At 70.4% G+C, this 115,343-nt stretch carries 65 protein-coding genes, 1 pseudogene and 2 CRISPR repeat arrays (1 of these 68 running past the window's edge); of the genes and pseudogenes, 31 read left to right on the top strand and 35 right to left on the bottom strand.

Annotation, left to right across the window (positions count from 1 at the left end; translation table 11 throughout):
• From Q2K16_RS00335 to Q2K16_RS00315, 5 genes are all read right to left on the bottom strand, one after another.
• Positions 1-261, bottom strand: partial view of an IucA/IucC family protein gene (locus Q2K16_RS00335; protein WP_302742763.1) — the 5' portion only. 1,575 nt of this gene lie to the left of the window's left edge; only the first 261 of its 1,836 coding nucleotides appear in the window; the start codon lies at positions 259-261; its stop codon lies off the left edge, out of view.
• A 10-nt stretch (positions 262-271) separates the two neighbouring features.
• Positions 272-1,405: an NAD/NADP octopine/nopaline dehydrogenase family protein gene (locus Q2K16_RS00330; protein WP_302742762.1), complete on the bottom strand. Its 1,134-nt coding sequence runs from the start codon at positions 1,403-1,405 to the stop codon at positions 272-274.
• Entirely contained in the window at positions 1,405-2,397 is a 993-nt protein-coding gene (locus Q2K16_RS00325; protein ID WP_302742760.1) for a PLP-dependent cysteine synthase family protein, read from the bottom strand. The genes Q2K16_RS00330 and Q2K16_RS00325 overlap by 1 nt, the downstream gene beginning before the upstream one ends.
• On the bottom strand, positions 2,394-3,833 hold the full coding sequence (locus Q2K16_RS00320; RefSeq protein WP_302742758.1) for a type III PLP-dependent enzyme domain-containing protein: 1,440 nt from the start codon (positions 3,831-3,833) through the stop codon (positions 2,394-2,396). The genes Q2K16_RS00325 and Q2K16_RS00320 overlap by 4 nt, the downstream gene beginning before the upstream one ends.
• Before the next feature lie 972 nt (positions 3,834-4,805).
• The gene (locus Q2K16_RS00315) at positions 4,806-6,932 is read right to left on the bottom strand and encodes an RCC1 domain-containing protein (RefSeq protein ID WP_302742757.1); all 2,127 of its coding nucleotides are present in this window, start codon (positions 6,930-6,932) and stop codon (positions 4,806-4,808) included.
• 987 nt (positions 6,933-7,919) lie between these two features.
• Between Q2K16_RS00315 and Q2K16_RS00310 the strand changes: the two genes are divergently transcribed.
• A complete protein-coding gene (locus Q2K16_RS00310; RefSeq protein WP_302742755.1) occupies positions 7,920-9,317 on the top strand; it encodes a transposase in 1,398 nt (465 codons plus the stop codon).
• Between the two features lie 140 nt (positions 9,318-9,457).
• Here Q2K16_RS00310 and Q2K16_RS00305 read toward each other — a convergent pair whose 3' ends face one another.
• The 11 genes from Q2K16_RS00305 to Q2K16_RS00250 all read right to left on the bottom strand — a co-directional run bounded on the left by Q2K16_RS00305 (position 9,458) and on the right by Q2K16_RS00250 (position 60,734).
• Complete coding sequence (locus tag Q2K16_RS00305) at positions 9,458-10,939, bottom strand: MFS transporter (protein WP_302742753.1); 1,482 nt, start codon at positions 10,937-10,939, stop codon at positions 9,458-9,460.
• Positions 10,936-12,144: a cytochrome P450 gene (locus tag Q2K16_RS00300; protein ID WP_302742751.1), complete on the bottom strand. Its 1,209-nt coding sequence runs from the start codon at positions 12,142-12,144 to the stop codon at positions 10,936-10,938. The genes Q2K16_RS00305 and Q2K16_RS00300 overlap by 4 nt, the downstream gene beginning before the upstream one ends.
• 40 nt (positions 12,145-12,184) lie before the next feature.
• Positions 12,185-14,410, bottom strand: coding sequence for an ACP S-malonyltransferase (gene fabD, locus Q2K16_RS00295; RefSeq protein WP_302742750.1), 2,226 nt, complete (start codon positions 14,408-14,410; stop codon positions 12,185-12,187).
• A 4-nt stretch (positions 14,411-14,414) separates the two neighbouring features.
• Positions 14,415-20,372 carry an SDR family NAD(P)-dependent oxidoreductase gene (locus tag Q2K16_RS00290; RefSeq protein ID WP_302742748.1) on the bottom strand — a complete coding sequence of 1,986 codons (5,958 nt, stop codon included), beginning with the start codon at positions 20,370-20,372 and terminating at the stop codon, positions 14,415-14,417.
• Positions 20,369-44,377, bottom strand: a complete 24,009-nt coding sequence (locus Q2K16_RS00285; protein WP_302742747.1) for an SDR family NAD(P)-dependent oxidoreductase — start codon at positions 44,375-44,377, stop codon at positions 20,369-20,371. Before Q2K16_RS00285 ends, Q2K16_RS00290 begins: the two co-directional genes overlap by 4 nt.
• Positions 44,374-53,949 carry an SDR family NAD(P)-dependent oxidoreductase gene (locus Q2K16_RS00280; protein WP_302742746.1) on the bottom strand — a complete coding sequence of 3,192 codons (9,576 nt, stop codon included), beginning with the start codon at positions 53,947-53,949 and terminating at the stop codon, positions 44,374-44,376. The genes Q2K16_RS00285 and Q2K16_RS00280 overlap by 4 nt, the downstream gene beginning before the upstream one ends.
• A 25-nt stretch (positions 53,950-53,974) precedes the next feature.
• Complete coding sequence (gene asnB, locus Q2K16_RS00275; protein ID WP_302742745.1) at positions 53,975-55,948, bottom strand: asparagine synthase (glutamine-hydrolyzing); 1,974 nt, start codon at positions 55,946-55,948, stop codon at positions 53,975-53,977.
• A 6-nt stretch (positions 55,949-55,954) separates the two neighbouring features.
• Positions 55,955-56,218 carry an acyl carrier protein gene (locus Q2K16_RS00270; protein ID WP_302742744.1) on the bottom strand — a complete coding sequence of 88 codons (264 nt, stop codon included), beginning with the start codon at positions 56,216-56,218 and terminating at the stop codon, positions 55,955-55,957.
• 29 nt (positions 56,219-56,247) lie between these two features.
• Positions 56,248-57,876, bottom strand: coding sequence for a thioesterase domain-containing protein (locus tag Q2K16_RS00265; protein ID WP_302742742.1), 1,629 nt, complete (start codon positions 57,874-57,876; stop codon positions 56,248-56,250).
• A 4-nt stretch (positions 57,877-57,880) separates the two neighbouring features.
• Positions 57,881-58,537, bottom strand: a complete 657-nt coding sequence (locus tag Q2K16_RS00260; protein WP_302742740.1) for a nitroreductase family protein — start codon at positions 58,535-58,537, stop codon at positions 57,881-57,883.
• Positions 58,538-59,792: 1,255 nt separating this feature from the next.
• The gene (locus tag Q2K16_RS00250) at positions 59,793-60,734 is read right to left on the bottom strand and encodes an AEC family transporter (RefSeq protein ID WP_302742738.1); all 942 of its coding nucleotides are present in this window, start codon (positions 60,732-60,734) and stop codon (positions 59,793-59,795) included.
• Positions 60,735-61,271: 537 nt separating this feature from the next.
• On the opposite strand from Q2K16_RS00250, the gene Q2K16_RS00245 reads away from it, so the two are divergent.
• Complete coding sequence (locus Q2K16_RS00245) at positions 61,272-61,829, top strand: dihydrofolate reductase family protein (protein ID WP_302742736.1); 558 nt, start codon at positions 61,272-61,274, stop codon at positions 61,827-61,829.
• A gap of 256 nt (positions 61,830-62,085) precedes the next feature.
• Here the strand turns inward: Q2K16_RS00245 and Q2K16_RS00240 are convergent, their stop codons facing one another.
• Positions 62,086-62,523 (bottom strand): hypothetical protein, encoded by a 438-nt coding sequence (locus Q2K16_RS00240; protein ID WP_302746704.1) that lies wholly within the window; start codon positions 62,521-62,523, stop codon positions 62,086-62,088.
• A 90-nt stretch (positions 62,524-62,613) separates the two neighbouring features.
• Here Q2K16_RS00240 and Q2K16_RS00235 point away from each other — a divergent pair.
• Together Q2K16_RS00235 and Q2K16_RS00230 are read left to right on the top strand one after the other, a co-directional pair.
• A pseudogene (locus tag Q2K16_RS00235) lies at positions 62,614-62,780 on the top strand (ISL3 family transposase); the annotation flags it as partial.
• Positions 62,781-63,547: 767 nt separating this feature from the next.
• Entirely contained in the window at positions 63,548-63,997 is a 450-nt protein-coding gene (locus Q2K16_RS00230; protein ID WP_302742734.1) for a hypothetical protein, read from the top strand.
• Between the two features lie 964 nt (positions 63,998-64,961).
• Here the strand turns inward: Q2K16_RS00230 and Q2K16_RS00225 are convergent.
• Together Q2K16_RS00225 and Q2K16_RS00220 are read right to left on the bottom strand one after the other, a co-directional pair.
• Entirely contained in the window at positions 64,962-67,175 is a 2,214-nt protein-coding gene (locus tag Q2K16_RS00225) for a discoidin domain-containing protein (RefSeq protein WP_302742732.1), read from the bottom strand.
• 186 nt (positions 67,176-67,361) lie between these two features.
• Positions 67,362-68,552, bottom strand: coding sequence for an ROK family transcriptional regulator (locus Q2K16_RS00220; protein ID WP_302742730.1), 1,191 nt, complete (start codon positions 68,550-68,552; stop codon positions 67,362-67,364).
• Positions 68,553-68,802: 250 nt separating this feature from the next.
• Between Q2K16_RS00220 and Q2K16_RS00215 the strand changes: the two genes are divergently transcribed.
• The 4 genes from Q2K16_RS00215 to Q2K16_RS00200 all read left to right on the top strand — a co-directional run bounded on the left by Q2K16_RS00215 (position 68,803) and on the right by Q2K16_RS00200 (position 73,391).
• Positions 68,803-70,101: an ABC transporter substrate-binding protein gene (locus tag Q2K16_RS00215; protein ID WP_302742728.1), complete on the top strand. Its 1,299-nt coding sequence runs from the start codon at positions 68,803-68,805 to the stop codon at positions 70,099-70,101.
• 66 nt (positions 70,102-70,167) lie between these two features.
• Positions 70,168-71,148, top strand: coding sequence for a carbohydrate ABC transporter permease (locus Q2K16_RS00210; protein ID WP_302742726.1), 981 nt, complete (start codon positions 70,168-70,170; stop codon positions 71,146-71,148).
• Complete coding sequence (locus Q2K16_RS00205; protein ID WP_302742724.1) at positions 71,141-71,980, top strand: carbohydrate ABC transporter permease; 840 nt, start codon at positions 71,141-71,143, stop codon at positions 71,978-71,980. The genes Q2K16_RS00210 and Q2K16_RS00205 overlap by 8 nt, the downstream gene beginning before the upstream one ends.
• Before the next feature lie 10 nt (positions 71,981-71,990).
• Complete coding sequence (locus Q2K16_RS00200; protein WP_302742723.1) at positions 71,991-73,391, top strand: GH1 family beta-glucosidase; 1,401 nt, start codon at positions 71,991-71,993, stop codon at positions 73,389-73,391.
• Between the two features lie 200 nt (positions 73,392-73,591).
• Here Q2K16_RS00200 and Q2K16_RS00195 read toward each other — a convergent pair whose 3' ends face one another.
• Positions 73,592-74,437, bottom strand: coding sequence for a methyltransferase (locus Q2K16_RS00195; RefSeq protein WP_302742721.1), 846 nt, complete (start codon positions 74,435-74,437; stop codon positions 73,592-73,594).
• A 191-nt stretch (positions 74,438-74,628) separates the two neighbouring features.
• Here Q2K16_RS00195 and Q2K16_RS00190 point away from each other — a divergent pair, with 191 nt between their 5' ends.
• Positions 74,629-76,608, top strand: a complete 1,980-nt coding sequence (locus tag Q2K16_RS00190) for an acyl-CoA dehydrogenase family protein (protein WP_302742719.1) — start codon at positions 74,629-74,631, stop codon at positions 76,606-76,608.
• Positions 76,609-76,724: 116 nt separating this feature from the next.
• On the opposite strand, the gene Q2K16_RS00185 is transcribed toward Q2K16_RS00190, so the two are convergent.
• Genes Q2K16_RS00185 through Q2K16_RS00175 form a run of 3 tightly spaced genes read right to left on the bottom strand, consistent with a single transcriptional unit; the run spans position 76,725 to position 78,909 of the window.
• Positions 76,725-77,915 (bottom strand): MAB_1171c family putative transporter, encoded by a 1,191-nt coding sequence (locus Q2K16_RS00185; RefSeq protein WP_302742717.1) that lies wholly within the window; start codon positions 77,913-77,915, stop codon positions 76,725-76,727.
• A 15-nt stretch (positions 77,916-77,930) separates the two neighbouring features.
• On the bottom strand, positions 77,931-78,443 hold the full coding sequence (locus Q2K16_RS00180) for a hypothetical protein (RefSeq protein ID WP_302742715.1): 513 nt from the start codon (positions 78,441-78,443) through the stop codon (positions 77,931-77,933).
• Positions 78,433-78,909, bottom strand: a complete 477-nt coding sequence (locus Q2K16_RS00175; protein WP_302742713.1) for a helix-turn-helix domain-containing protein — start codon at positions 78,907-78,909, stop codon at positions 78,433-78,435. The genes Q2K16_RS00180 and Q2K16_RS00175 overlap by 11 nt, the downstream gene beginning before the upstream one ends.
• Before the next feature lie 161 nt (positions 78,910-79,070).
• Here Q2K16_RS00175 and Q2K16_RS00170 point away from each other — a divergent pair, with 161 nt between their 5' ends.
• From Q2K16_RS00170 to Q2K16_RS00125, 10 genes are all read left to right on the top strand, one after another.
• Positions 79,071-79,295 carry a hypothetical protein gene (locus Q2K16_RS00170; protein WP_302742711.1) on the top strand — a complete coding sequence of 75 codons (225 nt, stop codon included), beginning with the start codon at positions 79,071-79,073 and terminating at the stop codon, positions 79,293-79,295.
• 33 nt (positions 79,296-79,328) lie between these two features.
• The gene (locus Q2K16_RS00165; RefSeq protein ID WP_302742709.1) at positions 79,329-79,559 is read left to right on the top strand and encodes a hypothetical protein; all 231 of its coding nucleotides are present in this window, start codon (positions 79,329-79,331) and stop codon (positions 79,557-79,559) included.
• Between the two features lie 104 nt (positions 79,560-79,663).
• Positions 79,664-81,571: an alpha/beta fold hydrolase gene (locus tag Q2K16_RS00160; protein WP_302742707.1), complete on the top strand. Its 1,908-nt coding sequence runs from the start codon at positions 79,664-79,666 to the stop codon at positions 81,569-81,571.
• Positions 81,568-82,134, top strand: a complete 567-nt coding sequence (locus Q2K16_RS00155; protein WP_302742705.1) for a hypothetical protein — start codon at positions 81,568-81,570, stop codon at positions 82,132-82,134. The genes Q2K16_RS00160 and Q2K16_RS00155 overlap by 4 nt, the downstream gene beginning before the upstream one ends.
• Positions 82,131-82,901, top strand: coding sequence for a class I SAM-dependent methyltransferase (locus Q2K16_RS00150; RefSeq protein WP_302742703.1), 771 nt, complete (start codon positions 82,131-82,133; stop codon positions 82,899-82,901). The genes Q2K16_RS00155 and Q2K16_RS00150 overlap by 4 nt, the downstream gene beginning before the upstream one ends.
• Entirely contained in the window at positions 82,898-84,727 is a 1,830-nt protein-coding gene (locus Q2K16_RS00145; protein ID WP_302742702.1) for an ABC transporter ATP-binding protein, read from the top strand. Before Q2K16_RS00150 ends, Q2K16_RS00145 begins: the two co-directional genes overlap by 4 nt.
• Positions 84,728-84,744: 17 nt before the next feature.
• Positions 84,745-86,226, top strand: a complete 1,482-nt coding sequence (locus Q2K16_RS00140) for a phytoene desaturase family protein (protein ID WP_302742700.1) — start codon at positions 84,745-84,747, stop codon at positions 86,224-86,226.
• Between the two features lie 515 nt (positions 86,227-86,741).
• Positions 86,742-87,701: a methyltransferase gene (locus Q2K16_RS00135; RefSeq protein ID WP_302742698.1), complete on the top strand. Its 960-nt coding sequence runs from the start codon at positions 86,742-86,744 to the stop codon at positions 87,699-87,701.
• A gap of 267 nt (positions 87,702-87,968) precedes the next feature.
• Positions 87,969-89,492 (top strand): FAD/NAD(P)-binding protein, encoded by a 1,524-nt coding sequence (locus Q2K16_RS00130; protein WP_302742696.1) that lies wholly within the window; start codon positions 87,969-87,971, stop codon positions 89,490-89,492.
• A 911-nt stretch (positions 89,493-90,403) separates the two neighbouring features.
• Positions 90,404-91,988: a CRISPR direct-repeat array (repeat unit 37 nt; unit sequence GTTGCGATCCTCGCCCGGCGCGGTGGCCGGGCGCAGC).
• Between the two features lie 89 nt (positions 91,989-92,077).
• Positions 92,078-93,196: an IS630 family transposase gene (locus tag Q2K16_RS00125; RefSeq protein WP_302739705.1), complete on the top strand. Its 1,119-nt coding sequence runs from the start codon at positions 92,078-92,080 to the stop codon at positions 93,194-93,196.
• Positions 93,197-93,266: 70 nt separating this feature from the next.
• A CRISPR array of direct repeats spans positions 93,267-94,110; the repeat unit is 37 nt; unit sequence GTTGCGATCCTCGCCCGGCGCGGTGGCCGGGCGCAGC.
• A gap of 126 nt (positions 94,111-94,236) precedes the next feature.
• Here the strand turns inward: Q2K16_RS00125 and cas2 are convergent.
• The 8 genes from cas2 to Q2K16_RS00085 all read right to left on the bottom strand — a co-directional run bounded on the left by cas2 (position 94,237) and on the right by Q2K16_RS00085 (position 103,097).
• Entirely contained in the window at positions 94,237-94,545 is a 309-nt protein-coding gene (gene cas2 / locus Q2K16_RS00120; protein WP_169733137.1) for a CRISPR-associated endonuclease Cas2, read from the bottom strand.
• Positions 94,530-95,558 (bottom strand): type I-C CRISPR-associated endonuclease Cas1c, encoded by a 1,029-nt coding sequence (gene cas1c, locus Q2K16_RS00115; protein WP_302742693.1) that lies wholly within the window; start codon positions 95,556-95,558, stop codon positions 94,530-94,532. Before cas1c ends, cas2 begins: the two co-directional genes overlap by 16 nt.
• Positions 95,551-96,204 carry a CRISPR-associated protein Cas4 gene (gene cas4, locus Q2K16_RS00110; protein WP_302742691.1) on the bottom strand — a complete coding sequence of 218 codons (654 nt, stop codon included), beginning with the start codon at positions 96,202-96,204 and terminating at the stop codon, positions 95,551-95,553. The genes cas1c and cas4 overlap by 8 nt, the downstream gene beginning before the upstream one ends.
• Positions 96,201-97,091: a type I-C CRISPR-associated protein Cas7/Csd2 gene (gene cas7c / locus Q2K16_RS00105; RefSeq protein ID WP_302742690.1), complete on the bottom strand. Its 891-nt coding sequence runs from the start codon at positions 97,089-97,091 to the stop codon at positions 96,201-96,203. The genes cas4 and cas7c overlap by 4 nt, the downstream gene beginning before the upstream one ends.
• Positions 97,088-98,914 carry a type I-C CRISPR-associated protein Cas8c/Csd1 gene (cas8c, locus tag Q2K16_RS00100; RefSeq protein ID WP_302742688.1) on the bottom strand — a complete coding sequence of 609 codons (1,827 nt, stop codon included), beginning with the start codon at positions 98,912-98,914 and terminating at the stop codon, positions 97,088-97,090. The genes cas7c and cas8c overlap by 4 nt, the downstream gene beginning before the upstream one ends.
• Positions 98,914-99,603, bottom strand: a complete 690-nt coding sequence (gene cas5c / locus Q2K16_RS00095) for a type I-C CRISPR-associated protein Cas5c (protein WP_302742686.1) — start codon at positions 99,601-99,603, stop codon at positions 98,914-98,916. Before cas5c ends, cas8c begins: the two co-directional genes overlap by 1 nt.
• A gap of 730 nt (positions 99,604-100,333) precedes the next feature.
• Complete coding sequence (gene cas3 / locus Q2K16_RS00090; RefSeq protein WP_302742685.1) at positions 100,334-102,625, bottom strand: CRISPR-associated helicase Cas3'; 2,292 nt, start codon at positions 102,623-102,625, stop codon at positions 100,334-100,336.
• An 82-nt stretch (positions 102,626-102,707) separates the two neighbouring features.
• Positions 102,708-103,097 carry a hypothetical protein gene (locus Q2K16_RS00085; protein WP_302742684.1) on the bottom strand — a complete coding sequence of 130 codons (390 nt, stop codon included), beginning with the start codon at positions 103,095-103,097 and terminating at the stop codon, positions 102,708-102,710.
• Between the two features lie 387 nt (positions 103,098-103,484).
• Between Q2K16_RS00085 and Q2K16_RS00080 the strand changes: the two genes are divergently transcribed.
• Complete coding sequence (locus tag Q2K16_RS00080; protein WP_302742683.1) at positions 103,485-104,042, top strand: hypothetical protein; 558 nt, start codon at positions 103,485-103,487, stop codon at positions 104,040-104,042.
• A gap of 141 nt (positions 104,043-104,183) precedes the next feature.
• Here Q2K16_RS00080 and Q2K16_RS00075 read toward each other — a convergent pair whose 3' ends face one another.
• The 3 genes from Q2K16_RS00075 to Q2K16_RS00065 form a co-directional block, all read right to left on the bottom strand.
• Complete coding sequence (locus Q2K16_RS00075) at positions 104,184-104,393, bottom strand: DUF397 domain-containing protein (RefSeq protein WP_302742681.1); 210 nt, start codon at positions 104,391-104,393, stop codon at positions 104,184-104,186.
• Complete coding sequence (locus Q2K16_RS00070) at positions 104,386-104,610, bottom strand: hypothetical protein (RefSeq protein WP_302742679.1); 225 nt, start codon at positions 104,608-104,610, stop codon at positions 104,386-104,388. The genes Q2K16_RS00075 and Q2K16_RS00070 overlap by 8 nt, the downstream gene beginning before the upstream one ends.
• 428 nt (positions 104,611-105,038) lie before the next feature.
• On the bottom strand, positions 105,039-106,118 hold the full coding sequence (locus tag Q2K16_RS00065; protein WP_489671838.1) for an NsdA family TPR-like regulatory protein: 1,080 nt from the start codon (positions 106,116-106,118) through the stop codon (positions 105,039-105,041).
• A gap of 142 nt (positions 106,119-106,260) precedes the next feature.
• Here Q2K16_RS00065 and Q2K16_RS00060 point away from each other — a divergent pair, with 142 nt between their 5' ends.
• Positions 106,261-106,677 (top strand): flavoprotein, encoded by a 417-nt coding sequence (locus Q2K16_RS00060; RefSeq protein ID WP_489671951.1) that lies wholly within the window; start codon positions 106,261-106,263, stop codon positions 106,675-106,677.
• Between the two features lie 223 nt (positions 106,678-106,900).
• Here the strand turns inward: Q2K16_RS00060 and Q2K16_RS00055 are convergent, their stop codons facing one another.
• Entirely contained in the window at positions 106,901-107,311 is a 411-nt protein-coding gene (locus Q2K16_RS00055; RefSeq protein ID WP_302742673.1) for a winged helix-turn-helix domain-containing protein, read from the bottom strand.
• A gap of 133 nt (positions 107,312-107,444) precedes the next feature.
• On the opposite strand from Q2K16_RS00055, the gene Q2K16_RS00050 reads away from it, so the two are divergent.
• The 10 genes from Q2K16_RS00050 (at position 107,445) to Q2K16_RS00005 (ending at position 115,266) form a co-directional block, all read left to right on the top strand.
• Positions 107,445-108,656, top strand: a complete 1,212-nt coding sequence (locus Q2K16_RS00050; protein ID WP_302742671.1) for a helix-turn-helix domain-containing protein — start codon at positions 107,445-107,447, stop codon at positions 108,654-108,656.
• A gap of 360 nt (positions 108,657-109,016) precedes the next feature.
• Positions 109,017-109,373, top strand: coding sequence for a hypothetical protein (locus Q2K16_RS00045; RefSeq protein WP_302742670.1), 357 nt, complete (start codon positions 109,017-109,019; stop codon positions 109,371-109,373).
• 353 nt (positions 109,374-109,726) lie between these two features.
• Positions 109,727-110,005: a hypothetical protein gene (locus Q2K16_RS00040; protein ID WP_302742668.1), complete on the top strand. Its 279-nt coding sequence runs from the start codon at positions 109,727-109,729 to the stop codon at positions 110,003-110,005.
• A complete protein-coding gene (locus Q2K16_RS00035; RefSeq protein WP_302742667.1) occupies positions 110,002-110,232 on the top strand; it encodes a hypothetical protein in 231 nt (76 codons plus the stop codon). Before Q2K16_RS00040 ends, Q2K16_RS00035 begins: the two co-directional genes overlap by 4 nt.
• Positions 110,229-110,963 (top strand): GOLPH3/VPS74 family protein, encoded by a 735-nt coding sequence (locus tag Q2K16_RS00030; RefSeq protein WP_302742666.1) that lies wholly within the window; start codon positions 110,229-110,231, stop codon positions 110,961-110,963. The genes Q2K16_RS00035 and Q2K16_RS00030 overlap by 4 nt, the downstream gene beginning before the upstream one ends.
• Before the next feature lie 103 nt (positions 110,964-111,066).
• The gene (locus tag Q2K16_RS00025; protein WP_302742664.1) at positions 111,067-112,551 is read left to right on the top strand and encodes an APC family permease; all 1,485 of its coding nucleotides are present in this window, start codon (positions 111,067-111,069) and stop codon (positions 112,549-112,551) included.
• A 23-nt stretch (positions 112,552-112,574) separates the two neighbouring features.
• On the top strand, positions 112,575-113,234 hold the full coding sequence (locus Q2K16_RS00020) for a GNAT family N-acetyltransferase (protein WP_302742663.1): 660 nt from the start codon (positions 112,575-112,577) through the stop codon (positions 113,232-113,234).
• Positions 113,231-113,863: a GNAT family N-acetyltransferase gene (locus Q2K16_RS00015; protein WP_302742662.1), complete on the top strand. Its 633-nt coding sequence runs from the start codon at positions 113,231-113,233 to the stop codon at positions 113,861-113,863. Before Q2K16_RS00020 ends, Q2K16_RS00015 begins: the two co-directional genes overlap by 4 nt.
• An 82-nt stretch (positions 113,864-113,945) precedes the next feature.
• Positions 113,946-114,338: a hypothetical protein gene (locus Q2K16_RS00010; protein WP_302742660.1), complete on the top strand. Its 393-nt coding sequence runs from the start codon at positions 113,946-113,948 to the stop codon at positions 114,336-114,338.
• A gap of 40 nt (positions 114,339-114,378) precedes the next feature.
• Positions 114,379-115,266: a hypothetical protein gene (locus Q2K16_RS00005; RefSeq protein ID WP_302742658.1), complete on the top strand. Its 888-nt coding sequence runs from the start codon at positions 114,379-114,381 to the stop codon at positions 115,264-115,266.
• Positions 115,267-115,343 lie beyond the last annotated feature (77 nt).

Genomic DNA, 115,343 nt, shown 5'->3' with positions numbered 1-115,343 from the left:
GATGTTGATCAGGTGATCCGGTGTCTCCACCGCTACGGAAGGTTCTCCCGGCTTGACGAGGGTCACGGCACCGTGGTTGACAAATGTGCCGGCCGGCTTACGGCGCAGATCCTCGAAGTGCAGCGCTCCGGAATCGCACAACGGCAGCCGGGCCCGGTGGCCCTCCGGCCCGAAGCGCAGCGCACGAGGATCGAGAATGCGTTCCGCAAACAGGCAACGGATCAGCCGCCGCAGCGCGTTATGTGTCGAGTCGAGTGTCATTGGCTGTCCTCTAGGCCGGCCAGTTCGGCGGAAAGTAGTCACGCGCTGATCGGCTTACGCCGCCCATGTAGGACGCACACCACGTGTAGATTTCCTCGATGTGGGGAAGTGGGACGTTCAGTCGATTGCCGACCTGGACCAGCGTGGAGAGACCGAAGGCGACATCCTCCTGGAAGGCGCGGCTCTGTCGGTCCATGACGTAGCCGTCGCCGTGTGCCACCAGCGGCGCCTGAATCGAATGGTACGCCCTGTTGGTCCTGAGGACGGACAACAATGTGCGGGTATCGGTGATCTGGGCACCGTAGGCTTCCACGATCTCCTGCTTCAACGGTTTCACCGATGCCAGGTCGACGCCGATCTGCTGCTCGGCTGCCTTGCAGAGCCGTTGGTTCTCTTCGTCGCTGCGCTGCATAAAATAGGCACCCAGCTCGCTGCATTCGGTCCACCAGGACACCAACCGGGGAATCAACCTGTCGTGCCACTGTCCGTACGGACCGATCAGCCCGTAGATCGCGGAGCTGTGCATGATCGGATTGGCGGGCGTCAGCGTGATCTCAAGATAGTCGCGTAACAGCTCCACCGGTGACTCGAACAGGCGCTGCACCGTCTCCCGCAAGCGTTGCCGTGCCACGGGCGTCTCGCGGTCGTGCGTCGCGACGTGCAACACGCTCTTGGCACCCCCCATCCGGACAGAGACGCCCGGTCGCAGCCCGAAGGCTGTGTGCGGGACGTCCTTCATCCCCCAGATCACTGCCTGGGGCCGGTCGGTGAGCATCTTCTCCGCGAGCAGATCGAAGCCGCAGAAGCCCGGGATGGCACCGACGTAGACCGGTCTGTCGCGTGGCAGCCGGTCGGCGATCGACGACAGCACCGCTGGCCGCGCGTGCGCCGGCACCGTGATGACGACGACATCCGCGTCGTGCACGACCACGGCAGGATCGGACGACACCCGGTCCGGCCGCGCCACGAGTGCGCGCCCATCGGGGAGAAGAGCGGTGAAGGGTTGGCCGTCGGAATACCGGTCGATGACGTCCTGCCGCTGGGTGAGCAACGACACCCGCACGGCCGGCAGGGTCTTGAACAACACGGTGTTCAGGTGCCCCGTGCGTCCGCCGCCGCAGACAGCGACGTTCAGTGGTGTCATCAGGCCAACCATCGTTTCAGATCGGCAGCGACCTGCGGATCCAGCAGACCACGCTCGCCCAACCACTGCTCGTTGAAGATCGTGTGCAGGTACTTCTCGCCGCCGTCGACCACCACCACGAGTACATTGCCGCTGACAAATCCAGTGTGGATGGCCTCGAGCGCCTTGTAGATGGCCCCGCCTGTGGAGCCTCCGACCAGCAGGCCGGTGTGGCGGGCCACATAGCGCGCGGTCTCGAAGGCCTGCGAGTCCGTGACCTGCACGCCCTTGTCGATGGAGCGGTAGTCCAGCACCTGACCGACCGTGTCACCCTGCGGCGTACCGGTGCCGGACTGGTAGTACGGACGGCCAGGCCGCCCGAAGATGATGGAGCCCACCGGCTCGACGGCGATGGCGACCGTCCACTCGTTGTGCTCCTTCAGCCCACGCGCGATACCGGTCATCGATCCGCCGGTGCCCACGCAACCGACGAAGGCGTCGATGCGGCCGTCCGTCTGCGCCACAACCTCGCGCACCAGTTCCGCGTAGCCGGCGGGGTTGGCCGGATTGTCGGACTGGTTCATGAACACCGCGCCGGGGATGCTCTCTGCCAACTCGGCTGCCAGGCACTGGCGTGCGACGACGGCGACCTCGTCTTCGGCGTAGTCGCCCTCCACATACCGGATCTCACCGCCGAGCGCGCGCATGATTTCGATCTTGTCCTGGGCCGCGTGACGGTCGACCACTGCGACAAAACGAATGTCGAAATCCATGACCGCCAACGCCAGCCCGATACCGGTGTTGCCGGACGACGACTCGACTACCACCCCGCCGCGCTTAAGCCGCCCCGACCGCAGGGCCGAGGTGATCATACTGCGGGCCATCCGGTCCTTCATGCTGCCGCCCGGGTTGTTCTTCTCGATCTTCAGCATCAAGGTCGAGTTTTTCGCCCGGACCGGGATGCCGAGCATCGGAGTTCCGCCCACCAACTCGCTGACCCTAGTGTGGATCATCCCGAAGAGCCTCTTCCATCGTCAGGCCAGACATCGATGTCACCGCCCGGCACGCGTCGGGCCGCGATGCGGCGCGGCATGGGGTGACGATGGAACTCGTTTTCCAACAGATCCATCTGATAGCCTCCCGTGTTCGGGTAAACCAACAGGTCATCAGCGCACGGCAGGACCTGAAAAGGGACCAGCCGATTCGTGATGACATCTTCGTCAAGGCAGCTGTGCCCGGCGATCCACGCGCGCGCCGGGGCACCGACCCGGGCTCTCTGCGGCACGAGGATCGGATCGACCATGAACTCGGACGCGAACCAGGTCTCGCAGGCGCTGAAGCTACTGCCCTCCACGAAGAGCACCCGCGTCCGGTCCGGCAGCGCCTTGACCCGGGTGATCCGGAAGATCGACATGGCGGCCTGGTCGGCGAGGCTGCGGCCGGGCTCGATCGCCAGCGTGAGATCGTGCGTGTCAAGGTACTGCGCGACCGAAACACCGCCGTCATACGGCGCCTCAAGCAGCAGGTCGAGCCAGCCCTCAGCGTCGACCCGGCCGTCATACGGATACACGTCGGCAGGCGCTTTGCCATTGCGGTATTGGTGCGGGTTGCCGGCCTGCGTCAGAGCGTCTGGTGATGCGTTGCCGACGTATCTCACCGGCATGCCACCGCCGATGTTCAGCGTGTGCGGCGTCAGCCCCATCCGGCGTGCCTCCTCGATGTGCCGGGCTAGCTGGCGTACCGCCCGCAGCCGTGACTGGTGCTGATAGCCGGACAGGTGAATGTGAAAGCCTTCGAGGATGACGGAATCTCCCGTCTCGGTCAGTGCCGACAGACAGTGCCGGAGGTCATCGTCGGCCATGCCGAATCGGCTCGCCGCCTCCGATGCCGGTCGGTAACGAAGCAGCACACGGGCCGGCCGCTCGAACCGAACCTCTCCAACGAGGGTCCGCACGTCGGAGAACTCTTCGGCAGAGTCGATCGAGATCAGGCAGCCGGCCGCGATCAACCGACGGAGGAAACGATCAGTCTTGGCGGGTCCGGTGGCGCACAACAGTGCAGGCGCGGCGCCAAGGCGTACGGCGTCGGCCATCTCGTACTCGCTCGACACCTCGACTCCGGCACCGGTCTCGACTGCTGCCCTGACCAGGGCGTGTGACTTGTTGGCTTTGCACGCGTAGTAGACGTCCAACCGCAGTCCGTGCCGCTGTTGGACCCTCCGCATTGCCGCCATGTTCTTCTTCAGCAGATCGGGCCATACGATGTTCAGCGGCGATCCGAAACGCTCCACCAACCCTTGCAGGATCTGCGGCTGCCCGTGCACGAGGTCGGAGAGCGAGGGGTCCAGCAGCGGGGTCAAGGCCAGTGGACTGTTGGCGGCTACCTGGGCGGGCTGAGTCCCGGCGGGGCCACCCTGGCCCACCATGCCTGTCACGACGCGATCGCGCACGGTCTACTCCGATCCGAGGACGTCGATCGCCTGCCGTAGCCGATCATTGGCGGCCCAGGCGATCCAGTCGTGTGGGTTCGACACAACAGACGTGCCTGTCAGCCGCGGCTGGCGGGTGGTGTCGCCAGGCGCTCCCGGAGACCACCCGGCCCGTGCCATTGACTCCACCAGTCTCGTCCGTGGACGTACAGCTCTCGACCACATTGCACCGAGCCTCGTCCGTGCCCGATTCGGGCACGGAGTCCTCACCATCGAGGAAGAGTGCGTCCGCGCCACTCGCACGTCGCATTGTCGGGACCTGCGTCGCGGGAACCGACAGCACCGACCTGCGCAGAGGCTTGTAACCACTCATCCGATCACGCCCATGTCATTCCTCGTTCAGTGACCCGCGCTCAAGCCGTACCGGATGTTGAACTCGCCGGAGCACGCTCTCCCTGGAAGTGCCGACCGTGAGGTCCGGCAGACCCGGGAGATTTGACGCTACGTCGCCATCGAGAGGCCTGCGCCAACTCAGGCGGCTGGACGTTTCCCGACCGCTGTGGGATCCGAGTTTTCTGGCCCCGGAGCGCGGGTGAGCCGGCGCACCGTTGCGGACCAGGGGACGATCACCACGCCGCCGCGTACGCCGTCCTGGGCAAAGTCGGTCGTGGGCGGCCGCCGTGTCGGCGAAGGGGTACACGTCAGCGACCCGGAGTGAGATGGCGCCGCTGGTGACGAGAGCGACCAGTTCATCCAACCGGGATCGACCTCGTGGACCGATGACCGGGACCGGCTGCCGGTATGCCGGACGAGGTGGAGTTCACCACGAAGATGAGTCGGGCGTCGTACCCCTACGCGGCTCTGTGGCCAACCCGGGGCAGACCATTCAGTGCTTCTTCCCGTCGGTTGTGGTTGGTGATGTGGGGTTGGGTGGGTGTGGTGGAGGGGCTGTTGGGCTGTTCCACCACGCCCACCCGCCCGGGTGGGTTGGGGTCAGATGGCGGCGAATCGGGCGAGGCTGTGGAATTGTCCGCCGGTGACTTCGACGGCGATGGTGCCGGGGATTTGGTTGGTCTTGACGGGGGTGGTGCGGACGGTGAGGGTGCCGTCGCCGAGTTGGCCGTAGTTGTTCAGGCCCCAGGCGAGGATTTGGCCGGGGAGGTAGTTGGGGTCGGTGCTGGTGTTGATGACAGCGAGGCTGTGGGATTGTCCGGCGCCGAGTCCTTCGATGGTGACGCCGGCGGGCAGGCGGACGATGACGGGGGTGTTGCTGTTGCTGCCGCCGCCGTTGCCGAGTTGTCCGGCGGTGCCGGCGCCCCAGGTCAGCACCGTGCCGTTTGCGGTGACGGCGAGGCTGTGGGACAGGCCGGCGTCGATGTCGCGGATCTTGGCGCTGCCGAGGCTGACCGGGACGAAGACGGTGCTGTTGGTGTTGCTGGCGTTGCCGAGTTGTCCGTAGGCGTTGTAGCCGGCGCCGTAGGCGGTGCCGGTGGTGGTCATGGCGAGGCTGTGGAACGCGCCCGCAGCGACGGCCTGGGCCCTGTCGCCGGCGGGGAGCGTGACCTTGACCGGGCTGCGTTGTACGGTGGTCGTGCCGATGCCGATCTGCCCGTAGGTGTTGTCGCCCCACAGGTAGAGGTCGCCGTTCTCGTCCACGGCGATGTTGTGCGCGTTGTGGGTCGCGATCGCTGTCACCACGACACCAGCAGGGACGGTGGCCTTGACCGGGGTCAGGTGAGAGATGGCGTCGCCGGTGCCGAGCTGGCCGCTGTTGTTGCGTCCCCAGGCGTAGACCTCACCGGTGGCGGTCAGGGCGATGCTGTGCCACTGCCCCCCGGCGACCGCAACCGCCTTGACGCCGCCGGGCAGGGTGACCGCCTGCGCGGTGTCGTGCTGGACCGTGTCCCCGGTGCCCAACTGGCCGTAGGCATTGTCACCCCACGTGTAGACGACCCCGTTCTGATCAACCGCGATGCTGTGCGAATAGCCGGCCTCGATACTGTCCAGAATCACACCCGCGGGCAACGCGATATCCGCCGGCGACGACTGGTTCGTGTGCGTCCCGTTCCCGACCTGCCCGGAAGCATTGAACCCCCACCCGAACGCAGGCTCCGAGGTCACCTTGAGCTGCGGCGTGAGCATGACCGAACCACCGGCCAACGCCAACGCGGTGGAGTTCACGACATTCTGCGCATCGACGGCCACAAAGTTGGAACCACCACCACCCGAACTGCCATATGCGCCGCCGCCGGCACCGCCGCCGTAACCGCCACCGCCACCGCCGGCACCCGTGCCCAAGTAGTCGCTGGCGCCGCCGCCGCCGCCGAACACGGCAAGCCCGCCCGGTGTGGTGAAGCCGCCACCGCCGCCACCTCCCTCTACCGTGGAATCGCCGCCGGCGCCGCCGGTGCCGCCGCCGACACCGCCCGGCCAGGCGCCAGCCCCGCCAGCGCCGGTCCCGGTGCCGCTGTCACCCCCGGGCCGGCCACCGTAGCTGCCCCCTCCACCATGACCGACCGCGCCGCCAGGATTGCTGCGGTAGCCGCCGCCGGCGCCTCCGCCGCCGCCGCCCGCGCCGGTGCCCCCGCCTCCACCAGCCGGACCGGCAGCACCGCTGCGACCGCCGGCCCCATCGGCGCTTCCACCATGGCCTGGATAGCTGCCGCCAGTGCCGCTGCCACCGGCGGGTCCGCCGTTGCCGCCAGCCCCTGGCGGGGCACTACCTACGCCGTTGCCGCGTGCTCCGCCGCCGCCGGCGACAGCCAGGAGGACATCGGGCCCGCCGCCGGCGGGCGTCTTGTACACCGCGCTGGCACCGCCGCCACCGTTTCCGGTAGGTCCACCGCCGCCCCCACCGCCGATACCACCACTCGGCCCCTCGGGACGGGCACCGACGAACACGAACAGCAGGTCACCGGCCACCACGGGGAAGTCACCCTCCACCAAACCGCCACGACCACCCGGGTAGCCGCCGCCGCCCCAACCACCGCCGCCAGCCACACTGAGCGACACGACGTCGACACCCGCCGGCACAACATACGGCTCCGAATAGAATCCAGGAATCGCGTAGGTGATGGCCGCGGAATCGTCAGCGCGCTCGGCAGGTTCCTTGTGTCCCATGCTGTTTCTCCTAGTTCTCTCGCCTCACCTGCGGTGAAGGGGCTTCTTCCCTCACCCGTCGAACGGGATTGGGCAGAGGGCTGGGTGGATGAGCCGGGCAAGGCCGTGGAATCGGCCGACAGTGACACCGATGGTGATGGTGCCGGGTTGCTGACGTTGTTCCACGAGCCGTTGAATCCGATGCCGCTGGTCACCTGCACCGGAGCGTCTCGGTCGGCGGTCGCGCCGTCACCGGTCGGCCTTTGTTGCGTCCCCCGCATACACCTCTACGGTTCTGGGCAGGACGAAACGATTCGTCACGCTGACCTCGCAGCGTTCACGTGCAGTCACACACATGGGCCTCATACGGGATGAGGAATGACCTCCGCCGCACCGTTGCGGTCAACAAGGGCAACACGCCCACGGACTTGACCCACCGACGCCACAGCAGCGGCGGCGCGAGGGATTTCACATTAAAGGGATCATTAAGGCGTCCAAAATTCATGATTGCACCTCAATTGTTTGATCGCAACCCGGAAGTCGTAAACAATTGCATGAAAAGAACTCACCTGCCAACCATGGCTCGGCCGGGGGCCCCCGGCCACGACTGGCCCCGCGTGGCACGGGGTGATTCAGGCGCACATATTGTGAGTTGTGCTCGCGGACAGCGACTCTGAGACAGATTGTTGACGCTGTTGGTGGTCTTGGTTTATGTGATCGGGGTGGGCGCATCGCTGCCAGAGTTGAGGGATCATCGGTTTCGGGGCAGCGGGATGTCGATGGGGCGGGGTTCGGGTTCGTTGGTGGTCGCAGTATCGAAGGGGCGGCTGCCCGAGTTTCGGCGGTGGGGGGGCACCGCGTCTCGACGTCGCCGCGCCCGCACTGGCCGGCGCCGCGCTGCCCGCAGGGGCAACCCGGACTGCCCGCAGGACCGGCCGGCGAGCGGGGAACGGGCCGGCAGATCCGGCGCACGCTGGTGCGGACCCGCCCACCGACCGGGAGACAGGCGTGCATCCGCATCAGGACGTCCAGCCGGCGCCATGGCAACACACGTTCGCCACGACCTTCGCCTGGATCGCCGAGCACGAGCCGGCGTTCTTCCAGCGCCTCACCTGGGCCGAGACCCAGCAGAACGGCACCTGCCTGGCGATGTTCCACGCCTGGGCCGACGAGCAGGCCGCCTACACCGGCGTCGACCAGCTGCACCGTAGCCTGGCCACGATCACGCTGCTCCAGCAGCACGCCAGTGGGCAACTGGACCGGGACCACCTCGTCGTCGCACTGGTGGACGCCGTCCGGCCGCCGTGGGTCGACCACCCCCTGGCGGTGGCGTTCAGGGAGGTCGATCCGACGCTCGTCGCGGAGTTCGCACAGATCGACGACATGTTCGCGCTGGTCGCCCGGTTGGCGCAGGTGTTCGAGGTAGACACCGGGTTCACGTTCGCCCTCTGGTCGGTGGCCGCCGAGGCCCTCGCCGGCGAGGTCGCCGGGGCGTACCTGCCGTACTTCGCCGCAGCCTGCGACGAGCACCTGCGGCAGTGGTATCTGACCGCCACCGTCGGGCAACCGGACCTGCCCGGTCAGCCCGGGGACCCGGCACCTGACGGCGGCGACCAGCCGGCGCCCCGGTGGCTGGACTACCTGGCCCCCGACCAGTTCCCGCAGGTGCTGGCGGACTGCCCGGACCTCGCCGCCGACCTGGCCGACTACAACACGCAGGCGTACGCGTTCAACCTGGCCGGGCCGTACCAGGAGGAGTACCTGTCGTCGGTGCACGATGCCATCGCCCGCGTCCTGGCCTGGTACGCCCACCGTCAACCGGTGATCCTGGGTCGCCTCCAGGCGTTCGGTGGGCCGCAGGGGCAGCCCGACGATCCGGCGACCGCCCACCTGCTGGCCCTCGCCCCGGAGTGGGAGCAACTCCGCCAGACCTGCGGGCTCCTCACCGCCGCCCTCGAACCCGGCTTCACCGGATATCCGCCGGCCCAGCCGTTGCCGGTTCGGGAACAGATCGCGGCGGCGGCGCGGGCCCGGCTGTCGGCCAGGGAGAGCCGGCAGGGCGGTGCGGAACCGCCGGAACCGGTCGAGGCGCCGAGAGCCGTCGAGGTGCCGCGACCACCATCGCGCCGGCCCGAGCGGGTCGAGCAGCGCGGACGGTCGACTCTGTGCGGCATCACCGACGAGCAGTGGCGGCAGGTCGCGGCCATCCTGCCGGGGGGCGACTCGCAGCGGGGCCGGCTGTACGACCGCCGGCTGATCGTGGAAGCGATCTACCACCGCAGACGCACCGGCTGCACCTGGGCGAACATGCCGGCGCACTATCCACCCGGCCCGACCGTCGCCAACTACCAGTCGATCTGGGAGCGTGACGGGACCATGCGCCTGATCGAGGCGATCCTGGGCTAGTACCAACGCCGTTCAGTTAGGCGTGGGTGTGGCTGGTCAAGAGCGTGTTGATCAGGGGCCGGAGCCAGGCCGCGCGGCAACCGCAGCCGGACCCGCCTGGTCGCGCCAACCGGGCGGGTCCGCCAGCCGTCCGGGGGTGGTCAGCTCCCCCCCGGTGCCGCGTTCTGACTGTCGTCGCGCACGAGCGCGAACACGAGGATGGCGCTCACCATGATCAGCGCCGCACCCACCGCGAACGCGACCTTGTAGCCGTGGATGGTCGCCACCGCCAGATCCGCACCGGCGTGGGCCGCGATGTACCCGGCGACCGAGGTGGTGAAGACGGTGTTCAGGAGAGCCGTACCCAACGAGCCGCCGACCTGTTGCGACGTGTTCACCAGGGCGCTCGCCACTCCGGCGTCGGAGGGTGCCACCCCGATCAGCGACACACTGTTCAACGGCACGTACACCAGGCCCATGCCCACACTCATCACGATGAACGCCGGCAGGACGACGCCGAAATAGGTCGAGTCGACGTCGAGGCGGGTGAGCCAGAGCATCGCCAGCGCGGTCAGTACCGCTCCGACGGTCATCACGGCCCGTGCGCCGAATCGCGGCAGCAGGGTGCCGGTGAGGCCGGCGGTGAGCACCACCCCGGCCGAGAACGGCAGGTAGGCGACGCCGGCCAGCAGTGCCGAGTAACCCAACGTCTCCTGCAGGTAGTACGTCATGAACAGGAACATGCCCATGCTGCCGACGCCGAGCAGTACCGAGGTCAGATACGCGGTACCACGGTTGCGGTTCAGCAGGATCCGCAGCGGAAGCAGCGGCGCGGCGCTGCGTGCCTCCACCACGGTGAACGCGGCCAGCAGTACGACCCCGCCGATCACCAGGACGAGGGTGTCGACCGAACCCCATCCGTTGCCAGCCGCGACGGTGAAGCCGTAGACCAGGGCGACCAGACCGACAGTGCACAGTACGGCGCCGACCACATCGTATCGGGCCCTGCCCCCGATCCGGCTCTCCCGGATGTTCGGTACCGCCGCGACCGCCGCGATCACGGCGATCGGGATGTTGATGAACAGGCACCACCGCCAGCTCGCGTACTCGGTGAGCAGGCCGCCGATCAGCAGCCCGACCGCAGCGCCGCCGCCGGTTACCGCACCGAACAGGGCGAACGCCTTGGCCCGTTCCCGCGCCTCGGTGAAGGTGACCGTGATGAGGGCGAGCGCGGCCGGTGCGAGCAGCGCGCCGAAGGCTCCCTGTAGGCCCCGGGCCGCGAACAGCATGCCGGCGTTGGTCGCCGCGCCGCCCAGCGCGGACGCCGCGGCGAAGCCGATCAGCCCGATGAGGAACGCGCGCTTCCGGCCGATGTGGTCGGCTATCCGCCCACCGAGCAGCAGGAGGCCGCCGAACGCCAGTGCGTACGCGGTGATGATCCATTGCCGGTCGGGATCGGAGATGCCCAGAGCGTCCTGCGCGGACGGCATCGCGATATTGACCACGGTGGAGTCGAGTACCACCATCAACTGCGCGACGACCGTGACGGCCAGCAGGAACCAGCGCCGGGGATCGACGTCGACCTCAGTCCCGTTCGTTGCGGCAGCACGTTCGGTAGATATGTCTGACATGTCTTCCCTCATGACGAGACGGCGAGTGGCATCATGTACGCGTTAAGCATTTGTGAACTACCGATAAACTTCGGCGGGTCCGCCGGTAATGTCGCGATCACAGAGTACCGGTCGAAAAGGATGTTCAGCGCGATGACCCCCTCAAGACGCGCGAGTCCCGCTCCTATGCAGTAATGGATGCCCCGCGAGAACGTCAGATGGGGGTTGGGGTCGCGGCCCGGCCGGAAGGCGGCCGGATCGTCGAAGACCCGGGGATCCCGGTTCGCCGCTCCCAGCCACACCATGACCAGTTGATCGGCCGGGATGGTGACGCCACCGACCTCCGCCTCGACGGTGGTGACGCGGGACGTGACGGTGAACGGCGGAACGAACCGCAACGCCTCCTCGATCACGGCGGGCAGGCGTGAGCGGTCCGCGCGTACCCGGGCGAACTCCTCCGGGTGGGCGTCCAAGCACAGGATGGTGTTGCCCAGCAACATGGTGGTGGTGACGTGCCCGGCCAGCAGGAGCACGTCGGCCAGCGTGGCGATCTCCTTGTCGCTGAGCCGCTCGCCCTCCACCTCGGCGTGCACCAGCCCGGTCAGCAGGTCCTCACGCGGCGTGCGACGCCGGTCCTCGATGTGTGAGGCGAGGTAGTCGGCGAACTCCCTGCGCTGTTGCAACGTGGTCTCGGTGACCTCGTTCTGTCCCTCGAACCGGCCGACGAGGTTCACGTCGTCCCCGGTCGACGGGATCAGCGACTCGGCCCACCGCCGGAACTGGTCCCGGTCCGAGGCCGGCACGCCGAGCAGTTCGGCGATGACGATCACCGGCAGCGGGTACGCCAGCGCGCTGACGAGTTCCAGACGATCGGTGACGGCGGCCTGGTCGAGCAGCTCGTTGGTGAGCGCAGCCACCCGTGGCTCCAGGCTGGCCAACACCTTCGGGGTGAACGCATGGTTCACCAGCCGCCGTAGCCGGGTGTGCCGGGGCGGGTCCAGGTAGAGCAGTTCGCCGGCTTGAGCCTCTTCGATATCCGCGCCGACCTCGGCCGCCATCAGGCGCATCATGTTCGATGAGAAGGTCCGGTGGTCGGTCAGGACCTGGGACGCCTCCGAGTGGCCGTAGACGTTCCACATCCGACTCTCGGGGTCGTAGCCGACCAGTTCCTGCGGTTCCTGGCCGCGCAGCCAGAACTGCCGCTGGTCGACGCCCCACGTGTCGAACTGTCTCTGCACGTCGAGATCCTTTCTGTCCGGTCTGCGGGTGGGATTCGGATCAGGAGACCGGGGCGGCGGGGTGCCAGCGCCGGGACATGGCGGTGATGTGTTCGGCGGCACCGTCCAGCAGCTTCCAGGCGATCTCGTCGACGTGCCGGTGTCGCCAGGACTCGTGCGGCGTGCCCTTCACCCACTGGTTGAAGGACCCGAGGGCGGGGCCGGTGTGCACCTGAAAGTTGACTTTGTCCTCGGCCTGTCCGGCGAGCGCGATCCGCGCGCTGTAGCCGAAGTAGCGCCGGAACACCAGCGCCATCTGCCGCTTCGGCGCCGCGTTCGCCTGCTCGATCACGTCGTACCGCCCTTGGGCGCGCAGGTGGTCGCACGTCTCGGCCCACACCTGGTCCAGCGGCTTACGGAAGTATGTCTTCTCCAGCAGTGTCCGGGTCTTCGCCGGCAACTCGGCGAGGCTGCCGTAGTGGGAGTAGAGCGCGAACAGCTTGTTCGCGCGGGGCGGGAAGAACACCCCCCTCCGGAGGACCTGCACCTTGCTGCCCAACTCGAACATGTCCCCCGCCGGGGCGTAATCTGTGTCCTGGACGTCGATCTCCTGCAACATGTCCTTGACGAGATCACTGGTGGCGGCCTCGACCGTGCACTGGTTGACCGAGCCGGTGAGCACGTAGTCGGCGCCCATCATGAAGGCTGCCGCGACCGCCGTGGGTGTCCCGAGGCCACCGGCCAGGCCCATACAGACAGGCTCGGCGTACCGGTGCCGTTCCTCGGCTCGGCGGCGCAGCTCCAGCATGGCCGGCAGCAGCACTGTCGCGACGCCACCATCGGTGTGCCCGCCGGAATCGGCCTCGACGGTGATGTCGTGACTCATCGGCACCCCGCGTGCCAGCTCTGCCTGCTCGGCGGTGATCTCGTTCGCCGCCCGCAGCCGGTCCAGCAGCGGGTCCGGCGCAGGGCTCAGGAAGGCCGACGCCACCTCGGGACGCGACACCTTGGCCAGGATCCGGTGGTCGCACACCGGCCTGCCGTCCGGCCCGCGACGCATCCCGAGCGCGCGGTAGCGCACCAGCCCCGGGGTCATCTGGATGAACGCCGAAGCCTCGACGATACGGATCTGCCGCCGCAACAGCAGGTCCACCATCTCGCGCTCGGCCGTCGGATCGTCGTGGTCCGCGATCAGGTTCACCGCGTACGAGTGCTCCGTCCCCAGCTCACGTTCGATCTCTTTGAGGTGCTGCTCGATCTCGTCGACTGTGCACCCGCCGGTGCCGAGGACTCCGAGCATGCCGGCGCGGGCCAGCCGCACCACCAGCTCCGGCGAGGCGATGGCGCGGTACATGCCGCCCGCGACGTACGCGTACCGCAGGCTGTGGCGTTCCCGGAAGACCGCCGCACCCAACGTCTCGGGCCGCACCCGGTCCGGGGCGGGTTCCCGGGGCGTCGACCGAACCTGTTCCACCAGTTTGCCGAGTACCCGGCCACCCAGCTCGACGAAGTCCCCGACACCCTGGTCGAGCAGGTGACGCACACTGTCGGTCCAGCGCACCGGTCGGACGATCTGGTCGGTCAGCAGGGCTGCCGTCCGGCCGGGCGGGTAGGCACGGGCGGTCGCGTTGGCGATCACCGGGATCCGTGGGTCGCCGAGCCGGAAACCGGCCAGGAACTCGCGGAACTGGTCTCGTGCCGGCCGCATGAGAGTGGAGTGGAACGCGCCGGACACCCGCAGACGCACCCAGCGGATTCCGCGCTCGGTGAGGTACCCGCCGAGCGCCTCGATGGCCGCCGTGTCACCGGAGACCACTGATTGGACCGGTGAGTTGTCGTTGGCGACGGTCAGCGTGTCGAAGCCGCCCGCGTCCAGCAGCTTCGCGACCCCGGCCTGGTTCACCCCGGTCACCGCGACCATGCCGCCACCGCCGGTCATGGACATCAGCTCGCCACGACGCCGTACCAGCCGCAGCCCGGTGGCGAAGTCGAAGGCGCCAGCGGCGTACAGCGCCGTGTACTCGCCGAGGCTGTGCCCGGCCAGGAACGCCGGCTCGTCGTTCTCCTCCCGCCAGCGAAGGTATGCGAGCGCGCCCACCACGTACAGGGCGGGTTGGGTGAACTCGGTGCGCCCCAGTTCGCGCCGGGGATCGGACAGGCACAGCTCGCGGATCGAGTAGCCGAGTACCTCGGACGCCTCGCCGCAGAGGTCCGGGTACGCATCGAACAACCCCTGTCCCATGCCCCGGACCTGCGCGCCCTGCCCCGGGAAGATCACGGCTCGCACGGGGTCACCGCCCGGCCACGGCGTGGCTGTTGACGGGGGCCGTCGGGCCGGGTGACCGGGTCGACGCCTGGTACAGCGAGGCACTCAGCCGCTGTACCTTGGTCAGCGCCTGCGGCGCGATCATCACATCCGTGTGCTCACGCGTATCCACGTCGATGACGAAGAAGTCGTCGATCTGCTCCTCCCACTCCCGCCAGTAGTGGGTACCGTCCACGCCGGGAACGTCCGGGTCGGGGTACAGGATCATGTGATCCTCGAACGAACCGAAGAACCGGCCGCCGCGGTTGCGCACGTAGTAGCAGGTCAGCTCGGCGCGTCGGGGCAGGGGACGGACCACGTGCGGCTCGCCGTGCAGGACCTCGAAGTAACCGGCGAGCCGGGTCACCCGGGTACGGAGCTGCACCTCGGTCATGCCGGTGCCCCCGGCCAAGGCCGCCGCGATCAACCGGTCGAGGAACACGTCGTACTCCCCCGAGGCATCCACCTCGTCGCGGTGCAGGATCGGCGTGGACCCGTTGGCCGCGTCCAGACGGTTGTTGCCGAGCACGAGGTTGACCGCGCGGAACGCGGCCACCTTCGCCACCACCGCCGGGTCGGTGCTTCCGCCCTGCATCACGGCGTTCGCCCGGTTGGTCGAGGTGGCGTCCAGCGTGTCCAGCATCACCAGGGTGTTCACCCGGCCGCCGGCCGTCTGTAGCCGGCGTACCACCTCGTACGCGAACAGGCCGCCCAGCGAGAACCCTCCGATGTCGTACGGGCCCTCCGGCTGCACCGCCTGAATGATCTCGGCGTACCGCTCGGCCATGGCATCGTGGCTGCCGAGCAGGTCATCGCCGTCGTTGAAGCCGTGCGGCTGCACGCCGAAGAAGGGGCGGGCACTGTGCGCTGCCACCGGGCGGTAGACCTCCACCCCGCCATTGCCGTGGTGGATCCAGAACACCGGCCGGCCGTTGCGGACCTGGTTGATCCGGACCAGCTCGGGAAAGCCGTTGGGCGAGGCCGGAGAGGAGCGTTTCGGCAGCGGATGCTGCGGCACGGCGAGGACGTTCGTGACCGCCGGTGGCTCCGTCCCGGCGACTGCGACGGGTTCGGTGTCGACAGGCGCAGGTGGCTCGGCCCGACCGACGTTCGACGGCGACGCCGGGGCCGACGTGGTGAGCCGGTCCACTATGTCCCGCAGGGTGTCGCACTGGGCCAGGACGTCCAGCGGCAGCACATCGCCCCAGAGCTTGGTCACCCGGGCGGCGAACTGGGTCATGAAGATCGAGTCGAAGCCGTACGAACGGAGCGGCTGGTCCGGGCGCAGCCGCTCCGGCTCCATTTCGAGCACCTCGGCCAACAGGTCGGTGACCTCGCGGGCGATCGCGTTCCGGCCCGGTGCGACGCCCGGGGTGGCCGCCGGTGATCCGTGTCGGGCCGCGTGGTCGTTGAACGCGTCCAGGCTCTGCGTCCGGCTGAGTTTCAGGAACGCCAGCCGGTCATGTTTCGAGGCGAGCAGCGTGTCGAAGGCCGCCACGCCCTCGTCCGGTTCGATCGAGCCAAGGCCGAGCCGGGCCATCCGTTCGCGCAGCCGCTCGTCGGCACCGACCCCGGTGCCGCCCCAGTAGCCCCAGTCCATCACCTTCACCGGGCAGCCCAGGACCACCGCGAGCCGCTCGGCGAACGCGTCGGCGAACGCGCACCCCGCCGCGTAGTTGGCCTGTCCGGGCGCGGAGAACAGGGCCTGCACCGAGGAGAAGAGCGCCACGAACCGCAGCGGGTCGTCGGTGAACGCCTCAGCCAGCGCGACCACCGAATCCGCCTTCGCGGCGTACACGGCGCGGAAGCTGTCCTCGTCCATCCGGGTCAGGCTGCGGTCGTCCAGGACGACGGCGGCGTGCACGACCGCCCGCACCGGCCCGTACCGGGCCACGATCTCGTCGCGCGCCCGCCGCAGATCGCCAGGGTCGGTCGCGTCGGCGCGGACGTACCAGGGCATCGGCCCGAACTCGGCCACGGCCGCCCGGCGGGCGGCGACGCGGTCGTCCTCGGCCCGTCGGCCGATCCACACCACCTGGGTACCCCGGGTACGCACGAGGTGCTCGGTCCAGGCCGTACCGATGCCGCCCGCGCCGCCGATCACCACCACCGGTCCCTCACCCAGATCCGCCGGCCCGTCGTTCCCGGACGGTCCGGTCACCTCGGTCAGGGTCTGGCCGAACCAGGTGCCGTCCCGGTACGCCGCGACGTCGCCCCACGTGTCCGCTGGCAGCCGCAGCACGACGTCCCAGGGGACGTCGGCCCCGGCCGGCACGTCGGCCACCCGGACCCGCCAGTGCGGAAACTCCTTGGCCAGCGATCCGGCCAGCCCGTGCACACCCGCGTACAGCGGATCGGCGGCACCGTCCCCGGGCACCCGGCAGGCGCCCCGGGTGACCAGGGTCAGCGTCACCTCACGGCCGTCGCCGGCCGCCAGCAACCGCCGCACCATCCGGAACACCTCCAGCGCGGCGTCGGTCGGTGCCGCCGTGCCCCGGTCCGGTGCGACCCAGACCAGGTGCTCGACGGCGGCCGGGAACGCGTCCGACGCCGGGTCGTCGAGCAGTAGCGCGCCTGGAACGTGTGTGCCGAACGCCGCCCGCTCGGCCGGGGTGCCGCCCGCCAGCGCCACCGGACCGGCGGACGGCCACGGCGCGCCGGTCACACCGGTCAGCTCCGTCCAGCCGGGGGCGAGCAGCAGTGCGCGCGTTTCCGGCCCGTGTCCCGGCTCCTGGCCGAGCAGCCGCGCAGTCAGCTCCGGGTTCAGCGGCCGGGTGCGGAAACCCAGCAGGCGCACCGCTACCCGGCCGTCGGCGTCGCAGACGTCCACGTCCAGGCGGCGTATGTCCCCGCCCCGGTCCTCCCGGTCAAGCCGGAGGACCGCCCAGCCGTCACCGGGGGTGGCCGCGAACACCAGCACCTCGCGTACGGCGAACGGCAACGCCGGCCCGGCCGGCAGGTCGTTCCGCTCGCCCAGCCACAGTCCGATGACCGCCTGCAACGCGCCGTCGAGCATGCTCGGGTTGAGCGTCAGCGACGAGGCCGCCTCGGTCGGCAGACGCAGCCGGGCGACAGCGGTCTCCCGGCCGTAGTGCAACGTCTCGATGGTGCGCAGCGCCGGACCGTAGGTCAGGCCGAGCCGCTCGAACATGGCGTAGCAGTCGTCGGCTGAGAGCAGGTGCGCGCACCCGCGCACCAGTTCGGCGACCGGCAGGGTCGGGGCCTCGCCGAGATCCGGTCCGGCACGGCCGACACCCTGGGCGCACACGGTGGACCCGCCGTCGGTGGTCAACGCGAACGGCCTCAGCCCGCCGTCGGACGGTGCGGAGACAGTCACCTCCACGGTGCGTTCGCTGGTCGTCTGAACCGGCCGCAGCCAGCGCACGTCCCGGATCCGCAGGCCCGTCGCGGCTGCCCTCGGCTCGGCCCGGACCAGCGCCTCCCGGGCAAGCTCCAGGCACGCCACGGCGGGCAACGTGGGCACGCCACGCAGGCGGTGGTCGCGCAGGAAATAGTCGCTAGCGGTCAACACGTGCCGGTACCGGGACTCCGGCGTCGGCTCCACGGATCGGGACCGACCCCGGTCGGCGATCCAGAACCGTTCGAGGCGGAACGGGTACGACGGCAGTGGCATCCGGCCCGGCGTCCCGTCCCGGTAGAGCCGGCGCCAGTCGAAGTCGAGCCCGGCCACCCACAGTTCCAGCAGCTTGGCCAGCCTGCCCTTGGCGACCCAGTTGTCCATCGCCGCCGCGATGTCCTCGTCACCGCCCAGCGTGCGCCAGAGGCCGTGGGTGGCCGCTCGGCCCCGGCTGATCCCATCGGTCGGCCCGCCAAGCACCACCGCACGCAGCCGTTCGACCACCTCGGCCATCGACCCGGCGACGAACGCCAGCCGCTCCGGCATGGGCACCCGCCCCACCTGCAACGTGTACGCGAGCCGGGCCAGGTCACCGTCGCCGACCCGGCCCCGCTCGATGGCGTCGAGCAGTTGTCGGACGCGGCCGAGCAGCGTCTCGGGTTCGCGTGCGGACAGCACCACCGCTACCGGCGCCGACGGTACCGCCTCGGCGGGCACGACGTACTCCTCCAGCACGACGTGTGCGTTCACGCCCCCGAAGCCGAAGGAGCTGATCCCGGCCCGCCGGGGCGACTCGGTCCCGTCCGCGTCGACCGGGGCCGGCCAGTCCCGGCGCTCACGGACCAGGTAGAACGGGCTGTCCACCAGCTCGATGTACGGATTCACGGTCTCGCAGTGCAGGCTCGGCGCGAGCGTACGGTGCTGCATCTGCAGCAGCACCTTCAACACGCCGGCCACGCCGGCGGCCAGTTCGAGATGACCGATGTTCGTCTTCACCGAGCCGAGCCCGCAGTGCGCGCCGGTGACGCTCGCGCCGTGGTCGTCGTACAGGTCGCGGAACGCTTCACGGAGACCGTTGATCTCGATCGGGTCGCCGAGGCTCGTGCCGGTGCCGTGTGCCTCGATGTAGCCCACGGTGCGCGGGTCGACACCAGCCCGCCGGTACGCCGCGCGGACCACCGCCGCCTGTGCCCGCGGGTTCGGCGAGGTGAGCGAGTTGGCCCGCCCGCCGTGGTTGACAGCCGAGCCCCGGATGAGCCCGTAGACGTGGTCACCGTCCCGCTGGGCCGCCGACAGTTTCTTCAGCACGACCAGACCGACGCCCTCACCTCGTACGTAGCCGTCGGCCCGGTCGGAGAACGTCTTGCAACGGCCGTCCTCACTGAGCATCCCGGCGCGGCCGAAGCTGATGTGCCCGTCCGGCACGATGAGGGTGTTCACGCCGCCCGCCACGGCCACCGAGCACTCGTCGCGTTCCAGCGCGACGACCGCCCGATGCAGCGCGACGAGCGAACTGGAGCACGCCGTCTCGACCGGCTCGCTGGGCCCGTGCGCGTCGAGGAAGAAGCTCATCCGGTTCGGCCCGACGGACGGCACGGTCGCGGTCGCGGCCACACCGTCAGCGCTTCCGCCGGCCCTGTCGATCAGCTTGTGGTAGCCGGTGACCGCGGTGCCGACGACGATCGCCAGGTCGCTGCCCGCCAGATCGGACGCGGATTGGCCGGCGTCCTCCAGCGCCTTCCAGACGTACAGCATCAGGAGACGCTGCTGGGGATCCATCAACAGTGCCTCCTTCGGCGCTATGCCGAAGAACTCCGGGTCGAAGTCGGCGACCCCGTCCACGAAACCGCCCCACTTGACGGTGGTCCGGCCCGCGGGGTCGAACGGGTCGCCGTGAAGCGCACGCCAGTCCCAGCGGTCCGCGGGTACCTCGGTGACGCAGTCGCGGCCCTCGGCCAGATTCCGCCAGAACTCGTCGAGGTCGGCGGCCTGCGGGAAGCGTCCGCTCATCCCGATGACCGCTACCGGCTCGGCCGTTCCGGCCGACGCCAGCCGCCCGACGGACGCCGGCGTCGATCCCCGTACCGGCACAGCCGGCTTCGGCGGCGGCGAGGTGGCCGGAGGCAGCGAGGTGGCCGGAGGCAGCAGCCCCAGATGCCCGGCCAGCGCGGCTCCGTGCTCGGCGGCCAGGTGATCACCAAGGCCCCGGATGTTCGGGTGCTCGAACAGCACCGTGGGTCTCAACTCCAGCCCCAACGCGTCGTTGAGCATGCTGACCAGGTGACTGATCGTCACCGAGTCGAGGCCGTACTCGCTCAGCTCGACGTCTACGTCGAGGTCCTCGGCGCTCACCTTGAGCAGTTCCCGAACCTTCGCCGCGGTCACGTCACAGATCCGCTCGCGCAGCGCCTCCAGGTCGATGGGGGGCGCGGCCGGCGAAGCCGGCGTGCCGGTCGGCGTGTCCGGGGTGGACACCGGGATCGGCCGCCGGAACCGTCGGGCAACGCGCAGCGCCTCGTCCTGATCGATCTCACCACGTCGGATGAGCTCGTACAGCTCGGCCGCGGAGTTGATGTTCCGGGTCATGCCAGGCTCCGTTCGAAGTCGTCCGCGCTCACGCGGCCCGCGCCGATGTCGCGAATGAGCTGTGCGAGGTACGCGTCACCGTCCGGGTCCACGTCCGCGGCCCTGACCGCCTGTTCCGTCTGCACCGGACCGCCGCTGCCGGCCGGGCTGGCCGCCGCCACCGGACCAGCCACGCCCACCGGGCCGGTCGCCTGCGCCGGATCACCCGGTGTCGGATGCCGACGGACACCGAAGCCACGCAGTCGTACACAGACCTCACCGCTGTCGTCGCACACGTCGATGTCCAGGCTGCGATCGCCGGCGGGGTGGTCGTTCGGGCCGAAGCGCACCACGGCCCATCCGGAGGCCGGGGTCGGCCGCAGCACTTGGGCCGCCTCCAGTGCGAACGGCAGCGCCGCCCCCACCGACTCCGGGTCGGCCACGAACAGCCCCTGGCTGCTCTGCAACGCGGCGTCGAGGACACTCGGGTGCAGCACGAGCGCGGGATCGCCGCTCGACACGTCCGGCCGCCGGATCCGGGCCACCGCGATCCGGCTACCGCAGTGCAGCTGGTCGATCGCCCGGAACGTCCGCCCGTACGGCAGGCCGAGCCGGCTCAGCCGCTGGTAGCAGGCCGCCTCGTCCAGCACCGGCCCGTCGCACTGGGCACGCAGGGCCGCGAGGTCGAGCCGGGGCGGTTGTCCGGTACCGCCCCCGGAGGCGAGCAACAGCCCGTGCGCGTGCACCACCGGTGCGCCGTTCGCGCCCGCCGTGCTCACCGACCAGGAGAGGCTTCCGTCGTCGCTCGCCCCGATCGTGGTGTGTACCTCGGTCTCCGTCTCCACCGGCAGCGGTCGTACCCAGCGGACCCGCGCCGGCGACCAGTCGCCGCCGGCCGCCAGGGTGGCGGCGGCGCGGGCCATCTCCAGGTACGCCACCCCGGGCAGTACCGGCACGCGCCGTACCCGATGGTCGTCCAGCATCGGCTCCCGTCCGGTGAACCGGGTGGTGTACCGCTGCTCGGTCAGGGTCGAGACGTTGGCGTGCAGCAGGGGGTGCGGCATGTTCGTCGCCGGCCGGTCCACCCGTGTCGTGGTGGTGTCGAGCCAGTAGCGGCGCAGCCGGAACGGGTACGTCGGCAGCGGGACACGGCGGGGCCGCAGTGGGTGCAGCGGGGACCAGTCCACCTCGGCCCCGCGTACCCACGCCGCCGCCAGCGCCTGCGCGCCGGCCGGACCTGTCACCGCGGGTGCGACAGGTTCCTCGCCGCGTCGGACCCGCCCGGTCAGCACGCTCGGCGCGGGTTCGTCACGCAGCCAGGACTCCAGCGCCACGACCAGTTCGGTGACGTTGCCGATCAGGCAGGCCAGCCGCTCTGTCAGGTGGGTCCGGCCGACCTGCGAGGTGTAGGCGATCGACGGCAGGTCGGCGTCGGTCCACTCGCCCCGGCGCAGAGCGTCGATCCAGCGGGCGACGAGCGTGCACAGTACGTCGTGGTGGCTCGCCGACAGCACGACCGGTACCGGCCCGGCGGGCGGGGGCGGCGCGGCGGGGGCGGCACGCGGCACGTACTCCTCCAACACCACGTGGGCGTTCGCGCCGCCGAAGGCGAACGAGCTGACCCCGGCCCGGCGGGGCAGTTCCGTCCCGTCCGGGCCGATCGGCGCTGGCCAGTCCCGGCGCTCACGGACCAGGTAGAAGGGGCTGCCGTCGAGTTTGACCAGCGGGTTGACGGTGTCGCAGTGCAGGCTCGGCACCAGTGTGCGGTGGCGCATCTGCAGCAGCACCTTGATCATTCCGGCGATACCGGCCGCAACCTCCAGGTGGCCGATGTTCGTCTTCACCGAGCCGACGCCGCAGTGCGCGCCGGTGACGCTCGCGTCGTGGTCGTCGTACAGGTCGTGGAATGCCTGCTTCAAGCCGTTGATCTCGACCGGGTCGCCGAGCCTTGTGCCGGTGCCGTGCGCCTCGATGTAGCCGACGGTGCGTGGGTCGATGCCGGCCCGGCGGTGTGCCGCCCGGATCACCGCGGCCTGTGCTCTCGGGTTCGGCGCGGTCAGTGAGGTGGCTCGGCCTCCGTGGTTCTCCGCAGTGGCGCGGATCAGTCCGTAGATGTGATCGCCGTCGCGTTCGGCCAGGCTGAGCCGCTTGAGTACCAGCATGCCCACACCCTCGCCCCGGGCATACCCGTCGGCCTCGGCGGAGAACGTCTTGCTGCGGCCGTCCTCGCTCAGCATGCCGGCCTTCGACATGCTGATGTGCAGATCCCGGTTGATGATCGTGTTGACGCCACCGACGATCGCCATGTCGGACGTGCCGTCGAGCAGGGTCGACACCGCCCGGTGGGTGGCGATCAGCGCGCTGGAGCAGGCCGTGTCGACCGGCTCGCTCGGGCCGTGCACGCCGAGGAAGTAGCTCATCCGGTTCGGACCCATGCACGGCGCAGCGCCGGTCGCGTCGTACGGCTCGACCACCGGTGAGTGCTTCGCGACCAGCGTCGGGTAGCCGGTGCTGGCGGTGCCGACCACGATGGACATGTCGCTGCCCGCCACCGACTCGGCGCTGTAGCCGGCGTCTTCGAGTGCCTGCCAGGCGTAGAGCAGCAGGAGTCGCTGCTGCGGATCCATCAGCTCCGCCTCACGTGGCGAGATGTCGAAGAACAGCGGGTCGAAGTCGCCGATCCCCTCGATGAATCCACCCCACCTGACGTTGCTGGTGTTGGGCTGCTTGATCGGGTCGCCGAAGATCGCCCGCCAGTCCCAGCGGTCGGCGGGGATCTCGGCGATGCAGTCGCGGCCCTCGGCGAGGTTGCGCCAGAATTCCGCGATGTCCTCGGCCATCGGGAAGCGACCGCTCATGCCGACCACCGCGATCGGCTCCGGGCCGGCATCATCGGCCTCGGCCGACACCGGGGCCGCCGGGGCCGGGGTCGGGGTCGGCTCGGGCGGCGGGGCCGGCGCGGTGAACTTCTCCGGGTACGTGGCCAGCAGGTGATCCGCCAGACCCGACAACGTCGGAAACTCGAACATCACCGTCGGATCGAGCGACAGGCCGAACCGCGCCGCCACCGCCACGCTCAACTCCGTCAACGACAACGAATCGAACCCGTACCGGCTCAACTCCCGACCGACCTCGATCCGCTCCACCGGCAACCTCAACACCGAAGCCGCCAGCTCCGCCAACACCCCCGCCACCACAACCCGACCCACACCATCCGGACCCGGCACACCCGGACCCGACACCGCCGCACCGACCACCGGCACCGACACGGCGGCGCTGGCCGGGGCAGACGCGGTGACGACGACCGAAGCCGTGGCCGGGGCCGCCGGTGCGGCAACCGCGAACGTGCCGGGGTACTCGGACAGCAGGTGCTCGGCCAGCCCGTCGAGCGTCGGGTACTCCAACAGGAGCGTCGGCACCAGCGACAGCCCGAACTCGCTGTTCAGCATGCCGACGTAGTCCACCAGCGAGATCGAGTCGAAGCCGTAGTCGGTCAACTCGACCGCGCCGTCGATCTCGTCCGCCGGAACGTCGAGCAGGGTCGACACCCGCTCCGCCAGCAGGCGTACCAGTTCCTCCACGCCGCTGCCGGGTCGCGCGGGCGGCTCCGGGTCGCCGTCCACCGGGGTGAACTTCTCCGGGTACGTGGCCAGCAGGTGATCCGCCAGACCCGACAACGTCGGAAACTCGAACATCACCGTCGGATCGAGCGACAGGCCGAACCGCGCCGCCACCGCCACGCTCAACTCCGTCAACGACAACGAATCGAACCCGTACCGGCTCAACTCCCGACCGACCTCGATCCGCTCCACCGGCAACCTCAACACCGAAGCCGCCAGCTCCGCCAACACCCCCGCCACCACAACCCGACCCACACCATCCGGACCCGGCACACCCGGACCCGACACCGCCGCACCCGACACAGCCGGACCGACCACCGGTATCGACACGGGATCCGGGGGCGGCTCGGTCAGGAACTCGGGGCCGATCCGCTCCTCGTCGCCGTACATCACCTGCACGTGCGCCTCCTCACTGCCGTACGCGCGGTAAAGTGCCTCGACACCCACCGCGGACGGCATCGGGTGCATTCCGGTGGACTCCCGGATCCGGCCCCACGTGGTCGGGTCGATCCGCATACCGCCCTCTGCCCAGAGCGGCCAGCCGACGCTGAGTGTCCGACCATGCCGCAGACCGTTCGCCACCTGCTCCGCCCGCCGGACCACGTACGCGTCGAGGAAGGCGTTCGCCGCCGCGTAGTCGGCCTGTCCCGGGTTCCCCCTCGTGGACAGTGACGAGAAGCCGATCAGGAAGTCGAGGTCGATCCCTGCCGTGGCCTCGTCGAGGTGGACGATTCCGGCGACCTTCGCGGCCAGGACGGCACGCAGGTCGTCCACACTCTTGCGGGCCAGGAACCCGTCGCGCAGCACCCCGGCGCCGTGCACCACACCGTCGAGGCGGCCGTGCTCGGCGACTATCGCGTCGACGATCCGCCGAACCGCTGTCCGGTCGCTCACGTCCAGCTTCCGGTAGCTCGCGGTGGCACCCGCCGCGCGCAGCTCGCCCAGCAGTTCGTGCTGGGTCGGGCCGGCCACCGACCGGCCGCCGAGGACGACCGTGGCGTCCCGGACACTGCTGGCGATCTCCCGGGCGAAGATCGCACCGAGCCCACCCGCGCCGCCGGTGATCAGATAGACGCCCCCGGTCTTCCACGGGCGTACCGGCGGACAGTCGACGAGGCGGCTCCACCGGGACACCCCGCGTCGACCGCCGGTGTGGCGGACCGTGGCATCGCCGCTGGTGGCGTCCTGGCGTAGGTACCCGGCCAGGGTCGTCAGATCGGTGCCCGGTTCCACCTCGACGAGTTGGGTGTGCAGCCTCGGATGCTCGTGTCCGGCGGTGCGCAGCAGGCCACCGAGCGCGGCGAGTTCGCTCCCCGCCGGCACCACGAGCTGGATCAGCGTCGCACCGCCCGCGCCCGGCGTGATCGCCCGTTGGAGCCGGTCCAGTAGTGCCGCGGCGTAGCTGGTGAAACCGACCGCGAGGTCGTCGCCGACATCGTCGAGAAGCGCGCCGCACGGGACGCCGAGAACCCCAGCCAGCCGCGTCGGATCGGCCGTGCCCGGCCCGGCCAGGAGAACCTCGTGCCGGACCGGCGGCGGGCCACCGGCGGCGGGCTCGGCCTCCTGCCACCAGTGCCGGGCCAGCACCGCAGCGACACCGCTCGGCACCATCGGCGCGGAAGGGGCGGGCGCGTCCACGGACCGGGCCGTGGGCCGGTCACCGCCGGGCAACGCCCGGAAGGTGAAACCGAGCAACGACACGCACACGGTCCCGTCGTCGTCGCACAGCTCGATGTCGAGTCGGCGCACGGTACCGGGCCGGTCGTTACCGGACGGACGGATCACCGCCCACCCGCTCGACGGCGTCGGCGCGTACGTCCGCATCTCGGTCAACGCGAACGGCAGGGCGGCCGACACCTCCGCTGCCCCCTCGGCCAGGGCCAGACCGAGGGTGGCCTGCAGCGCCGAGTCGAGCATGGCGGGGTGCACTGTGAACGGGTCGTCCGCCTTGGTGCCGCCGGGCCGCCGCAGCCGGGCGACGATCAGTCCCGGACCGATCTCCAACCGGTCGACGCCACGCATGGCGGGCCCCAGGCCCATCTCGGTACCGTCGTAGAGCCGGTAGCAGGCGGCTCGGTCGAGCGTCCGGACAGTGCACCGGGCCCGCAGTCCGGTGATGTCGAGCGGCTGCGGAGCGGCCGGCACGCTCCGCTCCACCTGGCCCTTCCCGTGCACCTGCCGGTCACCGGGGGCCGGAAGCGAGGCGATCTCGTAGGCCAGTGTGCCGTCCGGCTGTGGCCGCAGCAGGACCTCCACCTCGGTGGGCGCGGTGATGCGGGCCGGCCGGGTCCAGACCACGTCACGGAGCAGCACCCCGGTCCGGCCGAAGCCCTCCGCCTCGGCCACCGCCCGAGCCATCTCCAGGTAGGCGACGCCGGGCAGGACGGGTACGCCGGACACCCGATGCTGGTCCAGGAAGAACTCCTGGCCCGTCAGTCGTACCAGGTAGCGTGGCTGCGCTCCGGCGACTCTTCGTCCGGCCAGCGGCGAGGACTCCGTCGCGCCGGGTGCGTTCGACGCCGCCGAAACCGGCGAGGGCGCCACCTCGGGCAGCGTCGAACCGACCCAGTAGCGCTCGCCGGCGAACGGGTACCCCGGCAGCGGCACGATTCGGAAGCCACCGTCGGCGAACGAGGCGGCGAACGAGGTCACCGCGCCGCGTACCCATGCCCGGGCCAGTTCGTGGACGCCGGTGCCGGATCCGGCCGATCCGGCGTCCGGGTCACCGCCCCGCTCGTCGTCGAGGGCGCGGCCGGTGTGCACCTGCCCGGCGGTGTCGCCTGCCAACCAGTCGCGCATCGCCTCGCGCCACTGTTCGCCGGAGGCAGCCACGCAGGCCCAGCGGTACGGCTCGTGGCGCCGCCCGGTCGCCAGCGTGTACGCCACGTCCCCGAGGTCCAGGTCGGGGTGCTCCTGCGCGAACGCCAACATCTGCCGCACGTGGCGGTGCAGCGCCGTCCCGTCCTGCGCTGACAGCGTGAGCAGCCACTCCGGGTGGGCCCGGTGGCCGGGCCGCCTGTCGACCGGCGCCTCCTCGATCACCGCGTGCGCGTTGGTGCCGCTGGCGCCGAACGAGCTGACCCCGGCACGTCGGGGACCGGCGGCCGGCTGCGGCCAGTCCCGCAGCGCGGTGGGTACGTGGAACGGACTGTCGGCCAACGGGATCCGCGGGTTCGCACGGGTGAAGTGCGGTGTCGCCGGGATCTGCCGGTGGTGCAGCGCAAGGATGGCCTTGAGCACCCCGGCGACGCCGGCGGTGAACTGGGTGTGGCCGAGCGTCGCCTTGATCGAGCCCAGCGCGCAGCCGTTGACCGGGGCGCCCTCGAAAGCCGCCGCCAGTGCCGCGAACTCGATCGGGTCGCCGAGTGGCGTGCCCGTGCCGTGTGCCTCGATCAACTGGATGCCGCCGGCCGCGACCCCCGCCTTGCGGTGCACCTGTCGCAGCAGACGCTCCTGCGCCGCGCCACTGGGCGCGGTGATGCCCCTGGTGGTGCCGTCCTGGTTCACACCCGAACCGCTGACGACCGCGTAGACGTGGTCGCCGTCGCGCAGCGCGTCCCCGAGTCGTTTGAGGACCACGACACCCGCGCCCTCACCCGGCACCATGCCGTCGGCCGCCGCGTCGAAGGTACGGCAACGGCCGGTCGGCGACAGCATCTTCGCGTTCGCCGAGAACTGGTACAGCCGGGGGGTGGCCTGGATGAAGACGCCGCCGGCCAACGCCATGGAGACCGTGCCCAGCCGCAGGCTGTCGCAGGCGAGGTCGATCGCCACCAGCGAGCTGGAGCACGCCGAGTCGACAGCGACCGCAGGTCCGGACAGGTCGAGCAGGTAGGAGATCCGGGATGCGACGACCGAGGCCATGTTGCCCCACATGGTCTGCGGAGGGCGGTTCTCACCGATCAGCTCGTGGTAGTCGCCGGAGTAGGCCCCGACGTACACCCCGCAGTTGCGGTCGGTGAGCCGTTCGCCGGCGTACCCCGCGTCCTCCAACGCGTGCCAGCACTCCTCCAGGAAGATGCGCTGCTGCGGATCGGTGTAAACCGCCTCGGTACCGGAGATGCCGAAGAACAGGGCGTCGAAGCGGGCGATGTCCTCGACGAAGCTGCCGTGCCGGCCGCCCGGGGTGGACCGCAGATCCCAGCGGGTCACCTCACCGACGAGGTCGTCGCCGGCGGCGAGGTGTGCCCACAGTTCCTCGGCACTGTCGGTACGGGCGAACCGGGCAGCCAGGCCGATCACCGCGATCGGCTCGTCCGGCAGCGCGGTCGGCCCGGCCGTTGCCGGCTGCGTCGCTACGGGCCGGGGCCCCGGGCGGGTGTCGCCAGCGCCGCCACCGACCCAGTGGCTACGCCGCTGGAACGGGTACGTCGGCAGCGGCACCCGACGCACGTCCCCGCCGCCGCGCCGGGTGTCCGGTGGGGCGCCGTCGAGGTAGCGCAGGCGTGCCCGCTCGATCTCGGGGTCGGCGGCCGGCTCGTCCGGGCGTCCGTCCAGCCAGGCCCGCATCCGCGTGACCAGGGTGCGGCGATCGGCGGCGGCGATCGCCAGTCGGTGCGTGAAGTGGGCGCGGCCGGCCGCCAGGGTCCAGGCCACGTCGGCGAGCGCCTGTGCCGGGGCGCGGTCGAGGTGGTCCGTCAGGTCGGTGGCCAGTTGCCGCAGCGCCTCCGGTCGCGGTGCGGAGAGCAGGAACAACTGTTCGGTGTCGGTGTCCGTACGCGGGCCGACCGGCGGTGGCTCCTCCACCACGAGGTGCGCGTTGGTGCCACTGAAGCCGAACGAGCTCGTCGCCGCGACCCGCTGGCCGCGTGCGTTCGGCTGCCACTGCCGAAGGGTGGTGTTGACGTAGAACGGGCTGCCGTCGAGCCGGATCGCCGGATTGGTGTCGATGTGGTGCAGCGACGGCGGGATCTGCCGGTGCCGCAGAGCCAGGACGATCTTGAGCAGTCCGGCGACACCGGCCGCCGACATGGTGTGCCCGATGTTCGTCTTGATGCTGCCCAGCGCACAGGCCGGCCGGTCCCCGTCGTCCGTACCGAATGCCCTGACCAACGCATCGACCTCGATCGGATCGCCCAGTACCGTGCCGGTGCCGTGCGCCTCCACCATGCCGATCCCGGCCGGGTCGACGTCGAACTCGCGGTACACGTCGCGGATCAGCCGCTCCTGGGAGAGGGCACTGGGCGCGGTGATGCCGTTGGTGGCACCGTCCTGGTTGATGCCGGAGCCCCGGATCACCGCGTGGATGTGGTCACCGTCGGCCAGGGCGTCGGACAGGCGGCGCAGCACCAACACCCCGACGCCCTCCCCGGGGACGAATCCGTCGGCGGACGCGTCGAAGGTGTGGCAGCGGCCGGTCGGCGACAGCATGCCGGCCCGGCCCGCCGTGAGGTAGGTGTTCGGCGTCGTCTGCACACTCACGCCACCGGCCACTGCCAGTTCCGTCTCGCCGCTCCACAGCCCCTGACAGGCCAGGTGAACGGCGACCAGTGAACTCGAACAGGCGGTGTCCACGGCGATCGCCGGCCCGTGCAGGTTCAGGTGGTACGCCACCCGGGCCGGCACGACCGACAGCGCGTTGCCCCACGCCGCCTGAGCGGGCGGACGGTCGTCGAACCACTCCCGGTAGTCGCCGTTGGTACAGCCGACGTAGACCCCGCAGCGCCTGCCGTCCACGGCCGGCCCGGCGTAACCGGCGTCCTCCAGCGCGGCCCACGCCTGCTCCAGGAAGATCCGCTGCTGCGGGTCGGTGTAGGCGGCCTCCTTGCCGGACATCCTGAAGAACCGTCCGTCGAACCGGTCGATGTCCTCCAGGAAGCTGCCCGCGCGACAGGTCAGGTCGGCGTACTCGGGCCCGGACAGGTCCCAGCGTTCGATGTCGCCGACCAGGTCGTCACCGGCGGCCAGGTGCTCCCACAGCGCGTCCACGTCGGGCGACCCGGCGAACCGGCCACTGATGCCGATGATCGCGATCGGCTCACGTCCGTGCCGGTCGGGCTGTCCCCCGGTGGCCGATGCCGCTCTCGCCGCAGGAGCGGGAGCGGGCTCGACGCCCGACTCCGGGGCAGGTACGGCGTCCGACGGCACGACCGACGCGGGCGCGGTGGACGGCTCGGGTCCGGCGGGCGGTGGCAGGGTGGGGCGGTGCTGTTCGGTGATGTGCGCCGCCAGCAGACCCACGCTGCGGTAGTCGAAGATCACCGTGGTCAGCAGGTCCAGGTCCAGCAGCGTGTTGAGTCGCTGGACGAAGCCCGCGCCGACGATCGAGTCCAACCCGTAGTCGGCGAAAGCCCGATCCGGGTCGATGTCCCCCGCCGGCACCCGCAGCGCGCCGGCCAGCTCGGCCAGCACGATGCCGAAGACCTCCGCGACGGGAGCGCCGGCGCCGGCAGCGGGAACACCGGTACCGTTCGCCGGCCGTGCCGACCCGGGCTGCGCCTCCGCCTCCACCTCGGGTGCCCCCTCGCGCGGCAGGCGTACCAGGCCGTCGCTGTACGCGACCAGGATGTGCTGGCCGAGCTGCTCGGCATCCGTCGCCGGCGAGCTGATCCCCCCGAAGCCCTCCTGACGCAGCACCTCGCCCCAGGCCGAGGGCGACAGCGCCGGGACACCGGGCACCCGCAGCTCGGCGTCGGCGTACTCCCACCAGCCGTCGAGCAGCCCGAACGTCAGGTGGTTGACCAGATGGAAGCCGCTGATCTCGTTCAGGGCCAGCAGGCCGCCTCCGCGCAGCAGCGCCTTGGCGTGGCGGAGAGCGAGGCGCACGTCGGCGGTCGCGTGCAGCACGTTGGCCGCGATGACCACGTCGTAGCGGCCCTGCGCGAAGCCCTGCCGGGTCGGTGGCACCGCCACGTCCAGCACCTCGTAGGCGACGAACCCGCGGCCGACGCCGAAGGTGTCCGCAGCCCGGTGCAGGAAAGCACGCGACAGGTCGGTGAAGCAGTACTCGACCGGCAGCAGCCCGGCGGCCTCCAGCCGGTCCAGTACCGGCCGGGTGGTGCCACCGGTGCCCGCGCCGATCTCCAGGATGCGCAGCGGGGCGTCCGGCTCGGCGGCCCGCCGGGCGCGTAGGTGGGCGAGCACCTGGTCGGCGAGCACCGCGTTGAGGTGGGCGGCCACGCGGTTGTCCCGGTACACGCCTTCGACCAGGTCGAGCGAGCCACCCGGGAACAGCACGTCGGTGGCGGGCAGATCACCGCGCAGCACGCTGGCGAGCGCGGGCACGGTACGGCCGAGCAGGTTCAGCGACGTCCGCAGGTCGGGGTTGGCGGCCACCCAGGTACCGGTGGAGGTCTCCCACGCGTCCCGCAGCGGTACCGCCTGACCGCCGTCCGGGCAGTTCACGGTCCAGTGGCCGCTGTCGTCCACCAGGCCGTGCCGGGCAAGTTCGGTCAGCATCGCGGTGAGCCACCGGTCGTACTTCGGTGCCACGACGATCGCTGCCGGCTCGTCGAGACCGGCGTGCCGCAGTTCGGCGGCCACCCACCGGCACAGCGCGGTGTCGATCCGTGCCGGCACCGGTCCACGTTGGAAGTCGGCGAGCGCGGCAGGCAGCGGTACCCGAACGGGCTGCGCCCGGCCCGGCGTCATCGGCTGCACCCGGAGCGTCTCGGCGGTCAGCACACCCTCCACCGGCAGTGGCCATCCGAGCCGCATGAAGCCGATCTGGTCCAGCGGCCCGGACAGCAGGCGCTCCACGGCGGCCATCGCGGTGGCCGGATCGATCGGCGCCAGGCCGAGTGCGGCCATCTCCCGGATCCGCGCCGTGCTGACGTTGCCCCAGTAGCCCCAGTTCACCACCTTGACCGGGCGGCCGAGCGCCGCCGCCAGCCCGGGCGCGGCGGCGTCCAGGAAGGAGCAGGCGGCCGCGTAGTGGGCCTGGTGGGCGTTGCGGACATGGCTGACCAGCGAGGAGACCAGGAGGACGAAGTCGAGCTCCACGCCGGCGAACACCTCGGCGAACCGCAGACACGGGTCCACCTTGGCGGCCAGGGTCGCCTCCAGTTCCGGTCCGGTCACGTCGGTCAGCCGGGTGTGGCTGAACGTCATCGCGAGGTGGATCACGCCATCGATCCGGCCGTGGCGGGCGAGCACGTGGTCGCGCACGCGGACGAGGTCGGCGGGGTCGGTCACGTCGGCTCGGAGGTAGACCGGGGTTGGTCCGGCCGCCGCCACCCGCGCCATCCTCGCCCGGATCTCGTCGTTCTCGGCGCGGCGCCCCACCCAGACGGTGTTCGCCCGGTACCGGCCGGCCAGGTACTCGCTCAGCTCGACGCCGAGGTCACCGGCGCCACCGGTGAGCAGGTAGACGCCGCCGTCGCGCAGAGCGGAGGCCCCGGCCACCTCGCCCGGCTCGACCGGCACGAGGTACCGGCGTGACCACTGTCCGCTCCGGCGGGCCAGCGGAAGCGCCCGACGGTCGGCGGGCAGGCCGAACACCTCGCCCGGGACGAGCGGCTGGCCGCCGGTCAGGTCGACGGCGCGGAACCCACGCCGTGGTTGCTCCTTCGCGTAGCCGCCGAAGAGCCCGTGCAGGGCGGCCTGGGCCGGATCGACGGGCCCGCCCCCGGGAGCGAACGCGTCCCGGGTCAGCAGCGTTACTTCCAGGTCGTCGTCGGGGAGCTCGCCCAGCGTCCGGAGTATGTCCACCGCGCGCCGGGCCACGGCGCGCTGGGCGTCGATCCGGGCGGCGGCGAGATCGTCGGTCACCGGGGTGGGCACGGCGAACACCACGCGGTCGTAGTCGCCGGCGTCGGGCGGCACCTCGGCCGAGACGGTCACCTCCGCGACCGCCTCCAGTGCCGTGATCTCCTCGGGGCGCAGACCGATCGCGAGGATCCGGCCGCCATCCGGGGTGCCCTGCGGACGCACCGGTTCCCACACCGTGCGGAGGGTGAGGTCCCCGGCCGGCAGCCTGTCGGCGGCGGGCACGACTGGCCCGGCGGGCGCGGACACCGCACCAGCGGGGACGGTGGCCGGAGCCGGAGGGACGGTGCCGGAGTCGGTCAGCAGGTCGGTGTACCAGTACCGGTCCCGGGCGAACGGGTACGCTGGCAGCGACACCCGGCGCGGGATCGGGCCGTCCGGGTACAGCAGCCGCCAGTCCACCGCGATCCCGCCGACCCAGGCCTGCGCCAGGGGCTCCAGCCGGCCACTTGCCGCCCAGCGCGCGACGGTCCGCGGAAACTCCTCGTCGTCTGCGAAGGCCGCCAGTGTCCCCTGCGGCCGTTCCCCGGTGCCCAGGTGGGCGCCCCGGGGCAGCCGACCACCCCTGGCGCACACGTCCAGCGCGTCGATCAGGGTGGGCAGGTCGGCGACCACGGCGGCGAACCGGACCGGCATCGCCTCGCGGCCGATCTGGAGCGTCCAGGCGATGTCGGCCAGGTCGGCGTCCTCCCATGGGCCTTCCCGCAGCGCGTCCCGCAGACGCCGCGCGTACTCCCGCAGCCTCTCCTCGTTCATCGCGGACAACACGGCGATCCGTGGCCCGGACGGCTGGACCCCGGGACGAGGCGCGGTGTGCTCCTCGACGATCAGATGCGCGTTCGAACCCCCCGCGCCGAACGCGGACACCACACCGACCCGGGAACCGCCCTCGGGGCGGGGCCACGGCGCGGCGTCACGCCGCAACACGAACGGGGTCGTGGTGAAGTCGATGTCCGGATTCACCAGCTCGGCGTGCAGGGACGGGACGAAGGTGCCGTGCCGCATCTGTAGCAGGAGCTTGCTCAGACCGACGACGCCGGCGGCCGCCTCCACGTGCCCGATGTTGGACTTCACCGACCCGATGGAACAAAACCCCCGATCATCGGTGAACTCGGCGAACGCGGCGGTCAGCCCCGCGATCTCGATCGGATCGCCCAGCGCGGTGCCGGTGCCGTGCGCCTCCACGTAGCCGATCCGGCGCGGGTCCACACCGGAGGCGCGGTACGCCCGCCGGATGACCGCCGCCTGCGCCTGCGGGTTGGGCACGGTGAAGCCGTGGGTACGGCCACCGTGGTTGACCGCACTACCCCGGATCACACCCAGGACTCGATCGCCGGCGGCCTCGGCGTCGGCCAGGGGACGCAGGAGCACCGCGCCCACACCCTCGCCGGGCACGTACCCGTCGCCGTCCGCGCCGAAGCTGCGGCACCGACCGTCGCTGGACGCGAAGCCCGTCTGCCCGATCATCAGGTACTTGCTCGGGTGCAGCGACAGGTTGACGCCTCCGGCCAGGGCCATCCCACACTCACCGCGAGCGATGGCGGAGCAGGCGAGATGGATGGCCACCAGGGCGGAGGAGCACATGGTGTCGACGGCGATGCTGGGTCCGCTCGCGTCGAGAAAGTAGGACACCCGGTTGGCGATGGAGGCCAGACTGCCCGGCACGACCAGTGGCTCGCCGTGCACGTTCTGCTCGGCGCCGTAGAGCTGGTACTCGGAGTACATGGCGCCAGCGAAGACACCGATGTCGCCCGCGTCCGCGCCGGCCCGGCTCCGGGCGGCGGCGCGCAGCGAGTCGCGGGTGTAGCCGGCGTCCTGCATCGTCTCGTACGCGACCTCCAGGAACAGCCGCTCCTGCGGGTCCATCGCGGACGCGGCGGACGGGGAGATGGCGAAGAAGAGCGGGTCGAACCCGGCGACGTCGTCCAGGAAGCCGCCCCACCTGGCGTACGTCTTTCCCGGGGTGCCCCGGGTCGGGTCGTACCAGCGGTCGTGGTCCCACCGGTCGGCCGGGATGTCGGTGACGCTGTCGACGCCGGCGAGCAGGTTGGCCCAGAAAGCGTCGAGGTCACGCGCGCCCGGGTAGCGCCCGGCCATCCCGATGATCGCGATCGGCATGCTTTCGTCGGCCCGGCCCTCGGCCGGTGTGCGGGTGAGCGACGACGCGCCGACCTCGGGTGCTGACCGGACAGGCCCGAGCGCGGGCACACCGTCCGCCGACGGGACGGCCTGCGCAACGGTGGCGGCCGGGTCGGGTACGACGGGCGCGGCGGCGAGGCCGACCAGCGCCGCGAGCGCGTCGGGCTGGGTACGCGCGAAGTGCCGGGCCAGCCCGTCGATGGTGCGTACCTCGAAGAAGAGCGTGCTCCCCACGCCGTCCAGCTCGGCGCGCACCGCGTCGGTGAGCTGCACCACGAGGATCGAGTCGATGCCGTACCTGTCGAACGTGACGTCCGCGCTGACGGCCGCCACCGGTAGCTGGAGCACGCCCGCGACCAGCACGCGGAAGTGGTAGCGGGCACTGTCGAGCAGTTTCTCCTGCCATGCCTCGTCGAGGGTCGGTGACCCGGCCGGCACGGCGGCGCACCCGGGCGGTCCGACCTGCGCGGGCGGCCCGGGCGGGACGTCGGATACCGGTCCGGCCTCGGGAAAAGCTTCGGTGCCCGGTGGCACCGGCTGGCGCACCAGGCCGTCGCTCTCCGCCACGAACACCTGCTGTCCCAGGTCATCGGCGCCCTCGGCGGCGACGAAGGCGGACCGGAACCCGGTTTCCGCCAGCACCCGCAGCCAGTCCTGCGCGTGCAGGCCGGGCGAGCCGTCGATCCGCACGCCCGGGTCGTCGTACCGCCACCAGCCGTCGAGCAGGCCGAACGTGAGGTGGCTGAAGAACACGTTGTCACTCAGCTCGTTCAGCAGGAGCAGGCCGTGTGCGCGCAGTGCCGCCTTGCCGTTGGTCAGGCTGGCCCGGATGTTGCGGGTGGCGTGCAGCACGTTGGTCGCCACCACCACGTCGAAGCCGCCGATCGGCAGGCTCTGCTCGGCCAGTGACCGTTCCACATCGAGGATGCGGGTGTCCAGGTACGGCGCGGACGGTCCGTACGTCTTCTTCGCGTGCAGCAGGAACGCCTTGGACAGGTCGGTGTAGCAGTAGGTTTCGATCCGGTCGCGCCACGGGGCGAGGCGGTCGAACAGCATCGCGCTGGTGCCGCCGGTCCCCGCGCCGATCTCCAGGATCCGCAGGCGGGTGTCCGGGTCCTCGGTGAGGCGTCGCCGCAGGTACGCGAGCAGGGTGTCGGCGAGCACGCTGTTGAAGTAGTCGGCGACCGGGTTGTTCCGGTAGACGGCCTCGACCAGTTCCAGCGACGAGTTCGGGAACATGACGTCGGTGGCCGGGCGCCGCCCGGTGAGGATGTCGGTGAGCGCGCGCACCGTCGTGTCCACCAGCACCGCCTGCGGTCGCCGGCCGGCGGCGGTGAGCCACACTGCCCGGTCGGCGTCCCAGCGCCGCCAGGCGGCGTCCAGGTCGACCAGTCCGGTCCCGCTCTCGCTGGTGGCCGGTCCGGAGGCGGCGAAGCGGTCATCGCCGAGGGCACGGATCAGGCCCGCCCGTTCGAGGACCGTCAGTGTGTGGCGCAGCCAGCGGTCGTACCGGGGCTCGATCCCGCCGATGCGGCGCCACTGCTCGACGGTGGCGGCTCGGTCGCCGGCGAAGAGGCCCAACGAGCGGATCAGCGCCCAGGTGATCCGGACCAGCGCGTCCTCCATCACGCGGGCATGCCCGTCGGCCGCCGCACGGACCCGCTCGATCTCACCGGTCCGGTCCGGGCGACCGGCACGCAGCACCTCCACGGCCGCCGGGGCGGTCGCCGGGAGCCGGGTGAGGAGGGACGGCTCGTACCAGGTGGAGATGCTGCGCGAGTCCGCCGCCTTCAGCAGGGCGAGCCGGTGGTACGGCGTGGTCAGCAACGTGTCCAGTGCCGACATGCCCTCGTCCGGCTCGATCGATCCGAGACCGAGCCGTGCCATCCGTTGCCGGTACCCGTCGGCGGCCACGATGCCGACTCCGCCCCAGTAGCCCCAGTTCATCACCTTCACCGGGCAGCTGAGCCGGTCAGCCAGGCTGTCCGCGTACGCGTCGGCGAACGTGCAGCCCGCCGCGTAGTTGGCCTGGCCGGGGGCGGTGAAGAACGCCTGCATCGAGGAGAAGAAGATCACAAACTCCAGTGGCTGGCCGGCGAACACCTCGGCCAGGTTCACCGCGACGTCGGCCTTGGCCGCGTACGTGGTACGGAACCGCTCCTCGTCCATCCGGGCGACGCTCCGGTCGCCCAGCACGATCGCCGAGTGCAGCACACCGTGTACCGGACCGTGCCGGCGAACGATCTCCTCACACGCCCGCCGCAGGTCGACCGGGTCGGTGGCGTCCGCGGACACGTAGTCGGGGCGGGGGCCGTACCCGGCGAGTGCGTCCTGGCGTGCGGCGATGGTCGCGTCCAGCGGTCGACGGCCGATCCACACCACCCGGGTGCCGTGCCGCCGCAGCATGTGTTCGGTCCACGCCACGCCGATACCACCGGCGCCGCCGATGGCGACCACCACCCCGTTGGGCGCGGACGGCCACCCGGCCCGCGTCGCGTCGGCTGCCCCGGGCACCCGCGTCGGGTCGGCGACCTCGATCAGACGCGGGCGGTACCACTCGCCGCGGCGACGGGCCACGAGCATGCCCGACGGTACGGCGGGCGCCGCCAGGACCACGTCCCACGGCACCGCCTCCCCGGCCGGTACGTCGACCGGGCGGACGCGCCAGTGCGGGTACTCCTTGGCGAGTGAGCCGAGCAGCCCGTGGACCCCCGCGTGCTGCGGGTGGACGGCGTCGTCACCCGGCACCCGGCAGGCCTGCCGGGTCACCGCGAGCAGTCCGACCTCGCGGCCGTCGCCGCCGTCGGCGAGAACCGCCTTCACGAGCCGGAAGAGGCTGAGCGCGCCGTCGTCCGCCGACGGCTGCTCCGGGGCGAGCCAGACCAGCAGGTCCAGGTCCGTGGGCAGGGCGACGGTCAGGTCGTGGTCCGACAGCACCGCCTCCGGCAAGCGCCTCCGGAACGCGTCCCGCTCGGCCGCCGTGCCGCCGACCAGCGACACCCGGCGCCCGGTGAGCACGTCGCGGGGCTCTCCCTCGGGCAGCGCGTCCCAGACCGGGGCGAGCAGCGCGGTCCGTACGGTGGCCGGTGCCGCCGCCCGCCGGAAGGTCAGCCCGCGCAGGCTGACCGCGACGTGACCGTCGGCGTCGCAGACGTCGACGTCGACCTTGGTGATCGCGCCGCCGTAGCCCGGGTGGCCGGTGTGTCCGCCGCCGTCGCCCGGATCACCGGCGTACCGCAGGTGCGCCCACATCGCGCCGCTGGTCGACGCGAACACGTCGACGGCGTCCACCGCGAAGGGCAGCGCCGGCGCACCGCCCGGCTCGCCGAAGTCGCCGGTGGCGTCACCGAAGAGGCCGACCACCGCCTGCACGGCGCTGTCCAGGATCGCCGGGTGCAGCGCGAGGTCACCCTCGCCGACCCCGTCGGGCAACCTCAGACCGGCCAGCACCTCGCCGTCGCCGACGGCGAGACCGTCCAGGGCCCGCAACCGGTCCCCGTGCCGGATTCCGACCGCGTCCAGGGCGGCACGGCACTGCTCACGACTCAGAGCACGGACACCGCAGCGGACGCGGACGGCGTCCAGGTCGACACGTGTGGCTGGACCCGTCGCGGCGAACCGGCCCTGGGCGTGCGTCTCACCGCCGTCGCGCAGCACCCGGAACCCGTCGCCGGTCCGCGTCACGGTCAGCTCGGCACCATCCGCGCCGACCGGGAACGGGGCGGACCAGACCAGGTCCCGCAGGCCGAACGGGACGCCGCTGCCGCAGGCGCGGCGGGCGTACTCGATGGACAGCACGGCTGGGAGCACCGCGCGACCGCCGACCACGTGGTCGGCGAGGAAGAACTCGGCGCCGGTGAGCCGGGTCCGGTATGCCGGCTGGTCAGCCGTGCCCGGGGTTACCCAGTAGCGCTCCCGCTGATACGGGTAGGTCGGTAGCGGCACGATGCGCCGGGCCTCGGGTGGGAAGCAGTCGGCGGGACTCAGCGCCTCGCCGCGCACGTACGCACGGGCCAGTGCGCGCGGCATCAGCCCGCCGATCGGCCCGCCGTCACCCGCGTCGGTGCCGGGCAGACCGGTGAACACGTCGTCGACGGCGGGCGCATCGACGAACCTCTCGTCGGAGGTGTCGCTGGCGAGCCAGGCACGCAGCCGCTCGACCAGGCGTGGCAGCCCGTCGCACACCACGGCCAGCCGGCACGCCATCGGCTCGCGGCCGGCGGCGAGGCTGTACGCGACCTCGTCGGCCCGCAGCCCCGGCTCGGTGCCGAGGTACGCGACCAGCCGTTCGGCGACCGACCGCAGGGCCGCCGGGGTGCGCGCGGAGAGCAGGTAGGCCAGCTCTCCGGCTGCCGCGTCGGGACGGTCGGCCGGCGGGTACTCCTCCAGCAGCACGTGCGCGTTGGTGCCGCTGGCGCCGAACGAGCTGACCACGGCACGGCGCGGCCCGTGCCGTGGCACGGTCCACGGTTCGGCCCCGGTCACCACCCGGAACGGGCTGCCGGCCAACGGGATCGCGTCGTTGGGACGTTCGAAGTGCAGGCTGGGCGGTATCCGCCGGTGCCGTAGCGCCAGCAACGCCTTGATCACTCCGGCGATGCCGGCGGCGAACTGGGTGTGCCCCACGTTGCCCTTGATCGAGCCGAGCGCCACGCTACCCGGGCCCACCCCGGCGAAGACACGGCTCAACGCACGGAACTCGATCGGGTCGCCGAGCTGCGTGCCGGTGCCGTGGGCCTCGACCAGCTGGATCCCGCCCGGCTCCACACCCGCCGCGGCGTAGACGTCGCGCAGCAGCCGCTCCTGTGAGAGCGCACTGGGCGCGGTGATGCCGTTGGTGGTGCCGTCCTGGTTGAGGCCCGAACCGCTGACGACGCCGTAGACGTGGTCGCCGTCGCGCTCGGCGTCGGCCAGGCGCTTGAGCACGACGGCGCCCGCGCCCTCGCCTGGTACGAAGCCGTCGGCACGGGCGTCGAAGCTGTGGCAGCGGCCGGACGGCGACAGCATGCCGGCTCGGCTCGCCGACTCGTACAGCCGGGGGGTGGTCTGCACGAACACCCCACCCGCGATCGCCAGGTCGGCGGTGCCGGCGGCAAGGTCCCGACAGGCCAGGTGCAGGGCGACCAGCGAACTGGAGCACGAGGTGTCCACGCTCAGCGCGGGCCCGGTGAAGTTGAGCAGATAGGCGATCCGGGAGGCGACTACCGAACCCATCGTGCCCCAGAGCCCCTGCGCCGGTCGGGTACCGGCCCGACTGACGTGCTCCGCGTAGTCTCCGGCGTAGCAGCCGACGTAGACGCCGGTGCGATCCCTGGTCAGCCGTGCGCCAGTCAGCCCGGCGTCCTCAAGGGCGTTCCAGCACTGTTCCAGGAAGATCCGCTGCTGGGGATCCATCACTGTGGCCTCGACGCCGGAGATGCCGAAGAACGCCGGGTCGAAGGTGTCGATGTCACGCAGGAAGCTCCCCTCGTGACAGGTCACCTCGGCGGCCAGCGGCCAACGGGACACGGGCTCGACCAGGTCGACGCCGGCCAGCAGCCGGTCCCAGAGCGCTCGCGGGTCTTCGGCGTCGCCGTACCGGGCGGCCAGACCGACCACGGCGATCGCCGCACCGCGACCGGTGCCGGTGCCGGGTGTGCCGGCGTGGGTGGCGCCCGCCGGCCCGGGGCCGCCCCCGGCGACCGCCGGTGCGGCGGCTGTCGTGACACCCGTGGCCACTGCGGTGACCCGCCCGGCGGCAGCGGTCGGCGCTGCGGTGGTGGCGGCACCGTTCTGGGCCGGGCGGATGGCGACACGGTCGACGAGGAAGGTCCGTAACCGGGCCAGGCTGCCGTGGTCGAACAGGTCGGTCGTGGTCAGGTCGGCACCGAGCGTCTCGTTGAGCCGGTGCACCAGGCTGACGCCGAGGATGGAATCCAGGCCGTAGTCCGCGAAGGGACGCCGACGGTCGATGTCCCCGGCCGGCATGTCCAGGATTCCGGCCAGCTCGCCCAGCAGGATCCGCTCGACCTTCGCCGCGTCGGGATCGTCCCGGGCCGGCACGGCGGGCGTCTGCTCGCCTCCGGACCCGGGCAACGGCTGGGACCACGACTCCGGCTCCGACTCCGACTCCGGCTCGAACCAGTAGGCACGGCCGGCGAACGGGTACGGGGGCAGATGCACACGGGCGGGCGGGACGCCGTCGTCGTACAGCGCCGTCCACTCCATCGGCATGCCCCGACTCCAGAAGCCGGCCAGCTCCGTCCACTCACGGGCGGCGATCCATCGCTGGACCAGGGCCCGCAGTTCTGGTTTGCCAGCCAGGGCGGCCAGCGCCTCCGCAGCGACCTGCACCCGGCCACGCCGCCACGGTCCGTCGCCTCCGGCGTCCGCCAGGTACGCGCGAAGCTGCCCGCGCCACTCGTCGACGTGCGAGGCGACGAAGCAGACGCGTTCGTCCATCGCCTCCCGCCCGGTCTGAAGTGTCGCCGCGACGGCCGCCAGGTCGACGTCGTCGCGGCCGGCGAGCCAGTCGACCAACTGCTCGACCCTGGCCCGCAGGTCCTCGGGTACCCGCGCGGACAGCGGCAGCAGCACCGGGGCGGGTCGACGCGCAGGCCGGTCGGGCACCCGGACGTGCTCGGCGACGATCAGGTGCGCGTTCGCACCACCCGCACCGAACGAGGAGACGCCGGCTGTGAGGGGACGCCCGTCCGCCGGTCGGGCCCAGGCACCGGGCGCTGTCTGCAGGGTGAACGGGGTGGCAGCGAAATCGATGTCGGGGTTCTGCCGCCCGGCGTGCAGCGTCGGTGCCAGTTCGCCGTGCCGCAGTTGGAGGACCACCTTGGTGAGCCCGGCGATTCCCGCCGCCGCTTCCAGGTGCCCGATGTTCGACTTGATCGAGCCGAGCGCACAGCCGCCGGCCACACCGGCGTCCGGCGCGAACGCCTCGGTGAGACCGTCCACCTCCACGGGGTCACCGAGCGCGGTGCCGGTGCCGTGGGCCTCCACGTAGCCGATGTCCGCCGCCGTCACCCCGGCGCGGTCCAGCGCCTCCCGGATTACCGCAGCCTGCGCGCGCGGGTTCGGCACCGTGTACCCGTTGGTGCGTCCCCCGTGGTTGACGGCCGAGCCCAGGATCACCGCGTGAATCGGGTCGCCGTCGGCCTCCGCCCGGGACAGTGGCTTGAGCAGCACCGCGCCCACGCCCTCGCCGGGCACGAACCCGTCGCCGCCCGCGCCGAAGCTACGGCACCGGCCATCGGTGGCCAGCATCCGTGAGCGGGACAACTCGACGAAGGTGGACGGGTGCAGGTAGAGGTTGACGCCGCCGGCGATGGCGAGATCACACGAGCCGCCGCGCAGGTGCTCGCACGCCTCGTGGATCGCGGTGAGCGAGGCCGAGCACATGGTGTCGACGGGCATGCTGGGCCCGTGCAGGTCGAGCAGGTAGGACACCCGGTTGGCGAGCGAGGCGAACGACGTGCGCGGTGCGCGGCGTGGTCCGGACCCGACCGGCGGACGGTTTCGGTCGAACCCGGTCTTGGTCACCCCCACGAACACCCCGACCCGGGCCCCGAGCCGCTCGCGGGTGTAACCCGCGTCCTCGATCGCGTTCCAGGCTGCCTCCACGAACAGGCGTTCCTGCGGGTCGATGTCGGCTGCCTCGCGGGGAGCGATACGGAAGAACGCCGCGTCGAAGCGCGCGAAGTCCGACAGGAAGGCGCCCCATTTGCCATAGCTGGTTCCCGTCTCCACCGCGCGCTGCGGATCCGGCTGGTAGAAGCCGTCCAGCGACCACCGGTCCGCAGGGATCTCGGTGACGCTGTCGCGGCCGGCGCGCAGGTTCTCCCAGAGCGCGTCCGGGGTGGGTGCGTCCGGGTAACGCCCGCTGAGACCGATCACCGCGATCGGCTCGACAACGCCGGCCGGGCGGCTGCGGGCGGGTGTCCGCCCCGGCTGCGATCCCGTCGTGGACCAAGTCACGGACCGTACCCCGGTCGTCGACGGCACCCTGGCCACGGACGGAGACCGGGGCGCGGACGCCGGGGCGGCATCGGCATCGACACCGGCGTCGTCGGCGAGCCAGCGCGCGCATCCGTCCGGGTGCCGGTCGGCGAGGTACCCGGCCAGGTCGTTGAGGGTCGGGTGCTGGTACAGCACCGTCTTCGGCAGCGCGGTGAACCAGCGGGCGAACCGCTGGTTCAGCCGGGTCACGGTGAGCGAGTCGATGCCGAAGCGGTCCAACGGCAGTGCGGCGTCGAGGCGGTCGGCGTCCAGCCGCATGGTCGCGGCGATGAGTTCCTTGAGTCGTACCACCACCCGTGCCCGTAGATCCGTCGTGGACTCCGGGCTGTCCGCCACCGCCACCGTGCTCCCCCCGTCGATGTGCCCCTCGTCGATCACGGTGACGTGCGCGGCACCCAGCGCCAGTGCCCCGTGCAGTGTCTCCATGGCCGCCGCCGTCGACAGCGGCCGGCCGAACCGTTCCACCAGCCGAGGCAGTTCGTCGGCCGGCACGCTCATCCCGCCGTCACGCCACAGCGGCCAGCCGACCGACACGCCCACACCGCGCCGCCGGCCGGACGTGACCAGGCCCGCCCGGTGTGCCAGGTAGGCGTCCAGGAAACCGTTCGCGGCGGCGTACCCGGACTGGCCGGCGTTGCCGAAGGTGCCAGCCGCCGAGGAGAACGCGACCAGGAAGTCCAGCGGCAGGTCTCGGGTGGCCTCGTCCAGGTGCACCAGACCGGCCACCTTCGGCGCCAGTACGGCCTGGAAGTCCCGGTAGGAGACACGGATCAGGTAGTCGTCGCGGATCAGGCCGGCGGCGTGCAGGACCCCGTCGAGCCGACAGCGCGTACGGAACACGTCGGCGACGAGTTCCCGTACCGCGTGCGCGTCGGTGACGTCCACCTGACGGTACCCGGCCGGATCGTCGCCCTGCTCCGAGCGCCCGCACCGGATCACCGTGGCCCCCGGCGCGTGCCGGGTGATCTCGGCGGCGAGAAGCCGGCCGATGCCACCGGCACCACCACTGATCAGATAGACACCGTCCGGCTTCCAGGGCGGTGCCGCAGGCACCGCTGCGGCTGGGGACCAGCGGCGCACCTGCCGTCCGCCGGCCGTACGGCGGACGTGTTCGTGTGCCGCGTACTGCTCGGCGGCAAGCGTTTCGGCGATCTCCGTGCCGCCCGGGTCGTGGTCGAACTCGATGAGCTGCCCACGAAACGACGGATCCTCCTCGGCGGCGGTACGCAGCAGCCCCAGCAGTCCCGAGAAACCTGTCGGGGCGTCGGCCCGGCACACCACCTGGACCAGGCACGACCCGCGCTCGGGCCGACCGAGCAGCCGCTTGATCTCGGCGAGGAGCCGGGTCGCGCCGTGTTCGTAGGCTGCTGCCGGCCCGTCCTGGGCGCTCGTCACCTCGACCACCGAGACGCGGGGCGTCCGGTCCCGTACCACTGCCGCTTCCGTCGCGTCGACGTCACACAGCACGATCAGGCGCCGGTCCGCGGCCCCGACGGCCGGTACGCCGAGCGGCTCGCTGTGCCAGCCGGGCACGCGAAGCAGGGTGCGGCTCACTGGCGGCTCCTCGTGGAGGGGGCGATCGGTCGGGGCAGCAGGCCGTCCAGAGCGTCCGGGCTCGCCCGGTTGTCCAGCACCGCCGCCAGCAGGGTGGCGCCGAGGTCCGGGTCGAAGGCCGGCGGATCCACCGGATGCGGGGTCGGGGCCACCGATTCAGGACCGACCGGGACCGGAGCCGCGGCGCTCGCCGGTACCCAGTGGCGCTCACCCGCGAACGGGTACGTCGGCAGGGACACCACCCGCCGCTTCCCGGGTGGGTGCAGCGCGGTCCAGTCCACCGACTCGCCGGCGCACCACAACCGGATCACGCGGCCCAGGTCGCCCTGGTGCAACGCCTCCCGCACCGCCGGGGTCGAGGCCGGGTCACGCCGGACGCCGGTGCCACGTGACCGGGGCAGCCGGCCGGTGTGCCCGCCAGGCACCCGGTCACCGGCCAGGAACCGGTCCAGTGCCGCCACCACCTCATCCATCGTGGACGCGACGAACCCGAGCCGGTGCTCCATGCCCTCCCGACCGAGCTGCAACGTGAAAGCCAGATCTGACAGCGTGGGCGCTCGGCCCTCACTCCGGGTCAGGTGAAGGTGCCCGTGCAGGCGGGCCGCGACGGCCCGCAGGCGATCGTCGTCGCGGGCGGAGAGCACCACCACCTGCGGCTCCGGATCGGTCGTCGTCGGGACTGCCGGCGGCGGCGCCTCCAGGACCACGTGGGCGTTCACGCCGCCGAAGCCGAAGCTGCTCACACCCGCGCGCAGCGGCCACACCTGTCCGTCCGGGCCGGTTCGCGGCGTCCACCGGCGTCGTTCCCGGACCACCTCGAACCCGCTGCCGTCGAGCCGCAGGCCCGGGTTGAGTTCGGCGCAGTGCAGTACCGGCGGCAGTTCGCCGTGCCGCATGGCGAGCAGCACCTTCACCACACCGACCAGGCCGGCCGCCGCCTCGGCGTGCCCGATGTTCGTCTTCACCGAGCCGAGCCCCCGGGCCACCAGGGGCGAGCCACCGAGTTCCCGGTACGCCGTGGTGAGGGCGTCCACCTCGACAGGATCGCCCAGCGCGGTGCCGGTCCCGTGTGCCTCGACGTAGCCGACGCTGTCCGGGTCCACGCCGCGCATCGCCATCCGGATGACCTCGTTCTGGGCTGTGGCGTTCGGGGCGGTCAGCGAGGCGGCCCGACCTCCGTGGTTCTCCGCGCTGCCGAGTACCACGCCGTGCACGACGTCGCCGTCGCGTAGCGCCGCATCGAGTGGCTTGAGCAGCACCGCTACCACTGCCTCGGCCCGGACGTACCCGTCCGCGCCGGCCGCGAAGGCCCGGCACCGACCGGTCGGGCTGAGCATGCCGGACATCTGGGTGGCGGCGAACGTGTCGACGCTGAGCAGCAGGTTCACCCCACCGGCAACGGCCATGCCGCAGCGTCCGGAGCGGACACTCTCCACCGCCCGGTGCAGCGCCACCAGTGAGCTCGAACAGGCGGTGTCGACCGGTTCGCTCGGGCCGCGCACGTCCAGCAGGTAGGAGACGCGGTTGGCGAGGACGGCGTGCGAGTTGCCGGTGGCGGTGTAGCCGTCCGGCGCGACCCCACTGGCGTTGAGCAGGTGGTGGTAGTCGGTACCGGAGACGCCGACGAAGACGCCGGTGTCGACGGGCAGACGGGCGGGCGGGTGGCCGCCGTCCTCCAACGCGGCCCACACGGCCTCCAACACGAGCCGCTGCTGCGGGTCCATCAGTTCGGCCTCAAGCCGGGACACGGTGAAGAAGTCCGCGTCGAAGCGGTCCACGCCGTCGAGCCGGCCCGCGTACCTCGGGAAGTCGGAGCCGGCCACGAGGGGGGCGTACCGCTGGTCGAAACGGTCGTCCGGGTAGCTGGAGACGAGGTCGTCGCCGGCCCGCAACCGTTGCCAGAAGGCCTCGGGGTCGTCGGCCCCGGGAAAGCGTCCGGCCATGCCGACGATCGCCACCGTCAGGTCGTCCCCCGGCCCTCCGCCGCCGCTGGTCCGGCGTGCGTGGTGGGCACCGGCACCGCCGAGCGGTCCGGCCGACACGTGTGCGGGCGGCACCAATGCAGCCGGTGGCGGTGCGGGCGCACGCCTGGGCATCTGGTCGCCGATGCGGCGCATGAGGGTCCTGATGTTGGGACACTCGAAGAACCACGACGGACGCAGATCCACGCCGAGCGCGCCACTGAGCTCGGCGGCCAACGTGGTCAGCATGATCGAGTCGAATCCGAACGCCATGAAGTGCGTGTCCTCGTCCACCTCGGAGCCGTCGGCCTTGAGCAACCGGGCCACCGTCTGCCGGACCGTCTCCAGCACGCCGGCGGCCTCCCGCGTCCCGGTCACCTCGTCGACGATGGGCGGCGCGCCACCGGGAGCCACCGCCAGGAGCTGCCCGCCGTCCGTCGCACAGGTCGACACCGGATGGGCGACCACGTCGGCGGCGGCGGCCAGTTCGTCCGGCAGATCGGTCACGAACTCCGCGCCGCTGATCCACCCCACCGCCCGGCCCTCGCCGTCCAGCAGCCGCACGTCCACCGCGTCCGGGCCGGTGCGCTCGACGAGCAACATCCGCGTCCTGCCACCGTCCGCGACGAAGGCCGTGTCGACCCGCCGGACGGTCACGTCGCCGCGGCCGAACAGGTGCTGGACCCCTTGCAGCAGACTCGTATCCACCCAGGCGGGTACCCGCACCTGCCGGGGGTGCCGGTCCTGCCGCTGTGCCGGCTCGCTCACCCGCAGGAGCAGGCGGCCGTCGGGTAACTCGGCGACGCCGTGGACGCCGAAGGCGTACGGACGGCAGTCCACGCCGAGTTCGCCGAGCCGCGCGACGAAAGCCTTCTGGCCCATGGTGTCCGGTGCGGTGCTGGCCGGGTCGAGGTGGTCCGGCCCACTTCCGTGCGGCGTCAACTCGGCGGTGAACACCAGCGCCCGGTCGGCGGCCCGGCGCAGTTCGGCCCGATGCGTCCCGGACGGCGTCGGGGTGAGGCTCCAGAGCAGCTCCGTCTGGTCGGCCGGGGCGGGCAGGGTTGCCCAGCGGGCGTCACGCACCGCCCACTGCCGCTCGCCGAGACCGGCCAGCCGGGCGAGGGCCGGGGCTGCGTCGAGGAGCGCCGTGGTGGCGTAGCGTCGGTCCCGGTGCAGCGCGTACCCGTAGTCGAGCAGTTCGTCGCCGCGCAGTGCGAGCCGGTAGCAGATGCCGGCCAGGCCGGACTCGTTCGCGCCGACCCAGGGATGCGAGCGTCGGGCGAAGGCCAGCGGGTGCAGCACCGTCGGCGCGTCCGGGGCCTCCGGGTACCAGCAGCGGATCCGGTCGAAGGGGTAGCCGGGCAGCGCGAGCCGGGTGGGCCGCGCCACCGGTGGCCAGAGCACGTCCCAGTCCACCTCCGCCCCGGCGATCCAGTCGTCGGCCAACGCGGCGAGGTCTCGGTCGCGCAGCGCGCGGGTCACGGCGGCCGGGTCGGGGGTGCGCTGCTCACGCATCGTGCTCGGGGTGAAGCGCACCCCGTCGGGCAGCGTGGGGCCGTCCTGCCAGGGCAGGGCTGCCAGCACGGCGAGGGTCCGGGTCGCGTGCGCCGGGTCGGTGGCGACGAACGCGAGGCGGCACGGCAGCTCGTTCTTGCCGGTCTGCGACGCGTACGCGAGCGAGTCCAGACCCGGGGTGGTGTCACTGACGTACGCGTGCAGGTCCCGCAGCACCCGGCCGAGCGCCCCGGGCGTGGTGGCGGAGACCGTCAGCAGTTGGGGACGTCCGGTTTCCGCCGCGCCCCACGCCACGGCCTCGTGCTCCTCGACGATGATGTGCACGTTGGCGCCGCCGGCACCGATCGAGGTGACCCCGGCCCGGCGCGGCACGGTCTCGCCGTCGATCACCGGTCGTCCCCACGTGGTGCGCTCGCGCTGCACCGCGAACGGGGTGTTCGCGAAGTCGATCCCCGGGTTGAGCGTCTCGGCGTGCAGCGACTTGACGATGGTCCGGTACCGCAGCTGTAGCAGCACCTTGGTCAGGCCGGCGATCCCGGAGCCGGAGAGCAGGTGGGCGATGTTCGACTTCACCGAGCCGATCGCACAGAACCCGCTGTCGGCGGTGTCCCGCCGGAACGCGGCGGTCGCCCCGGTGATCTCGATCGGATCACCGAGTGACGTGGCCGAGCCGTGGCCCTCCAGGTAACTGATCGTCCGTGCGTTCACGCCCGCGTCGTCCAGTGCGCGCTCGATGGCCCGGGCCTGCTGGGTGGGACTGGGCACGGTGAATCCGTTGCGAATTCCGGCGTTGGTCATGCCGGTGCCACGGATCACGCCGAGGATCCGGTCGCCGTCCGTCTCGGCCGCTGCGAGGGGCTTCAGCACCACCATGCCGACCCCCTCGCCGAGGAGGGTGCCGTCGGCGCCGAGGCCGTAACTGCGCAGCAGTTCCGCGGACTTGGTGGTGAAGTGGGCCTGTGAGGTGGCGATCACGTCGTACGGGTGCAGCATGAGATTGATGCCGCCGACGACGGCCATGCGGCACTCGCCCTCGCGCAGCATCCGTACCGCCTGGTGCACGCAGGTGGAGGACGAGGCGCACATGGTGTCCAGGAACATCGACGGTCCGGTGAGTCCGTAGAAGTAGGACAGCATGTTGGCGAAGACACCGATCTCGCTGCCGCTGGTGACGGCACCGCGCACCAGCATGTTCTGGAAGCCGTACAGTCCGTAGCTGTTGTTCATCGAGCCCACGAGCACGCCGACGTCCCCCTGGTAGCGGCGCTGGATCGTCTCCCGCGAGTAGCCGGCGTCCTCCAGGGCGGTCACCCCCGCCTGAAGCAGCAGTCGCACCTCCGGGGCGATCCGTTCCGCCTCCCGCTGGGAGATGTTGAAGTAGCGCGGGTCGAAGGCGTCGATGTCGCGCAGGAACGTCCCGGTGCGGACCACCGACTTGCCGAGCACGTCTCGCTCGCTGCGGTAGAGGTCGGCGTGTGGCCACCGGTGCGCGGGCACCGGCTCGAAACGGTGCCGGCCGTCGCTGAGCAGTCGCCAGAACTCCTCGACCGTGTCCGCGCCGGGGTAGCGGCCGGCCAGGCCGATGACCGCGATGTCGTGCGTGCCCCGCTCGTCGCGGCGTCGCGCGCGTCCGGCGTCCCGGGCGGGTGACTCCGGCGTGTCCAACCGGACGACCGGAGTCGCCACGGCGGCGGGGGTCGGCGTGTCAGGGACCCGCGTCGGCGCCGGGACCGCCGCGAGCGGCTCCGGGATCCGGGACCGGTCCGGGGTCGGTGCCGGTGCCGGGGTCGGGGTCGGGGTCGGGGTGAACATCTGCCGCAGGCGGTCCCGGTGCTCGGCGAGCAGGTACCCGGCCACCCCACGCAGGTTGACGTGCTCGAAGAACAGCGTCTTCGGCAGGGAACCGAAATCGTCCTCCAGCCGGCTCGTCACGTCCACGATGACCAGCGAGTTGATGCCGTACTGCTCCAGTTTCTGATCGGCCCGGATCCGCTCCGGCTCCTGTCCGGTCAGCTCCGCGAAGAGCGCACGCAGATGCTCCTCGGTCCGCGCGGCCAGGTCGCTGTCGTCGAGCACGACAGCGGCGGCTGCGGGGGCGGTGGAGGCGGATACGGGACGGGTCTCGTCCACGACCAGGCCCGCGTACCGGCGCAGCCTGTCCCGCTCGCCGTACAGCACGACCCGCTGTGCGGGCGTGTCGGTGTGCATGGCCCGCTCCAACGCAGCCAGCGCCGCTGGGGTGGGCAGCGGGACCATCCCGTTCGTCTTGCGCAGGTACGCCTCGGTCGCCGGGTCCACCCGCATCCCGCCGTCGGCCCAGAGCGGCCAGTCGACGACCCGGATCGCGGGATCACCGGCCGCGTACGCGTCCAGGAAGGCGTTCGCCACCGCGTAGCCGGCCTGCGCCGCGCTGCCAAACGCGCCGGCCACCGAGCCGAACAGCAGCAGGAACGAGGCACCGTGGGTCCGCCTCACCTCGGCCAGGTGCACCGTACCGGCCAGCTTCGGCGCCAACGGCACCACCGCCTCGTCGACCGGCTTGGTGACGAGGTACCCGTCGTCCAGCGTCCCGGCCGCGTGGAAGACGCCGTCGAGGCGGCCGTACGCCTGCCTGATCCCTGCTGCGACCGCGCGCACGTCGGTCGGGTCGGTGACGTCCACCCGGCGGTAGACCACCCGGTCGTCGAGCTCGGCGGGCGTCGCCTCCCGACGACCGCTGAGCACGACCGTCGCGTCGTACTCGCGGGACAGGTGTCCGGCCACCAGGCGGCCCACACCGCCCGCACCGCCGGTGATCCAGTAGACGCCGCCGCGCCGAAGCAGCGGCTCGGTACCGGCATCGGCGTCGCCCAGCTCCGATGCCTGCCGGCACCGACGGCGGTCCGCCCGGTCGTAGGCGACCTCGGTGTCCGGGTCCCCCAGTTCGGCGCGGACGATCCGCTCGAACCGCGCGGTGTCCCCGGCGGCGAGATCCTCGACCAGGACGAGTTTGCCACGCAGCGCCGGATTCTCCTTGTGCGCGGTTCTCAGCAGCGCGGCCAGTGGCGCGTACCCGGGATCGTCCGCCCGGCCCGGCGCCGTCAGCACCACCCGCACGGACCGGCCGAGCAGGTGCTGGAGATGCTGGTAACAGGCGCGGAAGGCGGCCGTCAGAGTGGCCACCGGGTCCCCCGGGACGGGGGCGGGCAGCGGGAGGAGCTCCGCGTCCAGGCGGTCGGCGACGTCGCGCGCGGACCGGTCGTCCAGGGCCGCGTTCAGCAACACGAGGGTCCCGGGCACACCGGTCGACGCCGGTGCGGCCTCCCGCCACACCTGCCGCACCTCGATCAGGTCGCCGTCCGCCGGACGGGTCCGCCCGCCGGTACCGGCACCGTCGCTCGACGGGCGTGACGTGTAGCCGCGCAGCCGGGCGACGGTGCTGCCGTCCTCGGCGTACAGGTCGACGTCCACCTTGCTGGCCGGGCCCGCCGGGACCTCCCGGAACACCGCCGTGACCGTCCCGGGTGTCGCGGCACACACGGTCAGTTCGTCGAGGGCGAACGGCATGGCGACCGCGTCGGGCCGCCGCCAGCCACCGCTGCCGGCGCCGACCGCCAGGGCCGCTTGAAGTGCGCTGTCCAGGATCGCAGGGTTGAGGTACCAGCCGGTGGACGTCCCTGCGGGCACCTCGATCCGGGCCAGGATCCCGTCGTCGCCACGGCGCACCTCGCGCATGCCGCGCAGGGCCGGCCCGTGCACGATGCCGCTGGCCCGCAGTGCGGCGTAGCCCTCGGCGACGTCGAGCGGTGCCGGGTACCGCTCCCGCAGTGCCGCCAGGTCGATCCGGTCCGGTCGGGTCTCGCCCGTCGACAGGCGTCCGGCCGCGCAGCGCGTGCCGTCGGCACCCAGCACCGCGAAGTCGTACCCGTCGGGCGTGCGGGTCAGCCGCAGTTCGGCGCTGAGTTCGTCGCCGGTGACCGTGAGCGGGCGGGCCCAGACCACGTGCCGCAGCCTCGCCGCTCCCGGCGCGACCGCCGGTTCGGCGGTGGCACCGGCGGCGAGGACCAGGTCCAGCACCGTGACGCCCGGCACGATCCGCGTGCCGTTCACCACGTGGTCACGTACGACGTCCTGGCTCGCCGGGAAGCGCAGCGGGAACGTCCAGACGTGGGCGTTGCGGCGGCCCGGCCCGACGATGGTGTGCGGCGCGGCCGTCGGCGCACGGTGCGGCAGCGGCGACGGCACGGGGGGCACCAGGGCGACCGGCGCGCCGTTCGGCGGGGCCACCGGCGAGGTCGTCGGCGCACCGTCCAACGGACGGAACCAGTACCGGGTACGGGCGAAGCTGTAGCCGGGCAGGTGCACCCGCCGGCCGGTGGTGGGCCACTGTGACCAGTCCACCGGTAGTCCGTGCACCCACGCGGACGCCGCCTTGTCGGCCCGGCCCTGCTCCCGCCACCGGGCGGTGAGCACGGTCAAGTCGGCCTCCTCCAGGCCGGCGGCCGGCTCGGCGTGCCCGGCGAGGCAGCCGACGGGCGTCCGGTCGCCCCGGGCGAGCGCCTCCAGTTGCTCCGCCCACCCGGTGAGGTCGTCCGCGTGGAACACGACGCGCTCGGGAAACGGCGTCCGGCCGTGCCGCAGCGTGTGCGCGATGTCGGCGAGGGTCGGCGGCTCGGGGCCGGCTTCGCGTGCCCGTACCCAGGCGGCGAGGACCGCGCAGAGTTCCCTCAGCCGCTCCGGGTCCTGCGCGGACACCGGCAGCCATTGCGGACCGGCGGTCGTCTCCATCGGCGGCGGTGACGGCGGGGATTCCAGCACGGCGTGGGCGTTGGTGCCGCCGAAGCCGAACGAGCTGACGCCAGCGCGCAGCGGGCCGTCCGGCGCGTCCCAGCCGGCGGTGCTGTCGACGATCCGGAAGGGGGTACCCTCCAGCTCGATCAGCGGGTTGAGCCGGGTGAAGCCGACGGTCGCGGGCAGCCGCCGGTGCCGCATCGCCAGGATCACCTTGAGGATGCCGGCCACGCCGGCCGCGCCCTCCAGATGGCCGATGTTGGCCTTGACCGAGCCGATCCCGCAGCGCTGGTCGGTGGTGTCGTCGCCGAGTTCCGCGAAAGCCCGCTTCAGGCCACGAATCTCGATCGGGTCGCCGATCGGGGTGCCGGTGCCGTGGGCCTCGACGTAGCTGACCGTGCCCGGATCGATCCCCGAACGCCGGTACGTGTCCACGATCAGATCGGCCTGCGCGCTCGAACTCGTCACGGTGAGCGAGCTGGTCCGGCCACCGTGGTTGGTGCCGATCGCCTTGACCAGGGCGTGGATCGGGTCACCGTCACGGATCGCGTCGGCGGCCCGTTTCAGCATCAGCATGCCGCCGCCCTCGCCACGCACGTAACCGTTGGCGTCGGCGTCGAAGGCCCGGCACACGCCGTCGGGGGAGAGCATCCCGGCCTTGCTGAACGCCACGAAGTGCCGGGGCGACCAGATCAGGTTCACTCCGCCGGCCAGCGCCTGGTCGCAGTCGCCGGCGAGCAACGCCTGTGCCGCCTGCTGCACCGACACCAGCGAACTGGCGCAGGCGGTGTCGTTGACCACGCTCGGCCCTCGGAAGTCGAAGAAGTGGGAGACCCGGTTCGCGATGATCGAGTACGCGGCCCCGGTCGGGTAGTAGGCGTCGATGGCCGGGAGCTCCAGTTCCATCAGCTCCGCGTAGTCCCAGTGGCACACCCCTACGAACACACCGGTACGGGACCCGGTCAGCCGATCGGCGCGGTAGCCCGCGTCCTCGACGGCGTGCCAGGAGAGCTCCAGTGCCAGTCGCTGCTGCGGGTCCATCAGCCGCGCCTCACGTGGGGAGACGCGGAAGAAGTCGGCGTCGAAGCCGGCCATGTCCTCGACGAAGCCGCCACGCACACTGCTGGTCTTGTTCCCGTCCCGGCGCGGGTCGCCCGCGTAGTCGGCGGCCCGCCAGCGCTCCTGCGGAACCTCGCTGATCGAGGAGCGGCCCTGGTCGAGATTCGTCCAGAACTCGTCCATGGTGCGTGCGCCGGGCAGCCGCAGCGCGACGCCGACGATCGCGAGGTCGGTGGCCGTGGTCCGGGCTGAAAGTGTGTGCTCCATCGGTCCTTGCCTTCCCACCCGTGGCTCAGGCTCGCTCGGCGCTGCTGGTCCGGCGGTCGACGACGCGCATCCCGGCCCGGAGCGAACCGGCCCGGCGGGCCTGTCCGCGAACGAACCAGTGGTGCAGCCAGTACGTCGAGGCGAGCAGCGTGAAGGCCTGGTTCTCCTTGGTGCCGACACGCTCGGCCGGACCGTCGAAGATCCGGTCGACCAGTGCGGTGACGAACCGCCGGTCGAGCACGCCGATCGCGTCGAGGGTGTCCGGGTCGCCCAGGACATCCCGGTAGCCGGGCTGCGCGCGGACGAACATCGCGCTGTCCGGCGCCCGGTACGGGAATTTGCCCTTGCTCACCACGGCACCCGGCAGATAGTCACCGAAAGCCCGCTTGAGCAGGTACTTCTCATCGAATGGGTCTCCGAAGCGGTGGTTGAGCGAGGCGGCGAGCCGGACCACCCCGGGGTCGAGGAACGGGCAGCGGTTCTCCACCCCGTGCGCGAGCGCCATCCGGTCCCCCTGGGTGGACAGCAGGTAGCCGGCGAGCAGGGTGTGGAACTCGAGCCACTGGGCCTTCTGCACGGCGGGCAGGTCGGCGTAGCCGGGCTCCTCCGCGACGAGTCGCTGTACCGGGCCGAACGGGTCGGTCGCGCCGGCCAGCAGTCGGACCGCGAAACGGCCGTTCTGGAAGCGCATCTGGTGCGAGAAGAGCCCCGGAAGGTGCTCCTCGGTGAAGCGTTGGTACAGGCCGAGCATCCGGCGGGGCCCGTCGGCGGCGGTGAAGTGGGCGAGGTACGGGTAGGTCCGCGCGATCCGGCTCAGCCGGGCCTGCTCGTCCAGGTCGTGCCACTCGCGCAGGAGCAGAACGTCCTTGAAGATGCCGTACCCGAGGAACGCCTCGTCCGCGCCCTCACCGCTGAGCACGACCTTGATGCCCGCCTCGCGTACCTGTTCGGCGAGCAGGTACATCGGGACGAAGGCGGTGCGGAACGCGGGAACCTCGGCGTGGCGTACCGCGTCGGGAAACGCCTCGACGACGTCGTCGTCGCGTACCGTGACCGCTGTGTGTCGGGTGCCCAGGTGCTCGCTGAGCACGGCCTGCTCGGCCGACTCGTCGAACTCTGCGTCCTCGAACTGCACCGAGAACGTGCGCAGCGGGCCGGCCTGCCGCCCCGCCGCCAGGTGCGCGATGATCGACGAGTCCAGCCCGCCGGAGGCGTACACCGCTACCTCGAAGTCGCTGCGTAGCCGCAGGTCCGTGGCGGCGGAGAGCTCCGCGCGAATCAGTTCGACGGCTTCGTCCTCGGTGGCCGGAGCCGGGTCGGGAACGAGGTCGAGCGTCGCCCACCGGCCGCGTCGGGTCTCGTCACCGCGCAGGCTCAGCCACTCCCCCATCGGCACCTGCTCGATCCCGCGATAACCGGACTGGTCGGGCAGCGGTGTCCAGGTCGCGAAGACGGAGGCGAGCTGACCGGGGTCGAACTCGAAGCGGAAGCCCGGGTAAGCCAGGAACGCCTTCATTTCCGAGGCGAACAACCAGGTGCCCTCATGCCGGGCGACGAAGAGCGGGCGTTTGCCGTGGCGGTCGCGTACCAGGGTCAGTTCGCCGGTCAGCGAGTCGTACACGGCAAAGGCGAACGCACCGTTGAACCGGGGCAGGCAGTCTCGTCCCCAGGCGATCCATGCCTGCAGCACCACCTCGGTGTCCGACTCGGTGCGGAAGCGGACACCCTGGAGACGGAGTGCGTCGCGCAACTCGCGGTAGTTGTAGAGTTCGCCGTTGTAACAGAGCCACCAGCGGTCGTCGGCGCTGCCCACCGGCTGGTCACCGCCAGCGAGGTCGATGATGCTCAGCCGTACCGTGCCCATGGCTGTCCGGTCGTCGAGGTAGCAGCCGGCCCCGTCGGGGCCACGGTGCTCGATCTGCCGGAGCATGTCGTGGATCAGTTCCCGGTGCCCCTGTGGGCCCCGGTCGCCGCCATAGATTCCGGCGATGCCGCACATTGGCGCCTACCGGCCCTGTAACGGTGCGGCGCGATTCGCCTCGACCCACGTCACGATGCTCGACAGCGAGACCATGACGTCGTCGAGCATGTTGTCGGTGAGCTCGACGCCGTACTCGTCCTTGACGTGTGCCATCAGCGAGATGTAGCCGAACGAGTCGAGCACGCCGGCCTTGAACAGGTCGCTGTCCTCGGTGATCTCGTCGCCGAAGACGAACAGCGACTCGCGCTCAATGTAGGCTCTGAGCTGGGCGGTCAGGGTGTCGGACACGGGTGTCTCCTCCTCGGGTGGTGCAGAAGTCAGTCGCGCGAGCGGGTCCCTAGGACCGCCTGGTCGATCAGCGCGGCCACCGTCGGCCACTGCTGACGGATGAAGAAGTGGTCGCCGGGAAGCCGGTGCCTGGTCAGCCGGTACGTGGTCTCGCGCTGCCAGGCGTCGATCTCCGTATCGGTGAAGGGTTCCCGGTCACCGGTCAGCGCGGTGATCGGCAGGTTCAGCGGCCGCTCCTCGCGGTGCTCGTACCGGCCCAGCAGGGTCAGGTCGGCACGCAGGATGCGCTCGTAGTAGGCCATCAGGTCGTGGTGGTCGCGCAGTTGCGCGGGGATCCCCCCGAGCAGGTCCAGGCGCTGCCAGAACGCGTCCCCGTGCAGTCGCCAGGTGCCGCTTTCCCGGCTCGGGATGGAGGGACCGCACTCGCCGGAGACGATCAGATGGCGTGGCGCGGGCAGACCTTCGGCGCGGATCCGGCGGCAGAGCAGGAACGCGAGCCGAGCGCCGAGGCTGTGGCCGTACAGCGCGTACGGCTCGGTGAGCTGCACCCGCAGTTGGGCCATCAGGTCCTCGACCACGGGGTCGACGTCCCAGAGCAGCTGCTCGCCGGCACGCCGCCCGCGTCCCGGCCGTTCGAGGGGGCACAGTTCCAGGTGTTCGCTGTGCTCGCCGAGCGGGTGGTACGAGCGCTGGTCGCCGCCGGCGTACGCCACACCGAACAACCGGTAGTGGCGCGGACCGTCGGCGACCGGTGTCACACCGGCCGTCGACGGCGTGGCGGACGTCGGCGAGGTGCCGCCCGTCGGCGGCGCGTCGGCGGCGATCTGGCGCACCATCCGGGTGAGGAGACCGGCTCCGCCCACCTCACGGAAGTCGTCGGCGGGCACGTGACGCAACACCAGTCGCACGCTGTCGGACCAGGACACCACGCCAGCGATCTGGTCGCTGAGGGTCCGGGCCACGGCGGCGTCGGCGTACGGGCGGGCGGTCGCGTTGGCGATCACCGTGCGGGTCAGCGGGGCGAACCGGAAACCCTTGAGGAACGCGGCGAACTCGTCCCGTGCGGGCCGCATGTAGCGCGAGTGGAAGGCCGCGGACACTTGCAGCCGGGCCACTCGGACGCCCGGCCCAGTCAGCACCGCCTGTGCGCGGTCGATGTCGCCAGCGGGACCGGACAGAACGTTCTGGTGCGAGGTGTTCCGATTGGCGATGTCGACGGTGCCGAGCTGATGCTCGGCGAGGAGCGCGGTGAGCTGGTCGAGGGTCGGGCCGACCACGGCGAGCATCGCGCCGCCCTGCTGCTCGGCCATGAGGGTGGCGCGCTGCATGACGAGCCGGAGCCCGGTCTCGAAGTCGAAGGCGCCGGCGGCGAGCAGCGCGTTGTACTCGCCGAGACTGTGCCCGAGCAGCACGTCCCCAGCGGGCTCGCCCTGACGGAGCGACTCCAGGTAGGCGAGCGCGTTCACCACGTACAACGCGGGCTGGGTGTAGCGGGTGTCGTCGAGCCGGTTGTCGGGGTTCTCCACGCAGAGCCTGACGATGTCGTAGCCGAGGAGGTCGTCGGCGCGGGAGACCTCGTCGGGAAACCGGTCGAACAGTTCCTCACCCATGCCCTTGGCCTGGGTGCCCTGACCGGCGAAGAGGACGGCGTGCGGCATGCGCCTACCTCTCTTCCATCGGGGTGCCCCACGTGTCGAGATAGGTCAGCGTTGCGGCGGGTGTCCGTTTCGGCGGCCGGAAGTCGGTGGACGTGGTGTAGGCAACCGGGAGCAGCGCGATCTGCGTTACGTCGGGAGGCAGGCCGAGCAGCGCGGCGGCCTTCTTCTCGTGGCGCAGGTGCAGCGTGGTCGGGACGGTGCCGAGGCCGCGCGAACGGAGCGCCAGTTGGAAGCTCCAGATCGCCGGCCAGATGCCGCCGTAGTACGCCGACGCCTCGGCGTGCCGGCCGGGCGACCGTCCCATCAGGCACGGGACGACGAGTACCGGCACCTGGTCGATCACGTCCAGCAGGTGCTGGACCGAGTCGATCGCCCGTGCGGCGGTGCCGATACGTGCGTTAGCACCCAGGCGTGCGCGGATTCCATCCAGGTACTCCGTACCCGCCTCCCGAAACAGCGCGCCGAGCCCGGCGCGCTGCTCCGGATTCCGCAGCACCAGCCAGCGCCAGGCCTGGACGTTGCCGGGGGACGGCGCGTACGAGGCGATCCGCAGGCAGGTCGCCAGCACCTCGTGCTCCACCGGGCGGTTCAGGTCGAGCTTGCGGCGCACCGCCGGGGTGGTGCTCAACAGATGGTCGGTGTGCCTCGTCTCGATGATCACAGCGCCGGCCCGCCCTCAGGCCAGGTCGGAGCCGTGGCACCGGGAGGCCGTGCTGACCGGACGTCGGTCATCGACGGTCCCCCACCCGAAGGAAGGCCCCTTTCCGCCGCTCCTGCCTGCCAGGCGTGCCGCGTTCCGCCTGCCAGCTGGAGCCGTTTCGGCTGCGGCTCTCGCACGTCGCGACACCGAGTCACCAGCCTCGTCCGAGGTAGCGCGCCGAATACTTGCACGGCCGCAAGCTTTCCTCTACTGTCGCCCGGCGTGGAATCAGAGTGAGTTCGCTGTTCTCGCCGCAGCGCGGCCGGTCCCCATTTCGGCACCAAACCGAACAACGCTGGAAAAGCGTCCGCGACGAACCTTTGTGCAGGCACGCCGCTTCCACTGGAAAGAACGTCGATCAGCGAATTGTTACTGTACCAATCAGGCAGCTCGGCCGACGCCCCCGATCGACTCCGCAACATCTTCGGCGAGCACGACGACCCAGCCGTCATGTCAACCTCTTCAGGGCTATGAGCAGCATAAACCAACCCGCACGACATCCCCCGAAACAGATTCTTCACATTCTTCGAAGCCGCTTGCCACCGAACACGCACCATTAAGCCACCCACCCAGCGAACGCCAACCTTGGGGCGCATGGAGAATGAACATGAAGTTCACCCGAGAGACATTCGCCCGCGCACCCGCAGGCCAACCGATACGAACAGGATGATCCGCTTTACCGATCGCCTTTGATCATTAGTTTGGCGCACGTGGCTTACGGCACTTCAACGTTTGACCAGGAGCCAGCATGCCGGACCTACCGTACGAATGCAACGACGCGCGACAGCGCGAAGGAGCGGAATGCCAACCCAAGAGGTAACTCTCGGTAACAACCAAGCCTTCCAGCGATCATCGATTGCGGTCTGTGCCCAGCAAGAAGCGGATAGTAGCCAGAGCGACGAACGCGGCCACCAACCCATCGTCACTCTGAGAGAGCAGAGAATAACAAGGAGTGGGATACTTCACATCCTGTCGCTGGTGCTGTTGCGTTGGCGGGTCGGGGCACGCCGGGCCGCGTCAGGAGGCCTGGTCAGATCGCTCGGGCGAGTTCGGTGAACGCGGCGGCCACCCGGGTCACGGGTGGGGCATCGAGTCCGAGTTCGTAGTGTCCGCGTCGGAGGTTCTACACGAAGGTGAGTTCCCCCCCCCCCGCTGTGGTGGAGCGGTTGATGTTCCCCGGGTTTGGTGGAGTTACCGGACGTCTCCGTCGACGGACCTACCTGAGCAGGGACGCTGCCGCAGCCAGGGTGGCCAGCGACAGTGTCGTGGTCAGCAGCACGGCGCGGCTGGTCACCGCCTCGCCGACGCCGTACTCCTGGCCGAAGACGAAGGTGTTCTGCGCCGTCGGCAGGCCCGCGCACACCACCACGGCGAGCAGCTGCGGCGCGGGCAGGTGCAGGGCCAGCCCTGCCGCGTACGCGACGGCCGGCTGCGCGACGAGCTTCAGCGCGGTGATCACGGCCAGCTCGGCCGGCGCGGCCCGACCAGCCGGCGCGGCCCGCTCGGCGCGCGACGGCGTCGTGTGATGCAGCGACGCGCCGAGCGCCACCAGGGCGGCCGGAGCTGCGGCGCCCGACAGCAGAGTCAGCGTCGCGTCGGCCGCCGACGGCAACCGCAGACCGGCAGCCGAACAGGCGACACCGAGCAGCGACGCCAGGATCACCGGGTTACGTACCGGCAGGGAGGCGATCCGGCGGACCCGTATCCGCCCGGCCGGGTCGGCGTGCCGGTCCAGTGCGACCAGGATCACGGGTGCCACCACCAGTACCTGTAGCAGCACCACCTGCGCCAGGAAGGCCACGTCGCCGAGTACCTGGGTGGCAATGGGGATGCCGAGGTTCGCCGAGTTGACGTACCCGGCGGCCATGCCCCAGATGGGTCGTTCCCCGGGCCTGCGACCGAACAGCCGGCTCGCACCGAACCATCCGAACCCGACCACCACAGCGGTGCTCGCCGCGAAGGCGACCAGCGGGCGGACGGCGAACCCGGACAGCGGCATCCGGGACAGCGCCAGGAACAGGGCCGCTGGCATCGCCAGCTGGAACACGAACCGGCCGAGCACCGCCGCCCCCGCCTCGCCCAACAGACCCCACCGGCAGGCCGCGTAGCCGACCACGGTGAGAATCCAGATCGGCACGAATGCCGACACCAGGCTCATGCCGGCGTCATTGGCGGGCGGACGTCGCGCCGACCCGGGGCGACCGGCGTCCGTCGGGGTGCGATCCCTGGCAGTTGCCCCGCCAGGCTGACGAGGGACGGCCACGCTCGATGGCCGGCGTCCCCGTGGGCCCCGCCATCAGCATCGCCTCGATCCGTGCCACTCCCCCGACACGACCGCGACGGAGGCTCTGACTCGTGTCTGCTCCCTCGCCACCCTACGGACGTGGCGCGGGTACCGGTGACCGGCATGTCGGGCGTGGGCAAGACCACGATCCTCGACGAGCTACGCCGGCGGGGCTTCCGCACTGTCGACACGGACCACGGCGAATGGGAACTGCCCGACGGAACCTGGGACGAGCCGCGAATGAGCCGGCTGCTTGTCCGAACTGGCCGACGCTGTCGAAGGCATGCTGAGCACCCGCCGGTACCGGCGGCGCGCATGATCCCTTTCAGGGTCAGGTGGTAGTCGTGGACGCCGGTATCGCATCGCATGTCGCGCCCCGTGCCACGGCGTGCGAGGTTAGACTCGCCGGCCATGGGACTGCTCACCTTTGGCCTCAACATCACCCTCGACGGGTGCGCCGACCACCAGGAGGGGGTCGTCGACGACGAGACGCACGCCTTCTTCACCCGACTCATGGACGAGGCCGGGGCGATGCTGTGGGGTCGGGTCACCTACGAGATGATGGAGAGTGCCTGGCCGGCCGTCGCCCGCGGAGACCAGGAGGCACCGCCGGCCATGCGGGAGTGGGCGGCCAAGCTGGAGGCCAAACCCAAGTACGTGGTGTCGTCGACGCGCACGGACTTCCCGTGGACCAACAGCCACCACATCGCCGGCGACCTGCGCGAGGGCGTGCAGAAGCTCAAGGACGCAACCCCGGCCGGAGTCCTCCTCGGCAGCGGCAACCTCGCGACCGAACTGGACCGGCTGGACCTGATCGACGAGTACAGGATGCTCCTCCACCCCCGGATCGCCGGCCACGGCCCGACCCTGTACCAGAGCGGGCTGCCCAGCACGCGCCGGCTCGAACTGCTCTCGGCGAAGCCGATGCGCAATGGTGTAGTGGCCCTGCATTACCGCCGCGCCGGCTGATCACCACAGTCCCAGGATCGTCCACGGCCGCCGTACGTGGCCGAGCGCGACTACCTGGACTCGAATCTGCCCACAGCTCGCCTGTCGCCCGATCAGGTTTCCTTCGCGTATTGACCGTGGAGATCGTGAAGGCTGGTCAGGCTGTACGGTCACGCCTGCGTGCTCCCGCAATTCGCGTACTCCATGAGGGCGGCGGCGGAACTCGACCAGGATGCCCATGCCCGTGTTGCCGCCGCGACTGCCCGACAGCTTCGGGTCAGGTCCGCTTGCGGCTCGCGATCTCGTCAGCGAGCTGCTGCACACGGGTCGGGTCCGCGTCCCGGGCAAGGGCGACGTAGTGGTCCATGACGGCCGGCCGGTAGCGCACGGGCAACGTCTGTCCTGGGGCGAGTCGGGTGAGTTCGGTGATCGTGAGGTCCTCGTCGGCGATACCACGGAACGAGATGCCGTCGGCGGTCTCCACATCGAACATCAGGACCACGCGAGGGTTGCTGTTCACCTCCCGCCAGTCGACGAGAACACCGAGCGCAAGCACCCCCGAACGCAGTTCAGCATTGCGCTTCCGTGCGTCACTGCTCAGGAGCGGGTTCGGGGCGACGCCCGGGAAGTCGGGCCCGACGCCGAGCGACTCCCGACTCAGGTCGGGCCTGAGCTGCGCCACCAGATCGTTGATCTTCTTCTTCGAACCGAACACCCTGCCCCTCCCTCACACCGGTGCCGGAGTCTCGGTCTGACGCTTCACCCGCACCGCGATCATACGTCGCCGGCCGTTCCCTTCCGACCCGCCGCCGACCTGGCCACCGACCGCGACGCCGTCCTCGCCGGCCTCACCGACCATGGAGCTCAGGCCCGGTCGAAGGCCACGTCAACCGCGTCAAGACCATCAAACACCAGATGTACGGTTGCGCGGACCTCGACCTCCTGCGCAAACACATCCTCGCCCTGCCATGAACCCCACCAAGATCACCCACGGAATGTGTGCCAGAGTAACGTTCGGTCGAAGCCGACAACGGCACGCATTCCGGGCCGCCCGATCGCCAGGTGCCCGACTTCGTCGAACGCGGACAGCCGCTGGGGGAGGTGGCTGCTCCATGCCCGATCCGGGCGAGCTGGGCGTCCCGGTACGGGTCGGTGGACTCCTTGACCTCTTGGCTCGCCGAAAGATGGTCTTGTGCCGGTGCAGGATCTGCCGACGTCGCTTCCGCCCGATCTAGACGAGGCGAGTCGTGCGAACGCGCAGGTGGTCGGCGAGTTCGGTGAACCGGCTCCCCGACGGGTGATTCTGAACAGCTGCTGACCTTCTTGCCACCCCCATGCATGATGCTTTTGAAACAACTCGTCTATGAGTTAAGTCACATGTCGAAACAAGGCTCACTCCCCGTCTCCAGGAGGCATGGAACCGGGCGTCGATCTAACTATCTGAATACCCAGCGTAGTTTGCCGTATATCAATGTTAAAAAAATTTCTTTTTATAGACGTTCTTGGGCAGTGTTGGCCGGCTCGTGGGCGAGTAGCGTCAGGTCCGGCAGGAAATGGCAGGAAGTTTCGGTGATTGACGCGCCGGGGCGGTCGAGGGAGGGTGTATGCGAAAGAAATTCAGATCGCTGACGAACCTTGTGGCGACAGGATTGATAGTAATCTTGAGTGTGCCCCTGGCGTCAGTCCCGGCGAGCGCTGCGGGTACCGCATCAGAGGCACCCATCCAGAAAGTGGGCACGATGACGCGCACCGGCGTCAACCACGACATCGCCGAAGCGCACGGCTATGAAGTGCGCGTGGACGAGAATGGCATCGAGTATCCGATAAAGAAGGGTGGGGTGAGCACCAACAACAGGGTATCGGGCACCTGTGGATGGTCATGGGTCTATTTGACTGCTGTGGATACCAACAAGCATTACACCACGATTGACACTGGCTTTGAGTTGGCCACCGGATTCGCCGGCGCAATTTACGTCAACTGGGGCGTAGGCGTAATCGACAACTACGGCTCAAGCACCAAGACCTGGAATGATCCGGCAGCCTCGGTGCACTACTGGCATAAGGGCAAGGGCTTCACGTCGAGTGGTCCGGGATGGGTTACGGCGGACGTGCTGTACGGCAGCGTGGCCACCCTGTACGACGGCACGATCTGCTACTCGCATGGACCCACGGCGAGCGCCTACCTGTAAGGTTGGCGCTGGCACAGACTCGTCTGTAACGGTTTGGGGGCTTCAGCATGAGAGACTTTCCGGACGGGGCCATGCCCGCAAGTGCAGGGGGGATCCCTAAGGATGTAGCGGAGGCTCTGGATAGCGCGAACTCGTGGCTTGGCATAAAAGTCCTCATGCTGGAGTTCCCCGAACCCGAGACCATCTCGGTAGGACGCTTCTCAGACACGACAGTGAGCAACCGTCTCGGAACCACGGGCGGTATTGGTGTCGAGCGACCAGTTGAAGTGCGCGTCAATCATAGAGTCGGTCGAGATGTGCATGCTGATGTGGTGACGCGACATGATCGAACCGGAGGGGATTCCGTTGCCCATCACATTTGGGCATCGCTCATAAACTATCAGTTCGGAATGGCCAGTGTCCGTGGCAGACATCCCTGGGGAGGGGGGCCAGCGCCAGCAGAGTTGGAGCCCTTGATCGACACCAACAATCCGCCCGAGGTGCAGCAGAAATGTGCGCTTACGGTGAGTAACTCCAGCGTACTGTGGGATCAAATTGCGAGTTCGGATATCGGCACCGGTGCGCCTATCGCAGCCTGCGGTGGCCGACTGCGGAACTCTGTCGTCGCCATCGCCGGCCCTTTGAGTATTTTCAGTGACCTAAGGCTTAGAGTCTGGAGAGGTTAGGGCTCGACGCGGCGCAGCGGACTGCCCAGTTCGACGACCAACTCCCCGCGGCAGCCAAGCACCGGGACGCTCCTATGCCGGGTCTTCCGGTGCGCAGGCGGCGATCACCTGACCCCTGCCGTCGCGGGCGGCACCCTGCACGATCGCTTCGACCGCTTCCTGCTGATATACGAAGGCCTCCTGGTTGCCGGAGCGGTTCCTATACGGCTCCACTCCACAACCGGAGGCCTTCGTCATCACGTCCCTCTACGCCGTGTCGTCACACGACCTCAACCACCGTCCCTGGGCGGTCCAGCTGGTCAGGGGTAGTTGGTCAGGTAGACCACCTGGTTGGTGGTGTTGGCGGTGCCGCCGGCGCTGTTGACGACCCGGTTGATGGTGCCGACCCCGCCGAGCGAGACGGTGACCATGTTGGTGAACCGGACGTTCGGGTTCGTCGGCGTCTCAAGGGCCCGGTCCGCGACCACCGCCGGGTTGACGTTGAAGTAGCAGTAGCTGCCCAGCCCCCACGCCTGGTGGCTGGTGACCGAGTCGGCCACCTTGTACGCGGCGTAGCCCCGGGTCGCCCCGTTCATCCAGGCGGCCTGGTTGGGTGGGTCGTACGGCATCTCGTTCTGGTAGAAGTACGTCCGGCCGCCGTTGCCGTTCCAGACGGTCTGGTACTTCTGGTAGTGCTCGACGAACAGGCCGTACATGGTGACGTCGTCGCCGTTGACGGTCAGTCCGGTGTCGGCGGTGTTCACCGTCCAGCCGACGCCGTCGCCGTGGTCGGCACGCCACAGCCACATGTGGTCGCCGATGACGTCGTCGCTGTTGACGGTCAGGGTGTTGGTGGCCCGGCCGACGCCCGGCCCGCCGATGCGGAAGAAGACGTCGTGCAGCGAGATCGGGTTGGCCGAGTGGTCGGCCGACGATCCGGGCGGGCCGACCTCCATGAGCACCGGCGAGGTGGTCTGCCCGGCCTCGAACATGAGGCCGGCCACCTTGACCCCGTCGACGTCGGCGACCCGCATGCCGACGGTGCCGTTGTCGGTCTGGATGGTGGCCAGGCCGAGCCCGAGGATCACCGTGTCGGCGCGGTTGACCTGGATCGGTTCGGTGACGCGGTGCACGCCGGGGGTGAACAGCAGGTGCCGGCCCTGGGCGAGTGCGGCGTTGATGGTGGCCGCGCTGGTGCCCGGTCGGACGACGAAGAACTGGCTCAGCGAGAGGGACGAGCCGGCCGGGGTCTTGCCGTACCAGCTGGTGCCGGTGGAGTTGGTGCGCAGCGCCGGGACGAACACCCGGTACTCGCCGGTGCCGTCGACGTAGAGGAACGGCTTCTCGCGGATCTGCGGGGTCTGCGCGATGACGGTGTGCGACGGGTTCGGGAAGTGCGGCGGGGGCGCGCCGGTCACGCCCTGGAAGACCATGTTCCACACCGAGCCGGTCCAGCCGTTGCCGAACTCGCTGTTGCGCGAGTACCACTGCTGCTGGGAGCCGGAGACGACGAGTCCGTCGATGCGGGTGTCGGCCAGCAGGCCGCCGCTGGACCAGCCGTCGCCGCCGTTCCAGAGCTGGATCTGGTTCTGCGCGCCACGCAGGTGCATCCGGCGGTACGGCGCGGCCTGCGACACCGCCCAGCGTTCGACGCTCACCCCGGCGGGCAGGGTGACCGACAGGTTCTCCGCGGCGCGCCAGAAGTTCTGCGTCGCGTTGCCGCCGAACCAGTCCGCCTCGACCCGGACGTGGCCGTTGAGGTTCACGTCGTCGGGGCTCATGCCCAGCCCGGCGACCTGTGTGAAGAAACCGAGGTTGACGTCGGCGGTGTAGGTGCCGGGCTTGAACAGCACGGCGTACCGCTGTGGGCCGAACTGGTTGGTCTCCTGCTGGGTGAACAGGGTGTTCAGCCGGCTCTGGATGGTGGCCGTCGGCGTCGAGGGGTCGAAGACGAAGGTGTTCGGGCCGAAGTTCGGGTTGCGTGGGTCGGTGGGCTCGACCGGGTCGGCTCCACCGCTCTCGCCGTAGACCTGGAACTCCCACAGGGAGTAGCCGTAGCCGGTGGCCCGGGTGGTGCCGTACATCCGTACGTACCTGCCGCTGCCGGTGACGGGCACCGTCTGGGTGCCACCGGTGCCGGTGGTGGTGCTCCAGACGGTGGTCCAGGTGGTGCCGTTGTCGGAGGTCTGGATCTGGAACGCCCGCGCGTGCGCGGCCTCCCAGACCAGGGTGACCTGGCTGAGGGTGGCCCGGGCCCCGAGGTCGACCTGTAGCCACTGGGGATCGCTGAAGGCGCTCGACCAGCGGGTTCCGGTGTTGCCGTCGACCGCCGCCGATGCCGGGAAGCCGGCGCCCTCGGTCGACGAGGCGGTGGCCGGGCGGCCCTGGGACAGCAGTGCCGGCGCGGCGTGTGCCGGCGCGGCCGGGGCGGTCGGCGTCAGGGCCGCGACGAGGGCGACGACCAGGCCGACGGTGGTACGCCGCCAGGGCCGTGGGCCCGTTCTCGGGCGTGCGGGGGTGACACGAGATGTCATGACTTCGCCTGTCGGTAGGGGGTGCGGACGCCGGGCGCGACGGGGCTGAGGAGAGCGGTCACGGGTGCCGGGGTGGTGCCGCCGGGACCGGCACCGCGACCGGAGAGCGCTCTCTTCCCGAGTGTTGCGGCCATGTTGCACGGGCGTCAAGACATCGATCTATAACAGTGTTATTTATCCCGGTTGCTACCTATGGTGGTTATCGACCGCCGGCCGCAGTCCTCCGGTGGCGAGCAGCCGGGCCACCGGCAGGGTGGCCGCACCGAGCGCGACCGCGTCCACGCCGAGCCGGCACAGTTCGATCGACGCCTGCTCGTACGGCTGGCGCAGCGCCTGCCGTCCGGCCGCCTCGCGGATCGCGGGCAGCAGACCGCCGAGCGCCATCGCCGTCCAGCCGCCCAGCACCACCCGCTCGGGATTGAACAGGTTGATCAGATTGGCGACCCCGGCGCCGAGGTAGCCGGCGGTCTCCTCCAGCACCCGACGGGCGGTGGACGACGTGGCTGCCGCCTCGACCAGGGCGGCGAGCCGGGACTCCTCGTCCCCGCCGGGCACCGCCCGGCCGCCCTGGGCCTCCTGGTAGCGGTCGATGACCGCCTCGGCCCCCACGTACGCCTCCAGGCAGCCCCGGGCTCCGCAGCGGCAGGTCCGGCCGCCGTACACCAGCGTGGTGTGTCCCCACTCGCCGGCGCTGCTGGACGCTCCCCGGTAGGCGACCCCGTTGGTCATCAGGGCCGCGCCGACGCCGGACCCGACCAGGGCGAACACGGCGTGGCGGGCACCGCGCCCGGCTCCGAACCACATCTCCGCCTGGCCGAGGGTGTTCGCGCCGTTGTCGATGTGCAGCGGCAGGTCGGTGCCCGAGCGGATCAACCGCTCCAGCGGCACCCGGTCCCAGCCGAGGGCCTGGGCGTGCACCACCGCCTCGGCACCCTGCTCCACCACGCCCGACACACCGATCCCGACGCCGAGCACGTCGGCGCAGGACACCCGGGCCTTTGTGGTGACCGCGTCGATGCCGGCCAGCACATGTCCGGCGACCGTCGCCGGTTCGGTGCGCGCCGGGTCCAGCGGGTAACCGGCGCGGGCCAGCACGGTCATGGCGAGGTCGAACAGTTCGACCCGGACCAGGGTCTCCCCGACGTCCACCCCGACGACGAAGGCGAACCGGGGCGCGACCCGCAGCATCATGCTGGGACGTCCGCCGTCGGATTCGGCCGCCCCGGCCTCGACGACCAGCCCCTCGCCGATGAGGTCACTGACCACGTTGCTGATCGCGGGCTGGCTGAGGCCGGTGCTGCGCATCAGGTCCTGCCGGGTCAGCGGACCGTCGAGGAAGAGCCTGGACAGCAGCGCCGACCGGTTCCGCAGCCGCACGCTCCGATTCGTCGCTCGCGCCAACTCCACCCCGCCGCCTTCCCCCGGGCCGTCCGGAGCGACTGTACGACCCCGGGGTTGACGGCCCTGCGGACAACCACTTTAATGACGACATTAATTAAGCCGTGATGTAACCCCCGCGACACGGTGCGCAAACCCCGGATTCGACGGTCCCGGATCTCCGACTGCCGGCCCCTCGCGCACGCCACCGCACCGACACACCCCACCACCAGAACCGGAAGGCCCGATCGTGTCGAGACGACGCCTCGCGATACTCACCGCCGCAGTCCTGGCTGCCGCCCCGCTCACCGCCTGCGGCGGCTCGGACGACCCGTCCGGCGGATCCGCCAAGACCCTCACCTACTGGGCCAGCAACCAGGGGGCGAGCCTGGAAGCCGACAAGCAGATCCTCCAACCCGAACTGGACCGGTTCGAACAGCAGACCGGCATCAAGGTCAACGTGGAGGTGGTGCCCTGGTCGGACCTGCTCAACCGGCTGCTCGCCGCCGCCACCTCCGGACAGGGCCCGGACGTGGTGAACATCGGCAACACCTGGTCGGCGTCGTTGCAGGCGACCGGTGCCATGGTCGAGTTCGACGACGCCACCCTGGCCAAGGTCGGCGGCAGGGACCGGTTCGTCCCGGCCGCGCTCGCCGCCGCCGGGGCCCCGGGCAAACCGCCCGCCGCGGTGCCCCTCTACAGCCTCGCCTACGCCCTCTACTACAACAAGAAAGCGTTCGCCGACGCCGGCATCACCGCCCCGCCGACCACCTGGGAACAGGTGGCCGAGATCGGCCGGAAACTGACCGGCGACGGCCGGTGGGGCCTCGCCGTCGAGGGCGCCAACGCCTCGGAGAACGCGCACCACGCCTTCACCTTCAGCCAGCAGTACGGCGGCGAGTGGTTCGACTCCGCCGGCAAGCCGACCTTCGACACCCCGCAGAACGTCGCCGCGGTCAAGCGGTACGTCGACCTGATGGCCACCGACAAGATCATCAACCCGAGCAACGCCGAGTACGCGCAGAACCAGTCGGTGTCCGACTTCGCCAACGGCAGGGCGGCGATGCTGCTCTGGCAGGCCGCCGGGGCGAACCTCAAATCCCAGAACATGGCCCCCGACGCGTACGCCGTGGCCCCCGTGCCGTTCCTGGCCGCCCCGCCGGCCGGCGGCAGGAAGGTCAACAGCATGGTCGCCGGGATCAACATCGCGGTGTTCAAACACACCAGGAACCCCGACGCCGCACTGGAGTTCGTGAAGTTCATGACCAGCGACGCCGAGCAGGTGACGCTCAACAAGACGTACGGATCGCTGCCGCCGGTCACGACCGCCGCCAGCGATCCGGCGTTCGCCGCCCCCGAGCAGAAGGTGCTCCAGGAGACCCTCGCCACCACCGCGGCCCCGCTGCCGCAGGTTCCCGACGAGAGCACCTTCGAGACCCTCGTCGGCACCGCCATCAAGGAACTCTTCGCCGACGCTGCCAGCGGCAAGCCGATCACCGAGGACAGCGTCCGGCAGAAGCTGAGCAAGGCCCAGCAGCAGATGCGCTGACCCGCCGGACCGGTGGCCGTGGCAGGGACGCCGACCCCGCCACGGCCACCCCGCGAGAGGACCACGATGGCCACCACCACCGTCCACGACGCCACCGGGCGGGACAGACCGCCCCGGGGCGGGGCACCGCAGAACCGCCCCCGCCGACCCCGCCGCTCACTCCTGCCGTACCTGCTGCTCGCCCCGGCCGTCGTGCTGGAACTGGCGATCCACGTCGTGCCGATGCTCGTCGGCGCCTGGATGAGCCTGCTCGAACTCACCCAGTTCCACATCCGCGACTGGTCCACCGCCCCGTTCGTCGGCACCGAGAACTACCGGATGGTGCTCGATCTCGACTCCGCCGCCGCAGCCGCACTGCTGCACTCGTTCCAGGTGACAGTGCTCTACACGGTCTGCTCGGTCGGCCTGTCCTGGGTGCTCGGCACCACCGCCGCCGTGCTGCTGCAACGCCCCTTCCGCGGCCGGGGCCTGCTGCGCGCGCTCTTCCTCACCCCGTACGCCCTGCCGGTCTACACCGCCGTGATCACCTGGAGTTTCCTGTTCCAGCGCGACAACGGCCTGGTCAACCACGTGTTGGTCGACCAGTTGCAGCTGCTCGGCGACCGGCCGTTCTGGCTGATCGGCGACAACAGCTTCGTCGCGTTGCTGATCGTGTCGATCTGGCGGTCCTGGCCCTTCGCCTTCCTGTGCGTCATGGCCGGCCTCCAGAACATCCCGGCCGACCTGTACGAGGCCGCCGCGATGGACGGCGCCGGCTTCTGGCGGCGGTTTCGCTCGGTGACCCTGCCCATGCTGCGTCCGGTCAACCTGGTACTGCTGCTGGTGCTGTTCCTGTGGACCTTCAACGACTTCAACACCCCCTACGTGCTGTTCGGCGGCTCCGCGCCGGAGCAGGCCGACCTGGTCTCCATCCACATCTACCGCAGCTCCTTCAAGACCTGGGACTTCGGCTCCGGCTCCGCGATGTCGGTGGCCCTGCTGCTGTTCCTGCTCCTGGTCACCGCCGGGTACCTGCTGCTCACCAACCGCCGGAGCAACGATGCGTGAAACCACCGCCGAACGCTGGGCCCGCCGCAGCGTGTTGACCCTGCTCACGCTGTTCGTCCTCGTCCCGCTCTACGTGATGGTCAGTTCGGCGGTCAAACCACTCCAGGACGTGCAGAACGCGTTCACCTGGTGGCCCCGTCGTCCCACCGTCGACGCGTTCGTGGACATGTGGTCGACCGTGCCGCTGGGCCGCTACCTGGTCAACAGCCTGGTCGTCTCCTCGGTGGCGGCGGTCCTGTCGGTCACCGTGGCGATCTTCGCGGCGTTCGCGGTCAGCCGCTACCGCTTCCGCGGCCGGGGCCTGTTCTCGGTGACCGTCCTGTCCACCCAGATGTTCCCCGGCATCCTGTTCCTGCTGCCGCTGTTCCTGATCTACGTCAACCTGGGCAACGCCACCGGCATCCAGCTGTACGCCAGCCGGACCGGCCTGATCGTCACCTACCTCACCTTCTCGCTGCCGTTCTCGATCTGGATGCTGGTCGGCTACTTCGACTCCATCCCACGCGGACTCGACGAGGCCGCCCAGGTCGACGGCGCCGGCCCGCTCCGCACGCTGTTCCAGGTGGTGCTGCCGGCGGCAGTGCCCGGAGTGGTCGCCGTGACCGTGTACGCGTTCATGACCGCCTGGGGCGAGGTGCTGTTCGCCTCGGTGATGACCAACGAGGGCAGTCGCACCCTGGCCGTCGGCCTCCAGGGCTACTCCACCCAGTTCAACGTCTACTGGAACCAGGTGATGGCCGCCTCGCTGGTGGTCAGCATGCCCGTCGTCGCCGGCTTCCTGGCGTTGCAGCGCTACTTCGTCGCCGGCCTCACCGCCGGCGCGGTCAAGTGAGTCCGCCACCGTGTCCCACGAGGAGAACCCCGACGTGCCCGACCTGTCCACGCTGCCAGCCGACTTCATCTGGGGCGTCGCCACCGCCGCCTACCAGATCGAGGGTGCCGTCACCGCCGACGGCCGGGCACCGTCGATCTGGGACACCTTCTGCCAGGTGCCCGGAGCCGTCGACAACGGCGACAGCGGCACCGTCGCCTGCGACCACTACCACCGATGGCCGCAGGACGTAGCACTGGCCCGCGGCCTCGGCGTCGACGCGTACCGGTTCTCGGTGGCCTGGCCCCGGGTGCTTCCCGCAGGCGTCGGCCCGGTCAACCCGAAAGGGCTGGACTTCTACGACCGGCTGGTCGACGCGCTGCTGGCGGCCGGGATCCGGCCGTTCGTCACGCTCTACCACTGGGACCTGCCGCAGGCCCTGCAGGACCGGGGCGGCTGGCCGCAACGGGCCACCGCCGAGGCGTTCGCCGACTACGCCGCGGTCGTCGCGGCCCGCCTCGGCGATCGGGTCGCCGACTGGACCACCGTCAACGAGCCGCTCTGCGTGTCCTGGATCGGGCACCTGGAGGGCCGGATGGCACCGGGCGAGCGGGATCTCGCCCGCGCGGTGCGCACCTCCCACCACACCCTGCTCGGCCACGGCCTGGCTACCCTGGCGGTCCGCGCCAACGCCGCCCGCCGGGCCTCCGTCGGGGTGGTGCTCAACCTCAGCCCCTGCGAGCCCGCCACCGACCGTCCAGCGGACGTCGCCGCCGCCCACCGGATGGACGGCCACGTCAACCGCTGGTGGCTGGACCCGCTGCACGGCCGCGGCTACCCCGCCGACATGCTCGCCACCTACCGGGTGGAACCGCCGGTACGCGGCGACGACCTCGCCGTGATCGCCACGCCGACGGACTTCCTCGGGATCAACTACTACTTCCGGCAGGTCGTCGTCGACGACCCGGACGGCCCCCCGCCGTACGCCCGGCAGGTGCCGGTGCCGGGCGCGGTGCAGACCGCGATGGGCTGGGAGAACCATCCGGCCGGGCTGGAACGGCTGCTGGTCGCGGTGCACGAGGAGTACGCGCCGGCCCGGATCGTCGTCACCGAGAGCGGGTCGGCCTGGCCGGACCACGTCACCGCCGCCGGCACCGTGGAGGACCGGGAGCGCACCGACCACCTGGAGCGGCACCTGGCGGCCTGCGCGGCCGCCGTCGCCCGGGGCGTTCCCCTCGCCGGCTACTTCGTCTGGTCGCTGCTCGACAACTTCGAGTGGGCGTACGGCTACGACAAGCGGTTCGGCCTGGTGCACGTCGACTACCCCACCCAGCGGCGCACGGTCAAGGCGAGCGGGCTGCGGTACGCCGACCTGATCCGCGCACACCGGCAGCGCACCGGACCGGCGGGGACGGTCCCGGTACGCCGATGACGGGCCGACGGGGCCCGGGAACCCCTGGGTGTCGCACCGGGTGACACCCAGGGGCCCGACCCGGCGATCCTCGGCGTGCCGGTCGAGCCGCTGATCGCGTGGTCCTTCAGCCGGTGCCGGGTCGGTGTGTCGTCGGCCCCGGAGCTGTCGAGGGACCGCCGCCAGCGTCGCGGAGCCGACGTGGTGTCTGGGGGAGCGTGCTACTCCCGTCGGCGTCCCCACGCCGAGATCAGCGGCGCGAGGGTGAGGTCGAGGTCGCCGGCCCCGACGGAGGCCAGGTGCGCGTCGATCTCGGCGTCGGTGGCCAACCCCGCAGCGAGCAACTCGGGGCGGACCATACGCACCGTCGCGGCCTCCAGCCGGTCGCAGGCCACCCCGCCGACCGGGAAACAGCCGGACGCACCGACGTCGGCCAGGCCGGCCGCCCGCAACGCGGCCGGCAGCGTACGGCCGAAGCGCAGGTCCGCGCCCCGACGGGTCATCAACTCCCGGACCGCCCGGCGTAGCCGGTTGGCGCGCCGCTGGGCCGGGCCGACCTCGTCGAGGCAGGCCAGCGGCTGCAACCCGGTGTCGGCGTCCTCGACCAGTAGCCAGCCGCCGGGCCGCAACGCGGCCACCATCGTCGCCAACGCCCGGGCACGGTCGGGCACGTGGACGAGCACGAGCCGGGCGTGTACCAGGTCGAAGGTTCCCGGCTGCGGAGCGGGATCCGCGCCGACGTCGTGCCGGAGCACCTCGTACCCACCGCACGGGTCCAACCAGGCGGGATCGATGTCCGTGGCCAGCACGTGACCGGCGGGACCGACGGCCGCCGCCAACGCCTGCGGAATGCCGGGGCCACCGGCGCCGACCTCCCAGCAGCGCCAGCCTGCCCGCACTCCGAGCCGGTCGACGTGCCCCCGGGTGACAGCGTCGAACAGCTCAGCCAACCAGGTGAACCGCTCCCCCGCCTCCACCCGGGCGTTGTCGAGCAGATAGCGGTGCTGCGGGGCTGACCCGGCGGCACCCGGCGTCGGCGGGCCGGACTCCACGCCCACCCTGGTCACCCGCCCTCCCGCTGCCGCGACGAACTCATCGCCCCATTGTCACGACCTACCGCCTGCCCTGCCAGTACGACATCGGCCGTTGATCTCCCCCTTCCGCCGTGACCACACCCGGCATCCGCCGGGGCGTCGGTAGTCTTGCCCGGGCACGAACTGCTGGCGGCAGCCGATCCGCCGCCCACCTGGAGGGACCCATGCCGGATCACATCGACCTCGCCCACCTGCGGGGCGCACTCGACGGGCCGTGGGCCGCCGTCCGCGACGCCCACCGGGACCACCTCGACGCGCGTTTCCTCCCGGTGTACGGCGAGACCGGTGACCAGGCGCGGGAGCGGATCACCCGGCTACTCGGCGAGCTTCCCGTCGAGTTGGGAATCGCGGCGGCCTTCCCCGCCGAGTACGGCGGCAGGTCCGACGTGGGTGCCTCGATGGTCGCCATGGAGATGTTGGCGCAGGTCGACCTGTCCCTGATGGTCAAGGCGGGTGTCCAGTGGGGCCTGTTCGGCGGAGCCGTCGCGGCCCTCGGCACCCGCCGCCACCATGACGCCTGTCTGCGCGACATCGTCGCCGGAAGGATCTTCGGCTGTTTCGCGATGACCGAGACCGGCCACGGCTCCGACGTCCAGCAACTCCGCACCACCTGCACGTACGACCCGCAGTCGCAGACGTTCGACCTGCACACCCCACACGAGGCGGCCCGCAAGGACTACATCGGCAACGCGGCGCGGGACGGCCGGATGGCTGTCGTCTTCGCGCAGTTGGTCACCGGGGGACGGCGGCACGGCGTGCATGCGTGGCTGGTGCCGATCCGCGACCCGGATGGCGACCCGCTGCCCGGCGTGACCATCGGGGACGCGGGGCCCAAGGCCGGCCTGCTCGGCGTGGACAACGGACGGCTCAGCTTCGACCACGTGACGGTGCCTCGGGACATGCTGCTGGACCGCTACGGCCGGGTCGCGGCGGACGGCACCTACTCCAGCCCCATCGACAACGACTCCCGACGCTTCTTCACGATGCTCGGCACCCTGGTCCGCGGCCGGGTCAGTGTGGGCGGTGCCGCATCGGCCGCCACCAAGGCGGCGCTGACCATCGCAGTGCGCTACGGCGACATCCGTCGGCAGTTCACGGCACCCGACGCGGGCCGGGAGGTGCTGCTCAACGACTACCTCGCCCACCAGCGCAGGTTACTGCCCGCGTTGGCCACCACGTACGCGCTGCACTTCGCCCAAGCCGAACTGGTCGCCGCGCTGGCCGCGGTGCAGGGCGGTGACGGCCCGGTCGACGAACACCGGCAACGGGAGTTGGAGTCCCGGGCCGCGGGGCTCAAAGCCGCGCAGACCTGGCACGCAACCCGCACCATCCAGGCATGCCGCGAGGCGTGCGGCGGTGCCGGCTACCTGGCCGAGAACCGGATACCCAGCCTGAAGGCCGACACCGACGTCTTCACCACCTTCGAAGGCGACAACACGGTGCTGCTGCAACTGGTGGCCAAGGGGCTGCTCACCGGCCACCGGGACGAGTTCGGCTCGCTGGACGGCTGGGGTCGCGCCTCCTTCGTCGCCGAGAAGGTCCGCGCGATGGTGCTCGAACGCACCGCCGCACGATCGGTCATCGAACGGCTGATCAGCGCGGTACCGGGCCGCGACGAGGAGGTCGCCGTCACCGACCGCGGATGGCAGCTCACGGTGTTCGAGGACCGAGAGCGGCACCTCCTCGACGGCGCGGTCCGCCGGCTGCGCAACGGTGCGGCCACGAAGAAGGATCGTCCCTTCGACATCTTCAACGACGTCCAGGACCACGTCCTGGCGATCGCCGCCGCACACGTCGACCGGATAGCCCTGGAGGCTTTCGTCGCCGGTATCGAGGACACCGCCGACCCAGCGGTCCGGAAACTGTTGTCCCGGGTCTGCGATCTGTACGCGCTCAGCGTCATCGAGGCCAACCGGGGTTGGTTCCTGGAACACGACCGGCTCACGCCCGCCCGGTCGAAAGCGATTACCGGCGTGGTGAACAGCCTGCTCAAGGAGCTACGACCCCACATGCGGACGCTCGTGGACGGCTTCGCGATCCCGGACGCCTGGCTGCACTGCGCCATCCTGCGCGAGGAACCCCGCCGGCAGGAGGCAATGGCCGCTCACGACGCCGCCGGTGATCCGCAGGTGGTGCCGTCGTAGCCGGACGGGTCCCGCTCGGTGCCGTGGCCGAGATCGGACAGCTTGGCTGACCGCTGCCCGACCGGCCAGCGGCAGATCCGGATACCGACGTGGGTGGGTGGTGCGCGCCGGCTCGGCTACGGTTCGGCTGGCGGGCGGCGTCGCGGGCATCCCGGCGTGGCTTCGGCGGCAGCGAGTTGGCGGACCCGGGCCACCTCCGCCGAGCTGGCGAACTGCCGGGCCACCCGGGCCAGCCAGGCGCTCTCCGAGGCCAGCGAGGCGTCCACGTCCTGGAACGGGTGCTCGGCACGGTAGTCCCGGCCGTGCGCGTGACCGACGAGGGCGGCGGCGATCACCGCCGCTTCCACGGTGGCCGGGTCCGCCGCCGGGTCGACCCAGCGGGGCACGTCCGGATGGGCGTAGGGGCGCAGCGTCAACTGCGCGTCGCGGATCTCGATCACCCGACGGTAGAGCGCGAACTCCGCGTCGGGCAACGGCCAGCCGCCGCCGGTGTTGAGGGCGATCTGCGGCAGCGTGGCCCGCAGCGCCCGCCAGAGCGGGTCGATGCGGCGCAGCCGGCGTAGCGCACGCAGCCACCGCAGTGGCGCGGTGATCCGGTCGCCCCAGGCGGTCAGGGTCGCCCCGATCAGCCAGAGCAGCATGCAGACCGAGCCCAGGGTGGCGCCGATCGGCAGCGTGGTGGCCAGGGACCGGCCGGTGAGGAGGGTGATCACCGGCCGGACCCCGGACCAGGCCGCCCAGACGATGCCCAGCGCGGTGCCGGTGACCACGAAGCTGAGCCCGGTCCGCAGGACGCCGGCCGGCACGTGCCGTAGGTAGCCGCCGACGCTGGTGATGAAGGTGACCAGGCAGACCGCGATGTAGCTGAAGAAGACCACGAGGTAGCCGACGACGACCGGGTCCCGCGAGTACACGTTGACGAAGTTCAGGGTGAAGGTGGTGTCGGCGTTGGCCAGCAGCACCGCCATCGCCAGGACCGCGCCGACCAGCAGGGCACCGTGCCGGCGCAGCCAACGCCGGGTGCCGGCCGGGCGGGCGATGCTCTGGCCGAGCGCGCCGAGGAAGTACGCGGCGAGCATCTCCAGGCTGTTGCCGAGCAGTCGGCTGAGGTTCGGCACGGGCTCGACGTGACTGAGCGCGATCAGGACCGGGTGGGCCATCACCGCCAGGCCGAGGCCGATGCAGAGGAAGAAGGCGGAGAGGTACCGGGTGCCGGCGGCACGTCGACGGCCGGGCACCGGGAGGAGTTTGTAGGCGGCGACCCCGACGGCGAGCGCCAGGGCGGTGAAGTTGAGCCAGGTCAGCATGGTGCCCGGCCCTGGTCAGCCGGTGTCGAAGATCGAGCCGAGTCGGGCCAGCCCGTCGGCGACCTCGGGGGTGACCGGGCCGGCACCGCCGGTCGGGCCCCGGCGGGCGCGGTGGGCGATCATCGAGGCGACCAGTTCGGCCTCCTGCTCCTGGGCGGCCGAGTAGTCGGATCGGCCGAGCACCCGGCGGACCAGGTCGGTGGAGAGGTTCGGCAGCAGCAGGGCGGGCAGGTCGGCCAACGAGCGGTCGTCGACGTGGCCGCAGAGCAGGTGCCCGACCTCGTGCAGCAGGATGTGTTCCTGGTGCAGCCGGGTGGTGCTGGTGGCGTAGAAGAGGTAGTCGGCCTGGTCGGTGGCGACCAGTGCGCCGCACTGGCTGGCTCCGCCGGGCATCGGCACCAGCTCGACCGGTCGGCCCCGCTGGTGGGCCAGCGCGTCGACGAATCGGGTCGGCTCGAATGGCGTCGGGATCGACAGCGCGTCGACGATCCGCTGGCACCGGCGCCACATGTCCCGATCAACCGCCATCGTGCTCCACCGGCCCGCCCGTGCCGGGCTCGGGCAGCCGCACGCCGGTCGGCCCGGCGCGGCGTGCCTCCCGCCGCCCGATAGCTTCGATCATGTCGCTGATGGTGTCCAGCCCCTCCGGGGAGAGGGTGACCGCACGCAGTGCGATCTGGCGGACGGCGCTGTCGCGCAGCGCGCCGAGCAGTTCCAGTTCCTCGACGATCCGCGCGCTCTGCTCGTCGTCGAAGAAGTACGCCGCCGGTACCTGGAAGAACTGGGCGAGGGCCTCCAGGTGCCGTTTGGTGGGGTTGGTCCGCCGGCCGTTGCGCAACTGCCAGAGGTACGTGGTGGAGAAGCTCTCCCCGGTGGCCGTCCGGCAGGCGGTGGCCACCTCCTCGTTGCGGTACTGCTCCCGGTCGGGGCGGCGGACCACCTCGAAGAGTCTGTTGATCTTCTCGGCGAGGGTGCCCGTGCTCGGGTGGTCCATGTGGTGCCCCTCCCCTCGTCGGATCGGGTGGACTCCGTTTCCCGTGGTTGACGGCGGCGACCCCCTCGGACATCCTAGCGATTCATGATTTTTAGCTGAGATGAACGGCGCGCGCGCTGCCTTTCACACTGGCTGAGAGCTTTCGGAGGGAGGTGAACCAGATGACCGCACTTGTCGACCACACCAACGACATCTCCCTGGAGATGTTCGGTGAACTCACCGAGGCCGACCGCAACGCCCACGGGCTGGCCGGACTCACCCCGGTGCTCGCCACCCCGACGGCGGTGGCGCTCGGCGTCGCCGTCGGCGCCGTGGCGTTCCACGCCGGCTACATGGTGGGCATCGTCCGCAACATGGCCGAGGGCACCAGGCCACTGCCGAAGTAGCTGCCCGACAACCCGTACCCCAGGAGGTGATCCATGTCCGTTCTCGCCAACAGGGTGAACGCGGACCCCGCCCTCGCCACCATCCCGATCCACAGCGACGAGGCGCGCAACCACGTCGGCGGCATGCCGGTGCTGGCCACTCCGGCGACCATCGTCAGCGTGGCGGCCGGCGTCGGCCTGGTCGGCTCGGTGGCGGCGCTGTTCGGCGCCGGCTACGTCGCCGGGCGCAACCTCGGCGGGACCAAGCCGCCGGCCCCGAAGTGATGACGCGATCGCGGTAGCAGCACCCGGGCCGGTGGACCGCCGCGGCGGTCCACCGGCCCCCGTCCCCTCCCGGTCCTCCCCGCACCATCAGGAAGCACTGACCCATGAAGAGAGCACCCTGGCACCGCCGGCTCCGGCCGCCCGCCACGTTCGACCGCTCCGCCGTGCTGAGCTGGACCGAGCGGATCAGCTCGGTGACCCACCTCTTCGCCAGCCTGGAGTACCTCACCCGCAGCCGGGACCGGCAGCGGGGCGGGGCGAACAACTGGGCGGTCAACCGGCGTACCTTCCACGAGCACGCCCCCCGCCTGACCCGGGCGCTGGACCTGGCCGCCAACGACCGGGTCGCCACCGCGCTGCACGTCAGCCGGGCCGTCGCGGCGGCCGCACTCTGGCTGCCGCTGAGCCGCCGGCAGCGGGTCGCCGCGAACGCGGTGCTCACCGGCAGCCAGGCCGCGCTGCACGCCCAGCACCTCTACGGCAGCGACGGCGCCGACCAGGTCTCCTTCCTGGTCCAGGCGCTCACCACCGCCGCCCGCGCCGGCCAGCGCCGACCCGCCGTGGTCGACGCCTGCCTCTGGTTCGTCGCCCTGCAGTCGGTGCTGTCGTACACGGTCTCCGGCTGGGCGAAGCTACCCAGCGAGACCTGGCGCAGCGGACGCGCCCTGCCCGGCATCACCCGGACCCTCACCTACGGCGACCCGCAGGTCTGGCAGCTGATGCGCCGCTACCCCCGGCTGACGAAACTCGCCGCCCACGGGGTGCTGGCGATGGAGTGCGCGTTCCCGCTGGCCTACGCCGCGAAGGGCCGTCCCGCGCCGTACCTACTCGCCACCGCCGGGGCGTTTCACCTGGTCAACGCGCGGGTGATGGGGCTCGGCCGGTTCTTCTGGGCGTTCACCTCCACCTATCCGGCGATCGCCTACACCACCCGGCCCCGGGAACGCACCGGCGACGCGGCCGGCTTCCGGCGCGACGACACCCTGCCCGCCGTGGCGGCGGCCGCCGGTCTGGTGCTCTTCACCGCCGGCCAGGTCGCCCGGATCCGCCGGCGTCGGCTGATCGAGCGGGGGCGCGGCGACGAGCGCACCGTCACCACCGCCGCCGGCAACGTCCTGTCCTACCGGTACGCCGGCAACCCGCCGCCCGACCCGACCGGCGAGCAGTCCAGCGGGGCTGGGGCGCGGTCCGGCGGGGCCCCCGGTGACGGGCCGGTGGTGGTGCTGGAGAGCGGGATGGCCGCCACCGCCGAGCACTGGGAGCGGATCGCCGGTCCGCTCGGTGACCGGTTCACCACGGTCACCTACCAGCGGGCCGGCTACGGCGCCAGCCGCTACCGGGGCACCGGGGAGTACCGGTTCGAGACCATGGTCGACGACCTGGTCGAGCTGACCCGGCACGTGGCCGGCGACCGCCCGGTGGTCCTGGTCGGCCACTCACTCGGCGGCTACCTGGCCCTGCTCGCCGCCGAACAACTCGGCGGACAGGTACGCGGGGTGGCCCTGGTCGACTCCAGCCACCCCGCCGAACTACGCCGTTCGCTGCGGCAGGCCGAGGGCGGCCGGGCGCTGACCAGCACCCTGGCCATCATGCCCGGTTCGCTGCGGGCCGGGTTCGGTTCGCTGCTGCCCCGGGCCCCCTGGATCGACCGGCTGCCCGAGTCCGTCCGCCCGCTGGCCCTGGCCCAGTACCGCGACCCGCACCTGTGGGCCGCCGCCCGGCGGGAGTGGCGGGTGGTGCAGGAACGCTTCGACGACGAGAGCACCGGGCTGCCCCGGATCGACGTACCGCTGGTGGTGGTGACGGCCGGGCGGACCGCGCGTGCCGACGCCGTCCAGGCCGACCTGCACGACGAGTTCGCCGCGGCGGCACCCCGGGCGCAGCGGCACCTGATCGCCGACGCCGACCACGACGAGATCCTCACCGACGCCGACCGGTCCGCCGAGGTCGTCACGATCCTCACCGCGTTCGTCGACGACGTCACCCAGCCGGAGCCGGAGGTCCGGCGATGAGCCGCCGGGTCGGCTCCGACCTGCGGCCACTGACCACGGCGATCACCGCCGGCCTGGTCGGCTGGTTCGGGGTGACCGTGCTCAGCCAGCACCCGCAACAGGTCTTCGACCGGTTCCGCCGCTACGACGTGCCCGGGTTGCTCATCGGCAACTGGCGCTTCTTCGCCCCCGAACCGGCGCAGCACGACTTCCACGTCCTGCACCGGGTGCTCACCGCCGACGGCGCGCAGACCCGGTGGGTGGAGACCACCCACATCCCGCGCCGGCACTGGCGGCAGGTGCTCTGGTTCCCGGAACGCCGGCAGGACAAGGCGATCTTCGACATCTGCGCCGACCTGATCGTGCACCTGGGCACCCCCGGCGTCGAGATCACCGCCACCCCGCCGTACGAGGTGCTGCGGGACTTCGTCGCGCACGCCGTACGCCGGCAGTACGCCGACGTGGACGTACCCCGGGGATTCCAGTTCGTGATCGCCCGCAGCGCCGGCTACGACGAATCCCACCAGCCGGACTACCTGCTGGTCTCCCCGTTCGAACCGTTGCCGGAGGGCACCCCGAGATGACTGAGATCGCCGACAGCGGCTACGGACGCCAGTTCGTCGACTTCTACGACCAACTCTTCCCCGGCGGGGCGGCGGCGGAGCCGGCCGTCGCGTACCTCGCCGGCCTGCACCCGGGCGGCGGAGCACCCACCCTGGAACTTGGCGTCGGCACCGGCCGGATCGCCCTGCCGCTGGCCGACCGGGTCGGCGAGATCGTCGGGGTGGACTCGTCGCCGGAGATGCTCGACGCGCTGCGGGCCGCCCTCGCCGAGCGACCCCGCCCGGTCACGCCGGTGCACGGCGACATCCGCCACTGGTCCGACGAGCGCCGGTACGGCCTGGTCTACTGCATCTGCGGCACCCTGTCGATGCTGCTGGACCCGCAGGAGCAGCAACGGGTGATGCAGGCCGCCGCCGCCCGGCTGGCCCCCGGCGGGCTCCTCGTGGTGGAGACCCACAACCCGCAGTTCGCGCTGGCCGTGCTCAACCAGGGCCGGGCCCGCGACTCCTTCTTCGTGCCCTACCCCGGCCAGGACACCGGGCTGCTGTCGTACTCCACCATCGACGTGGCGAACGGCATCTGGCACCTGGCGCACATCTGGATCTCCGAGGGCCGCTCCCGGATCGCCTCGGAGCTGAGCCGCCTCACCACCCCCGACGAGGTCGACGGGTACGCCGAACAGGCCGGCCTGCTCCGGGTGGCCCGGCACAGCGACTGGGCCGGCAACGAGTTCACCGGCGTGGAACCGATGTACGTCACCGTCTACCGCGCCCCGGGTGACCGGTGAGCACCCCGGCCGCCGGTGAACGGCACTGGCTGCGCATGATCGCCGGATACGTCCGACCCCACCGGGGTCCGTTCGTGGCCGCCGCCGTGCTGCTGCTCGTCTCCAGCCTGCTCGGGCTGGCCCAGCCGCTGGCCGCCAAGGCACTGATCGACGGCCTCACCGCCGGGCAGGGGGTGGGTCGGGCGCTGGTCGTGCTGACCGGGCTGGTGATCATCGCCGCCGTGCTGCTCGGCGTCGGCAACTACCTGATCCTGCGCACCGCCGAGGCGGTCGCCCTGGACGGGCGGCGCGGCCTGGTCCGGCACCTGCTGCGGCTCACCGTGCCGGCGTTGCAGCGGCAGGCCCCCGGTGACCTGCTGGCCCGGGTCGCCGGGGACACCATGCTGCTGCGGCAGATCGCCAGCCAGTCCCTGATCGACATCTTCACCGGCGGCGTCATGCTGCTCGGCGCGGTAGCGCTGATGGCGGTGGTCGACCTGACCCTGCTCGGCGTGACCGCGGTCGTGGTGGTGCTCCTGGTGGTCATCATGGGGTTGCTGATGCCCCGCATCCGTGCCGCCGCGCTGCGCTCCCAGGAGTCGGTGGGCGACATGGGCGCCGCCCTGGAACGGGCGCTGGGCGCGTTCACCACCATGAAGGCCTCCGGCACCGAGGCCACCGAGGCGGCCCGGATCGACGCGGCGGCGCTGACCGCGTACCGGCAGGGGGTGAGCCTGGCCCGCTGGGGCTCGGTCGCCGGCACCAGCGCCGGCCTGGCCATCCAGGTCGCGTTCCTGGTCGTGCTCGGGGTCGGCGGCGCGCGGGTGGCCAGCGGGGCGATGCCGGTCTCGGCGCTGGTGGCCTTCCTGCTCTACGTGGCCTACCTGAGCCACCCGGTGATGCAACTCGTCGGTGCCGGCACCTACCTGCAGATCGGGCGGGCGGCGCTGACCCGGATCGCCGAGATCGACGCACTGCCCACCGAACCGATCGACCTGCCCCCCGCGCCGCCGGTCAGGGCCGCCACCGCGGCGACCACCGCAACCGGTGCCCCGGCCGGGCCGGCGGAAGCCGGCAGGCCGACCACCACGACCGGGGCGGGGGCGGCCCCCGGGCCGGCGGAGGTGGTGTTCGAACAGGTCAGCTTCCGCTACCCCGACCGGGACGAACCGGCCCTGCGCGACCTCACCCTGACCGTGCCGGCCGGCGGGCTGACCGCCCTGGTCGGGCCCTCCGGCTCCGGCAAGACCACGGTGCTCGCCCTGATCGAACGCTTCGCCGACCCGCACCAGGGCCGGATCCTCGTCGACGGCCGGCCGCTGGCCGACTGGCCGCTGGCCGAACTGCGCGCCACCATCGGGTACGTCGAGCAGGACGTCGCGGTGCTCGCCGGCACACTGCGGGAGAACGTCGCGTACGCCACCCCCGGCGCCACCGACGAGGAGATCCGGGCGGTGCTGCGAACCACCCGGCTCGGCACCCTGCTGGACCGGCTCGGCGACGACCTGGACGCCCCGATCCGGCACCGGGGGCTCTCCCTGTCCGGCGGCGAGCGGCAACGGATCGCGCTGGCCCGCGCCCTGCTGCGCCGTCCCCGGCTGCTGCTGCTCGACGAGGTGACCTCGCAACTGGACGCCGCCAACGAAGCCGCCCTGCGCGAGGTGATCCAGGACATCTCCCGCCGGACCACCGTGGTCGTGGTCGCGCACCGGCTCTCCACGGTCCTCGCCGCCGACAAGATCGTCGTACTGGAGAATGGCACGGCACGTTCCGTGGGTTCGCATCCGGAACTGGTCCGCACCGACGCGCTCTACGCCAGCCTGGCTGCGGAACAGGCGTTGGTCTGAGGCGGGAAGGGCACACCATGGCAGCGCAGACGGCAACCGGCGGACTCGACGCGGTGGTGGTCGGCTCCGGCCCGAACGGGCTGGCCGCCGCACTGGTCCTCGCCTCGGCAGGGCTGAGCGTCCAGGTTCACGAGGCCGCCGGGACCACCGGCGGTGGCACCCGGACCGAGGAGCTGACCCTGCCCGGGTTCCACCACGACGTCTGCTCGGCGGTGCACCCGATGGCCCTCGCCTCGCCCTTCTTCCGCGCCTTCGACCTGGCCGCGCACGGCGTCCGGCTGCTGCAACCGGAGATCCCCTACGCCCACCCGCTCGACGGGGGGCGGGCGGCGCTGGCCTGGCGCGACCTGGACCGCACCGCCGAGGGGCTGGGTCCCGACGGGGCGGCCTGGCGGTCCCTGCTCGGGCCACTGGTCCGACGCTGGTCGGGAGTGGTCGACACGGCCATGTCCGACCTGCGCCGGGTGCCCCGCGACCCGCTCGCCGCACTGCTGCTCGGAATCCGCACCCTGGAACAGGGCACCCCGGCCGCGGCGGCCCGGTTCCGCACCGAGGAGGCCGCCGCACTGCTGGCCGGGGTCGCGGCGCACGCGATCGCCCCACCGCGCCGGCTCGCCCCGGCCGGGGCCGGCCTGCTGCTGGCCACCCTCGGACACGCGGTCGGCTGGCCGGTCCCCGCGGGTGGCAGCCGGGCGATCACCGACGCCATGGTGAACCGGCTACGGCACCTCGGCGGCCGGGTGGTCACCGGCGACCGGATCGACGACCTGGCCCAACTGCCGCCGGCCCGCACGGTCCTGCTCGACGTCTCCCCCGCCGGCCTGCTGCGCATCGCCGGCGACCGGCTACCCGCCGGCTACGTGAACAGTCTGCGTTCCTTCCGGTACGGCGGGGCCGCTTGCAAGGTCGACTTCGCGCTCTCCGGGCCGGTGCCGTGGGCGGATCCGGACTGTGCCCGCGCCGGCACCCTGCACCTGGTCGGCTCGGCCACCGAGGCCCGGATCGCCGAAACCGCGGTGGTACGCGGCCGGCACCCGCAACGCCCCTACGTGCTCGCGGTGCAGCCCGGCGTGGTCGACCCGACCCGCGCACCCGCCGGCAAGCAGGTGCTCTGGACGTACGCGCACGTGCCGAACGGCTCCCCACGCGACGTCAGCGACCAGATCGTCGCCCAGGTGGAACGCTTCGCACCCGGCTTCCGCGACCTGATCCTGGCCACCCACGTGGTGCCGGCGGCGCAGGCCAGCAGCCACAACCCGAACTACGTCGGCGGGGACATCTCCGGCGGGGCACTCACCGGCTGGCAGCTGGTGATGCGGCCGGCGGCCCGCTGGGACCCGTACCGGACCCCGCTGCCCGGCGTGTACCTCTGCTCGGCCTCCACCCCACCCGGACCGGCCGTGCACGGCATGTCCGGGCTGCACGCCGCCGGCCGCGCCCTACGGCAGCACTTCGGCATCCGCACCGCCCCGCTCGACCTGATCCGCGGCGGACGCTGACCGATCCGGGCGTCGTCGACCGAGTCGGGCGGGCGTCGATCGGCGCAGGCACAGGACATCCCGTCTTCTCGGGCGGGCCATACCCGAGCTGGAGGTTCGGCGCGGCCCGGACCTGTCGGGCCGCCATCGCCGGGCACCTCGGCCTGCGCGGCAAGGACCTGCCACATATCGCCGCCCCCCCATGTCGGGTCTGCACGGATCTTCTGCGCCGTAGGACGCTTTGCGGATCTTCGCGTCGATCCGGCAGGTAATCGAGAACCGGATTCTCCGGCGGCGGCAGGTGCTGATCACGGTCTTGGCGTAGAACGCCGAGTCGGCTCGCTGCCCTGCTCGCCTCGATCTCCACCGTATTTGCGTCCAGACTTCTTGGGTACTGGGCGTCGGCGCCGCAGCTAGCCTTTGCCTGCGCCAAGGTCAAATCGCGAGAAAGGGCCCGGCCTGTGAGTGTCATCCGTGAGGTTGCAGATAGAGACAGGGCCAGAGAGTCGGCAGGGCTCTTCCTGTTGGAGCAGTCGATGGCGTACACCTATCCGGCCGCGCTGCGCGCCGCAGCGATTCTCGGCATTTCCGACCATCTCGCGAGTGGCCCGAAAACCCTACAGGAGATTGCCCAGGTCACGGGCACGGACGGTCAGAAGCTGTATCGGCTGCTTCGTTTGCTTGTCACGCGCGGCGTTTTCCGGAAAGACGATCAGGATCGCTATGCGCAGACACCCACGAGCGAGCTGCTGCGTAAGGACGATCCACTGTCGGCGCGAAACGCCATTATGATGATCACGAGTAAGGCCCTGTGGGTGTCGTGTGGCGAGCTTGCCACGTCCCTGCGTGGAGAAGCAGTCTCGTTCGAGGAGATCTTCGGAAAGAGCGTCTGGGAACACTGGGGCAGTGATCTGCCACCAGAAGAGAGCTTCCACTCCGGAATGGCGTCGATGTCGCAGCCGGAAATTCAGTCCCCGGTGCGGAGCTACGATTTTCCCAAGGGGCGCACCGTGGTCGACGTTGGCGGCGGCTATGGCAGCCTCCTACTGCTGGTCTTGCAGCAGAACCCCGACCTGAGGGGCATCTTGTACGACCAAGAGCATGTGCTCGCTGGGCACAAGCTGGGCGAACTCGGTGCCGACGACCGCTGGGAAACCGTCGCCGGGGACTTCTTCAAGGAATGCCCACCGGGCGACATCTACCTACTCAAGTACATCACCCACGACTGGGACGATGAACGAGCCTCGCTCATACTGCGGAACTGCCGACGCGCCATGAACCCCGGCGGACGGGTGCTGGTATTCGACGCGGTCGTCCCGCCGAATGATGAACCGCACCTGAGCAAGCTGATGGATATGATCGTAATGGGAATATACCCCGGGCGTGAACGCACGCAGGCCGACTTCCGAAAGCTCCTCGCCGATGCCGGCCTGAGGATGACGCGTGTCGTAGCCAGCGACAGTTACATCTCGATCGTCGAGGCAGTTGCGGCTTAGATTTCCTGAAACGGAGCGAGCCTCGCGTAGAGTGCGGTCGCGAGCAGCCCCCCAGACTCTCCGGCCCGGGGGCCCGTCCCCTTGTCGAGAGGTGCCCTCCAACTGCGATCCAGGGCCCGGGGCTTCCGTTGGGGTTAGCTTGAAGGCTCTTCGCAGCATCAACCATTCAACCGCTTGCGCAGAATGCCCTGTTCCGTCGCCCGGGATCACCAGCGTCGGCCAAAGGGCACCGGAGGCAAGACCTCATCGCCACTGTAAGGGAATTCTGTGGGACGCACGATCTGCATCATCGGCGCCAGCAGCAACGGAGTTGGCGTGCTTGGCAACCTGGTGCGCGACGCTTCGGACGTGGATTCCGTCACGTTGATCGATCCGATGGCGCCGGGGCGAGGCCCAGCTTTCAATCCGGAAGATCGACTCATGCGGTGCAACACGTCGGCGGCCATCAACTCGCTGATAGCCGATGAGCCCAACGACTTCCTCGACTATCTCGCCAGTAGCGGCCAGCCCGCGAAGGCCGAGTCCATCGTCCCACGCGATCTCGTCGGCGAGTACGTACGGACCCGCTATCGACAATACGCCGAGCGCGCCGCCAGCCGCGGTATTCACGTGACCCACCACGCGGCTCGGGCGACTGCGATCCGCATCGTCGACCACGGGCGGTGCGAGGTCCTCCTCGACGACGGCCCCTCTCAAGAGTTCGACCGAGTCGTCGTCTCCATCGGCTTCAACAGCTACAAGGTCGCCGCCGGCTTCGCTCCTTACCAGCATCACCCACGGCTGCTAGCCTCACCGTTTCCGGTGCCTCAGCTACGACAGCGCCTCACCCGACCCAACTCTCGCGTGCTCGTGCTGGGCACTGGCCAGTCGGCGGTGGACGCGGCTATCGCACTGTGCCACGACGGACATCAGGTCACCATGGCCTCACGAACCGGGCTCTTACCGGCAGTGCGCGACCGACTGGTACCAGCACCAGCAACCATTCCGTCGCTGACCGAAATCACCGCCCTTGACCCGGACGACCCACTCCTCGGCCTGAAGATCGCTCGGATTGTCGTGCGGGCGATACGCACGGTCTCTCACATCCCGCTGCGGGAACAGTTGTCATTCGCCGACGACGCCACCCTACGGCTGCGCGAGGAGGTGGAGCTCCTTGAGACGGGCCGCTCATCCTGGCAGACCATCATCTTCCCGTTGGTCGACCAGGTAATCGCCTGGACGGTAGGGTTGCCGCCTGCCAAGCAGAGGGATCTCCTGACCGCCTACCGACACGTCACGTGGCGCTACGCCAGCTCCATGGTCGCCGAAAACGCCAGGGCGCTGATCCGACACATCGACGCCGGACAGCTCGAAGTTTCCTCCTACAACCCGGCGCGCGTGATCGCCAGGGACGCAGGCTTCGACGTCGATTTGCATCGTCGCGGACAGCAGAGTTTCGACTACGTGGTCACAGCCGTTGGCTTCAACCCGCCCGTGCTGCACATCGACGATCGAACGGTATACCTCACCGACCCACCCCCGGCCGCTACCGCCCTAGACCACCTCGACAACGACCTGCGTGTACGCCTCGACCGATGCGCACGGCCAGAGAACATATGGCTCGTCGGCCAGACCACCCACATTCACACGTTCTGGGCACACATCCTCGCGTTGAATTCGATCCAAGCGCACAAGGTCGCACGCCAACTCTCAGCAAGCACGGACTCCACGATCCCACAGGAATCAAAGCGGTCGGCAGGCCAGGCGCCCGACACAATCATCATGCCCGCCACATGGAATTCCTACAGGTGACTCGACATCCGCCAACGACGCTTCCGTCGATCATGGAGTTGTGGTGCCCGTTCAAGAGGCATTTGGGCAGATTTTGTTCCCACCACAACTCCATGATCGACGGCCCCCACCTCTACCTGCCGAGGTCGGATCCCTTCGTACGGGTCGTTCGCCGTGCTCGAACCTCAGTGAGGGGCGGCAAGGAGCGTCGCAGCGGCTCACGTGCGCCGGAATCCGGCGTCGTCGCTTGAACCACGCAGAAGGCGCTGGGACAAAACTGGCAGTAGCGCCGCGACGATGCGGATGGCTGTCCTGATAGACCCTGGGGGCGAGTCGTGGGAAGGGATATCGTCCCGAACAGGCATCTCAGGGCTGCCCGCAAGGCCCTGCCGTCCCCGTCAGGTTCCGGCCGCTCGATGTCGGCATGTTTACGACCAGCGTCCGCGCTCATCGCGCCCCGCCCGCGACCGGTAGAGGTTCGTGTCGGCGGGGAGATCGATACTGCAACCCCACCGCCGCAGCGCATGGATGATGACATTGCTATTGAATTCTGAACTGTAGCCGCCGGTGACACGCCCTTGCCGCCTGCCCAGTCATGCCCCCTGGCTGGTGCGGCGAAGCGGAGCTGCAGCCCAAGATGGAATCGAACCGTCGACCCACGCTGCCCGAATCTCACGGTTCCCGGCTTGTCAACATTCACTACGAGCTGCCACTGAGCTGCACAAACACGATCGCGGAATGGGCCATGATGTCACCGGCAGTCGACGATCAGCAGGTGTTTGGGGGTAAACGGGAGGCCGTTTGACCCGTACCGGGACGATCACGGCCTCGCCAGGGACACCCTATCCGGGCGGCCGTCGCCCCGAAAGCCGGACCGTCGTCATAGGACCCCGGACCGCCCGAATAAGTCCGGCTGATGCGGCGTACCCAACCAAGCGATCCTCGCCCGGCGCGGTGGCCGGGCGCAGCTTGTGTTCGTCGAGTCCAGGCCAGGCACGACCCCCTCGTTGCGATCCTCGCCCGGCGCTGTGGCCGGGCGCAGCCACGACGGCTACGAAGGCGCACTCGGCGAGGTGTGGCCGTTGCGATCCTCGCCCGGCGCGGTGGCCGGGCGCAGCCAGGCGGCGGCGCGGATCGTTGACTGGAACTGGGGCGTTGCGATCCTCGCCCGGCGCGGTGGCCTGGCGCAGCATGAGCTTCGAGATGATGCAGATCCACGCCACCAACCTGTTGCGATCCTCGCCCGGCGCGGTGGCCGGGCGCAGCCGCCCTGGCCGATGTCGTCCGCCATGCCGGTCACCGGTTGCGATCCTCGCCCGGCGCGGTGGCCGGGCGCAGCCGCCTACGGCCAGGCCCGGCCGGTCAACCACCCCGGCGCGTTGCGATCCTCGCCCGGCGCGGTGGCCGGGCGCAGCTCGATGGGCCGGTTCGGCAGCCACCGCGCGAGGGTGTTGCGATCCTCGCCCGGCGCGGTGGCCGGGCGCAGCCCGTGCCCTGATAGGCCTCTGGGCGTCCCGTCTTGTCGTTGCGATCCTCGCCCGGCGCGGTGGCCGGGCGCAGCAACACCTCCAAGGCCGAGGTGACCGCCGAGGTGGAGGAGTTGCGATCCTCGCCCGGCGCGGTGGCCGGGCGCAGCGCGTAACCCTTGCCCGACACTCCGGTCTCGCCCTCGTTGCGATCCTCGCCCGGCGCGGTGGCCGGGCGCAGCCCGGTCGGCTGGCGAGGCAGCCTGGAACGCCTGGTCGTTGCGATCCTCGCCCGGCGCGGTGGCCGGGCGCAGCGGGCTCGACCAACGCGCGGTAGGCGGCGGCCTTGAAGTTGCGATCCTCGCCCGGCGCGGTGGCCGGGCGCAGCTGGCCGCTCAGCTTCATGGCGGTGTTGGTGTTGCAGTTGCGATCCTCGCCCGGCGCGGTGGCCGGGCGCAGCGTGCCACGGTCAACGTCACCACCCACCGCGCCGGCGCGTTGCGATCCTCGCCCGGCGCGGTGGCCGGGCGCAGCCTGGCGGCCGGGCTGCTGGTGGGGCTGGCACATCCGGGTTGCGATCCTCGCCCGGCGCGGTGGCCGGGCGCAGCACCCCCAAACAGGGGTCAACCGAACGCACCACACCGTTGCGATCCTCGCCCGGCGCGGTGGCCGGGCGCAGCGGTGTATTGGGCGAGCATCCGCTTGTCGTGGTCTTCGTTGCGATCCTCGCCCGGCGCGGTGGCCGGGCGCAGCCAGAGCCGCCCGGGGCAGGATGCCGCGCTGCTCGTACACGTTGCGATCCTCGCCCGGCGCGGTGGCCGGGCGCAGCGCTGAGGCCGCCGCCAAGCCGCTTCCCACCCCGAAGGCGGTTGCGATCCTCGCCCGGCGCGGTGGCCGGGCGCAGCCGGGGCGGCGGTCGGGGTGTACGTGGCGAAGATCCAGGTTGCGATCCTCGCCCGGCGCGGTGGCCGGGCGCAGCACCACCCCGGCGCACGCCGCCGTCCGCCGGTCGCGGTTGCGATCCTCGCCCGGCGCGGTGGCCGGGCGCAGCTAGTGCCGTGGCCACGAATGTTCGCGGTGTTGGGTGACACGCCGTCTGGCCTGTCGGCTGGGCGGGGTCGTGGCGGTCAGGCTGTGGCGGTGGCAGAACCCGTTCGCGTTCGGCGGCTCAGTGACCAGGAGGGTCAGCAGCTGCTGAGGATCACTCGTAGAGGTACCGGCTCGCCGATCCGCCTTCGGCGGGCGATGGTCGTGCTCGCCTCGGCCGGCGGGAACACGGTGCAGGCGATCGCCCGTCTCGTGCAGGCCGACGAGGACACGATCCGGCAGGTCATCCACCGGTTCAACGAGATGGGGATGGCCAGCCTGGACCCTCAGTGGGCGGGTGGCCGTCCCCGCCAGATCAGTCCCGATGACGAGGCGTTCATCGTCGAGACGGCCAACACCCGCCCCGAGAAGCTGGGGCGGCCCTTCACCCGGTGGAGTGTCCGCAAACTCGCCGAGCACCTGGGCTCGCATGCCGTTCGGCGGGTCCGGGTGGGGCGGGAGAGGTTGCGGCAGATCCTGCACCGGCATCGGATCACGTTCCAGCGGACGAAGACGTGGAAGGAGTCCACCGACCCCGACCGGGACGTCAAGCTCGCCCGGATCGAGCAGGTGAGCAGCCACTTCCCGCAGCGGGTGTTTGCCTTCGACGAGTTCGGGCCCCTGGTCATCCGCCCGCAGGCCGGCACCGGCTGGGCGCCCGCGGGCCATCCGCACCGGCTACCGGCGAACTACCACAAGCTGCACGGCGTGCGGCAGTTCCACGGCTGCTACTCCGTCGGTGACGACCAACTCTGGGGCGTCGTGCGGCGTCGCAAGAGCGCCGCGAACAGCCTCGCCGCCTTGAAGTCGATCCGCGCCGCCCGCCCGGACGGGGCACCGATCTACGTGATCCTGGACAACCTGTCCGCGCACAAAGGCCGCAAGATCCGCAGATGGGCGGCCCGGAACAAGGTCGAGCTCTGCTTCACCCCGACCTACGCCTCCTGGGCCAACCCGATCGAGGCCCAGTTCGGACCGCTACGCACCTTCGTCATCGCCGGCTCGAACCACCCGAACCACCCGACGCTGACCCGGAAACTGCACGCCTACCTGCGCTGGCGCAACGCCAACGCCCGCCACCCCGACGTCCTGGCCGCCCAACGCCGCGAACGCGCCCGCGTCCGCAGCGAACGCCAACGACGCTGGGGCCAACCCACCACCCGCGCAGCCTGACCCCAACACCGTCAACGTTCGTGGTCACGGCACTAGGCGGGGGCGCGTGCGGCGCGTCCGGTACGCGTCGTGTTGCGATCCTCGCCCGGCGCGGTGGCCGGGCGCAGCCCGGATCTTCTCGATCTCCCGGCGCAGCTCGGCGGAGGTTGCGATCCTCGCCCGGCGCGGTGGCCGGGCGCAGCCACAGCGTCATCGCGCCCATGTACCCAGGCCCGACGTTGCGATCCTCGCCCGGCGCGGTGGCCGGGCGCAGCCACAGCGTCATCGCGCCCATGTACCCAGGCCCGACGTTGCGATCCTCGCCCGGCGCGGTGGCCGGGCGCAGCCAGGGCTCGTCGTCGACCGACTGTGCGCCCACCTTGTTGCGATCCTCGCCCGGCGCGGTGGCCGGGCGCAGCCTCGGGAGGGCAGAGGCGTGACCGCAGCACCCATCGAGTTGCGATCCTCGCCCGGCGCGGTGGCCGGGCGCAGCCGCACGGGAAATCGCCCCTGGAGACGTACGACGCGTGGTTGCGATCCTCGCCCGGCGCGGTGGCCGGGCGCAGCGCGACGGGAGCGGACCCAGCAGCGGCTCGGCGGAGATGTTGCGATCCTCGCCCGGCGCGGTGGCCGGGCGCAGCCGACTACGGGTGGTCGCCGGCGCGCGGACGGATGATCGTTGCGATCCTCGCCCGGCGCGGTGGCCGGGCGCAGCTCCGCCGCCGCGCCGACGGGGGCACCGTCACCCGGGTTGCGATCCTCGCCCGGCGCGGTGGCCGGGCGCAGCGTTCCCGGACAGCGGAAGTTCATCATCTTCGAGGAGATGTTGCGATCCTCGCCCGGCGCGGTGGCCGGGCGCAGCCTGCGCCTGAGAGAGGGCGCCGGAGCTGGCCTGCGAGTTGCGATCCTCGCCCGGCGCGGTGGCCGGGCGCAGCGGTTCACGAGCAGCGAATATAGCGATCAGACGATCCCTCATCGACTTGCTCGTAGTCCGTTTCGTCCATCTGATACAGGTTTCCCACCTCGGAACCCTCCGGGCTTTTCGTGTCCACTGGAGGTTCCTAGATCACTAGGGCTCCGCGTGGGTCGATGGGTCGTGGTTTGCCGAGGTGTTCGACGTCGTCGAGGGCGTGGGCTGGCAGGTGGTAGATGCGGATGCTGTCCTGGGTGGGGTCGATGGCGTCTTGGAGGGCGGCGACGAAGCGGACCTTGTCGGTGTCGCGGCAGACTACTTCGAAGACCGATTTTTGTACGCGGTGTCCGTACCCTTCGCAGATCTTGGCGACTTTGCGGAGTCGGCGTTGTCCCTGTGGGGTGACCGTTTCGACGTCGTAGGTGACGAGCAGGTCCACGTTCAGTTCACCGTCCACGGCTGGTAGGCGACCGTGTCTCCGCGAAGGTGGCGGGCGAGTAGTCGGGCTTGCACGAGGGGGAGCAGCGCGGCGGGTACCTGGCGGCCGAGTTGGGCGTGCGGCCAGTCGCGTTGTCGGCTCTGTTGCCAGGCGGCCAGCACAGTTCTGCGTCCGCTGTCGGTGAGTCGGTATGCCTTGTTTGGTAGTTCTTCGAAGTCGGTGGGGGTCAGCTCGCGTCTGTTGAGCATGGTGAGGGCGAGGCGGTCTGCCAGGAGGGGGCGGAATTCTTCCATCAGGTCGAGGGCGAGGGCGGGTTTGCCGGGCCGGACGGCGTGGAGGAAGCCGATGTAGGGGTCGAGTCCGACCTGTTCGAGTGCACCCTGCACGGCGACGCGCAGCATGCCGTAGAGGAAGGAGAGCAGGCAGTTCAGGGGGTCGGTGGGTGGTCGTTTGTTGCGGCCGGATGCCTTCCAGTCGGTGTTGTCGCCGAGGAGGTAGGGCATGGCGGCGAAGTAGTCGCGTGCGGCGATGCCTTCGATGCCGAGGATTTCGTTGGTGCTGGTGGCGGTGGTGAGGAGTTCGAGTCGTCGGGCGAGGAGTTCGGCGGTGGCGCGTAGTGCGGTCTGTCGGTGGCCGCTGGTGTCCCGGGCGGTGCGGAGCAGCACTTGTCGCGCGTTGTGGATTTTGCCGGCGACGAGGGCGACCGCGATGGGGAGTTGGCGTTCCGGTGAGTCGGCGGCGCGGTGTTGGGCCTGGCGTAGCAGCGGGTTGCCGTGGGTGGGGCCGACCAGGCCGGCGCGGAACCGTCCGCTGCCGGTGAGCCAGCTGACGGAGCGGCCGTCGTCGGCGCAGCGCAGGAGCAGGTCGTCGGTGGGGGTCACGCCGCTGAACAGGACCAGGTGGTCGAGTCGGACGAGGGGTAGCAGGTGACGTCCGGGGTGGTCGGGGTGGTAGATGCGCACGGTGTCGCCGTCGAGGCGCAGGCTGGTGCCGGGGGTCTGGACGTAGAGGGTGTTGAGGAGTTCAGTCACGCCACTGTCCCAATGGTCGTGGGGTCAACAGGTCGGGTGGGGTCTGCCGTTGGCCGTCGGTCAGTTCGGGGAGGCAGTCCTCGCGTAGGGAGCATCGCCGGCAGCGGGCGTCGTTGCGTGCCGTCGGCAGCGTCGGGGTGTGCAGCAGTCGGCGGACGGCTGTGGTGGCGGCGATGACCCGTTCGAGCAGGTCATGGTCGATGGATACGGGGTGTCGGCGGCGTTCGGCGACGGAGTAGATGTATCCGGTGGGTACGTCGAAGCCGGCTTCGAGGAGGCAGAGTGCCTGTCCGCCGAGTTGTAGTTCGGCGGGGCCGTCGGGTTGGTAGCGTCCGACCTTGTATTCGACGGGTGTGGCGGTGTTCTTCTCGAACTCGACGACGTCGCAGATGCCGCGTAGGCCGTGGGTGTGGCTCCATACCGGGAGTGACCGGATGGTGGTGAGGCCTCGGCGGCGTTGGACGCCGGGTAGGTCGACGGTGGTGTGGCTGAGGTCGCCGCGTACCGTTTCGACGTTTTCGGTCCAGACGCCTTCGACGTGGATGAGGGCGGTCTGCCGGTGGCAGTAGGCGTAGTGCTCCAGCGCGGACAGCGGCACCTCCCGCAGGTCGGGGGTGCCGCTGTCCGTGGGGTGGTCGTGGGTCACGGCCAGAGGTCGACCAGTTTGGTCAGCTCGATGCCGCCGGGCAGCCCGGCCTCGTCGATGCTGCGGGTGTAGTCGGTGTGGGCGCGGGCAGCCTTGTCGTCGTTGGTGCGCTTGACGGTGATCCGCTGGGTGAGGGCGGCGGAGGGTGCGGCTCCGAAGGCGTCGGGGTGGCTGAACACGTACAGCCCGCAGAGCTTCATCTCGCCGCGGCTGGCGGCCCGGTCGTGGTCGAACATGACGGTGACGGCCTGCCACAGCGCGGCGAGGTCGTCGCTGGTGACGCCGGTCTTCGCGGCGCGGGGTGCGGAGTAGAACAGGTGGGCGCGGTAGAGGCCGTACGGGACGGTCCACTTGGAACCGATCTCGGTGCGCTCACCTTTGTCGATGTCATCCTGGCGGGTCTGGGTGACCCGGGTGATGGTGTGGTCGGTGGGCAGGATCGCATCGATGCTGCGGGCGAAGGTGAGCTGGAGCGGGCCGCGGACCTGCCCGGCGCCGCCGCTCTTGCCGGTGCTGAGCACCGCGCCGAACATGCGGATGTCGAAGTAGTGATGGCAGAGCCACTGCTGGGCCGCCGCGCTCTCCGCAGGGGTCGGCTTGTTGCTGATTTTGGGCGGGTTGGCGGCGAAGGCGCCGTCGATCCGGGTGTTCAGGGCGTGGCCGGCTTCGACGAAGATGCCGTAGCGCGGGTCGTCGCCGCGCAGCAGCGACACGGTGTCGCGGATCTTGCGTTTGATCGCCACGTCGGTGACCAGGCCCTGTCCGCTCTCGTCGTCGGTGCGGGGCTGGTTGCCGGCGTCCGGGTCGCCGTTGGGGTTGCCGTCGCTGACGTCGAACAGCAGGACGGCGTCGTGGCGGCGGGTCGGGTCGAGGTGCGCGGCGCTCATGCGTCGTCTCCTTCGTCGTCGGCGGTCGGTGCCACGTCGTCGGGCTCCGGGGGCAGGTCGGTCTTCTTCTTGTTCGCGGCGGCGGCGAGGCGTTCGGCCCGCATCTCGGCCCGCTGCTGGTGGTAGCCGAGAATGAACTGGGCCTTGTCCGTCAGCACCGCAGCGCTGGGGATCACGTCGAGTTGGACGAACAGGTCGTCGAGTCGCCGTTCGTAGGCGTCCGACCAGCCGGGCCGGCGCAGCGGACCGCGCAGGCGTTTGAGCCATGCCTGCACGTTGCGGCGGCCGGAGACGATGACGACCTGCGGGTTGTCGACGGCGCGGCCGAAGTATCGTTCGGCGAAGGTGGTGTTCAGCCGCTGGTCAGCGACCCGGAACACGGTGCGTTGCAGGTCGTCCATGACGGCGAAGATGCGGCCGGACACGTATGCCGGCTGCTGGTGGGCGACGTTCAAGGTCGGCGTCAGCCTCTCTCGTTCATGCTCGGGCAGGGTCGGATGACGGCGCAGGGCGAGCCGGATCAACGCCGCGCGGCCGGGGTCGAGCCGGCCGTCGATCCGGATGCGATTGATGACGTGGTTGAGCAGCTTCGGCGGCAACGGTCGCTTGAGCAGCGCGGCGCTGAGCAGCCGGTGGAACAGATCAGGCGGCCGGTGTTCCCCGGACGCACCGAACTTCGTCCACGTCCCGGGGCCTCCGTTACGTCCGGCCTCGAACCGACCCGCCACCCGGGCGAGTTGGGAAACCCTGATGGTGGCCACCTCACCGGTCCAGGCATCCACGATCCGGTGGTCGTCGAACCAGGCCCTGATGTTGTCCTTGACCCGGGAGATCGGCTGCTCGACCCAGTCCCGGACGACGACGCGGGCGACGTTGCCGCCCACAGTCACCGAGCAGTACCGGGACACCTCGTCAAGGGAGGCTTCCGCGCCGCTCGCCGGCCCTGCGATCAGGTGCTGGATGTGGCTGGGGTCCAACTGCTCGACGGTCGCCCACGGGTCGAAGGTCGACCCGCCCAGCACCCACCAGGCGAGCCGGGCGTTCTGCCCGGACAGGCTCGTGCTGTGCCGAGGATCGGACAGCAGCGCCGTCAGCGCGGTCATGAACTTCAGCCCGCAGTCGGCGCAGATCGGGGTGTGAGTCAGGAACTTCTGCAACTCGTAGCCGTGGGTGGCCTCGTTCATGCTGACCAGCGACGCGCTCTGGGTGGCCCCGGGCACCCACCGTCGAGGAATCTGCTGCGGCATCGTGTGAAGCAGCGGCTGCACCCGCCCGCAGACCAGACACAACCCGGTGCGTCCGGAGCCCTTCCGATCCCCGGCCACGCCGGCCCAGAAACGCTGCGCCGCGACAGCATCCGCCGCGTAGGCCCCGTCGACCCAGAAGCCGACCAGGTCACCCCTGCCCCAGTCCGCCGGCGGTGAAACACGGTCGGCGTGCCCGTCGCGGTAGAAGGCGGCGACAGCCGGACCATGACTGTCCGGCTCGGCTGCCGCCCAGTCGGCGATCAGGGCACGGAACGCGCTGTGCTGCTTGGCGACCCGTTCCGGTTTGGCCCCCTCCGACAGCCAACCGAAGAGGTACTCCCCCGTGTCGACCGCGAGCGCGGGCGAGATTCCCACGGTCCGGGTCACCGCCGGCACCAGCCGGGGCGCGCCGAACCGGGAGTTCGGGTCGTCCTTGTTCGCCGTGTCGACCAGGCCGCCCTGGGGTACGCCGTCGGCGTCGATCTCCAGGCTCCACCGCACCGGCTTACGGGAGTAGAACGGCGGGATGACGTCCTCGCTGGTGTCGGCGAACTCCACCAGCCGCTGCAACAGCACTAGACCACCGGCCCTTCCACCGGAAGTGCCAGCTCGATCCCCCGTTCCGGCACGGACAACACCCCGGCCACCACCCGAGCGGCGAACCACTCCATCCGCGGCTGGGCGGACTGACCGTCCCGGTGGATGGAGTGCAGCATGATGCCGATCTCCTCGTTGACATCCACCCGGGGCGTGTCATCCGGCCACCCGAACTCCGCGCTGAACTCGCGAGTGCCGAGATAGGGCTGCTGGAAGCAGGCACCCTTACGGACCCGCCGACGCAACTGATCCCGGTACGCCGCGACCGACTTGTCGGCATGCGCCGCCAACTCGACGTGGGCATGAATGCGGTAGGCCACATCCCGCAGGCACAGCGCATTCCGCTGATCACGATGCGCTGCGGTGTCGACCCGACGGGTACCCTTGAGCGCCTCCGCCAACGGCGCGACATCCGAGGTTTCGTTCCGCCGGATCGTGAACTGCCGCACCGGCTTGAGCACCTCGATCGCCACCACCCGGTACCGCATCTCCGGCTTCCAGAAGATCGATTCGAGCACCCCCACCGCAGCAGACGGCGTCATCACCGGGTAACTGACCCGCTCCACCTTCAACTCCGGCCGCGAGAACAACGCCGCCTCACCACTGACCTGCACCACCACCGGAAGATCACCCTCCGGGCTACGGCGCAGAGTCACCCCGTTGACCACATCCGTCGTCACCACACAGCCCTTCCCACGACAGCTCGTCGAACACATGAACGAAGAAAGACCACACCAGAACCGGAGGCCCCCTCGCACAGCGAGTGCGACGATCCACCACCAGTACGACAGAAACGGCCACACCACGCCGCCCAGCCTCTATTTAGGAGTGACAAGAATCCGACTAGACCAGCGCCGAGGAGTGAGACTCTGTCCGACTTGAACCAAAGGGTCCAAGTCGGACGAAGTCAGATCCCCTCAAGAACCACCCAAGGTTGCGATTCTCAGCACCAGAGCACTGCAGGTCACCTGCCTTACCGGCGACTCCGAAACGCTACCAAACTTCCTTGGGTGTACGAGTGCACCGCCTCGGGGGTATAAAGATCTCGGCTGGGCGGGCACCGTCCCTCCAAACACGACGGTCCGCTGCGCCAACAGCGGACCGCCCAGCTCCCCCGCCATCCGTGAGGCCGAAAGGAACCAGATGACAGTAAGGCAACGCCGCACCTCCAGGCCACCCGACGAGGGGCAAGAGTCCCACACCCCCTCCCCGCTCCCTTTGCGCTGGGTAGTGATATTGGCGCTGAGCGTGGCGATCGGCATCATGGTCGGCACGACCGAGAGTTTGCCCACCGGCATGGTTGCCAGTCTGATCGCGGCGGGAGGGCTGCACAAGATCATGGATTGAGGGGGTTACCAGGTGAGCGCGCTGCGCGCTCACCTGGTGGCCTGCCCACCGTCAGAAGACGAACTGCTCCAGGTTCGGGTCGAGGTTGATCCCCGTGGCGTGGTCGTACTCGCCGATCCACTCGACCAGCGCACCCCGCCGTACCTCGGTGCCGAGAATCGGTCGCAGTAGCGCCATCACACCGGGTTGGCGTAGGGCGCTGGGGTGGAGGTTCGTCGTGTACGGCTGCAAGCGGCGCAGCTTTGCCAAATCCCGGATCGGTGCATGCCGTAGGTCCACGATGAGCTGTTCGAGTTCTCCGCGCAGTTCGGGTGTATCGGCCCCCTGCGGCGTGACCACGTTGACGGCGTCGTCGTCGATCATCCTGAAGGCCAGCTTCCGGTCCCGCCGCCTGGTGCTCGCGTCCATCGGCCCATCCGCGACGGTTTCGAACTCCCAACGTCGCCGGGCATGCTGGATGCGCTGTCCAACATGCTGATGGTCGGCGAGGGTGAGCGTGTCGTACACGTTGCGGTAGTAGCGTCCGAGTGCCTCGATGTCGTCCGGGTCTGCCTTCTGCGGGCCGAACTGACGCCCGGTACAGCCGACCAACGTCTTGTACGTGGGTGGTTGCCCGCCGTCCTGCGGCGCGAAGACGACCACCCGACCACCATGGGCCATCCGCCCCTCGCGGTTGGCCCGCCCGGCTGCCTGCAACAGCGAGTCCGCCGGCGCCATCGCCCGGAACACCACCGGGAAGTCGACGTCCACCCCGGCCTCGATCAGCTGGGTAGCCACCAGCAGGACCCGCTCACCCCGGTCAAGTCGCGTGCGCACCTGCGCCAGCACCCGCCGTCGATGATCCGGACACATCCGGGTCGACAGGTGCCACGCCGCCCCCTCGGGCTCGGTGTCACTCCACCGCTCGAACACCGTCTTCGCGTCCGCCGTCGTGTTGACCACCACCAACGCCGATCGTTCACCCATGACCTGGTCGGCGACGTCAGCCAGCGTCGGCTGCGGGTCGAGCTGCCACTCGTACCGCACCCTCCGCAGCTCACTGACCAGACGCGGAGTGTCGTGGATCAGATCCGTACACGGAACGTCCTTGAACTCATCCAGCGCCCAGAAACTCGGCTGCGTCGCCGAGGACAACAACACCGTCGCACCGAAGTGCCGCACGAGAAGGCGAAGACCATCGAGGATCGGCGCGAGCATCGCATGCGGCAACGCCTGCACCTCGTCCAACACGATCACCGAGTTCGCCAGGCGATGAACCCGACGCATCGCCGACGGCTTACGCGCGTACAACGACTCGAACAGCCGGACGAAGGTCGTGACAACAAACGGCGCGTCCCAGTTCTCCGCAGCCAGCCGCGCCCACCGACCAGCATCCGGATCATCGAAATCAGCCTGACTGTGGTGCTCCAGGACGACCGGCTCACCACCGTCCTCATCCAACAGCCGACGATAGACGGCGGCATTCTGCTCGGTGATGGTCAGGAACGGAACCGCCACGATCACCCGACGCAACCCATGCTTCTCCGCATGCCGCAGCGCGAACCCCCCACTCGCCAGCGTCTTACCGGCACCGGTCGGGGCACCGAGGCGGAACACCCCCGGCTCCCTCTCAGCCGCCGCCAGGCAATCCGCATAGACCCGCTCCCGTAGGCCAGCGACCGGCGAGTCACCGCGGCCTGAGAGCTCCTCACGACGCCGCTGCTCGAACACCTTGTAGAGATGACCGAAATCGGCATCCGCACGGACCCGAGGGCCAGTCAACCCCTGAAAGTGTGCGGCCGTGTCCAGGCTGTCCGCGTCAACCAGAGCGCTGTAGCACAGACGCAACGCCATCTCCCCCACCAACGGATCTCCCCGCCAACCCTGTGGCACCAGGACACCGAGATCCTCCGGCAGATCAGGCAGCAGCCCAGCCAACTCCCGCTCAGCAGACGCCACCTCCCCAGACCAGGTGGCGAGCCTCTGCCGCAACAGTGCCCGCAGCGCAGGCGAATCGACGAGCCCACCATGATGACCGAAAATCGCACCAGAGAACAGTCCAAGCCCACGCTCCTGCGCGATCCTCGTCCCCAGAGACTTGTGGTCGATGCCCACTGCCCCACCAGTGGACGCAACCGAAGAAAGCTTGTCCTGCCAGGAACAAGACGCCTTGCCCACGTCATGCAACGCACCAAGCCAATAGGCCACCTCACCACCACCAAACGGAGCAGCAAAGCGTCGCGCCAACCCTGCCGTGCCATAAAGATGCTCTGCCAGAGAATGCCACCGGCCAGAGCCATCGGCCGGACTATGCGCCCAAAGAGCACCCTTAACAGACACGATCACACCCCCCACAAAAATCATTACGACACCCGCCAATCAAGCGGGGCCAGTCCAACGAGACGAAGCAATAAACGCAGCCTGTAATGGTCAGGGCAGCGAACACTCAATCCTCGCCCGGCACAGCGGCCGGACGCAACCGGGTCTGCCCGCCGCCCTCGTATCGCCGGGTCTTGTCCCATCCTCGCCCGCGCAACCGCTGAACGCTGCCCTGGATGAAGTTCACCTTCGACCCGACGACCATCCTCACGTTGCGACCCTCGCCCGACGCGGTAGCCGGGCGCAGCACGAGGTCGTCGGGCTGGTCGCGGAGGACCCGCCAGTTGCGATCCTCGCCCGGCGCGGTGGCCGGGCGCAGCCTGATCGGGTCGTCACCCTCGCCGTACTGCTGGTCGCCGTTGCGATCCTCGCCCGGCGCGGTGGCCGGGCGCAGCCCTGTTCGGCCGTGAGCCCGGCCTGCTGGCGAACCGCATCGAGTCCCCGCTGGATCTCTCAAGCGGCCTCGGCTGTCAGGGTGGTCGACATACCGCCAGGTTAGGTCACGCCGCGCACGCCCTGATGGCGGTCGCCACCTCCGCAAGCTCCTTATCGTGACTGGGCTCGATGACGTCTGCGACGTCGCACAGGCGGTCGAGTAGCCGACGAGACCAACACCAGCCAGTGGGACAAACGACTCGACCCGCACTGGCTCTCAGCCATGGACCTCTGTCCCCCCAAATTCTGGCCTCCACGCTACGAGGGGAAGGCTAACTGATAGCGCTCTATTGTTCGCCTGAATCAGCAGAGAGGAACGGTCCGGGCAGCGGCGGGCCCTGACAGGCATCCGACACCCTCCGATGACACGGAGAACGTTCATATGACTACCGGAAGAAGGGATAGTGTCATGCGACACGGCATCGGACTGCGAGGTCTCGCTGCGGCAACGACGTTCGCCCTCATCGTGGTCATCGCGGCCAACGGCGCACCCGCAGCCGCCAAGGCCGCCGACGCAACCTTGGTGACCTGCATAGGAACACAGACCACCAACTACAGCCCCGGGCTACTCCTCACCAACCAGACGGTGCACAAGAGCGGAACCAACGAGTGGCCGCTCTGCACAGGATCCACGCAGGGAATCACCTCGGCGTCGAGCCCCTTCGACGTGCCGCACATTCAACTCTCCTGCATATCACCGCTCGGGTCGGGAGCAGGCACACAGGTCATCACATGGGTCCACGCCACGACGGCCCCGACGTCCACGTTCGAGTGGACCTCGACGCGCTCGGTGCTCGCGGGCCAAGCCGTCACCATCCTCACCGGAACGATCACCGCGGGACTCTTCGCGGGTAGCTCCGCCCAGCAGATAATCGTCGCGCCCCAGTTGAACCTTCTCGGCTGCCTGCTTCCGCCAGGAGTCACCGAGGAGACGGGCACATCAACGCTGGTCATCACCGCAGCCTAAAACTCCAGCCGCGACGACTTCGGCGCGTCCATCCATGATGAGCGTCAGGTAGACCGACCATTACAGGCCGCATCTTGCGGATGACGAAACCGGAAGCAGCCGGTGTCGACCGGCTGCTTCCGGTGGAACAGCCCGCCCCGGTTACGGGGTCAGCGCGCCCTCCCACAGGGCATCAGTGAAGGCCGTCCAACTCCGCGCCGTCACCGCGATCTGGCCACCCCGAGGGTCCTTGCTGTCCCGAACGAAGACCACACCCTGACGGGCGAGCAGGTTCGTCGCCACCTCGACGCAGTCTCCCTGGTTGCCGCTACGGGTGCTCTTGCGCCATCTAGCGGACGTCAGATCAACCACGATCGAATGCCTCCGTCACTTCGGTGATCAACTTTCCCGACAAGGCCTCGTCGAGTGCTCGTGAGGTCACGTCGTTCCAAGTTAGTTCGTAGGCCGCCACCTCGGTCAGCTTTTCAAATAGAGCGCGCCATCCTTCGGTGACGGGGCGTGTTGCGGTGAGCCACTCCCCTACCGGGCGGGTCGTTCCGTGGGCCAGTGGCAGCACCAAAAGATCCATGACAGGCCCCCATTCGAGACGCGACCCTCCCACCCGCTGCCAACCACTACGGGCATACACCTGACGCGCCTCCGAGCGAGGATTCGATGCCAGAGTGGCGTACTCCTCCGCCCGACCAGCAAGCAGCCTACGCATCAACCCCGACCCGACGGCCCCGCCAACGCGGATCAACAATCCACTCCATCACCGCAAACTTCGAGGCAGCACGCACCTCGACGGGCGGGTCCACATCAGCGCGAGACCACCACACCCCGGCGGGCATCGTCCACCCACACGCCGCCCCCACCAGCAGAGCACCATCCAGCGCCCCGCCACCGAGGCTCCTGCACTCGCATCATGCATAGCCGCTCACCGCAGTTCAAACACGGCGGCAGGGGAAAGCAAACGTGGGATGGCCGCCATTCTGCCGAGACACCGAGGCTGATCGTCTAGGAGGTGCGTTGTGCCGTGACGAACTCCGTCACAGAATCCGCCTTACGGACATGGGGCTGCATACGGCGAGTCAGCCCGGCGAGGCGCAGCGAGAGTCTGCCGGAACGGATGTCGCCGGCGGCCTCCGTCGCTCCGAGCGCGATACGACCGGCTTCGTCGAACTCGCCAGCGTAGAGGAGTGCCTCCGCCAAGCTGAGCTGGTCGAGGACGCGGTTGCGGGCCAGGGAGACGCCGCGCAGGTCCAGGGCCTCGTTGAGGCGTTCGATGGCCGCGTCGGCGTACCGGTGGTTGGTACGGGCCAGGTCGGTGTAGGCGGCACCGGAGAGGCTGTAAAGCTCTGCCTCGGTGACGTGCTGCGCCGCCCAGTTCGGCGCACCCGCGTTGTCGACACGGGTGAACGCATCCTCAGCGTCCCCCACGGCACGACGCACCATGTCAGCGTCACCGATCTGCGCGTGTGCCCAGGCTCGGATGCACGACTGGTTGGCACGGTCACCCGGGGTGAACAGGTCGCCGGCACGCTTCGCAGCCGCATCGAGCAGCGACAGTGTCTTATCAGGACGTCGTAGCTCGATGTTGTGGCCAGCCATCCTGACCACGGTGTGGCCGCCCAGCGCCGTGTTGCCGGCAGCGGTCGCAGCGGATAGGGCGAGCCAGGCGTGCTCGTCCGCGCCGCGATGATCGCCGATGTCGCGGGCGATGTAGGCACCGAGCCCAGCAAGGTCGGCGATCGCTACCAGCAGCGCGGTGCGAACCCTCAACTCGGAGGCAGCAGAATGCATCGCGGCGGCCCGCTCAAGCAGTTGCGCGGCCGGTTGCTGCACCGCTGCGCCACCGTGTCGAGAGACCCAGCCGCGATACAAGGCGGTGGTCTCGACGATGTCGGTCACGTGATCCATGCCGATCCTGCGGGGAGTGACCTCCGATGCAAGAGGCCAACCAGCCACTGCCATCCCGGCCACGCTGAGAGCCTGAAGTACCGCCCGCCGCCGCACGTCCTCTCCGCCCTCCTGGTCTTCGCCCGCCAAGGCAAACAGTGCGCCATTCGCACGGAGATCCTGGTCCAGGCTGCGCACATGGTTACGCGTTACGGTGATCGAATTCCTCGACGAGTGCTCGTGCCGACATATCTTCGAGGGTAGCTAAGCGGCCAGGCCGACAAGCGCGTCAGCCCGCGCATTGAACTGCTGGACCTCGTGCAGGTTGCCGAACGGCTTCATGCGACGTTGCAGGTCACGCACGGTCTCGATGGTCCGCGACGAGTTGACGGACGCAGCCAGGTCTACGGCGTGCGTGCAGCGCCCGGCTGCCAAAGTAACCGAGCTGGCTCCCGCCACCTTCAACACGATCAACCAATGGGCCGCTGGCATCAACAACACGGCGGCGTTGGGAATACTCAACGAGGCGCTCGGAGCCGGTACGCCGATCATCGCCTCGCCATACGTCAAGGCCGTGCTCGCCACCCACCCGGCATTCAACCGCAACCTCGAACTGCTCGCCAGCGCCGGCGTTCACCTCACAGCCACCGAGGCCCTACGGCCCGCCACCCCAGACGAACCATTCCGATGGCAAGGCGTGCTCGACCTACTGAACGGCACGAGCGCCCGCCCGTGGTCATCGAACAACCAGCCATAGACCCGCACCTACGCGGCGGTCGTGCCGGTCGGTCAGCGGTCCGGAACCTCCAAGGTCAGCCGAAACTCCTGCGTCAGCGACCACGACGTCTTCGGCGCGTCCGTCCGTGATGAGCGTCAGGTAGACCGACCGTTACAGGCCGCATCTTGCAGATGGCGAAAAGCGGAAGCCGTTGACTAACTAACTCCTAACCAACGGCTTCACCGTTCCCCCGATCGGCCCGTCAGGCAGGCCGATAGACCACCCGGTATCGGTCCGCCGAGTACAAATCCTGTAGCCCATCCGGGTGAGTCACCACCATCAGCGGCACGCCCTCCGGTACCCGGTACAACCGCCGCTCCGCAGGTGACGGGTTTCGGGCACCCACCCAATCGCCAGGTCCGACGTACACAACTTCCGGCTCCACCAGTGCGCGCACCACCACCCCGCGACCCCGAGCGACTTCCGCCAAGCCTTCGTCTCGCAGGAGCCGCACCGCAGCCCGAGCGGTCATCGGTGCCACGTCGTACGTCTGCGACAGATCCCGCTCCGACGGCAGGCGATCACCGGGTTTGAGCTGGCCGGACACGATCCGGGCACGCAGGATCTCGGCGACCTCTTGGTAGCCGACCGGCTCCTGTCCCGGGTAGATCACCGCCGCAGGGTAGGAGTCCAACAATCACCATGTCAACTAGCTGACTATCTCAGCTCGCAACGGCAATCGCGAGCGCTCGAACAGCCGGCGTACGGTGAGTGGTACACGATGTACCTGCTCCGGAGGTGACCCGATGGTCGACCAGTCTCTAACACCAGGCCAACGCGTCGAGCGGCTGCGTCGTGCCGCCGGCCTCTCCCGTGAGCGCCTCGCCGGCCTCGCCGGGCTTTCCGCAACCACCATCAAGTTCATCGAGAACGGGCGCCGCTCGCTTACGCTTCGGGCTGCGCAGCAGATCGCGCCCCACCTCGGCGTACGGGACCTCGGCGACCTCTACGGGCCCACCGTCGCGCTCTCGATGGACGGTCGGCCCAGCCACCCCGCAGTCGACGACGTCCGCCGGGCGCTCACGGCCTGGCACATCACCGTCGACGGCGAGCCAGACAGCCCCGACTACCTACGCGGTGCGGTCGACTCCGCCTGGCAGACCTGGCACACCAGCAGGCATCAGCGGACCGAGGCCGGTCTCGTTCTTCCCGGTTTGCTCGACGCCACCCAGCGGGCGGCCCGGCTGCACACCGGCACCGACCGGCGGGCCGCCCTCGCCCACCTCGCCCAGGCGTACCACCTCGCCCAGGCGTACCTGGCCTGGCACGGCGACCGGGAGCTGTGCTGGCTCACCGTCGACCGGGGCATGAGCGCCGCCCTGGACGCCGACGACCCGCTCGCCATCGCCCAGGCCATCTGGTACGCCGCGCACGTCCTGCGCGCGGTCGGCCGCAGCGACGAGGCCCTGGCCCGCCTCGCCGAGGCGCGGGCATTGATCGAACCCCGGGTCGCCGACGGCGGCACCGAGTACGCCGAGATGCTGGCGGATCTGCACCTGTGCATGGCGCTGACCCGGGCCCGGGGCGGCGACCAGGGCGCATGGTCGGACTGGGACACAGCGCGGCAGGTCGTCGAGCGGGCACTGCCGACCGGGTACGTCGGGCTGCGGACCCGGGTGTCCCGCCCCCTCGTCGACGTGTACGCGGTGATGTGCGCGGTCGACCTGGGCGACCCGGACGAGGCGCAGCGCCGGGCTCACAGCCTGGACCCAGAGTCGATCCCGTCCACGGAGCGGCGCGGGCGGCACTACGTGGAACTGGCCCGGTCCGCCGACCTGGAGGGGGCACGGGAAGCGACTCTGCACCTGCTGACCCGGGCCGAGGCGACGTCGCCGGAGACCGTACGGTACTCGCCGGCTGCGCAGGACATGGCGGGCCGACTGGCGCGCGAGGCACCGGCGGCGGTGCGCTCTGAGGCAATCGACCTGGCCCAACGGATCAGCGCACCCCAGCAGTAGAGGTACATCCCGTCACCGGGTACACCGCGTACCCCGTGCCGCTCCGGCGACCGCTTAGCGTGATCGCACGGTGGCGGCAGGGGGTCGCGCGGCGTACGACGACGCTGTTCACCCTGCCACCCCGCTCTTTCGAGGGAGGCAAACCCGTGCGCATGATCATCCGGGCCTGGAACCTGCTCGTCGGCCCCAGCCCCATTCGTCCCCCGTACTACCTGGCATCGGCCGGGCCATCCAGGCCCAAGAGCAGACCGCCGCACGGAAGCGGCTACTCGCGGCCGCCCACCCTCCCGGCATCGTCGAGTACCGCTATCCCCGTCCAGCCCGGTGAGCACCCCGGCCTGCGAAGGCTCACGCATCCGCTTGGAGCCGCACGAGCGGCAGTCCAGCCCCAGCGTCCCCGGCAACACCCACATCATCATTGACGTCGTCCGTGGCCACGGGTCGTGGGACGCAGGGATGGTGTGGGTGTACGCCCACCTCGTCGAGTACGGCCGGTCATCCGCCGACTGCACCGGCCCGTGGTGCCAGGAACTGCTGGTCGAGTCCGTGAATCGCGCGCTCGACAACGTCGGTGTCCTGCTGGCCGGTCTCGACCAGACCGACAGCGCACGTGCTCTGAGGAACCCGAGCTACTCGCCGCTGCGCACCCTCATCGAGCAGGCCAGAACCTCGGCCGCCCGGGTGACGGAGTACCTGCGGGCACAAGCCCGCGCGTGAGCCGGCGCAGGACCGGCCCCCAATTCCCCCGCGCAGGGCGGTCTCTGCGTCCATCGGTCGGGGTCCGCGTCGGCACCGAGGAGTGCCCGGACGCGCATCTCAAACAGAAAGGTAATGGCGTTGACCCGTGTCAAGTGGTTCGTTCCTCGGGACGGGCAGACGTATCGGCCGTTCGGTATCGACCGGGAGGGCGCGGCCACGCTCTACGGTCACCGGGGCGGTTGGAGCCGATCTGATGAGGCCACGGCTCAGGACGTGGCGCGTGACAATCGCCGGTTCTGGGCTGGCCTCAGCCTCCCGGCGCAGGCTCCCAACCGGCCGAAGCGACGCTGCTGGCGTTGGTGGCCCCGCGCATGACCGGCAGCAACCTTCCCCTGCCCCGGGTCGCCCCCGGTACCCTGCTGCGGCTCGACGGTGACGACTGGTCCTTCGGTCGCGGCCTGATGCCCGGCACCCATGTCGATGTCGTGGTGGTGCGGTTGCGTACCGACCTGGCGCATCTCAGTGACGAGTGGATGTGGGTCCTCGGCCACCGGCCGCAGTGCGAGTACCCGCACGTGGAGCAGCACCCGCCCTGCCTGGAACTACGGGTCCGTATCACCGTGCTGCGGCGTTACGGCGGCGCACGATGACCGGCACCCACGAGAGCGACCACCCCGGCGACCGGTACGACTCGGCCCGCAGGACGGTCCTGGGCCACCTCGGCCGCACCTGCTTCGAGTGCCGCGACGACGGGTGCGCGCAGCACCGCTGGGCCGTCGCGGAGCTGCGTGAGCACCCGGTCGGCCGTGGCCTCCTCCAGCGTCACGGCCTCCTCGACCCCTCCGACGATCCGATCCAGGAAGGCCAGCAGCGGTGACCATTTCCCCCGCCGTCGGCGACGAGCACACTCGGCCCGCCCACCACGCACCCGCCGATCGGCCGGTCCGCGCGGTCGCTACCGCCCGCCGTCAGCCGCCACTGATCGCCAACGACTTCTACTTCCTCGCCCACGACGATCGGACCGGGCAGCCGCGCCTGTTCCGCGCCGCGATCTCCCTCGGGCTCGCAGCCGGACTGCTCATGGAGTTGCACTACGCCGGCCGGATCAGCTTCTCCCAGGGCGCGGTCCACGTCTGGCGCGACGGTCCCATTCCGGTGGACTGGCTGCAACACAAGATCCTCGACCGGATGCTCACCGAGCCCCAGAACACGCCCGTCCGGCAGTGGCTGTGGTATCTCGCCGCCAGCGCGGGCGACCAGGTCGCCCAGCGGATGACGCAGGCCGGGCTGCTGCGGGAGCAGACGACCGGCCCGTGGTGGCGGCGGCGCACCGTCTACGTACCCACGGACATCAACACCGCCGCCTGGCCCTGGGCCCGACTGTCCCAACAGCTCCGCAACCGTCGCGGCCTTCCCGAGCACGACGTCCTCCTCGCCGGCCTGGCCGCGCACACCCAACTCGACGTGGCACTGCTCGACGGAGCCTCCTGGCTCGCCCGTGACTACCCGAGCCTCTTGGTCGAGCAGCTGTTTCCGCCGTGGCCCGGCCTGCTCGGCGAACTCGGTGCCGCCGTCGGCGCAGCCGTGCTGAGCCACCGCACCTCCTGAGCGTGCACGAACCATCGTCTGCTGCCGGTGGGCGGCAGTTCGTGGCGACCCACCGCCAGACCCCGTCCCGATCTCCCCATTCACCCGCGCGGAAAGAGACCCCATGTCCCACTCCCGACCCGACACCATCTCCGCGACCCTGGCGCGCGGTCGGCTCGGCATCCCCGCTGTCGTGTTCTTCGTGATCGCCGCTGCCGCGCCGCTGACCGTGGTCGCCGGAGGTGCGACCACCGGGTATGCCGTGACTGGTGTCATCGGCATCCCGGTGGCGTATCTGGTGGTCGCCGCCGTGCTCGCGCTCTTCACGGTCGGCTATGTGGCGATGTCTCGACACATCGTCAACGCCGGGGCGTTCTACACCTACGTCACCCGGGGACTCGGCCGCCCGGCCGGCGTCGCCACCGCAGCCGTCGCCCTGCTCGCCTACAACGCCATGCAGATCGGCCTGTACGGCGGCTTCGGCGCGGTCCTCGCCCAGTTCCTCCACGACCGCTACGGATGGGCCGTCACCTGGTGGCTGTGCGCCCTGACCGCCTGGGCAGCGGTGACGGTCCTCGGGGTGCTACGCACCGACCTCAACGGCACCGTCCTGGCCGTCATGCTGACCGCCGAATGCGCGATCGTCGTCGTCTTCGACACCGTCATGATCACCCACCCCGCCGGTGCCGTCACCGTCGACACCCTCGCCCCGACGCACGTCCTCACCGCCGGGATCGGCGCGGCGCTGGTCACCGCGATCACCGGGTTCGTCGGCTTCGAGGCCACCGTCGTGTTCTCCGAGGAGACGAAAGACCCACGCCGCACCGTCGCCCACGCCACCTACCTCGCCGTCACCGTCACCGGCCTGCTCTACGGCCTGTCCGCCTGGGCGATGTCCGTCGCCACCGGCCCCAACCGGATCGTCGACGCCGCCCGCACCGACGGCACCGACCTCATCTTCCACCTCGTCACCCCACACCTCGACGCAAGCGTCGTGACCATCGGCCGGGTCCTGTTCATCACCAGCCTGTTCGCCGCGCTGCTCAGCTTCCACCACACCGTCGCCCGCTACCTGTTCGCCCTCGGCCGCGAACACGTGATCCCCGCCGCCTTCGGCCGCACCAGCCGACGCACCGGCGCACCGAAGATCGGCTCGATCACCCAGAGCGGCCTCGCACTCGCCGCCCTCGCCGGCTACGCGGCAACCGACGCCGACCCGATCGTGCACCTGTTCTTCTGGATCACCGTCACCGGCGGACTCGGCATCCTCATCCTGATGACCGCCACCTCCACCGCCGTCCTCGGCTACTTCACCCGAAGGACCGGCCACCACGAGGGCCACTGGCGGGCCACCGTCGCGCCGCTGACCGCCACGCTGGCGCTCGCCGCGATCCTCGCCGCCACCCTCCGCGAGTTCGACACCCTCCTCGGCGTCGACCCACACTCCCCGCTGCGCTGGCTCTTCCCCGCCGCCTACGCCGCCGCCGCGCTGCTCGGCGCGGTCTGGGCACTGACCCTGCGCACCACCAACCCGCCCGTCTACGCCGCCATCGGCCTCGGCGCGGACAGCCACACCCTGCGCAACGACCCGATCCGCCAACCGGCCTGACCCCGCAAGGAGTTTCTACGACCATGCCCGACACCGATACCGTCACCGTGCGTCGCGCGACCAGCTCAGACGCGGGACCGCTGATCGCCGTCCTCGCCGAGGCCTTCCACGACGGACCCGTCGCCGAATGGCTGATCCCCGACCCCACCGACCGCCGCGTGGTCCTCTACCGCTACTTCAGAAACGCCTTCCACCACGGCCTGGCGCACGGCCACATCGACACCACCACCGACCTGTCCGCCGTGGCGATCTGGTACCCCCGACTCGACCCACCGCCCCAGGGCCACACCCGGGAACGCCAGGAAGCCCTGGAACACGCCACCGGCCCCTACGCACCGAAGTTCACCCTGATGGAGGCCATGTTCGACGCCTTCCACCCCGACGAGCCGCACCACTACCTCGCGTACCTCGCCGTAGACCCGGAGCAGCAGAACCGGGGCATCGGCGCGGCCCTGCTCCACGAGCACCACCGGCACCTCGACCAGGTGGGCCTACCGGCGTACCTGGAGGCCACCAACACCCGCAACCGGCAGCTCTACCGCCGACTCGGCTACACCGCCGGCCCACCGCTGATCCTGCCCACCGACGGCCTACCGATCTGGCGCATGTGGCGCGGCCAACACACCCCCACCGGCCGGGCACCCTTCCCACCCAACCCACAGCCCCAACGGCGCACCCGGTGAACCCGACGATCGCTGTCCGACCCGCGCTGCCCGGCGACGTCGCCGCCATCGCCGCCCTACTCGCCGAAGCCATCACCGACGACCCCGTCGCCACCTGGCTGGTCCCCGACCCCAGCGAACGGCAAGCCGTGTTCCACGGCCGGCTGGCCATGGAGGTCGACCACGCCGTCGAGTGGGGCCACGTCGACGTCACGCTCGACCTGACCGCAGCCGCAGTGTGGCGGCACCACCCCGCCTCCAACGCCGCACTGCTCGCCGAACGCCACATGAACACGTTCACCGGCCACGCCCTGCCCAGATTCCGACAACTCCACCACGTGATCGACCGATACCGATCCGACGCACCCCACCACTGGCTGTCGCTCTATGTCACCCCCCACAGCCGAGGCCAGGGCATCGGCAGCGACCTGCTCGCCCACCACCACCGCCGCATCGACCAACTCACCAACCCGGTCGACACCGTCGTAACGACCGAAGCCGCCCGAGACTTCCTCCGCAGCCACGGCTACCGCCCCGGCCTGCCCCTACACCTCCCGAACGGACCCCGGCTCTGGCCGCTCACCCACAACGGCCACCCATCCAGCGCCCGTCGGACCACACCCCACACCGCCGGCCAATCGGACACCTGACCACCCACGACGGTGGCCGCCACCAACGATGCGGCCACCGTCGCCGGATTCCTACGACCTCCGCAGAGGAAGCGAGAGAACCGTGAGCACCAGTGCCGTAGTCAGACCCGGCAGAACCATCTGGATCGCGCCGGCCGACCATCTCGGCGGCACCGACGGCCTGACCGTCGTCATCGACGAGATCCCCGAGGATCTCGACAAACTGGAATGGGTCGAGGTCTCGGTCCGCAGCCCCGGGGACGAGGCTTCCACCTCCCGCAGGGTGCTCGTCCGCAGCGACGCCCTCCGCTCACCCCGTTCCCCCAACACCCCCACCGACCTACCCCAGCGCCAGCAGGACTTCACCCACGGCATCGCCTCCTACCCACCCCCGGCACAACGCCGAGACCAGGGGCCGCTGGCCGAACGACTGACCCACATCCCCCGACACCCCAGACGTGAACACGGGCACCCCACCTCCACACCGAGCCAGTGACAGCACCGCAGCCTGCACAATCCAACCGAAGGCATCAACCATGGTCCCCCTCGCGCGCCAGCGACCCACCCCCGTACTGATCGTCGCTCTCGTTCTCGCCGTCACCGCACCCACCGCCTGCGCCGCCGTCCGACTCCCCACCCCAGCCACCGACGTGGCCGCACAGCCGGCTGCCCCGCCGACGCCGACGACCGAGCCACGCACGGCGCGGGAGCAATTGCGTCTCCTGGCCGACGCCATCACACCCGTCACAGCCGACGCCGAGCACAGCCCGCACACCTACCTGCACGTTCAATCGTGGTCCCGCGCGACAACCGTCGTCAGCCGACGGGACATCCGCCGCTGGAGCCAGCCCGACGGATCCGGACGGATCATCGAACGCCAGCTACCCGACCGAGGCAACCTCACCCGCCTACCGGACGGCAGCGACCGGAATGCCCTCGCGACGGCACCCGTGGTGTCCGACGAGACCTACGCACACGGCGGCCTCGTACGACCCGGCTCCGAGCCGATACCCGGGGACCGTGCCGGCCTCCAACAGCACCTCGGCACCATATCCCCACCCGAGAACGGCCCCGGCTCGATCATCACCGCCGTGGTGAGCCTCAACAACGAGCACTACCTCGGCCACCACCAACGCCAAACCATCCTGCTCATCCTCGCCGACCTACCCGGCATCACCACCGACACCGCCACCGACATCGCCGGCCGTACCGGGATCGCCGTGAGCCTCAACCACGACGGAACCACCAAACGCCTGATCATCCACCCCACGAGCGGGGAACTCCTCGCCTTCCAGGAAACCTTCAACACCTGCCGCCCCGCCCGAAGCAAACCATGCCCCCGACCCGGCCTATTCGACTACCGCCTCTACCTCGAACGCAACCACACCACACCACCCGACACCTCACCCACACCACAACACTGAAACCGACACCCGAAAACCACCGACACCACCTCACGGTGATACGCGTCCCGGTACCCCTCAGCCTTGCCGCGTTCGTC

This window comes from Micromonospora cynarisoli (genome assembly GCF_030518815.1).
Classification (GTDB): Bacteria; Actinomycetota; Actinomycetes; order Mycobacteriales; family Micromonosporaceae; genus Micromonospora; species Micromonospora wenchangensis.
This window is presented reverse-complemented; position numbering and strand designations above follow the sequence as displayed.

Coding starts and splice junctions, on each gene's coding strand:
- Q2K16_RS00165 (WP_302742709.1), top strand. CDS start 79,329: ATGTCCGTTCTCGCCAACAGGGTGAACGCGGACCCCGCCCTCGCCACC.
- asnB (WP_302742745.1), bottom strand. CDS start 55,948: ATGTGCGGCATCGCCGGAATCTATGGCGGCGACCGGGGCCCACAGGGG.
- Q2K16_RS00205 (WP_302742724.1), top strand. CDS start 71,141: ATGCGTGAAACCACCGCCGAACGCTGGGCCCGCCGCAGCGTGTTGACC.
- Q2K16_RS00060 (WP_489671951.1), top strand. CDS start 106,261: ATGCGACGTTGCAGGTCACGCACGGTCTCGATGGTCCGCGACGAGTTG.
- Q2K16_RS00155 (WP_302742705.1), top strand. CDS start 81,568: ATGAGCCGCCGGGTCGGCTCCGACCTGCGGCCACTGACCACGGCGATC.
- cas3 (WP_302742685.1), bottom strand. CDS start 102,625: ATGATTTTTGTGGGGGGTGTGATCGTGTCTGTTAAGGGTGCTCTTTGG.
- Q2K16_RS00040 (WP_302742668.1), top strand. CDS start 109,727: ATGACCGGCAGCAACCTTCCCCTGCCCCGGGTCGCCCCCGGTACCCTG.
- Q2K16_RS00150 (WP_302742703.1), top strand. CDS start 82,131: ATGACTGAGATCGCCGACAGCGGCTACGGACGCCAGTTCGTCGACTTC.
- Q2K16_RS00080 (WP_302742683.1), top strand. CDS start 103,485: ATGCGACACGGCATCGGACTGCGAGGTCTCGCTGCGGCAACGACGTTC.
- Q2K16_RS00170 (WP_302742711.1), top strand. CDS start 79,071: ATGACCGCACTTGTCGACCACACCAACGACATCTCCCTGGAGATGTTC.
- Q2K16_RS00280 (WP_302742746.1), bottom strand. CDS start 53,949: ATGGAGCACACACTTTCAGCCCGGACCACGGCCACCGACCTCGCGATC.
- Q2K16_RS00135 (WP_302742698.1), top strand. CDS start 86,742: ATGGCGTACACCTATCCGGCCGCGCTGCGCGCCGCAGCGATTCTCGGC.
- Q2K16_RS00210 (WP_302742726.1), top strand. CDS start 70,168: ATGGCCACCACCACCGTCCACGACGCCACCGGGCGGGACAGACCGCCC.
- Q2K16_RS00290 (WP_302742748.1), bottom strand. CDS start 20,372: ATGACCCGGAACATCAACTCCGCGGCCGAGCTGTACGAGCTCATCCGA.
- Q2K16_RS00185 (WP_302742717.1), bottom strand. CDS start 77,915: ATGCTGACCTGGCTCAACTTCACCGCCCTGGCGCTCGCCGTCGGGGTC.
- Q2K16_RS00005 (WP_302742658.1), top strand. CDS start 114,379: ATGGTCCCCCTCGCGCGCCAGCGACCCACCCCCGTACTGATCGTCGCT.
- Q2K16_RS00025 (WP_302742664.1), top strand. CDS start 111,067: ATGTCCCACTCCCGACCCGACACCATCTCCGCGACCCTGGCGCGCGGT.
- Q2K16_RS00140 (WP_302742700.1), top strand. CDS start 84,745: ATGGCAGCGCAGACGGCAACCGGCGGACTCGACGCGGTGGTGGTCGGC.
- Q2K16_RS00250 (WP_302742738.1), bottom strand. CDS start 60,734: ATGAGCCTGGTGTCGGCATTCGTGCCGATCTGGATTCTCACCGTGGTC.
- Q2K16_RS00070 (WP_302742679.1), bottom strand. CDS start 104,610: ATGGATCTTTTGGTGCTGCCACTGGCCCACGGAACGACCCGCCCGGTA.
- Q2K16_RS00305 (WP_302742753.1), bottom strand. CDS start 10,939: ATGAGGGAAGACATGTCAGACATATCTACCGAACGTGCTGCCGCAACG.
- cas7c (WP_302742690.1), bottom strand. CDS start 97,091: ATGAGCGCCGCGCACCTCGACCCGACCCGCCGCCACGACGCCGTCCTG.
- Q2K16_RS00315 (WP_302742757.1), bottom strand. CDS start 6,932: ATGGGACACAAGGAACCTGCCGAGCGCGCTGACGATTCCGCGGCCATC.
- Q2K16_RS00265 (WP_302742742.1), bottom strand. CDS start 57,876: ATGCCGCACGCCGTCCTCTTCGCCGGTCAGGGCACCCAGGCCAAGGGC.
- Q2K16_RS00050 (WP_302742671.1), top strand. CDS start 107,445: ATGGTCGACCAGTCTCTAACACCAGGCCAACGCGTCGAGCGGCTGCGT.
- Q2K16_RS00020 (WP_302742663.1), top strand. CDS start 112,575: ATGCCCGACACCGATACCGTCACCGTGCGTCGCGCGACCAGCTCAGAC.
- Q2K16_RS00035 (WP_302742667.1), top strand. CDS start 110,002: ATGACCGGCACCCACGAGAGCGACCACCCCGGCGACCGGTACGACTCG.
- Q2K16_RS00230 (WP_302742734.1), top strand. CDS start 63,548: ATGACGCGCACCGGCGTCAACCACGACATCGCCGAAGCGCACGGCTAT.
- Q2K16_RS00245 (WP_302742736.1), top strand. CDS start 61,272: ATGGGACTGCTCACCTTTGGCCTCAACATCACCCTCGACGGGTGCGCC.
- Q2K16_RS00180 (WP_302742715.1), bottom strand. CDS start 78,443: ATGGCGGTTGATCGGGACATGTGGCGCCGGTGCCAGCGGATCGTCGAC.
- Q2K16_RS00160 (WP_302742707.1), top strand. CDS start 79,664: ATGAAGAGAGCACCCTGGCACCGCCGGCTCCGGCCGCCCGCCACGTTC.
- Q2K16_RS00175 (WP_302742713.1), bottom strand. CDS start 78,909: ATGGACCACCCGAGCACGGGCACCCTCGCCGAGAAGATCAACAGACTC.
- Q2K16_RS00190 (WP_302742719.1), top strand. CDS start 74,629: ATGCCGGATCACATCGACCTCGCCCACCTGCGGGGCGCACTCGACGGG.
- Q2K16_RS00330 (WP_302742762.1), bottom strand. CDS start 1,405: ATGACACCACTGAACGTCGCTGTCTGCGGCGGCGGACGCACGGGGCAC.
- Q2K16_RS00325 (WP_302742760.1), bottom strand. CDS start 2,397: ATGATCCACACTAGGGTCAGCGAGTTGGTGGGCGGAACTCCGATGCTC.
- Q2K16_RS00225 (WP_302742732.1), bottom strand. CDS start 67,175: ATGACATCTCGTGTCACCCCCGCACGCCCGAGAACGGGCCCACGGCCC.